Origin of the sequence: Pigmentiphaga sp. H8 (genome assembly GCF_003854895.1) — a bacterium.
Lineage (GTDB): Bacteria > Pseudomonadota > Gammaproteobacteria > Burkholderiales > Burkholderiaceae_B > Pigmentiphaga.
The window spans coordinates 1,519,683-1,631,709 of record NZ_CP033966.1 but is presented as its reverse complement, the minus strand read 5'-3'; the positions used below and the strand labels follow the sequence as shown (position 1 = coordinate 1,631,709).

At 67.5% G+C, this 112,027-nt stretch carries 107 protein-coding genes and 1 tRNA gene (2 of these 108 only partly in view); 40 read left to right on the top strand and 68 right to left on the bottom strand.

The genetic code is table 11. The features are described from left to right. The 7 genes from lon to EGT29_RS07685 all read right to left on the bottom strand — a co-directional run. On the bottom strand, nt 1-706 hold the start of the coding sequence (gene lon / locus EGT29_RS07715; RefSeq protein WP_124688467.1) for an endopeptidase La. It extends 1,724 nt beyond the left edge of the window; the window shows 706 of its 2,430 coding nt (coding positions 1-706); it begins with the start codon at nt 704-706; its stop codon lies beyond the left edge, outside the window. Nucleotides 707-750: 44 nt separating this feature from the next. Continuing rightward, complete coding sequence (locus tag EGT29_RS07710) at nt 751-1,155, bottom strand: Hsp20/alpha crystallin family protein (RefSeq protein WP_124688466.1); 405 nt, start codon at nt 1,153-1,155, stop codon at nt 751-753. Nucleotides 1,156-1,303: 148 nt separating this feature from the next. Continuing rightward, entirely contained in the window at nt 1,304-2,812 is a 1,509-nt protein-coding gene (locus EGT29_RS07705; protein ID WP_124688465.1) for an efflux transporter outer membrane subunit, read from the bottom strand. Between the two features lie 12 nt (nt 2,813-2,824). Further along, the gene (locus EGT29_RS07700) at nt 2,825-3,940 is read right to left on the bottom strand and encodes an ABC transporter permease (RefSeq protein WP_124688464.1); all 1,116 of its coding nucleotides are present in this window, start codon (nt 3,938-3,940) and stop codon (nt 2,825-2,827) included. Between the two features lies 1 nt (nt 3,941). Continuing rightward, a complete protein-coding gene (locus EGT29_RS07695; RefSeq protein ID WP_124688463.1) occupies nt 3,942-5,081 on the bottom strand; it encodes an ABC transporter permease in 1,140 nt (379 codons plus the stop codon). Next, nucleotides 5,078-6,841 (bottom strand): ATP-binding cassette domain-containing protein, encoded by a 1,764-nt coding sequence (locus EGT29_RS07690; RefSeq protein ID WP_124688462.1) that lies wholly within the window; start codon nt 6,839-6,841, stop codon nt 5,078-5,080. The genes EGT29_RS07695 and EGT29_RS07690 overlap by 4 nt, the downstream gene beginning before the upstream one ends. Beyond that, nucleotides 6,838-7,854 (bottom strand): HlyD family efflux transporter periplasmic adaptor subunit, encoded by a 1,017-nt coding sequence (locus EGT29_RS07685; protein WP_124688461.1) that lies wholly within the window; start codon nt 7,852-7,854, stop codon nt 6,838-6,840. The genes EGT29_RS07690 and EGT29_RS07685 overlap by 4 nt, the downstream gene beginning before the upstream one ends. Nucleotides 7,855-8,004: 150 nt before the next feature. Between EGT29_RS07685 and EGT29_RS07680 the strand changes: the two genes are divergently transcribed. Then, nucleotides 8,005-8,649: a TetR/AcrR family transcriptional regulator gene (locus tag EGT29_RS07680; protein WP_238160325.1), complete on the top strand. Its 645-nt coding sequence runs from the start codon at nt 8,005-8,007 to the stop codon at nt 8,647-8,649. Between the two features lie 4 nt (nt 8,650-8,653). Here the strand turns inward: EGT29_RS07680 and EGT29_RS07675 are convergent, their stop codons facing one another. After that, a complete protein-coding gene (locus EGT29_RS07675) occupies nt 8,654-9,643 on the bottom strand; it encodes a tripartite tricarboxylate transporter substrate binding protein (RefSeq protein ID WP_124688460.1) in 990 nt (329 codons plus the stop codon). 204 nt (nt 9,644-9,847) lie between these two features. Here EGT29_RS07675 and EGT29_RS07670 point away from each other — a divergent pair, with 204 nt between their 5' ends. The 5 genes from EGT29_RS07670 (at nt 9,848) to EGT29_RS07650 (ending at nt 18,079) form a co-directional block, all read left to right on the top strand. Continuing rightward, nucleotides 9,848-14,185: a DEAD/DEAH box helicase gene (locus EGT29_RS07670; RefSeq protein WP_124688459.1), complete on the top strand. Its 4,338-nt coding sequence runs from the start codon at nt 9,848-9,850 to the stop codon at nt 14,183-14,185. Between the two features lie 189 nt (nt 14,186-14,374). Beyond that, on the top strand, nt 14,375-15,397 hold the full coding sequence (locus tag EGT29_RS07665; RefSeq protein ID WP_124688458.1) for an amidohydrolase family protein: 1,023 nt from the start codon (nt 14,375-14,377) through the stop codon (nt 15,395-15,397). 328 nt (nt 15,398-15,725) lie between these two features. Beyond that, nucleotides 15,726-16,058, top strand: coding sequence for a helix-turn-helix domain-containing protein (locus tag EGT29_RS07660; RefSeq protein ID WP_124688457.1), 333 nt, complete (start codon nt 15,726-15,728; stop codon nt 16,056-16,058). Between the two features lie 208 nt (nt 16,059-16,266). Continuing rightward, nucleotides 16,267-17,103: a fumarylacetoacetate hydrolase family protein gene (locus EGT29_RS07655; RefSeq protein ID WP_124688456.1), complete on the top strand. Its 837-nt coding sequence runs from the start codon at nt 16,267-16,269 to the stop codon at nt 17,101-17,103. A 34-nt stretch (nt 17,104-17,137) separates the two neighbouring features. Continuing rightward, entirely contained in the window at nt 17,138-18,079 is a 942-nt protein-coding gene (locus tag EGT29_RS07650; RefSeq protein ID WP_124688455.1) for a VOC family protein, read from the top strand. A 43-nt stretch (nt 18,080-18,122) separates the two neighbouring features. Here EGT29_RS07650 and EGT29_RS07645 read toward each other — a convergent pair whose 3' ends face one another. Genes EGT29_RS07645 through EGT29_RS07635 form a run of 3 tightly spaced genes read right to left on the bottom strand, consistent with a single transcriptional unit; the run spans nt 18,123 to nt 22,025 of the window. Continuing rightward, nucleotides 18,123-20,204, bottom strand: coding sequence for an acetate--CoA ligase family protein (locus tag EGT29_RS07645; RefSeq protein WP_192901802.1), 2,082 nt, complete (start codon nt 20,202-20,204; stop codon nt 18,123-18,125). Continuing rightward, a complete protein-coding gene (locus tag EGT29_RS07640) occupies nt 20,204-21,004 on the bottom strand; it encodes an enoyl-CoA hydratase/isomerase family protein (protein ID WP_124688453.1) in 801 nt (266 codons plus the stop codon). The genes EGT29_RS07645 and EGT29_RS07640 overlap by 1 nt, the downstream gene beginning before the upstream one ends. Before the next feature lie 37 nt (nt 21,005-21,041). After that, nucleotides 21,042-22,025, bottom strand: a complete 984-nt coding sequence (locus tag EGT29_RS07635) for a tripartite tricarboxylate transporter substrate binding protein (RefSeq protein WP_370282864.1) — start codon at nt 22,023-22,025, stop codon at nt 21,042-21,044. 172 nt (nt 22,026-22,197) lie between these two features. Here EGT29_RS07635 and EGT29_RS07630 point away from each other — a divergent pair, with 172 nt between their 5' ends. After that, on the top strand, nt 22,198-22,980 hold the full coding sequence (locus EGT29_RS07630; RefSeq protein WP_238160323.1) for an IclR family transcriptional regulator: 783 nt from the start codon (nt 22,198-22,200) through the stop codon (nt 22,978-22,980). 15 nt (nt 22,981-22,995) lie between these two features. Here the strand turns inward: EGT29_RS07630 and EGT29_RS07625 are convergent, their stop codons facing one another. After that, the gene (locus EGT29_RS07625) at nt 22,996-24,675 is read right to left on the bottom strand and encodes an FAD-dependent monooxygenase (protein WP_124688452.1); all 1,680 of its coding nucleotides are present in this window, start codon (nt 24,673-24,675) and stop codon (nt 22,996-22,998) included. A 22-nt stretch (nt 24,676-24,697) separates the two neighbouring features. After that, nucleotides 24,698-25,681 carry a tripartite tricarboxylate transporter substrate binding protein gene (locus EGT29_RS07620; protein ID WP_124688451.1) on the bottom strand — a complete coding sequence of 328 codons (984 nt, stop codon included), beginning with the start codon at nt 25,679-25,681 and terminating at the stop codon, nt 24,698-24,700. Nucleotides 25,682-25,791: 110 nt separating this feature from the next. Here EGT29_RS07620 and EGT29_RS07615 point away from each other — a divergent pair, with 110 nt between their 5' ends. Then, entirely contained in the window at nt 25,792-26,685 is an 894-nt protein-coding gene (locus tag EGT29_RS07615; protein WP_124688450.1) for a LysR substrate-binding domain-containing protein, read from the top strand. A gap of 9 nt (nt 26,686-26,694) precedes the next feature. On the opposite strand, the gene gtdA is transcribed toward EGT29_RS07615, so the two are convergent. The 3 genes from gtdA to EGT29_RS07600 are packed head-to-tail and all read right to left on the bottom strand — an operon-like array spanning nt 26,695 to nt 29,785. Continuing rightward, nucleotides 26,695-27,726, bottom strand: coding sequence for a gentisate 1,2-dioxygenase (gene gtdA, locus EGT29_RS07610; RefSeq protein WP_124688449.1), 1,032 nt, complete (start codon nt 27,724-27,726; stop codon nt 26,695-26,697). Beyond that, entirely contained in the window at nt 27,723-28,913 is a 1,191-nt protein-coding gene (locus EGT29_RS07605; RefSeq protein ID WP_124688448.1) for a 3-hydroxybenzoate 6-monooxygenase, read from the bottom strand. The genes gtdA and EGT29_RS07605 overlap by 4 nt, the downstream gene beginning before the upstream one ends. Then, a complete protein-coding gene (locus tag EGT29_RS07600) occupies nt 28,910-29,785 on the bottom strand; it encodes a fumarylacetoacetate hydrolase family protein (RefSeq protein WP_124688447.1) in 876 nt (291 codons plus the stop codon). The genes EGT29_RS07605 and EGT29_RS07600 overlap by 4 nt, the downstream gene beginning before the upstream one ends. Before the next feature lie 121 nt (nt 29,786-29,906). On the opposite strand from EGT29_RS07600, the gene EGT29_RS07595 reads away from it, so the two are divergent. From EGT29_RS07595 to EGT29_RS07580, 4 genes are all read left to right on the top strand, one after another. Continuing rightward, complete coding sequence (locus EGT29_RS07595) at nt 29,907-30,800, top strand: LysR family transcriptional regulator (RefSeq protein WP_124688446.1); 894 nt, start codon at nt 29,907-29,909, stop codon at nt 30,798-30,800. Between the two features lie 62 nt (nt 30,801-30,862). Continuing rightward, the gene (locus EGT29_RS07590) at nt 30,863-31,339 is read left to right on the top strand and encodes a hemerythrin domain-containing protein (protein WP_124688445.1); all 477 of its coding nucleotides are present in this window, start codon (nt 30,863-30,865) and stop codon (nt 31,337-31,339) included. A 96-nt stretch (nt 31,340-31,435) separates the two neighbouring features. Next, nucleotides 31,436-31,915, top strand: coding sequence for a bacteriohemerythrin (locus tag EGT29_RS07585; protein ID WP_124688444.1), 480 nt, complete (start codon nt 31,436-31,438; stop codon nt 31,913-31,915). A 22-nt stretch (nt 31,916-31,937) separates the two neighbouring features. After that, a complete protein-coding gene (locus EGT29_RS07580) occupies nt 31,938-33,881 on the top strand; it encodes an FAD-binding monooxygenase (RefSeq protein WP_124688443.1) in 1,944 nt (647 codons plus the stop codon). A 9-nt stretch (nt 33,882-33,890) separates the two neighbouring features. Here EGT29_RS07580 and EGT29_RS07575 read toward each other — a convergent pair whose 3' ends face one another. Then, nucleotides 33,891-34,634 (bottom strand): sulfite exporter TauE/SafE family protein, encoded by a 744-nt coding sequence (locus tag EGT29_RS07575; protein WP_124688442.1) that lies wholly within the window; start codon nt 34,632-34,634, stop codon nt 33,891-33,893. Nucleotides 34,635-34,888: 254 nt separating this feature from the next. Between EGT29_RS07575 and EGT29_RS07570 the strand changes: the two genes are divergently transcribed. The 5 genes from EGT29_RS07570 to EGT29_RS07550 all read left to right on the top strand — a co-directional run bounded on the left by EGT29_RS07570 (nt 34,889) and on the right by EGT29_RS07550 (nt 40,755). Further along, nucleotides 34,889-37,012, top strand: a complete 2,124-nt coding sequence (locus EGT29_RS07570) for a bifunctional diguanylate cyclase/phosphodiesterase (RefSeq protein ID WP_124688441.1) — start codon at nt 34,889-34,891, stop codon at nt 37,010-37,012. 149 nt (nt 37,013-37,161) lie between these two features. Then, nucleotides 37,162-38,139, top strand: a complete 978-nt coding sequence (locus tag EGT29_RS28440) for a tripartite tricarboxylate transporter substrate binding protein (protein ID WP_161567731.1) — start codon at nt 37,162-37,164, stop codon at nt 38,137-38,139. A gap of 65 nt (nt 38,140-38,204) precedes the next feature. Next, complete coding sequence (locus EGT29_RS07560) at nt 38,205-38,957, top strand: IclR family transcriptional regulator (protein ID WP_124688439.1); 753 nt, start codon at nt 38,205-38,207, stop codon at nt 38,955-38,957. Between the two features lie 41 nt (nt 38,958-38,998). After that, on the top strand, nt 38,999-40,390 hold the full coding sequence (locus EGT29_RS07555) for a dihydroorotase family protein (protein ID WP_124688438.1): 1,392 nt from the start codon (nt 38,999-39,001) through the stop codon (nt 40,388-40,390). Nucleotides 40,391-40,401: 11 nt separating this feature from the next. After that, nucleotides 40,402-40,755, top strand: coding sequence for a hypothetical protein (locus EGT29_RS07550; protein ID WP_124688437.1), 354 nt, complete (start codon nt 40,402-40,404; stop codon nt 40,753-40,755). Between the two features lie 48 nt (nt 40,756-40,803). On the opposite strand, the gene EGT29_RS07545 is transcribed toward EGT29_RS07550, so the two are convergent. The 7 genes from EGT29_RS07545 to EGT29_RS07515 all read right to left on the bottom strand — a co-directional run bounded on the left by EGT29_RS07545 (nt 40,804) and on the right by EGT29_RS07515 (nt 46,501). Then, on the bottom strand, nt 40,804-41,289 hold the full coding sequence (locus EGT29_RS07545) for a hypothetical protein (protein WP_124688436.1): 486 nt from the start codon (nt 41,287-41,289) through the stop codon (nt 40,804-40,806). A gap of 130 nt (nt 41,290-41,419) precedes the next feature. Next, nucleotides 41,420-41,953 carry a class I SAM-dependent methyltransferase gene (locus EGT29_RS07540; RefSeq protein ID WP_124688435.1) on the bottom strand — a complete coding sequence of 178 codons (534 nt, stop codon included), beginning with the start codon at nt 41,951-41,953 and terminating at the stop codon, nt 41,420-41,422. Nucleotides 41,954-42,099: 146 nt separating this feature from the next. After that, nucleotides 42,100-42,561 carry a nuclear transport factor 2 family protein gene (locus EGT29_RS07535; RefSeq protein WP_124692260.1) on the bottom strand — a complete coding sequence of 154 codons (462 nt, stop codon included), beginning with the start codon at nt 42,559-42,561 and terminating at the stop codon, nt 42,100-42,102. A gap of 175 nt (nt 42,562-42,736) precedes the next feature. Then, nucleotides 42,737-43,261, bottom strand: coding sequence for an aromatic-ring-hydroxylating dioxygenase subunit beta (locus tag EGT29_RS07530; RefSeq protein WP_161567730.1), 525 nt, complete (start codon nt 43,259-43,261; stop codon nt 42,737-42,739). A 2-nt stretch (nt 43,262-43,263) separates the two neighbouring features. Then, the gene (locus EGT29_RS07525; protein ID WP_124688433.1) at nt 43,264-44,613 is read right to left on the bottom strand and encodes an aromatic ring-hydroxylating dioxygenase subunit alpha; all 1,350 of its coding nucleotides are present in this window, start codon (nt 44,611-44,613) and stop codon (nt 43,264-43,266) included. A 32-nt stretch (nt 44,614-44,645) separates the two neighbouring features. After that, a complete protein-coding gene (locus EGT29_RS07520; RefSeq protein ID WP_124688432.1) occupies nt 44,646-45,608 on the bottom strand; it encodes a tripartite tricarboxylate transporter substrate binding protein in 963 nt (320 codons plus the stop codon). Beyond that, a complete protein-coding gene (locus tag EGT29_RS07515; protein WP_124688431.1) occupies nt 45,605-46,501 on the bottom strand; it encodes an alpha/beta fold hydrolase in 897 nt (298 codons plus the stop codon). Before EGT29_RS07515 ends, EGT29_RS07520 begins: the two co-directional genes overlap by 4 nt. A gap of 202 nt (nt 46,502-46,703) precedes the next feature. Here EGT29_RS07515 and EGT29_RS07510 point away from each other — a divergent pair, with 202 nt between their 5' ends. After that, the gene (locus tag EGT29_RS07510; protein ID WP_161567729.1) at nt 46,704-47,666 is read left to right on the top strand and encodes a VOC family protein; all 963 of its coding nucleotides are present in this window, start codon (nt 46,704-46,706) and stop codon (nt 47,664-47,666) included. A 30-nt stretch (nt 47,667-47,696) separates the two neighbouring features. Further along, nucleotides 47,697-48,380 carry a GntR family transcriptional regulator gene (locus EGT29_RS07505; RefSeq protein WP_124688429.1) on the top strand — a complete coding sequence of 228 codons (684 nt, stop codon included), beginning with the start codon at nt 47,697-47,699 and terminating at the stop codon, nt 48,378-48,380. Here EGT29_RS07505 and EGT29_RS07500 read toward each other — a convergent pair. Genes EGT29_RS07500 through EGT29_RS07490 form a run of 3 tightly spaced genes read right to left on the bottom strand, consistent with a single transcriptional unit; the run spans nt 48,377 to nt 50,950 of the window. Beyond that, a complete protein-coding gene (locus EGT29_RS07500; RefSeq protein ID WP_238160321.1) occupies nt 48,377-48,886 on the bottom strand; it encodes a cupin domain-containing protein in 510 nt (169 codons plus the stop codon). The genes EGT29_RS07505 and EGT29_RS07500 overlap by 4 nt on opposite strands. A gap of 10 nt (nt 48,887-48,896) precedes the next feature. Then, the gene (locus EGT29_RS07495; RefSeq protein ID WP_161567728.1) at nt 48,897-49,859 is read right to left on the bottom strand and encodes a tripartite tricarboxylate transporter substrate binding protein; all 963 of its coding nucleotides are present in this window, start codon (nt 49,857-49,859) and stop codon (nt 48,897-48,899) included. Next, a complete protein-coding gene (locus EGT29_RS07490; RefSeq protein WP_124688427.1) occupies nt 49,859-50,950 on the bottom strand; it encodes an NAD(P)-dependent oxidoreductase in 1,092 nt (363 codons plus the stop codon). The genes EGT29_RS07495 and EGT29_RS07490 overlap by 1 nt, the downstream gene beginning before the upstream one ends. 167 nt (nt 50,951-51,117) lie before the next feature. Here EGT29_RS07490 and EGT29_RS07485 point away from each other — a divergent pair, with 167 nt between their 5' ends. The 5 genes from EGT29_RS07485 (at nt 51,118) to EGT29_RS07465 (ending at nt 57,101) form a co-directional block, all read left to right on the top strand. Beyond that, complete coding sequence (locus tag EGT29_RS07485) at nt 51,118-51,828, top strand: GntR family transcriptional regulator (protein ID WP_124688426.1); 711 nt, start codon at nt 51,118-51,120, stop codon at nt 51,826-51,828. A 61-nt stretch (nt 51,829-51,889) separates the two neighbouring features. After that, nucleotides 51,890-52,420 (top strand): sigma-70 family RNA polymerase sigma factor, encoded by a 531-nt coding sequence (locus EGT29_RS07480; protein ID WP_124688425.1) that lies wholly within the window; start codon nt 51,890-51,892, stop codon nt 52,418-52,420. Continuing rightward, complete coding sequence (locus tag EGT29_RS07475) at nt 52,417-53,370, top strand: FecR domain-containing protein (protein WP_124688424.1); 954 nt, start codon at nt 52,417-52,419, stop codon at nt 53,368-53,370. The genes EGT29_RS07480 and EGT29_RS07475 overlap by 4 nt, the downstream gene beginning before the upstream one ends. 85 nt (nt 53,371-53,455) lie before the next feature. Then, a complete protein-coding gene (locus EGT29_RS07470; RefSeq protein ID WP_370282855.1) occupies nt 53,456-55,936 on the top strand; it encodes a TonB-dependent siderophore receptor in 2,481 nt (826 codons plus the stop codon). Between the two features lie 4 nt (nt 55,937-55,940). Further along, on the top strand, nt 55,941-57,101 hold the full coding sequence (locus tag EGT29_RS07465; protein WP_124688423.1) for a PepSY domain-containing protein: 1,161 nt from the start codon (nt 55,941-55,943) through the stop codon (nt 57,099-57,101). Nucleotides 57,102-57,129: 28 nt separating this feature from the next. Here EGT29_RS07465 and EGT29_RS07460 read toward each other — a convergent pair whose 3' ends face one another. Continuing rightward, the gene (locus tag EGT29_RS07460; RefSeq protein ID WP_370282854.1) at nt 57,130-57,321 is read right to left on the bottom strand and encodes a hypothetical protein; all 192 of its coding nucleotides are present in this window, start codon (nt 57,319-57,321) and stop codon (nt 57,130-57,132) included. A gap of 160 nt (nt 57,322-57,481) precedes the next feature. Continuing rightward, entirely contained in the window at nt 57,482-58,843 is a 1,362-nt protein-coding gene (gene chrA / locus EGT29_RS07455) for a chromate efflux transporter (RefSeq protein WP_124688422.1), read from the bottom strand. A gap of 174 nt (nt 58,844-59,017) precedes the next feature. Here chrA and EGT29_RS07450 point away from each other — a divergent pair, with 174 nt between their 5' ends. Genes EGT29_RS07450 through arsB form a run of 3 tightly spaced genes read left to right on the top strand, consistent with a single transcriptional unit; the run spans nt 59,018 to nt 60,944 of the window. After that, a complete protein-coding gene (locus EGT29_RS07450) occupies nt 59,018-59,344 on the top strand; it encodes a helix-turn-helix transcriptional regulator (protein WP_124688421.1) in 327 nt (108 codons plus the stop codon). 31 nt (nt 59,345-59,375) lie between these two features. Next, on the top strand, nt 59,376-59,867 hold the full coding sequence (locus tag EGT29_RS07445; protein WP_124688420.1) for an arsenate reductase ArsC: 492 nt from the start codon (nt 59,376-59,378) through the stop codon (nt 59,865-59,867). A 9-nt stretch (nt 59,868-59,876) separates the two neighbouring features. Next, a complete protein-coding gene (gene arsB / locus EGT29_RS07440) occupies nt 59,877-60,944 on the top strand; it encodes an ACR3 family arsenite efflux transporter (RefSeq protein WP_124688419.1) in 1,068 nt (355 codons plus the stop codon). A 79-nt stretch (nt 60,945-61,023) separates the two neighbouring features. On the opposite strand, the gene EGT29_RS07435 is transcribed toward arsB, so the two are convergent. Both EGT29_RS07435 and acs read right to left on the bottom strand, forming a co-directional pair. Then, nucleotides 61,024-61,113, bottom strand: a tRNA-Ser gene (locus EGT29_RS07435). A gap of 423 nt (nt 61,114-61,536) precedes the next feature. Next, the gene (acs, locus tag EGT29_RS07430; protein WP_124688418.1) at nt 61,537-63,516 is read right to left on the bottom strand and encodes an acetate--CoA ligase; all 1,980 of its coding nucleotides are present in this window, start codon (nt 63,514-63,516) and stop codon (nt 61,537-61,539) included. A 160-nt stretch (nt 63,517-63,676) separates the two neighbouring features. On the opposite strand from acs, the gene EGT29_RS07425 reads away from it, so the two are divergent. The 3 genes from EGT29_RS07425 to EGT29_RS07415 all read left to right on the top strand — a co-directional run bounded on the left by EGT29_RS07425 (nt 63,677) and on the right by EGT29_RS07415 (nt 66,505). After that, the gene (locus EGT29_RS07425; RefSeq protein ID WP_238160320.1) at nt 63,677-64,315 is read left to right on the top strand and encodes a YqhA family protein; all 639 of its coding nucleotides are present in this window, start codon (nt 63,677-63,679) and stop codon (nt 64,313-64,315) included. 67 nt (nt 64,316-64,382) lie between these two features. Then, nucleotides 64,383-65,894 carry a fumarate hydratase gene (locus tag EGT29_RS07420; RefSeq protein ID WP_124688417.1) on the top strand — a complete coding sequence of 504 codons (1,512 nt, stop codon included), beginning with the start codon at nt 64,383-64,385 and terminating at the stop codon, nt 65,892-65,894. 353 nt (nt 65,895-66,247) lie between these two features. After that, entirely contained in the window at nt 66,248-66,505 is a 258-nt protein-coding gene (locus EGT29_RS07415; RefSeq protein ID WP_124688416.1) for a hypothetical protein, read from the top strand. On the opposite strand, the gene EGT29_RS07410 is transcribed toward EGT29_RS07415, so the two are convergent. Then, nucleotides 66,486-67,796 (bottom strand): MFS transporter, encoded by a 1,311-nt coding sequence (locus EGT29_RS07410; protein WP_124692256.1) that lies wholly within the window; start codon nt 67,794-67,796, stop codon nt 66,486-66,488. The genes EGT29_RS07415 and EGT29_RS07410 overlap by 20 nt on opposite strands. A 38-nt stretch (nt 67,797-67,834) precedes the next feature. Continuing rightward, entirely contained in the window at nt 67,835-68,242 is a 408-nt protein-coding gene (locus tag EGT29_RS07405; RefSeq protein ID WP_124688415.1) for a heme-binding protein, read from the bottom strand. 157 nt (nt 68,243-68,399) lie between these two features. On the opposite strand from EGT29_RS07405, the gene EGT29_RS07400 reads away from it, so the two are divergent. Beyond that, nucleotides 68,400-69,128 carry a C40 family peptidase gene (locus tag EGT29_RS07400; protein WP_370282852.1) on the top strand — a complete coding sequence of 243 codons (729 nt, stop codon included), beginning with the start codon at nt 68,400-68,402 and terminating at the stop codon, nt 69,126-69,128. Here EGT29_RS07400 and EGT29_RS07395 read toward each other — a convergent pair. From EGT29_RS07395 to lptF, 3 genes are all read right to left on the bottom strand, one after another. Continuing rightward, nucleotides 69,082-69,468, bottom strand: coding sequence for a DUF2325 domain-containing protein (locus tag EGT29_RS07395; RefSeq protein ID WP_370282850.1), 387 nt, complete (start codon nt 69,466-69,468; stop codon nt 69,082-69,084). The genes EGT29_RS07400 and EGT29_RS07395 overlap by 47 nt on opposite strands. Nucleotides 69,469-69,595: 127 nt before the next feature. Next, complete coding sequence (locus tag EGT29_RS07390; RefSeq protein WP_124688413.1) at nt 69,596-70,543, bottom strand: CysB family HTH-type transcriptional regulator; 948 nt, start codon at nt 70,541-70,543, stop codon at nt 69,596-69,598. Nucleotides 70,544-70,703: 160 nt separating this feature from the next. After that, on the bottom strand, nt 70,704-71,783 hold the full coding sequence (gene lptF, locus EGT29_RS07385; protein WP_124688412.1) for an LPS export ABC transporter permease LptF: 1,080 nt from the start codon (nt 71,781-71,783) through the stop codon (nt 70,704-70,706). 76 nt (nt 71,784-71,859) lie between these two features. Between lptF and EGT29_RS07380 the strand changes: the two genes are divergently transcribed. The 6 genes from EGT29_RS07380 (at nt 71,860) to EGT29_RS07355 (ending at nt 77,648) form a co-directional block, all read left to right on the top strand. Next, complete coding sequence (locus EGT29_RS07380; protein WP_124688411.1) at nt 71,860-73,368, top strand: leucyl aminopeptidase; 1,509 nt, start codon at nt 71,860-71,862, stop codon at nt 73,366-73,368. Between the two features lie 12 nt (nt 73,369-73,380). Next, complete coding sequence (locus EGT29_RS07375) at nt 73,381-73,812, top strand: DNA polymerase III subunit chi (protein WP_124688410.1); 432 nt, start codon at nt 73,381-73,383, stop codon at nt 73,810-73,812. Nucleotides 73,813-73,818: 6 nt separating this feature from the next. Next, a complete protein-coding gene (locus EGT29_RS07370) occupies nt 73,819-74,214 on the top strand; it encodes a hypothetical protein (protein ID WP_124688409.1) in 396 nt (131 codons plus the stop codon). A 105-nt stretch (nt 74,215-74,319) separates the two neighbouring features. Continuing rightward, nucleotides 74,320-77,169 (top strand): valine--tRNA ligase, encoded by a 2,850-nt coding sequence (locus EGT29_RS07365; protein ID WP_124688408.1) that lies wholly within the window; start codon nt 74,320-74,322, stop codon nt 77,167-77,169. A 19-nt stretch (nt 77,170-77,188) separates the two neighbouring features. Beyond that, the gene (locus tag EGT29_RS07360) at nt 77,189-77,428 is read left to right on the top strand and encodes a BrnT family toxin (protein WP_124688407.1); all 240 of its coding nucleotides are present in this window, start codon (nt 77,189-77,191) and stop codon (nt 77,426-77,428) included. Then, entirely contained in the window at nt 77,379-77,648 is a 270-nt protein-coding gene (locus EGT29_RS07355) for a BrnA antitoxin family protein (RefSeq protein ID WP_124688406.1), read from the top strand. Before EGT29_RS07360 ends, EGT29_RS07355 begins: the two co-directional genes overlap by 50 nt. A gap of 49 nt (nt 77,649-77,697) precedes the next feature. On the opposite strand, the gene EGT29_RS07350 is transcribed toward EGT29_RS07355, so the two are convergent. The 4 genes from EGT29_RS07350 to EGT29_RS07335 all read right to left on the bottom strand — a co-directional run bounded on the left by EGT29_RS07350 (nt 77,698) and on the right by EGT29_RS07335 (nt 82,170). Further along, nucleotides 77,698-78,822 (bottom strand): SGNH/GDSL hydrolase family protein, encoded by a 1,125-nt coding sequence (locus EGT29_RS07350; protein ID WP_124688405.1) that lies wholly within the window; start codon nt 78,820-78,822, stop codon nt 77,698-77,700. A gap of 109 nt (nt 78,823-78,931) precedes the next feature. Beyond that, complete coding sequence (locus EGT29_RS07345) at nt 78,932-79,174, bottom strand: sulfurtransferase TusA family protein (protein WP_370282847.1); 243 nt, start codon at nt 79,172-79,174, stop codon at nt 78,932-78,934. Nucleotides 79,175-79,197: 23 nt separating this feature from the next. After that, a complete protein-coding gene (alaS, locus tag EGT29_RS07340; protein WP_124688404.1) occupies nt 79,198-81,813 on the bottom strand; it encodes an alanine--tRNA ligase in 2,616 nt (871 codons plus the stop codon). A 165-nt stretch (nt 81,814-81,978) separates the two neighbouring features. Then, complete coding sequence (locus tag EGT29_RS07335) at nt 81,979-82,170, bottom strand: YqaE/Pmp3 family membrane protein (protein WP_124688403.1); 192 nt, start codon at nt 82,168-82,170, stop codon at nt 81,979-81,981. A 341-nt stretch (nt 82,171-82,511) separates the two neighbouring features. Between EGT29_RS07335 and EGT29_RS07330 the strand changes: the two genes are divergently transcribed. Continuing rightward, complete coding sequence (locus tag EGT29_RS07330) at nt 82,512-83,378, top strand: CAP domain-containing protein (RefSeq protein WP_161567727.1); 867 nt, start codon at nt 82,512-82,514, stop codon at nt 83,376-83,378. Between the two features lie 19 nt (nt 83,379-83,397). Here the strand turns inward: EGT29_RS07330 and EGT29_RS07325 are convergent, their stop codons facing one another. Genes EGT29_RS07325 through EGT29_RS07285 form a run of 9 tightly spaced genes read right to left on the bottom strand, consistent with a single transcriptional unit; the run spans nt 83,398 to nt 93,458 of the window. After that, complete coding sequence (locus EGT29_RS07325) at nt 83,398-84,069, bottom strand: hypothetical protein (protein WP_124688401.1); 672 nt, start codon at nt 84,067-84,069, stop codon at nt 83,398-83,400. Between the two features lie 9 nt (nt 84,070-84,078). Then, on the bottom strand, nt 84,079-85,647 hold the full coding sequence (locus tag EGT29_RS07320) for a type II secretion system protein (protein ID WP_124688400.1): 1,569 nt from the start codon (nt 85,645-85,647) through the stop codon (nt 84,079-84,081). A gap of 8 nt (nt 85,648-85,655) precedes the next feature. Then, on the bottom strand, nt 85,656-86,240 hold the full coding sequence (locus EGT29_RS07315) for a prepilin-type N-terminal cleavage/methylation domain-containing protein (RefSeq protein ID WP_124688399.1): 585 nt from the start codon (nt 86,238-86,240) through the stop codon (nt 85,656-85,658). A gap of 10 nt (nt 86,241-86,250) precedes the next feature. Next, complete coding sequence (locus EGT29_RS07310) at nt 86,251-87,354, bottom strand: general secretion pathway protein (protein ID WP_124688398.1); 1,104 nt, start codon at nt 87,352-87,354, stop codon at nt 86,251-86,253. Further along, entirely contained in the window at nt 87,351-89,249 is a 1,899-nt protein-coding gene (locus tag EGT29_RS07305) for a GspE/PulE family protein (RefSeq protein WP_238160319.1), read from the bottom strand. Before EGT29_RS07305 ends, EGT29_RS07310 begins: the two co-directional genes overlap by 4 nt. Continuing rightward, nucleotides 89,246-89,758 (bottom strand): hypothetical protein, encoded by a 513-nt coding sequence (locus EGT29_RS07300; RefSeq protein WP_124688397.1) that lies wholly within the window; start codon nt 89,756-89,758, stop codon nt 89,246-89,248. Before EGT29_RS07300 ends, EGT29_RS07305 begins: the two co-directional genes overlap by 4 nt. Continuing rightward, nucleotides 89,745-91,058, bottom strand: a complete 1,314-nt coding sequence (locus EGT29_RS07295) for a hypothetical protein (protein WP_124688396.1) — start codon at nt 91,056-91,058, stop codon at nt 89,745-89,747. The genes EGT29_RS07300 and EGT29_RS07295 overlap by 14 nt, the downstream gene beginning before the upstream one ends. 6 nt (nt 91,059-91,064) lie before the next feature. Beyond that, nucleotides 91,065-92,660, bottom strand: coding sequence for a hypothetical protein (locus tag EGT29_RS07290; protein WP_124688395.1), 1,596 nt, complete (start codon nt 92,658-92,660; stop codon nt 91,065-91,067). Between the two features lie 3 nt (nt 92,661-92,663). Beyond that, the gene (locus EGT29_RS07285; RefSeq protein WP_124688394.1) at nt 92,664-93,458 is read right to left on the bottom strand and encodes a TcpQ domain-containing protein; all 795 of its coding nucleotides are present in this window, start codon (nt 93,456-93,458) and stop codon (nt 92,664-92,666) included. A 113-nt stretch (nt 93,459-93,571) separates the two neighbouring features. On the opposite strand from EGT29_RS07285, the gene EGT29_RS07280 reads away from it, so the two are divergent. Next, a complete protein-coding gene (locus EGT29_RS07280) occupies nt 93,572-94,315 on the top strand; it encodes a metallophosphoesterase (RefSeq protein WP_124688393.1) in 744 nt (247 codons plus the stop codon). Nucleotides 94,316-94,320: 5 nt separating this feature from the next. Here EGT29_RS07280 and ugpQ read toward each other — a convergent pair whose 3' ends face one another. From ugpQ to EGT29_RS07210, 14 genes are all read right to left on the bottom strand, one after another. After that, nucleotides 94,321-95,097 (bottom strand): glycerophosphodiester phosphodiesterase, encoded by a 777-nt coding sequence (gene ugpQ, locus EGT29_RS07275; protein WP_124688392.1) that lies wholly within the window; start codon nt 95,095-95,097, stop codon nt 94,321-94,323. Beyond that, nucleotides 95,094-96,545, bottom strand: coding sequence for an extracellular solute-binding protein (locus tag EGT29_RS07270; RefSeq protein ID WP_124688391.1), 1,452 nt, complete (start codon nt 96,543-96,545; stop codon nt 95,094-95,096). The genes ugpQ and EGT29_RS07270 overlap by 4 nt, the downstream gene beginning before the upstream one ends. A 42-nt stretch (nt 96,546-96,587) precedes the next feature. After that, nucleotides 96,588-97,838 (bottom strand): D-amino acid dehydrogenase, encoded by a 1,251-nt coding sequence (locus tag EGT29_RS07265; RefSeq protein ID WP_124688390.1) that lies wholly within the window; start codon nt 97,836-97,838, stop codon nt 96,588-96,590. A gap of 139 nt (nt 97,839-97,977) precedes the next feature. Further along, the gene (locus EGT29_RS07260) at nt 97,978-99,189 is read right to left on the bottom strand and encodes an NAD(P)/FAD-dependent oxidoreductase (RefSeq protein WP_124688389.1); all 1,212 of its coding nucleotides are present in this window, start codon (nt 99,187-99,189) and stop codon (nt 97,978-97,980) included. Then, complete coding sequence (locus EGT29_RS07255) at nt 99,186-99,761, bottom strand: MarR family winged helix-turn-helix transcriptional regulator (protein ID WP_124688388.1); 576 nt, start codon at nt 99,759-99,761, stop codon at nt 99,186-99,188. Before EGT29_RS07255 ends, EGT29_RS07260 begins: the two co-directional genes overlap by 4 nt. Before the next feature lie 34 nt (nt 99,762-99,795). Next, entirely contained in the window at nt 99,796-100,116 is a 321-nt protein-coding gene (locus EGT29_RS07250; RefSeq protein ID WP_124688387.1) for a 2Fe-2S iron-sulfur cluster-binding protein, read from the bottom strand. Nucleotides 100,117-100,126: 10 nt separating this feature from the next. Further along, on the bottom strand, nt 100,127-101,326 hold the full coding sequence (locus EGT29_RS07245) for a cytochrome P450 (protein WP_124688386.1): 1,200 nt from the start codon (nt 101,324-101,326) through the stop codon (nt 100,127-100,129). Between the two features lie 34 nt (nt 101,327-101,360). Beyond that, nucleotides 101,361-102,083 (bottom strand): ABC transporter ATP-binding protein, encoded by a 723-nt coding sequence (locus tag EGT29_RS07240; protein ID WP_124688385.1) that lies wholly within the window; start codon nt 102,081-102,083, stop codon nt 101,361-101,363. Then, a complete protein-coding gene (locus EGT29_RS07235) occupies nt 102,080-102,820 on the bottom strand; it encodes an ABC transporter ATP-binding protein (protein WP_124688384.1) in 741 nt (246 codons plus the stop codon). Before EGT29_RS07235 ends, EGT29_RS07240 begins: the two co-directional genes overlap by 4 nt. Further along, nucleotides 102,817-103,815, bottom strand: coding sequence for a branched-chain amino acid ABC transporter permease (locus EGT29_RS07230; RefSeq protein WP_124688383.1), 999 nt, complete (start codon nt 103,813-103,815; stop codon nt 102,817-102,819). Before EGT29_RS07230 ends, EGT29_RS07235 begins: the two co-directional genes overlap by 4 nt. Beyond that, nucleotides 103,812-104,675 (bottom strand): branched-chain amino acid ABC transporter permease, encoded by an 864-nt coding sequence (locus EGT29_RS07225; RefSeq protein WP_124688382.1) that lies wholly within the window; start codon nt 104,673-104,675, stop codon nt 103,812-103,814. The genes EGT29_RS07230 and EGT29_RS07225 overlap by 4 nt, the downstream gene beginning before the upstream one ends. Nucleotides 104,676-104,686: 11 nt before the next feature. Continuing rightward, a complete protein-coding gene (locus EGT29_RS07220; protein ID WP_124688381.1) occupies nt 104,687-105,850 on the bottom strand; it encodes an ABC transporter substrate-binding protein in 1,164 nt (387 codons plus the stop codon). A 181-nt stretch (nt 105,851-106,031) separates the two neighbouring features. After that, nucleotides 106,032-107,222 carry an acetylornithine transaminase gene (locus EGT29_RS07215; RefSeq protein WP_124688380.1) on the bottom strand — a complete coding sequence of 397 codons (1,191 nt, stop codon included), beginning with the start codon at nt 107,220-107,222 and terminating at the stop codon, nt 106,032-106,034. Between the two features lie 68 nt (nt 107,223-107,290). Then, the gene (locus EGT29_RS07210) at nt 107,291-108,337 is read right to left on the bottom strand and encodes a CDP-6-deoxy-delta-3,4-glucoseen reductase (protein WP_124688379.1); all 1,047 of its coding nucleotides are present in this window, start codon (nt 108,335-108,337) and stop codon (nt 107,291-107,293) included. 32 nt (nt 108,338-108,369) lie between these two features. On the opposite strand from EGT29_RS07210, the gene EGT29_RS07205 reads away from it, so the two are divergent. Next, entirely contained in the window at nt 108,370-109,431 is a 1,062-nt protein-coding gene (locus EGT29_RS07205; protein WP_238160317.1) for an SDR family NAD(P)-dependent oxidoreductase, read from the top strand. Here the strand turns inward: EGT29_RS07205 and EGT29_RS07200 are convergent. The 5 genes from EGT29_RS07200 to ectB all read right to left on the bottom strand — a co-directional run. Continuing rightward, nucleotides 109,391-110,005, bottom strand: coding sequence for a LysE family translocator (locus tag EGT29_RS07200; RefSeq protein ID WP_124688378.1), 615 nt, complete (start codon nt 110,003-110,005; stop codon nt 109,391-109,393). The genes EGT29_RS07205 and EGT29_RS07200 overlap by 41 nt on opposite strands. 16 nt (nt 110,006-110,021) lie before the next feature. Then, nucleotides 110,022-110,387, bottom strand: coding sequence for an aspartate 1-decarboxylase (gene panD, locus EGT29_RS07195; protein ID WP_124688377.1), 366 nt, complete (start codon nt 110,385-110,387; stop codon nt 110,022-110,024). A 135-nt stretch (nt 110,388-110,522) separates the two neighbouring features. Further along, nucleotides 110,523-111,455 carry an ectoine hydroxylase gene (thpD, locus tag EGT29_RS07190; protein WP_124688376.1) on the bottom strand — a complete coding sequence of 311 codons (933 nt, stop codon included), beginning with the start codon at nt 111,453-111,455 and terminating at the stop codon, nt 110,523-110,525. A gap of 70 nt (nt 111,456-111,525) precedes the next feature. Further along, nucleotides 111,526-111,924: an ectoine synthase gene (locus EGT29_RS07185; protein ID WP_124688375.1), complete on the bottom strand. Its 399-nt coding sequence runs from the start codon at nt 111,922-111,924 to the stop codon at nt 111,526-111,528. Further along, nucleotides 111,921-112,027, bottom strand: partial view of a diaminobutyrate--2-oxoglutarate transaminase gene (gene ectB / locus EGT29_RS07180; RefSeq protein WP_124688374.1) — the 3' end only. The gene runs 1,213 nt beyond the window's last position; the window shows 107 of its 1,320 coding nt (coding positions 1,214-1,320); its start codon lies beyond the right edge, outside the window — the gene reads right to left on this strand; its stop codon occupies nt 111,921-111,923. Before ectB ends, EGT29_RS07185 begins: the two co-directional genes overlap by 4 nt.

The following is a 112,027-nucleotide window of genomic DNA, read 5'->3' as shown; positions in this document are numbered from 1 at the left end:
TGCGCAGCACCTCGATCTGATGCATCATCAGGGCCAGCACCTTGTCGGCCCGGGCCACGACGTCCACGGTCTCGAGCACGTCCTGCTTTTCCTCGGGCTTGATCTCCATCAGCCCGGCAATGAAATCCGTCAGCAGCGGCGCCGAGGTCATATTCTGGATCGAGCCCGCCAGTTCGGCCGGCGCCTGCGGCAACAACTGCAGGATGTCCAGCGCGCGCGCCTTGAGCTGGATCAGGCGCGCCTCGATGTCCGAGGTCATGATCTCGGGATCCTCGAAGCGCTGGACCCGCGCCACCATGAACGGATAGCCCTGCAGCAGCTCGATGATGCGGAAACGCTGCACACCCTGGCAGATGACGTGATGCGTGCCGTCGGGCGTGGTCACGTAGCGCATCACGTTGGCCACCGTCCCCATGGGATGGAGGTCGCCGTCGCCCAGCTCCTCGGCCTCCGGATCGCGTTGCAGCACCACGCCCACCTGGCGGCTGGCCCGCGCGGCTTCCTGCGCGCCGCGCACGGTGCTGTCGCGGCCGATGGAAATGGGCGCCACCAATCCCGGAAAGAGCACGAGATTGCGCACCGGGATCAGCGTCAGCGCATCCGACGGCAGCGCGATCGACGGCGCGGCCCCCTGGCTCGCGGGCTGCGCACCCGGCGCCTCCTGCCGTTCCTGTCCCGATTGTTGGTCTCGAAATTCGTTTGCCATGGCTTCTTACCTGTCCCTGGTTCGAGTTGCGGCGTGCCGCCTGCCTATCCCAGCTTGAGCAGGGTCAACAGGAGGCAGCCGTCCACCATCCTGTGCTCCCGGATTTCGAAGGCGCCCGGCGGCAGCGCGATGCGCCGCTCGAAACGGCCGTAGGGAATTTCTATGCGGCGGATGTGGGCCTCGGCCGGCGCCGGCAAGGGGCGTTCGCCCACCACGGTCAGCGTCGCCCCGTCGATCAGCACCTGGACCTGGTCGGGCGCGACGCCGGGCAGCGCGACCAGCACGGACAAGGCGCGGCCGGTCTCGAAGATGTCGATGGGGGGTTCCCAGGTGGGCCCCTGGGGTCCGCCTTGGCCCGGACGGAAGAACTGGCGATGCAGGTTGTCCGCCTGCTCCAGCAGCCTGACCGCGTCGATCCACATGGCATTGGACGGTTTGCGATAGATCATGGTCCTTGTCCTTGCTCGGGGCGCCCCGATGGCTCCAAATTAAGGCGCCGCGCCGCATCTGGCAATAGGGGATGGAAAGGCCGCACCCCGCCGCCGGGCCGGAAGGCACGCGGGGCGCGGGATCGCGGATTCGTAACAGATGTCGCGATCAGGAGCCGGGAGCCCGCGGCGCGACCTGCCCGCCCCCGCCTATGGCCTTGTAGACCGCGACCAGCCCGATCCGCAGCTGGCTGTCGCTTTGCGCGAGGTCGCGCCTGGCCTGCAGCAGCGTGCGCCGGGCGTCGAGCTCCGGCAGGAAGTCCGTCATCCCGCCGGCGTGGCGCGCCCGGGCCAGGTCGAGGGCGTCGCCGCTCGCGCGCAGCTTGCGCTGCAATTCCAGATTGCGCCGGCGTTCGGCACCGTAGCCGGTCAAGGCATCGTCGATCTCCTGCCACGCCCGCAGCACCGTCTGCTGGTAGGACGCCGCCGCCTCCTGCTGCGCCAGTTCGCGCAGCGCCACGGTGGTGCGGCGGCGCCCCTGGTCGAACAGCGGCAGCGACAGTCTGGGCCCCACCGACCAGCGCCGGCTGCCCCATTCGCCGAACTTGCCATCCTTGAACGACTCGTAGCCGAAGCTCGCGCCCAGCACGATGCGCGGATACAGGTCGGCCGTGGCGATGCCGATGTCGGCCGTGGCCGCGTGCAGCCGGGCCTCGGCCGCCCGTATGTCGGGCCGGCGCAGCGCCACCTGGGAAGGCAGCCCCAGCTCCAGGTCGGGCATGGCAGTGTCCGCGTCCCCCGTTTCGCTCAACACGTCCCGCAGCGCGCCGGGAGGCTGGCCGACCAGGAGGCCGATGCGATTGGCCGCCGCGGCCTCCTGCGCGCGCAAAGGTGCCAGCCGCCCGTTCAGGTCGGCCAGCAGCGCCTGCTGCCGCGACACGTCCAGCGCGTCGATCTGCCCGCCGTCGCGCCGCGCCTGAAGGATGTCCAGGGACTCCCGGGCCGCGGCGATGTCCTCTTGCAGCCACCGCAGTTGCGAGCGGGTGCCGCGCAGTTCGAAGTAGTTGCGGGCGATCTCGCTCGCCACCGACAGCCGCGCCTGCGCCAGCGCCGCCGCCGAGGCGGCCACGTCGGCGTCGGCGGCCTCGACCGAGCGCGCGACCCGGCCCCACAGATCGAGTTCCCAGGACGCATCGAACCCCGCCTGGTACAGCGTGAACGGGTCGCTCAGCGCCGACACGAGCTGCTCGCGGTTGTTGGGCGCGATGGCGTCCAACAGGCGGGTACCGGCGCCGTATTCGCTCTGGCGCTGGCGCGACACGCCCGCCGACAGGCCCACGTCCGGCCCGCGCTGCGCGGCCACCGTCTGCCGCATGAGCCGGCTCTGGGCGAAGCGCAGCGCCGCGGTGCGCAGGTCGGGGCTCGCCTCGCGCGCCCGGGCCAGCAGCGCATCCAGCCGCGCATCCTGGAAGGTCTCCCACCAGCGCTCAGGCGGCGGCGCCGTGGAGACCGGATCGCGCAGGTCCTCGGGGCCGCCGCGCCAACTGTTCCAGTCCGCCGGCTGTGCGGGCGTGGGCGCCGTGAAGTCCGGCCCCACGGCCGCGCAGCCGCCCAGCAACAACGCGAGCACGGCCGCTTGCAGAAAGGGACGGGACCGGCGGATGGGATCGCATGCCATGCTTGCCTCCAGTCAAACCAGACGATGGCGGAACAGCCATGCCGCCAGCGGCAGCGTGACCGCGCCCAGGACGAACATGGGCACGAGATTGCGCCACAGCGACGCCAGGCCGGCGCCTTCCAGATACACCCGCTGCACGAGATCGATGGCGAAGCGCAGCGGATTCGCCAGGGTCGCGGCCTGCAGGGGATCGGGCATGTTGCGCACCGGCGTGGCCAGGCCCGACAGCAGCATCAGCGGCATGATCAGCACGAAGGTATAGAGCATGGCCTGCTGCATGTTGGCCGAGACCGCCGAGATGGACAGCCCGATTCCCACGCAGGCCACTGTGAAGATCGCCAGGCCCGCGTAAAGCGTCGCCAGCGACCCGGCCATGGGAATGCGGAACCAGAACAGCGCGACGCACAGGATGATGGACGACTGCACGAGGCCGATCAGGACCGGTGGCACGGCCTTCCCCAGCATGATCTCCATGGGTGTGTAGGGCGTCACGAGCAACTGGTCGAACGTGCCCTGCTCGCGCTCGCGCGCGACCGAGAGCGCGGTCAGCATCAGGGTCTGCATCATGCTGAGCGCGGCGATCAGCGCCGGCATGATGTTCCAGCGCGTCTCGAGGTTGGGGTTGTACCAGACGCGCGGCACGGCGGTGACCGGCATCCCGCCGCCGCGCAGCTCGGCGTTGTAGGCCGCCACGATCTGGGCGACGTGGGCGGATGCCTGGCCGGCAGTGGTCGAGTTGCGGCCGTCCAGGATGACCTGCAAGGGGGCGTCCTGCCCCTGCGCCAGCCGGGCCTCGAAGTCCGGCCCGAACTGCAGGACCAGCAGCGCGTCGCCGGCATCCACCACGCGCGCGATGTCCCGGGGCGCCGTCAGCGTGGCGACGCGGTGGAAGACCCCGGTGCCGTCCAGGCGCGCCAGCAGCCGGGCCGACGCCGCGCCCTGGCTCTGGTCCAGCACCGCGTACGGCACGTTCGTCAGGTTGTAGGTCGCGGCATAGCCGAACACGAAACTCTGGAGCAAGGCGGGAACGACCAGGATGGCCCGGTTGGCGGGGTCCTTCAGGATGGCCAGCAGCTCCTTGCGGCACAGCTGGACCAGGCGTCGCCAGAAGTCGATGAAGTCATCCATGTCAGTCCAGCCTCTTGCGCGTGACCAGCCGCGCCACGCCCAGCAGCACCACGGCGTAGGCCGCCAGGATGGCGCAGTTCCTGGTGATCAGCGGCCAGTTGTTGCCGGCCAGGAACAGCGACTTGATCAGTTCCATGAAATAGGTGGCGGGCAGGATTTGCCCGATGATCCGGATGGCCGTCGGCACGTTGCGCAGATCGAACATGAAGCCGGACAGCATCAGGGCCGGCAGGAAACTCGCGATCAGGGCCACCTGGCTGGCCAGGAACTGGTTCCGGGTCACCGACGAGATCACCAGGCCGATGCCCAGCGCGACGAACAGATAAAGCATGGCGCTCAGCAGCAGGATCAGCAGCGATCCGTACATGGGCACGTGGAACAGGAATGCCGCCGCGGCCAGGCACAGCGCCAGCCCGATCATCCCCACGCAGAAATAGGGAATGATCTTGGCCAGCAGCACTTCCACCGGACGCACCGGCGTGACGAACAGCGACTCCAGCGTGCCCCGTTCCCACTCGCGCGCCATGACGAGCGCCGTCAGGAAGGCGCCCACCAGCGTCATGATCAGCACGATCAGCCCGGGCACGAGATACCACGTGCTGGTGTTGGCGGCGTTGAACCACATGCGGTCGACCACCTGGACCTGGCCCGTGGCCGGCCGCGCGGCTTCGCCCCGGTCGGCCCGTTTCTGGCCCCACGACGCCAGCGCGCCGGCGACATAGCCGCGTATCATCGTCGCGCGGCTGGCGTCCGCGCCTTGCAGCAGGACCTGCACCTGCGCGTCGCCGGCGGCCAGCCGCCGCGAGAAGTCCGCCGGCACCAGCACGGCGGCGTCCACCTCCCGCGCGCGCATCAGCGCGTAAGCCTCGTGCTCCGACCCGACCACGCGGGGCGCCAGGTAACCCGGGGTGGACAATCCGGCCACCACGTCGCGCGCGACCGGCGAGGCATCGTCCAGCACCACCGCCACGGGCGCATTCTTCACGTCCAGCGACAACCCGTAGCCGAAGATCAGGATCAGGACGATGGGCAGCGCGATGCCCATCATCAGGTTGGCGCGGTCGCGCAGCAGTTGGCGTACCTCCTTGCGGGTCAAGGAGACCAGGCGCCGCCAGAAACCGCCGGACGGGGATGCGCTCATGCCGCAGCCTCCGCGGTCTCGCGCTTGCGGCCGCGCTCGACGATGCCGATGAACGTCTCTTCCATGTTCATGCGGCGTGCGTCCGTCTCGCCCGCCTGCCTGCGCACCTGCTGTGGCGTGCCCAGCGCCAGCAGCCGCCCGGCATCCTGGATGACGATGCGGTCGCAGTACTCCGCCTCTTCCATGAAGTGCGTCGTCACCACGACGGTGGTGCCGTCGGCGGCCAGCGCCGTGATCCGGCGCCAGAACTCGCGCCGCGCCAGCGCGTCGGCGCCGCTGGTGGGCTCGTCCAGGAACAGGATGTCGGGTTCGTGCAGCAACGCCACCGCCATCGCCAGCCGCTGCTTGTAGCCACCGGGCAGGCGTCCGCTGGCCGCGTCTGATTGGTCCTGCAGTCCGAACTGGGCCAGCACCGCCCCGATGCGCGCGCGCAGCCGTTCGCCATGCAGGCCATAGGCGCTGCCGAAGAAGGTCAGGTTCTCCATCACGCTCAGGTTGCCGTACAGCGCGAACCGCTGCGACACGTAGCCCACGCTGCGCCGCGCCCGCGCCGGCGCGGTCCGCAGGTCCACGCCCGCCACCCGCAGGAAGCCGCTGCTGGCGGGCAGCAGGCCGCACAGCATGCGGAAGGTCGTCGTCTTGCCCGCGCCATTGGGGCCGAGCAGGCCGAATATCTCCCCCTTCTTCACCGTGAAGCTGGTGCGGTCCACGGCGACGAAATCGCCGAACTTGCGCACCAGGTCGCGGACCTCGATGATGGCTTCGCCGCCTGCGGCCTGCGCGCGTGGCGCGGGCAACGGCGCCGCCGTGCCCGCCTCCGGCTGGCGTTCCCGCAGCAGCACCATGAAGCCATCTTCCAGCCGAGCCTCGACCGGCCGCCAGGCCAGGACGTCTCCCGGCTGCTGCGCGGGCGCGCCCCGCTCCGCCTCGCGGCGGATCACCCGTACCTCGCCGCCCTGGGGCACGGCATCGATGATGCGAGCCGTGTCGTCGAGCAGGCGCGCCTGCAGCAGCCTGGCCGGCTCGCCCGGCGGCGGTGCCGCGACGAAGCACAGCCCGCGCGCGGGGCGGCGGATGTCCTCGGGCCGGCCCTGCGCCAGCAGCCTGCCTTCGTGCAGCACGAACACGCGCGCGCAGCGCTCGGCCTCGTCCAGATAGGTGGTGCTGACGATCACGGACAGGCGCTCGTCGTCGACCAGTTGCTGGACGATCTGCCACAGTTCCCGGCGCGACAGGGGGTCCACGCCCACCGTGGGTTCGTCCAGCAGCAGGAGTTCCGGCGACCGGACCAGCGTGCAGGCCAGCCCCAGCTTCTGCTTCATGCCGCCCGACAGCTTGCCCGCGGGGCGGGCGGTGAAACGGCCGAGATCGGTCATCTCCAGCAGGCGGGCATAGCGCCCGCGCCGTTGTTCCCGGGACACGCCATGCAGGTCCGCGTACAGGTCCAGGTTCTCCTGCACGCTCAGGTCCTCGTACAGGCCGAATCGCTGGGGCATGTAGCTGATGCGGTTCTGCACCGCCTGCGGATCCGCGGCGACATCGACGTCCAGCACCCGCAGCGAGCCCTCGGGTTTCATCAGGCCGGCCACCAGGCGCAACAGGGTCGTCTTGCCCGCGCCGTCCGGTCCCACCAGAGCGGTCAGCGCGCCGGCGGGCGCGTCCAGCGAGATACCGTCCAGCGCCACGGTTTCGCGCCCCCCGCGCGCGGCGGGAAAACGCTTGCACACGTCGCGCGCCATGACGACGGCGGCCTCGTTCATCGCCCGGGCGCTCCCTCGCCCCGCCGATCCTGCGCGATGCGAACGGTGGCCGGCATGCCCAGCCGCAGCCGGTCCTGCGGGTCGTCCACCAGCACACGCATCTCGTAGACCAGGCTGGTCCGCAGTTCCTCGGTCTGCACGTTCCTGGGCGTGAATTCGGCCACCGACGAGATGTAGCCGATGCGGCCGGCAATGGGCTGGTCGGGCTGGCTGTCGGTCACGACCTCGGCCGCCATGCCGGGCCTGACGTGCCCCAGTTGCGGCTCCGACACATAGACGCGCACCCACTTGGGATCGGTGATCGCCAACGTGTAGGCGGGACGCTGGGGCGAGGCCATGTCGCCTGGCTCGAGCAGCCGGGCGCGCACGACGGCGTCGGTCGGCGCCTTCAGCTCGGTCTGTTCCAGGCGATAGGCGATCAGCGCCAGTTCGGCCCGCGAGACCTCCAGTTGCGCCTCGGCCTGCGCGATGTCTTCCTTGCGCGGTCCGACGCGCGCCAGTTGCAGCCCCTTGCTGCGGTTGTCCCATTGCGCCCGCGCCACCCGCAGGCGCGACGCGGCATTGTCCAGGTCCTGCTGACTGACCCCGCGTCCCCCGGTGTTCGCGGCGATGCCGCGAAGCCGCGCGAGCTGCTGCTCCGCCAGCTCGGCCTCCGCCTGGGCCGACGCCACCTGGGCCTGTGCCTGGGCCACTTCCTCGGGCCGGGTACCGTTGCGCAGCCGCAGCAGCGCTTGCTCCTGCACGGCGATACGGGCGCGCGCCTGGGCTTGCTGCAAACGCAGCGAACGGCCGTCCAGTTCCGCCAGGACATCGCCGGCCTTGACCCGGTCGCCTTCCTCGACCCGCATCCGGGCCACCCGGTCGCTGCCGTCGAATGCCAGCGCCACCTGCCGGATATCGACGTTGCCGTATAGCGTCAGGCCATCCTGGGCGGGGGCCGGACGAAGGACATACCATGCCGCCCCCGCCAGCACTACCGCCACCAGTACGCCTCCTGCCAGCACCTTCTTCATCGCCGCCGCCCTTGGAAACCGTCGGTCGGCAAATTATATAACTCAAATTTCAATTTGATGTATGATTTTTACGTGCCCACTTCCGCGTCCCCGGCGCCTTTCCGCATGGCCGTCACGTCCCGACCGTCTATCCCTGTCCGCTCTCCGCGCATGGATGGCGAGGCCACCCGCGCCCGCATCCTGGAGACAGCCGGACAACTGTTCGCCGAGCGGGGCTACGCGGATACCACCAGCAAGGCCATCTGCGAACGGGCGCAATGCAACATGGCCGCGGTCAACTACCACTTCGGCAGCCGCGACGGCCTCTACCTGGCATTATTGAAGGAAGTCCACAGGCATCTGGTCAGCCTGGACTATCTGGCGCGCCTGGCGCACAGCGCCCAGCCCCCGCGGCACAAGCTGGAAGTGTTCCTGGATGGCCTGACCGCCAGCCTGCTCAATGCCGACAGCTGGCACATCCGCCTGTGGGCGCGCGAGGTGCTGGCGCCCTCGCCCCACCTGAACGGCATCATCGAGGCCGAGGCCCTGCCGAAGTTCGGGCTCATCAGCGCCATCATCGCCGAGATCACCGGCATCCCCGCCGGGGACCCGGCGCTGACCCGCTGCGTGCTGAGCGTCATGGCGCCGTGCATGGTGCTGCTGATCATCCACCGCGACATGAACAGCCCCATCCAGGCGCTGTTCCAGCAACCGGCCGCGGACCTGGCCGCGCACCTGAAGACCTATGCGCTGGCGGGGCTGGACGCCATCGTCGCCGCACGCCCCCCGCGCCGGTCCGCGCGCAAGGCGCGCTAGGACCCTATTCCCCCTGCAGGCCGTGGCGCGCGACCACGTCCTTCCAGCGCGCGAACTCCTTGCGGTTCAGCTCGGCAAATTCCTCGGGCGAAGTCAGCACGACGTCGTATCCCTTTTCGAGCAGCTCCTTGCGCATCTGCGGCGCCCCCATGATGGCGCCGACCTCGTCGTGCAGGCGCTGCACGATGGCCTTGGGCGTACCCGCCGGCGCGTACATGCCCACCCAGATCGACAGGTCGTAGTCGGGGTATCCCGACTCGGCCACGGTGGGCACGTCGGGCACCAGCTGCGAACGCACCTTGCCGGTCTGCGCCATGGGCTTGAGCTTGCCCGACGCCACGTTGGCGCGCGACGCCTCGACCGTGCTGATCAGCATGGTCGAACTGTTCTGCATGACGTCCATGGCCGCCACGCCCATGCCGTTGGCCGGGATGTGGCGCATCTTCGTTCCCAGCATGTCTTGCAGGACCAGGGAATACAAATGGGTGGTCGAGCCCGGGCCGGGCGAGCTGTAGCTCGCGTTGTCGCCCGCCTTCTTCAGGTAGGCGACGAACTCCGGAAAGGTCTTGGCCGGTGTCGACGGGTTCGTCAGCACCAGCATCTGGCCGGACGCGATCTGCCCGATGGGCGCGAAATCCTTCACCGGATCGTAGGGCGTCTTGCGCGAAGCGGGCGTGATGACGTGCGTATTCAGGGACATCATGATCGTGTAGCCGTCGGGCGCGGCCTTGGCCACATAGGCCGTGCCGATGGCCGCGGCCGCCCCGGGCTTGTTCTCGACCACCACGTTCTGGCCCAGCCGCGCCGCCAGCTTCTCGGACAGCAGGCGGGACAGGGTGTCGGGACTCGTGCCCGGCGTATACGGGACGACGATCCTGACGAGCCGGGAGGGATAGTCGCCCTCCGCCTTGCCCGCCTGCCCGTGAGCCGTCACGGCCGCCAGCGCCAGCGTCAAGGCGAGCGCGAGCCGCGAGGGGAAAAGGACGCCTTTCATGCTTGTGTCTCCTGACGATGTTCTGGGTCGCCCGCCGCGGCCGGTTCATGCCGGCTCACGACTCCTGCGCGCACTCTAACACACATACAGTATGTTTTTATGAACAGTTAGGGTTTTCTAGAGAACCCTGGATGCGAAAGATGCCCATGCGTCACGCCATGGCCCATGGTTGCGATGCGCGGCGCCGCCCCCATATAGTCGGGCATGACCATCGCCCGCCATCCCGTCGACGCGCTGCACAGCTTCCATCCGGCCGTGGCCGCCTGGTTCCGCCAGGCGTTCGGCTCGGCAACCGAGGCCCAGCGCCGCGCCTGGCCGCACATCCGTGCCGGCCGCTCGACGCTCGTGGCCGCCCCCACCGGTTCGGGCAAGACGCTGACGGCCTTCCTGGCCGCCATCGACGATCTGGTACGGATGGGCGTGGACGCCGGCGGCGTGCTGCCGGACGCCACCATGGTGGTCTACGTCTCGCCGCTGAAGGCACTGTCCAACGACATCCGCATCAATCTGCAGGCGCCGCTCGAAGGCATCGCCGCGGAACTGGAACGCCTGGGCCTGCCCGACCCCGGTATCCGCACCGCCGTGCGCACCGGCGACACCGAGGCCCAGGCCAGGCAGGCGATGCGCAAGCGGCCGCCTCACATCCTGGTAACCACGCCCGAGTCGCTGTATGTGCTGCTGGGCTCGGACAGCGGGCGCCGCATGCTGGCCGACGTGCGCAGCGTGATCGTGGACGAGATCCATGCCCTGGCGGGCAACAAGCGGGGCAGCCACCTGGCCCTCACGCTGGAGCGGCTGGATGCGCTGTGCGGCGGCCGGCCCGTCCGCATCGGGCTCTCGGCCACGCAGAAGCCGCTGTCGGCCGTGGCGCGCTTCCTGGCCGGCCCGGCGCACGCGGACGCCTGCGAGATCGTCGACATCGGCCACTCTCGGCGCCGCGACCTGGACCTAGAGCTGCCTCCCGTGCCGCTGGAAGCCGTCATGGCCACCGACGTCTGGGACCGGGTGTACGACCGCATGGCCGAGCTGGTGTCGCAGCACCGCACCACACTGGTCTTCGTCAACACCCGCCGCATGGCCGAGCGGGCCGCCCGCCACCTGGCCGAACGCCTGGGCGAGGAAGCGGTGGCCGCCCACCACGGCAGCCTGGCCAAGGAACACCGGCTCGATGCCGAGCAGCGACTCAAGCGCGGAGACCTGCGGGTGCTGATCGCCACCGCCTCGCTCGAACTGGGCATAGACATCGGCGACGTGGACCTGGTCTGCCAGGTCGGCTCGCCGCGCACGATCTCCGCCTTCCTGCAACGGGTGGGCCGCTCGGGCCACCACGTGGGGGGGATCCCCAAGGGCCGGCTGTTCCCCACCTCGCGCGACGAGCTGATCGAATGCGCGGCGCTGCTGGACTGCGTGCGACGCGACGAACTGGACGCCCTGCACGTACCGGTCGCGCCGCTGGACGTGCTGGCCCAGCAACTGGTGGCCGAAGTCGCCAGCCAGGAGTGGAGCGAGGAAGCGCTGTATGCGCTGGTACGGCGCGCGGCGCCCTATGCGGACCTGGAACGCCCGGCGTTCGACGCCGTGCTGCGCATGCTGGCCGAGGGCTATACCGGCCGCCAGGGCGTGCGCGCGGCCTATCTGCACCGCGACCTGGTGGCGGGCGCCCTGCGCGGACGGCGCGGCAGCAAGCTGACCGCGATCACCTCGGGTGGCACCATTCCCGACAACGCCGACTACACGGTGCTGCTGGAGCCCCAGGGGCTGATGGTCGGCACGGTCAACGAAGACTTCGCGGTCGAAAGCCTGGCCGGCGACGTCTTCCAGCTGGGCAATACGTCCTACCGCATCCTGCGCGTGGAAGCCGGCCGCGTCCGTGTCGAGGACGCGCACGGCGCCGCCCCCAGCATTCCGTTCTGGCTGGGCGAGGCGCCCGGCCGCAGCGACGAACTGTCGGCCGGCGTCTCGCGCCTGCGCGCCCGGGTCGAACAACTGCTGGCGCGCCCGGGGCAAGCGGCACCCGACGTCGAGGGCGCGATCCAGGCACTGATGGACGAGATCGGCCTGAACGCATCGGCGGCGCGCCAGATCGTCGAGTACCTGGCGCGCGCGAAGGCGACGCTGGGCCGGCTGCCTACCCACGGCACCCTGGTCATGGAACGCTTCTTCGACGAATCGGGCGGCATGCAACTGGTCGTGCATTCCCCCTTCGGCAGCCGGCTCAACCGCGCCTGGGGCCTGGCCCTGCGCAAGCGCTTCTGCCGCAGCTTCAACTTCGAACTGCAGGCCGCGGCCACCGAGGACGCCATCGTGCTGTCGCTGTCCACCAGCCACAGCTTCCCGCTGGACGAAGTCTGGCGCTACCTGCGTTCCAACACCGCCGAGCACCTGCTGGTGCAGGCGCTGCTGGACGCACCGCTGTTCAACGTGCGCTGGCGCTGGAACGCCACCACCGCGCTGGCGCTGCCGCGCTACGTCGGCGGCCGCAAGGTCGCGCCGCAGTTGCAGCGCATGAAAAGCGACGACCTGCTGGCCGCGGTCTTTCCCGACCAGGCCGCCTGCCTCGAGAACGTGGTCGGGGAACGCGAGATCCCCGACCACCCGCTGGTCGCGCAGACCATCGGCGACTGCCTGCACGAGGCGATGGACGCCGAAGGCTGGCTCGCGCTGCTGCGCCGGATCGAGAAACAGGAGGTCGAACTGGTGGCGCGCGACCTGCCTACCCCGTCGCCGCTGGCCATGGAGATCCTGAGCGCGCGGCCCTACGCCTTCCTGGACGACGCGCCGCTGGAGGAACGCCGCACCCAGGCCGTGATGGCGCGCCGCTGGACCGATCCGGAATCGGCGGACGACATGGGCGCCCTGGACGCCGGCGCCATCGACGCGGTGGCCGCCGAGGCCTGGCCCGACGTGCGCGGCACCGACGAAATGCAGGAAGCCCTGGCCAGCCTGGCCTGCGTGACCGAGGCCGAGGCGGCGGCCAACGACGGCTGGCGCGGCTGGCTGGACACGCTGGCCCGGGAAGGCCGGGCGACGCGGCTGTGCGTGCAACCGGACGCCGCCCTGTGGGTGCCGGTCGAGCGCCTGGCCTGCGTGCGCGCGCTTTACCCCGGCGCCCGCGCCGAACCGGACATCGCCCTGCCCGCCGGCTGCGACGAGCCGTGGGAGGCCGAGGCCGCGTTGGTCGAGGTCGTACGCGCGCGGCTGACCGGCTTCGGCCCGCTCGCCCTCCCGCGCATCGCCGCGGACCTCCTGCTGCCCGAGACCGACGTGGCCGTGGCCCTTGCCCGGCTGGAAGCCGAAGGCTATGTCATGCGCGGCCGCTTCCATCCGCAGGCGCGGCAGGAAGAATGGTGCGAACGGCACCTGCTGGCCCGCATCCACCGCTACACCATCAAGCGCCTGCGGCGCGAGATCGAACCGGTCGAACGGCAGGACTTCATGCGCTTCCTGCTGGAATGGCAGCACGTCGCGCCGGATGCCCGGCTGCACGGACCCGGTTCGCTGCCGCAAGTCATCGACCAGCTGGAAGGCTACGAGGCTGCCGCAGGCGCCTGGGAATCGGACCTCCTGCCGGCGCGGCTGGAAGCCTATTCCCCCGGTTGGCTGGACGAGCTGAGCCAGGCCGGCAAGGCGGTCTGGATGCGCCTGGCGGGCCAGGGCAAGTCCGCGGCCGGCCCGGTGCGCGCCACACCCATGGTCCTGCTGCCCCGGCGCCACCTTGGTCCCTGGCAGGCACTGGTGCCGCCGGACCACCAGGCCGAGCTGTCGCCGCGCGCGCAGCGGGTGCGCGACGCGCTGGCCAGCCATGGCGCGATGTTCTTCGACGAACTGCTGGGCGATACCCGCCTGCTGCCCAATGAACTGGAAACGGCGCTGGGCGAACTGGTCGCGGCGGGAGCCGCGAACGCCGACAGCTACGCCGGCCTGCGCGCGCTGCTGGTCCCCGCGTCCCAGCGCACCGCCCACCAGCGGCGGCGTTCGCGCCACGGTACGGCCCTGAACCAGATGGACCAGGCCGGGCGCTGGGCATTGCTGCGCCGGCCCGCCGCCACCGACCCCGTCCCACCGGGCAAGCGTCCTCGCACGGACCCGCAGGTCCTGGAACACATCGCCCAGGTCCTGCTGCGCCGCTACGGCGTCGTGTTCTGGCGCCTGCTGGAACGGGAAGCGCGGTGGCTGCCGCCCTGGCGCGAACTGCTGCCCGTGCTCCATCGCCTGGAGGCCCGCGGCGACGTGCGGGGCGGCCGCTTCGTGGCCGGCCTGGCCGGCGAACAGTTCGCGCTGCCCGAGGCCATCCCGCTGCTGCGCGGCATCCGTCGGCGCGAGCCGGACGGCGAACTGGCCTGCGTCTGCGCCGCCGATCCGCTGAACCTGGCGGGCGTGCTGCTGCCCGGCGAAAAAATTCCCGCGCTGGCCGGCAATCGCATTCTGTACCGAGACGGACTGCCCGTGGCCGCCGCCGTCGCGGGCGACATCCGCTACCTGATCGAGGCCGCGCCCGACGAACGCGAGCGGCTGCGCACGGCGCTGGTGGCGCGGCGCTGACGCCCGCCGCCTGCCCCTTCCCGCGCAAACACGAAAAGCAGAAATGCGGAAAACAGCGGGTATCGCGCCAGGGCAAGCGGCTACAATTGCGCGTTGCGTAGGCGGCTCCCGAGCCGTCCGGATTCTCCCCCATCGATGGCCCCGCGGCCCTGGCCGACGCCATCCTTCGTCACACAGGAATTGCGCAGCATGATCATCGATTGCCACGGTCACTACACGACCTCGCCTGCCGCCCACAATCAATGGCGCGACCAGCAGAAGGCCAACTTCAAGGCCGGCGACGACATCGACCCGGCCTATCCCGATATCTCCGACGACCAGATCCGCGAGACCATCGAGCAGAACCAGCTGCGCCTCCTGCGTGAACGCGGCGCCGACATGACCATCTTCTCGCCCCGCGCCTCCGCCATGGAGCCCCACGTCGGCAACGAGAACGTCAGCCAGGTCTGGGCCCGCCGCTCGAACGACCTGATCAAGCGCGTCGTCGACCTGTACCCCGAGACCTTCATCGGCGTCTGCCAACTGCCGCAGTCGCCCGGCGTGTCCATCGCCAGCTCCATCGCCGAGCTCGAGCGCTGCGTCACCGAACTGGGCTTCGTCGGCTGCAACCTCAACCCCGATCCCTCGGGCGGCAGCTTCAGCGCCCCGCCGCTGACCGACCGCTCGTGGTATCCCTTCTTCGAGAAGATGGTCGAGTTGGACGTGCCGGCCATGATCCACGTCTCGGGCTCGTGCAACTGCGCGATGCACGCCACCGGCGCCTACTACCTGGCCGCCGACACCATCGCCTTCATGCAGTTCATCGAAGGCGACCTGTTCCGCGACTTCCCGACACTGCGCTTCATCATTCCCCATGGCGGCGGCGCCGTGCCCTACCACTGGGGCCGCTACCGCGGGCTGGCCGACATGCTCAAGCGCCCGCCGCTGGCCGAGCACGTGATGAAGAACGTCTACTTCGACACCTGCGTCTACCACCAGCCCGGCATCGACCTGATGTTCGAGGTCATCGACGTCGACAACATCCTGTTCGGCTCGGAAATGGTGGGCGCGGTGCGCGGCATCGATCCCCAGACCGGACACTATTTCGACGACACCAAGCGCTACATCGACGCGCTGGACATCCCGGCCGAGGACAAGCGCAAGGTGTTCGAGCTGAACGCGCGACGCGTCTATCCGCGCCTGGATGCGCAACTGAAGGCACGGGGACTGTAAGCCGCGGTTTCCCCCTTGCCTGACGGGGCCTGCCGGCGTCATCGACACGCCGGCAGGCCCCGTTTTTGTTTCGCAATGACTCCAGCACGGCAGCGGCATCGTGCTGTATTTCGCCCCTCCCTGCATCGATGCTTGATCCGCGCTCGGGGTGTGGCAGAGCCCCTTCCCTTTCTCCTCACGCATTGGTATAAAATTTTATACATAGGCAGTGCATGACGCACGAAAAGGAGATTCGCTGGATCGGATCCGCTTACGACGACTTAGTCAATTCCAAGGACATTGCCACGACGCGCTACCGTGCCGTGATCAACGCGAGAAAGGCCAAGCCATGAAGATCGACACCGAAATCCGTCATGTCACGAAGCCGGGCGCAAACCTGTTCCAGGAACTGGGCTTCCCGGCTGACGAAGCCGCGCGGTTGCAGGAGATTTCGCGCCAGCAGATCAACGACACGCAGCGGATCAAGGAGCAACTCATGTCGGAGCTGGCCGACTGGATCGCCCAACATCACCTGAAACAGGCCGATGCCGCAAGAATCCTGATGGTCTCGCGGCCCCGTGTGTCTGACGTGGTAAACAAGAAGACCACCAAATTCACCATCGATACGCTGGTGGAAATGCTTAGCCGTGTCGGTAAACCCGTACGCTTGGCCATCGGGTGATAGCAAGCACCTGTCTTTGGTTTGTGAAATTCTTTGGAAATCGAACAGCCTCGGCCTCTGTCTTGCCGTAGCTCCCCCTATACCTGACAGGTATCGGTGGGGCAAACCCGCCATCTTTTCCCCATCGCTCCCCCGCTTTACGCTTGCATCGGGCACAAGGGCGTGCTCATTCTTCCCGCGCGCCCCACAACAGAGACAGGATTCCCCGATGCGCTACGTCCGCTTCCTCCACGACGGCACCTCCTACCTCGGCACCCCCGAAGGCGACAAGATCCGGATCCTGGGCCAGGAATCGATCGAATCCCTGCTGGCCGCCGGCACCGACCTCGAAACCCATGCCGGCACCCGCGGTGGCGGCAAGCTGGTTGACGAGGCCGACGTTTCCTACCTGCCCGTGGTCGAGCATCCCGCCAAGATCTTCTGCATCGGGCTCAACTACGCCGACCACACCAAGGAAAGCAAGTACGAGCAGCCCGCCTACCCCACCATCTTCCCGCGCTACGACACCAGCCTGGTCGGCCATGGCCAGCCCATCGTCCGCCCCCGCGTGTCCGATTCCCTGGACTTCGAGGGTGAACTGGCGGTGGTGCTCAAGCGCGGCGGCCGGCACATCCGCAAGGAAGACGCGCTCGACTGCATCGCCGGCTATGCCTTGTTCAACGACGGCTCGGTGCGCGAATACCAGTTCCTGTCTCCGCAGTGGACGGTGGGCAAGAACTTCGACGCCACCGGCGCCTTCGGCCCGGAACTGGTCACCGCCAGCGAAGTGCCGCCCGCGGCGCGCGGCCTGCGCCTGGAAACCCGATTGAACGGCGAGGTGGTCCAGTCGGCCAGCACCGACGACATGATCTTCGACATCCCCACACTGATCAGCGTCATCAGCGAAGCCATCACGCTGGAGCCCAGCGACGTCATCGTCACCGGCACGCCCGCCGGCATAGGCTGGGCCCGCACGCCCAAGCTGCTGATGCGCGCCGGCGATGTCTGCGAGATATCGGTGACCGGCTTCGCCACGCTGCGCAACCCCATCGCCGACGAAGCCTGAACGCGCGGCCACGGCCGCACGACGGAGGAGACTCATGACCACACAAACCCAGCACGGCGCCGGTGCCCGGCAAGCCGCGGTGCACTCCATCGACCATTACGCGCTGACGGTACCGGACCTGGCCGTGGCCCGCCATTTCCACGAAGCCTTCGGCCTCGCGGTCGAAGCCGAAGGCGATGGCCTGGCGCTGCGGGCGCGGGACGGGCACGTCTCGGCGCGCATCCACGCGGGCCCGCGCAAGGCGCTGGCCTACCTCAGCTTCAATTGCTATGCCGACGACCTGGCCGCCATCCGCGCCCGGCTGGAACAGGCCGGCGTCGCGATGGCCACCGATGCGCCGCGCACCACCGCCGAAGGGATCTGGTTCCACGACATGGACGGCAACCTGATCCAGGTCAAGACTGGCCCCAAGATCACGCCGGATGCCAAGAGCCCGCTCGACAACATCCACGTGCAAGCCGACGCGCGCGGCGCCCGCTTCCGCAGCCAGGTCGCGCAGGTCCGCCCGCGCCGCCTGTCCCACGTGCTGCTGTTCACGCCCGACGTCTCGCGCGCGCTGGCCTTCTATGAAGCAACGCTGGGCCTGAGGCTGTCCGACCGCTCCGGCGAAGGCATCGCCTTCACCCACGCCCCGCACGGCTGCGACCACCATCTGGTTGCGTTCGCCCGCAGCTCGGCGCGCGGCTGGCATCACGCGGCCTGGGACGTGGCCAGCCTCGACCAGGTCGGCCAAGGAGCGGCGCAAATGGCCGCCGCGGGCTACACGCGCGGATGGGGAACGGGCCGGCACGTGCTGGGCTCGAATTTCTTCCACTACGTGCGCGACCCGTGGGGCTCGTACTGCGAGTTCTCGGCCGACATCGACTACATCTCGGCCGGGCACGAATGGCCCTCGGGGGATTTTCCGCCCGAGGACAGCCTGTATCAGTGGGGGCCGGACGTGCCGCCGGATTTCATTCACAACACCGAGGCCTGATGCGGCATGCGCGCCGATCGATGCGATCGGCACGCAACCGCCGTCAAGCCAGGACGGCGACCCCGTCGGCGGCGCGCACGCCCTGCCCGCGCGGCAGTACGAACACGGGATTGATCTCGGCTTCGGCCAGCCTGTCCCCCAGTTGCGCGGCCATCTCCGAGAACGCCACGATCGCATCCACCAGACCCTCGACGTCGGCCCGCGGCCGGCCCCGGTATCCATCCAGCAGCGGCCAGCTTTTCAGCTCCCGCACCATGGCGGCGGCCTCCTGCCGGGCCAGGCCCTGGCCCGGGCTCAGCATGCGCAGGCTCGTGTCGTTGTAAAGCTCGGCGGCGATGCCTCCCATGCCCAGGAGAATGGCGGATCCCAGCGCATCCCGGCGCATGCCCAGGATAAGCTCCACGCCCGGCCCCACCATTTCCTGGACCAGATAGCGCTCGGGCCGGACCCCGGCGCGAGACTCGACTTCCCGCGCCATGGATTCGAGGCACGCCCCCACGGCCTCCGGCGCCAGATCGACTGCGACGCCGCCGACGTCGCTCTTGTGCGTGATGGCGGCGGAAAGCATCTTGAGCACCACGCGTCCGCCCAGCTCGCGCGCCGCCTGCCCCGCTTCAGCGGGACCGGCGACGACGGCTTCCCGGACGCACGGTACGCCGAACCGCGCGAACAGGCGCTTGGCCTCGTGTTCGTCCAGCGATCCGGACGGCAGGCCATCGATCGCGCCGAGCGTCCGGCCGGCGCCGCCGGGCCCATCGTCCCGCGCGCCGGCCTCCAGCATGCCGCGAAATGCCGCGGCACAGCCCTCCGCCGCGGCGAACGCGGGCACGCCATGCCGTGTCAGCGCGCGTACCACGTCGGGCGCGTGCGGGCTTACATAGGCGATAACGGGCTTGGGCGAGTCCGGCAGGCAGTCCTGGATCACGCCCGCCACCAGTTCCGGCATGGCCAGGCTGGACGATCCGGCGATGACGACCAGTGCATCGTAGCTGGGACTGGCCTGCAAGACCCGGATCGCGCCCTTCATGAGATCAGGCTTCAAGCCCGCCAGCGTGACGTCGATGGGGTTGCGGTCCAGGACCGCGTGGTCGCCCGTCTGCAATGCCCGCAGGGCCTCGGCCGTCGGGCCATCGGGCGCGGGCGCATCGAAGCCCGCCATGCCCAGTTCGTCGGACACGAGCGTGCCCGCGCCACCCGTCGACGTCAGGATGGCCACCCGCCTGCCGGCCAGCCGCCGCCCCGTGGCCAGCGCCGAGGGGATGTCCAGCAGTTCGTCGAAGGTCCGGGCCCGTATCACGCCCACCTGCCTGAAGAAGGCGTCGTACATCCGGTCGGCCCCCGCCATCGCGCCCGTATGCGAAACGGCGGCCCGCGCGCCCGCCTCGGAACGGCCGATCTTGAACGCCACGACCGGCTTGCCGGCCCGCGCGGCCTTCAGGGCGGCCGCGCGGAATGCTTCCGGGTTCCGGATCGTTTCCACATACAACGCGATCACACGCGTCGCGTCGTCGTCGGCAAGATGGTCGACGAAATCGGCCAGGTCCAGGTCGACCTCGTTGCTGGTCGACACCAGCTTCGACAGTCCGATGCCTCGCGCATTGGCCCGCGACAGCAGCGCCCCCAGGATGCCTCCGCTCTGCGAGACCACGCCGACCGGCCCCACCTCGAAATCCTCCATTTCCAGCGCCCCCGTGGCCGACAGCACGATGCGATCGGTCAGGTTGACCAGCCCGATGGTGTTCGGGCCGAGGATGCGCATGCCGCCCGCTGCCTCCAGCAACTGTGCCTGCCGGCGTGCGCCCTCGCCGCCGGTTTCGGTGTAGCCGCTGGCCAGGACAATGGCGGCGGCGGTGCCGCGAGCCGCCAGATCGCGAACGGCCAGGTGCGCCCGCTCCGCGCCCAGCAGGACAATGCCCACGTCGGGCACCTCGGGCAAGGCCGCCACGTCGGCGTAGCAAGGCAGTTCGCCGATATGGCTCACCTTCGGATTCACCGGCAGGATGCGGCCCTGGTAGCCGTGCTTGAGCAGGTAGGAAACGGGGCGGCCGGCGGTCTTGCCCGCGTCGGCCGAGGCCCCGACCACCGCGACGCTGCGCGGATTGAACAAGCGGGAAATCGCATCCATCACACCTGCCCCCGGGGCGCGCCCGCCTTGTCCAGGAAGGCCATGACGGCCTCGCGGTGTTCGCTGCTGGTATAGCAGATGCCCTGGGCCTGGCTGCCCTGGGCGAAGACCTGCGCGGCCGGCAGCTCGAAGGCCTGGTTGAGTATGGTCTTGCTCAGCGCCAGCGCCGTCGCCGACCCTCGGCTCAGTTCCGTTGCCCAGGCCTGTGCATCGGCCACCAGGGTCTCGGCCGAGGACGTCCTGTCGACGATGCCGAGCTTCGCAGCCTCGTCCACGTCGACCTTGCGCCCACTGAAGATCAGCGCCTTGGCCATCGGCAGGCCCACGCGGCGGGGCAGGAAATACATGCCGCCGCCATCGGGCACGATGCCGCGATGGATGTAGGACCACGAGAAGCTGGCCCATTCACTGGCGACGATGAAGTCGCAGGCCAGCGCGGTATCGGCCCCCAGCCCGGACGCCGCGCCGTTGACGGCGGCGATGGTCGGCTTGGGCATGGTGTGCAGCAAGGCCTGGGCGTGGTGCACGCGCTGCTGGCGGTGCCAGCCGTTGAAGGCGATCTCGCCCGCGGGGGCGTTCATGCGCCGCTCCATGCCGGCGATGTCGCCGCCCGCGCAGAACCCCTTGCCGGCGCCGGTCAGCACCAGCGCGCGAATGCCGCGGTCGGCGGCGACGCGCTCCAGCGCATCGATCAGTTCGGCGCGCATGTCGTCGCTGATGGCATTGCGCTTCTCGGGCCGGTTCAGCGTCAGTGTCGCGATCGAGTCCTCGACCCGCAGCGATATCAATGAATAAGTCATGGTGATTCCCGCATCCTTGCATGCAGCACGCGGCTGCTCAGTTGGGCTTGAGATGGTTTTCCCGGACGACCTTGCGCCAGCGCTTTTCTTCTGCGGCCACATAGGCCTCGAGTTCAGCCGGATCGCCCGCGCGGATGCCCAGGCCTTCCTTCTCGACCTTCTCCCGGAACTCGGCGCTTCTTGCCGCGATCCTGGCCGCCTTGTTCAGGCGATCGACGATCTCGGGCGGCGTTCCCGCCGGCACGTACAGCCCGTACCAGCTTTCGACCACGTAGCCGGGCACCGTGTCCCCGATCGGCGCCACGCCCTCGAAGGACGGAGAAGGCTTGGCGCTGGTCACGCCCAGGGCGCGGAACCGTCCGCTCTCCACATAGCCCGAGGTGGCGGCCGCCGTGCCGAACATCATGTCCACCTGCCCGCCCAGCACATCCGTGATCGCCGGACCCGCCCCCTTGTAGGGCACGTGGGTCAGTTCCACCTTGGCCAGGTTGCTGAACATCTCGCCGGCCAGGTGGGCGGAGGTCCCGATGCCCTGCGACGCGTAGGTCAGCTTGCCCGGGTTGGCCTTGGCGGCCGCGAGCAGATCCGCCATCGTCTTGTAGGGGCTCTCGGCCCGGACCACCAGCACGTTCGGACCCGCGCCGATCAGGATGACTGGTGCGAACGCCGTTTCGTGCGAGTACGGCAGCCTGGGCTGGAGACTGGGATTGACCGCATGGGCGAACGAGGCGATCAGGATGGTGTAGCCGTCGGGCGGGCTCTTGGCCACGGCATCGGTGCCTATCATCGTGCCAGCGCCAGGCTTGTTCTCCACGACGATGGGCTTGCCCAGGTCCTTGCCCATTTCCGCGCCCAGCGTCCGTGCGATCAGATCCGTTCCGCCTCCCGGCGAAAAGGGAACGATCAGGCGGAGGGGGCGTTCGGGGTAGGCCGCCCATGCGGCATTGGCGGCCAGCAGCATGCCGGCCAGCATTCCCAGCACATGGCGGCGCGCCGCCATGCTTCGGGTTGAATCGGACATCGTCGTCTCCTGTAGGACACCGGCGTTCGCACCGGGGGGTTCGCTCGTTCTTGTAGGCAGGCGGGCCTGCCAGGCGAAAGATTAGGCGCGATCCTTTTGCAACGCAGTTGCCGAATTCCAAGCAGTGGAACAAAATTCCCCTCCACGCCAAACGCGAAAACGGAGGCTGCACGTGGAAGGCCCTCGCAAACCAGGACGATCGCCCACCAACCGCTCCCTGGAACGGGGCGTCGAGATCCTGCGGGCATTCCGGCCCGGATCGGCCACATTGGGGAACACGGAGCTGGCCGAACGCAGCGGCTTGTCGAAATCCACCGTCAGCCGGCTCACGCAGACACTGGTCCGTAGCGGCCTGCTGCAGTTCGACGGCAACAGCCGGGCCTACCGGCTCGCCCCCGCCGTGCTCAGCCTGGCGCATGCGATGCGCACCGGATCGCGCGTGCTGCAACTGGCCGCGCCTCGGATGCGGGCCCTGGCCGAAGCGAAGCGGATCAACGTGGGACTGGCGGCGCCGGACCGCGACGAAATGGTCTATTTGGAATCGATACGCTATGCGCGCCGCGCGGCCTTGCGGCACGTCGTCTCGGGGCAGCGCGTGCCGATGGAGCTGACTTCGCTGGGACGCGCCTACCTGGCGACGCTGACCGAAGCGGAGCTCAAACCCCTGCTGGAAACGTTCAAGCAGCGGCGCGGCCGGAACTGGCCGGCCCTGGCGCGGGAAATCGGCGAAGCAGGAAACAGCGTGCGCACCCGTGGCTATTGCGCCGCGGCGTGGCAGCCCGAGGTGGTGGCAGTCGCGACGCCGCTGCGGATCGGCCACGACATCTACGTGCTCAATCTCAGCACGTCGACCAGCGAACCCCTGGCCAGCACCGCCCGCATTCTGGCCGATCCGCTGCTGGCCCTGGTCGCGGAGATACGCGAAGCCGTCGAGGACGATGCGTTCGCGCCCTGATGCCTCAGGCGGCGGTCAATTCTCCCTCGCCCTGCCTGTAGCCCGGGCCAGCAGCGATCTCGCATCGCCCCCCGCCCGGCCCCGCCAGGCGATGTGGTGATCGGGCCGGATCAACACACGCTCGGCGCCATAAAGGGTCCGCGCGGCGGCATCGTCGATCTCCAGCACTTCCAGCCCCATGCCGTACTCGTTCGCCGCCTCGCGCCACGCCTCGCGCTCGGCGGCCGGCAGCACGCCGAAGGCAAGCAGCGTGAAGTCGCGTCCGAACAAGTCGAACAACACCTTGCCGCGCACGACGGCATGCGGCGCGCGCGACCCCGGCAAGGCCAGCGGTTCATAGCGATTCGGATCGTCTTGCGGCGCGGGGCCGGACTCGGCCGCGACGATGGGGCTGTCCAGGTAGCGCACGCCCAGTTGCAGGCCGGGGATATTGAACTCGCTGGCCACGTGCGCGGCCAGGCGGCGGCCGAGTTCGGCGCGCGCCTGGACCCCGGCCTCGCCGGCCGCCTCGATGTCGGCGCCGGCGCGCAGGTTGCCGATGCTGTCCGCCATGCGGCGCGCGAAGGCCGTATTGCGCAGCGCCATGGGCCGGCGCTCGCGCTCGTAGCTGTCCAGCAGCGCGGGCGGCGCCGCGCCCTGGATCACAGCCGCCAGCTTCCAGCCCAGATTCACCACGTCGTCGATCGAGGTGTTGTAGCCCATCCCGCCCGTGGGCGTGAAAAGGTGCGCTGCGTCGCCCGCCAGGAACACGCGGCCCGCGCCCATCCGGTCCGCCACCAGCGTATAGCCGGCCACCCACGGCAGGCGGTCGATCAGTTCGAAGTCGAATTCCCTGCCCACCACGGCATGCGCGGTGGCGACCGCGTCGATGTCGGTGGGCTCCTGCCCCGGCGCCAGCTGGACGGCCAACAGAAAAGTCTCGATGCCGTCCACGGCGATCAGCAGGCCGCGCTGGCGCGCGTTCACGGCCCAGTACTGCCAGGCGTGCTGCTTGCCGATTGCTTCATAGAGACTCCTGGACCGGAAATAGATGGACAGCATCTGGCCGCCGAAGAAATCGCGCTGCTCGCTGCCCTGCCCCGAATAGGCCACGCCCAGCGACTTGCGCACCAGGCTGCGGGGGCCGTCGCACCCGACCAGATAGCGCGCTTCCAGCCGCCACGCCTGGCCGCCGCCTTCGGGCTCGACCACGGCGGTAACGCCCTGGTCGTCCTGTTCGACGGCAACCGCGCGCTGGCCCAGGCACAACCGCACGCTCGGATAGGTAGCAGCGCGCCTGCGCAGCACGGGCTCGATCAGCATCTGCTGCACGCGGTGCGGCAGTTCGGGCGTGGGCCATGCATCGCTGCCGTAGTCGCCGGCATTGCCCGAGGCATGACCGCCGGCCTCGCTGCGCCGCGCCGCGTCGCCCCGGCTCGGAATCCTGAAGCGCGCCAGTTCATACTCCGCCAGCTGCGTGCAATAGACCACGTCCTGGGGGTAGTCCGGCGGCAGGCCCAGAGCGCGGATTTCGTCGGAAAAGCCGCGCCGGCGATAGTGCTCCATGGTCCGGGCCGAGGTCGCGTTGGCCTTGGGAAAGGCCGGCGGATCGGCATCTTCCTCCAGCAGGACGCAGGGAATGTCCCTGCACCCGAGTTCGATCGCCAGCATCAGGCCGGCCGGACCGCCGCCGACGATGGCGACTTCTGTCTGCATGGTATTCACGATGAAGCGTCCTTCAGTCCGTCGTCGCCCCCGTGCGCCGTACCATCTCGGCATAGCGGGGCGTGTCCTTGCGCATCCACTCGGACACCGTCGCGCCGGGAACGGCGGCGGGCACGAATCCGAACGTGGCCATCTTGGTCTTGACCTCGGGCACGTCCAGCGCCGCGCGCACCGCGCGCGAGACCGCGTCCACCCGCTCGGCCGGCGTGCCTGCCGGCGCCACCAGGGCCACCCAGGTGGACGCATCCACGCCCCGGGGGCCGCCCGCCTCTTCCAGCGTGGGCACGTCGGGCAGCGCCGACGACCGCGCGCCGTCGGCCACCGCCAGCACGCGCAGCTTGCCGGCCTGGATCAATCCGCCTGCGGTGGCGTACGACCCCAGCGCCCAGGTCACTTCGCCGTTGGCCACGGCCGCGTACAGTTGCGCGGTGTCCTTGAACGGCACGTGCAGCATCTGCGTGCCCGTGGCCGCCTCCACCTGCGCGGCGCCCAGGTGGCCGGGGCTGCCGACCGCCCACGACCCGTACGTCACCTTGCCCGGCGAAGCCTGCGCCGCGGCGATCAGTTCGCGCACCGACTTGATCGGGCTGCCGCCGGAAACCACCACGAAGAACGAGGTCCGGTACAACCCGCCGACCGGGACGTAGTCCTTGACCGGATCGTAGGGCAGCTTGCGGAACAGGCTGGGATTGATGGCCATGTGGCCGACGTCGACGACGCCCAGGTCGTAGCCGGTGGCGGCCGCGCGGCGCACCGCTTCCATCGAGATGAAGCCGTTGCCGCCGGGCCGGGGCTCCACCACGACGGGCTGGCCCCAGTCCTTGGACAATTGCTCGCCCACCATGCGGGCCACGGCATCGGGTCCGCTCCCCGCCGGAAACGGGCTCAGCATCCGCACCGGCCGCGAGGGAAAGGCATCCGGCTGCGCCGCGCCGGCGGCCATCGGCTGCAAGGCCATGACGCAGAACAGGGCCGCCGCGAATCGGGGTAGGGTCATCGTTGGTCTCCGTGGTGGGTGGGTACTTGTTGTGGGAGACGAGTCTAGGTAAGGTCACTGCTTACAGAAAGATGGCAAAATCCTCCCATCGATACCTGGACGTTATCGACATGAAACTGCATCACCTGCGAGATTTCGTCGCCATCGCCGACGCGCACAGCGTGCGCGGTGCCGCGCGGGCCCTGGGCCTGGCCCAGCCCGCCCTGACCCGCAGCCTGCGCGAACTGGAAGGCGAACTGGGCACGCCCCTGCTTGAGCGGCACGCGCGCGGCGTGGTGCTGACGCCCATCGGCCAGGCCTTCTATGGCCGCGCGCACGCCGCCATGGCCGAACTCCAGCGCGGACGCGAGGAAGTGGCGCAGTTGCTGGGCACCCCGTCGGGCACCGTCACCGTGGGCCTGTCCAGCGCGGTCTGGCTGGTCATGGCGGCCCAGGCGCACCAAGGCTTTCGCAAGAAATATCCCGGCATGCGGCTGCGCATGATGGAAGGCTTCTTCTCCATGCTGGAAGGCCGCCTGCAGGACGGTACCCTGGATTTCTTCATCGGCCCCCGGCCCGCGCGCCCCATCGGAGACGGCTACAAGGTCGACCTGCTGTTCCACAACGACCGGGTGGTCGTGGGCCGCAAGGACCACCCCCGGCGCCATGCCACCAGCCTGGCGGAACTGGTCGACCAGGACTGGATCCTGACGGGCGTGCGCGAACGGGTGGAAGCGGAATTCGAGGATGCCTTCGCCAGCCAGGGCCTGCCCCCGCCCGTGCCCAAGACCCAGGCCGAATCCATGGTGGGCGTGGCCGCGCTGCTCAGCTCGACCGACGCGCTGGCCATGCTGCCGCGTCAGTGGCTGCAGGCCAGCCTGTTCGAAGGGGTGATCGAGGCCATCTCCATACGCGAGCACATCGAGGGCCCCGACATCGTGCAGATCTCGCGCGCCGGCGTGCCCCTGACGCCGGCGGCTGCCTATCTGTCCACCTTGTTCGAACGCGCCGCGGTCGCGATGTAACCGCGGCTCTCAGCCCGCCAGTTCGCGCCAGATGTCCAGGCTCTGCTGCGCCGGCCGATCCGAGAAACTGAACAGGACGGTATCGGCATCCGCATGCAGCGTGTACGGCACCCATGACGGGCAGACGAACACGTCGCGCTGGCCAAAGCGCAGTTCCCGTCCGCCTATGCGGCATGTCCCGCTGCCTTCCCGCACGGCATAGACGGTGGCGTCGGTCGACCGGTAAGCCGCGCCCTCGAAGCCTGCCGGCAGGTATTGCAGGAACGTGCCCATGGTCGGCATGGGCCACCCGCCGGTGACGGGATTGACGTATTGCAGCTTGTGGCCCCAGCACGGATTCGGCGCCTGCGACCGCGCGAAGGCCAGCAGGGCTTCACGGCTGCGCGCGTACGGATACCAGCACAGCGGCGAGGTCCGGCTGGCCGGTTCGAAGCCGACCGGCTTCATCGTCGCGCCGAAAGCCGCCAGATTGTCCCCGCCGTCGCCGCCCTGCCCCGCCGGCGCGGCGTCGCCCTTCTCCATGAATTGCGCGTCGAACAGTTCCACGATGGGCACGTCCAGCCCATCCAGCCAGACCATGGGTTCGTCGGAAGGATTGCCGTGGTCGTGGAAGGCCCACGACGGGGTGATGACGAAGTCCCCCTCCTCCATCGCTATCCGGCGTCCGTCCACCGCCGTATAGGCGCCCCTGCCCTGCAGGACGAAACGCATGGCCGATTGCGAGTGGCGATGCGGCGGCGCCACTTCGCCGGGCAGGATGAGCTGCAGGCCCGCATACAGGCTGTGCGTGATGCGGGAGCGGCCGCGCAGCCCCGGATTCTCCAGCACCAGGACCCGGCGCTCGGCCTCTTCGGCGCTGATCAGGCTGCCCGCATCCCGCAGGTAGGGCCACATGGTTTCCCAGGGCCAATGGCAAGGCTGGCAGGGCGTGGACGGCGTGGGCGTGATCAGGCCGTGCAGCACCTCCCACAGCGGCGTGCAATGGCTGGCGTCGATCCGGCCGTAGAACGCCTCGCGCCGCGCGCGCATGTCGTCCGTCATCGAGGAATCTCCTTCGGGTCGTACATCCAGGCCATGCTTTCCATGGTCTGCTCCGCCGTCCTGGCGCCCAGGAACGCGTTGCGCAGGTCGCGCGTGGCACCGGCGGCGTGGTAGGCATGGCCATAGAGCCGCGCCGTCAGCTGCGTGCGGGCGGTGCGCAGGTAGCGCGCCTGCTGGTAGTCCAGGAACGCGGCGGCCATGTCGCCCCGATGGGCACTCACCTTGCCGGCCAGGCACACCGCATCCTCCATCGCCATGCAGGCGCCCTGCGCCAGGTATTGCAGCATCGGGTGCGCGGCATCGCCCAGCAGCGTGACCCGCCCCTTGCTCCAGTTGGCCACGGGTTCGCGGTCGCACAGCACCCACATGCGCCAGGACTCGATCTTCTCGAGCATGCCCAGGACCAAGGGATGCGCGCCCTGGAAGCGCAGGTGCAGTTCCTCCGGGTCGCCGTAGGTGTCCCAGCCGTCCTCGTAGCGATCGCTGTGAAAGACCGCCACCAGGTTGAACAGTTCGTTGCCGCGCAAGGGGTAGTGGACCAGGTGATACTTGGGCCCCATCCAGACCACCATGGCGTTCAGCCGGTTGCTGTCGGGCACCTCGTCGGCGCGCAGCACCGCGCGGTAGGCGATGTGGCCCGAGACGCGGGGCTTGCCGTCGCCCACGATACCCGCGCGAATGGTGGACCAGAGCCCGTCGGCGCCGATCAGCGCCGCGCCGACGAACGTCTGCCCTTGCTGGGTGCGGACCACGACGCCATCCGGCGTGTCCTCGTGGTCCTGGACCTTGGTGGAGGCATGCAGCGTGACGCGCCCGCTTTCGCGGCAGGCTTCCAGCAGGACCGCGTGCAGGTCCGCGCGGTGGATCAATCCGTAGGGCTGGCCGAAGCGCTGCGGAAACAGGCGGGCGACAGGCAGTTGCACCAGCCGTTCGCCCGACAGCGCGTCCATCGCGACGATGTCGTCGGGAAACGAAGCCAGCCGGTTCACCTTGTCGGTGATGCCCAGCGCGTCGAAAGTATGGAAGGCGTTGGGGCCCAGCTGGATGCCGGCGCCGATTTCCTTGAAGGTCTCGGCCTGCTCGAATACCGTCGTCGAACGCCCCGTGCGCGCCAGCGCCAGCGCCGCCGCCAGTCCGCCTATGCCGCCCCCCGCCACCAGCACCCGGGATGCATCGTCTGCTTTCATGCCGGGTCTCCCGCCTGCGCCTGGCGCACGACCACCGTCATCCGGCCCACGCCCGCCACTTCGACGTCGATGACGTCGCCCGCCTCGACCGGCCCGACGCCCTCCGGCGTTCCCGTGAACAACAGGTCGCCGGGATGCAGCGTATAGAACGACGAGGCCAGTTCGATCAGTTGGGGAATGCCCAGCACGAGATCCCGGGTATTGGCCCGCTGGCGCGGCTGGCCGTTCACGGTCAGCCAGAAATCCAGGCTGGCCGGATCCGGCACTTCGTCGGGCGTCGCCATCCACGGCCCCAGCACCGAATAGGTATCGATGGACTTGCGCAGGCTGCGCTCCTCCGGCCCGCGGGTGGTCATGTCCAGCCCCACGCAATAACCCGCGATGTATTCATGCGCCCGCGCGGCGGGAATGTCGCGGCCGCGCCGGCCGATCACGACCACCACCTCGGCTTCGTGGTCATTGCGGCGATCCGGATGCTTCAGCGCGACCCCCGCGGCCGGGCCGACCAGGGAACTGGTGGCCTTCAGGAACAGGCCCACGCGCTGGATTTCGCCGACCTGGTTGCGATGATGGATTTGCGCATCGCCCCGGGCTTCGTCCAGGTGCTTCAGGTAGTTGACCGGCGCCGCGACGATCTTCCCCGGACTGGCCACGGGGCTCAACAAGGACACGTCCTTGAGCGGCACGCTGGGCGCGCCGGGCAACAGGTCGCGGATGCATCGCTTGACCGCGTCCAGGTTGGCGATCAGCGGATCGAAAGGCGGCAGCGGATAGGTATGGGCGGGCAGGATGGCGAGAGCGGGCGTGACGTCGCGGACCCGGTCCCCTTCCACCAGTCCCAGCCGGTCCGCATCGAAGCGGCAAAGCAGCATGCATGTCTCCTTGCAGGAATGTCAGGCAAGAAGACTAGGGATGCGTCATTATTGCGTCAATCGACTAGAATTTATTCATCATATTTAAAAATACAATATCCATCCCGGCCCGACCGCGCCCATGAGCAAACTCGACCTGACTGACCTGCGCCTTTTGCAATCCCTGGCCCGGACCGGCACGGTCTCGGCCACGGCCGACGAACTGGGCCTGAGCCAGCCTTCGGTCAGCATTCGTCTGGGCAAGCTGCGTCGGCACTTCAAGGATCCGCTGTTCGTGCGCACGTCCGCCGGCATGGTCCCCACGCCCCGGGCCGCCTCGCTGACACCGGCGGTGCAAGGCGCGCTGGCCCTGTTCGACGGCCGCGAAGGCCGCGAACCGGATTTCGACCCCGCCACGTCCGACCGGGTGTTCCGCATCTGCATGACCAATACCGGCCAGATGGTGGTCCTGGCCCGCCTGCTCAATCGCCTGGCCGACGTCGCACCCCACGTGCGTCTGGAAGTGCGGGATCTGGATCCGGACACGCCGCGCCGCCTGGAAACCGGCGATGCCGACCTGGCCATGGGCTACACGACCAGCATGCAGGCGGGCTTCCACCAGCAGACGCTGTTCAGCGAACACTACGTCTGCCTGGTCCGCGCCGGCCACCCGCGCGTCAAGGCCAAGCTGACGAAGGCGCAGTTCCTGTCCGAGTCCCACGTGGCCGTCATGACCACCGGCACGGCCCACTGGCTGCTGGACAAGGCGATCGACGACGCCGGCATCGCCCGCAAGACGGCCCTGTGGGTGCCCTCGTTCCTGGGGCTGGAGGAAATCGTCGCCAGGACCGACCTGCTGGCGCTGGCCCCCATCCACCTGGCGCGCATCCTGGCCGCCCATGGAACGATCCGCTACCTGGCGGTGCCGTTCGACCTGCCGTCCTACCTCGTGCGCCAGTACTGGCACGAACGCTACCATCGCGATCCCGGCTGCAAATGGCTGCGGGCGGTCGCGGCCAGCGTGTTCCAGGAGTAGCCGGGCACGGCGTTTGCTAAGGATCCCCACCTCAGTGAGAGGGGCACTTTGGAGCAATCTTCATGAACAAATCGACCATCCCGACCCCGCAAAAGGCCGCCCTGAGCCTGCTGCTGGACGACCATCGCAATGCCAAGAAGCTGTTCAAGCAATTCAAGGAAGCCGGATCCGATGCGGAGAAGGAAGAAATCGCCCAGACGGTCTGTAGGGAATTGACCGTCCATACCATGCTGGAAGAAGAAATCTTCTACCCGCTGGTCCGGCGCGAAGGCGGCCAGCCCTTCGCCGACCTGCTGGACGAGGCCATCGTCGAACACGCCAGCGCCAAGGACCTGATCGCGCAGATCCAGGCCATGCACCCCAACGACGAGATGTACGACGCCAGAGTCACCGTCCTGGGCGAATACATCAACCATCACGTCAAGGAAGAAGAAGAGGAACTGTTTCCCAAGATCGTCGGCAAGAAGATCGACTTGCGGGAAGCGGCGGACATGATGGCGGCGCGCAAGGAAGAGCTGATGGGGACCGTTCCGGCCTGACGGCCGGACAGCCGGGGCGGAAGGCTTCGCCGGCCCGGCTGCCCCCAAAAGCGGGGTACCATGTCCACCTGCTTGTCGATACTACCCAGAAGCCCCATGAAGCAAGAACCGACTTTGCGCGACGACAGCGCCCCTCGCCCGGAAAGCGACACCAGCTTCCTTTGGTCCGATGCCCGGCTGCTCGGATTCCATCCCATGGACGAGTCGCACAAGGAGTTCTACGACGTCGCCTTCCGCCTGCTGACCTGTACCCAGGACTCGGCGCCGGCGGCGCTGGACGCGTTCGAGGAACACGTCAAATCGCACTTCGGCCAGGAAGAAGAGTGGATGCGCACCACCGAGTTCCCGCCGTCCGACTGCCACGTGCAGGAACACGAAGCCGTGATGAAATCCACCCGCGAGGTGCGCGAGCTGTTCCTGAGCGGACAGGCCGACGTGGCGCTGGTGCACGACTTCGCCCTGCACCTGTTCCAATGGTTCCCGGGCCATGCCGACTACCTGGACGCGGCGCTGGCCGCCTGGATGAGCAAGCGCGCCTACGGCGGCAAACCCATCGTGCTGCGGCGCAAGATGTAACATCCGGCCGGATCCGACTGCCATGCAATTCCACCTGAACGGGTTCAAACCCGGCGACCCCGACATCTCCGAACCCGCTGGACAAGGCGCAGCCCCGCTAGCCGACGCGCTGCCCGGCGAGGTCGACATCCTGATCGTGGGCAGCGGCCCCACCGGCCTGACCCTGGCCACGCAGCTGGCGGCCTTTCCCGACCTCAGGACCTGTATCGTCGAACAAAAACCGGGACCGCTGCGGCTGGGCCAGGCCGACGGCATCGCCTGCCGCACGGTCGAGATGTTCGAGGCCTTCGATTTCAGCCAGCGCGTGCTGAAGGAAGCGTATTGGGTCAACGAGACCTCGTTCTGGAAACCTGACGATGCGCAGCGCGACCAGATCGTGCGCAGCGGCCGCATCCAGGACACCGAGGACGGTCTTTCCGAGTTTCCCCACGTCATCCTGAACCAGGCCCGCGTCCACGACTTCTACCTGGACGTCATGCGCAACGCGCCGTCACGGCTCGAACCCCACTACTCGCGCCGCCTGCTGGATCTGGCCGTGGCGGAATCCCCCGCCGGCGGCGCGCCCACCCATCCGGTCACGGCGCGCTTCGAGCGCACCGACCCCGGACACGAGGGCCAGGTCGAGACGGTGCGCGCCCGCTTCGCGGTCGGCTGCGACGGCGCCCACAGCGCGGTGCGCAAGTCGCTCGGCCGCGCGCTGCACGGCGAGTCGGCCAACCAGGCCTGGGGCGTGATGGACGTGCTGGCCGTCACCGACTTCCCCGACATCCGCATCAAGTCGGCCATCCACTCTGCCAGCGAAGGCAGCGTGCTGATCATCCCGCGCGAGGGCGGCTATCTGGTGCGCCTGTACATCGAACTCGACAAACTGAACGAGAACGAGCGCGTCGCCAGCCGGCAAATCACCTCCGACCGCCTGATCGCCGCCGCCCAGCGCATCCTGCGCCCCTACACCCTGGACGTGAAGGAAGTCGCGTGGTGGTCCGTGTACGAGATCGGCCAGCGCCTGTGCGACAAGTTCGACGACGTGCCCGAACAGGAGGAACATGCCCGCCTGCCGCGCGTCTTCATTGCCGGCGACGCCTGCCACACCCACAGCCCCAAGGCGGGCCAGGGCATGAACGTCTCCATGCAGGACGGCTTCAACCTGGGCTGGAAGCTGGCCGCCGTGCTGCGCGGCCAGAGCACGCCCCAGATCCTGCACACCTACTCCAAGGAACGCCAGACCGTCGCCAAGGAACTGATCGACTTCGATCGCGAATTCGCCAAGATGTTCAGCGCCGCCCCCAAGGATCCGTCCCGGGACGACAGCGAAGGCATCGACCCGGCCGAGTTCCAGCGCTACTTCGTCAAGCAGGGCCGCTTCACCGCCGGCACCGAGACCCGCTACTACCCGTCCGTCATCAGCGCGGAGCCGACCCACCAGGAACTGGCGCGCGGCCTCGTCATCGGCATGCGCTTCCACTCCGCGCCGGTCATCCGCCTGGCCGACGCCAAGCCCATGCACCTGGGCCACGCGGTCAAGGCCGACGGCCGCTGGCGCGTGTTCGCCTTCGCCGATGCCGCGGACCCCGCCGCGCCGTCCGCGGCCATCGGGGAACTGTGCCGCTTCCTGGCCGAATCAAGCCAGTCGCCGATCCGGAAATACACGCCCGCGGGGGCCGACGTCGACGCCGTGATCGACGTGCGCGCCGTCTTCCAGCAAGGCCATCGCGCGCTGGCGCTCGAGGCCATGCCGGCCTTCCTGCAGCCGCGCAAGGGACGCTACGGGCTGATCGACTACGAGAAGATGTTCTGCCCCGACCTGAAAGGCGGCCAGGACATCTTCGACCTGCGCGGCATCGACCGCCGGCGCGGCTGCGTGGTGATCGTGCGGCCCGACCAATACGTGGCGCACGTGCTGCCGCTGGATGCCCACGCGGAACTGGCGGGGTTCTTCGACGGGTTCATGGTGGAGGCGGGCTAGCGCCGCCCGCTACATCATGGACGCCACGCCCTGGATCAGATAGACGGTCCCGATTCCCAGCACGATCGTCCGGGTCCAGCGGCGGAACTGCGCGTCGGTGATGCGCTCGAGTACGGCCCGGCTCAATGACGTGCCGGCGACGGCGCACCCGATAAGCACCACCCAGTGCCACCATTGCGCCGACAGTTCGGCCGCGCCCAGCGCGCCGCCAAAATACACCAGCTTGGAGGTATGTCCCAGCACCTGGCACGTCGCCTTCGTCGCCACCACGGTGCGGCGGTCCATGGCGGTCGACCGCACGAAGAAGATATCCAGCAGCGGTCCCGTGACCCCGCTCAGCAGATGCATGACCTGGCACACGAAGCCGCATATTTCGGCGGCCATGCGCCGCTCGGCTCGAGGCGCCAGGCGGGCCGGCACGGCCAGCGCGATGAAGGGACTCAGCCCCAGGACGATCAGCGCCATGCTGCGGCTGGGAACGAACCGGACGCTGAACATGAGCGCGAACGCGACCGCTGCGCCCATGGCGAACCGCCCGACGATCCGCCAATCGGTATGAGCTCGCCACAGGACGGCGCGCCAGACGTTCGACGCCAGCAAAGCCACGCTTTGCACGACCATGGCTGCCGAGACCGGCATCAGCAGCAGCAATGCGCCCATCAGCACCATGCCGCCCGCCATGCCGAACACGCCCGACAAGAACGAGGCGAACACGGTCAACAGGCTGACAATGGCGAAAATTCCAGCCGTCATGGCCGCTCCCCCATTGGGAACCGTTGTATTACGGTTCTTTTTTCGCCGGGGAGTATAGCTCCGGCCCACGGCCCCGGTTTGGGCCGCACGATACTTAACATCGGCCCACCCCCTCCTCTGGCACGAAGGGAAATCGGATACGCTCCCCTGCTCGTATCTCGAGATTTGCGCGTGACGCAAAACTGTTTCACTTTGTCCTCGCCACGGTTGAATAGGCCGCCCCCTGGAGGCCTTCGATATGTGAAGGCCTTTTGATGCTCGTCGGAAGCTACGATCCCAACCTGGTGCTGGTTTCTCTCGCGGTCGCCATACTGGCCTCCTATACCGCGCTGGGACTGGTCAGCCGTGCCAATGCGACACGCGGCAAGGTTTCGCTCGCCTGGCTGCTGGGTGGCGGATGCGCCTTGGGCCTGGGCATCTGGTCCATGCACTTCGTCGGCATGCTGGCTTTCCGGCTCCCCATCCCGCTCGGATACGACCTGGGGCTCACGATCCTGTCCCTCCTGATCGCCATCGCCTGCTCGGCCTGCGCGCTCTGGATGGCGCACCGCGCGGCACTGCCTCGGTGGCGCATGGCTTGCGCGGCGCTGCAGATGGGGGCCGGCATTGCCGCCATGCACTACGTCGGCATGGCCGCGATGCGCATGTCCCCGGCCATCGAATACTCACCCTGGCTATTCGCCCTTTCCATCGTCATCGCCGTGGTCGCCTCGGGCACCGCGCTGTCGATCGCGCACAAGCAACGCCGCAACCGTTCGAACACCGCGGCCCGCCGGCTCCGCGGTTCCCTGGTCATGGGCCTGGCCATCGTGGGCATGCACTATACCGGCATGACCGCGGCCCGCATCGCCGACGGCGCCGAATGCCTGGCCGTGCTGAGCGGCATCAGCCCGGGCTGGCTGGCCACCGGAGTCACCGGCATTACCTTGAGCGTGCTGAGCATCGCGCTGGCCGTGGCCGTTCTGGACACCCGCCTGGAGACACGCACCTCGGCCCTGGCGGCCTCGCTGGCCCAGGCCAACCAGGAACTCATGCACCTGGCGCTGCACGACACGCTCACCAAGCTCCCCAACCGCGCCCAGCTCGACGACCGCCTGCGCCAGGCCATCAGCCGGGCCGATACGCGGCACAGCCGTTTCGCGGTGCTGTTCATCGACCTGGATGGATTCAAGGCGGTCAACGACGCCTACGGCCATCGCTGCGGCGACGGCCTGTTGCGTGAACTGGCCCACCGCATCAAGGATGAAGTCGCCCGGCCCGGGGATACCGTCGCGCGCCTGGGCGGCGACGAGTTCGTCCTCGTGGCCGACGTGGCGGCCCCCGCCGACTCCGCCCTGATCGCCCAGAAACTCATCGCCGCGCTCTCGCGCGACACCCACGTCGACGGACACACGCTGTGCGTCACGGCCAGCGTGGGCATCGCCATCCATCCGGAGGACGGCAAGGATGGACACACGCTGCTGACCCATGCCGATGCCGCCATGTACCACGCCAAGCGCCAGGGCGGCGCCCGCCGCTTCAGCTATTTCGAATCGACCATGAATGAAGACGCGCGCAGGCAACTGCAACTGGTGCAGGACCTGCGCCAGGCGCGAGAACGCGGCGAACTGCTGCTGCACTACCAGCCCAAGTTCCTGCCGCCGACCGGCCCGGCGGTCGGCGCCGAAGCGCTGCTGCGCTGGAATCATCCCAGGCACGGCGTCATTCCGCCGGGCGACTTCATCCCGCTGGCGGAACGCACGGGACTGATATTTCCCATCGGCGACTGGGTACTGAACGAGGCCTGTCGGCAGTTACGGATATGGCGCGACCTCGGGCACACGAACTGGAACGTGTCCGTGAATCTGTCGGCCATGCAATTCGCCCACCCGGGCCTGCTGGAAACGATACAGGGCGCGCTCGCGCGTCACCTGGTGCCGCCCAGTTGCCTGACCATCGAGATCACCGAAACCACGGCCATGCGGGATGCCGTGGCCAGCATCGAAGTGCTGCGCAAGCTGACCGCGCTGGGCGTATCGATTTCCATCGACGATTTCGGCACCGGCTACTCCAACCTGCTCTATCTGAAGCAACTGCCCGCCAACGAACTGAAGATAGATCGCAGCTTCATCGACCAGCTCGAACACAGCCAGGAAGATGCCGCCATCGTCTCGGCCATCATCGCGCTGGGCCAGCGCCTGAACCTCAGGATCGTCGCGGAAGGCGTGGAGACAGCCGGTCAGCAACGACTCCTGACCGAACTCGGCTGCAACTCCGTGCAAGGCTTCCTGCTGGGCAAGCCTGTGCCCGCCTCGGAGTTTCCCGACGTCGCCCAAGCGTGGCATCCCGTTCTCGCCCCCTCCCGCCTTCCCCGGCCGACAGCAAGCCACGTCGGCTGACTTGCCGAGCCATTCCGGCCACGCCTTCTTCACCCCTGCCCGCCAACGGATCGCTTGACCGCGGCCGTTTTTGTGCTCTACGATTCCGTATCAATATTTTATACATTGTATTGAATATTGATACGAACAAGGCCAAGGAGAATAAGCAAGTGACCAAGCATCTCGTGAAGCTGGCAGTGTTGTCCTGGGGACTGGCGGCACCACTGGCCGCCGCCCACGCCGAGGCTTTTCCCAGCAAGCCGATCCGTCTCGTCGTGCCCTTCGCTCCCGGCGGCGGCACCGATTCAGTCGCCCGCCTGCTCTCCAAGCGCATCACCGAACGCACGGGCCAGCCCGTGGTGGTCGAGACCCGCGTGGGAGCGGGGGGCGCGATCGGTGCCGCGCTGGTGGCCAAGGCGCCCGCCGATGGCTATACCCTGCTGCTGACGGTCACCGGTCCGGTCACCATCATCCCGAACGTGAACCCCAACGCCGGCTACAAGACCAGCGATCTCGCCCCGGTGGCGATCGCCTATCGCTCGCCATTCATGGTCATGGTCGGCACGGATTCGCCGTACCAGACCCTGAGCCAGTTGCTGGCCGACGGGCGCAACAAGCAGCCGGCCCCGTCCTACGGCTCGTCGGGCATAGGCGCGCTCTCGCACCTGGTCTCGGAACTGATCAACCAGCAGGCGGGAACCCACTTCAACCACGTCCCCTACAAGGGCTCCCAGGACACGCTCTACGCGATGGTCCGCGGCGATGTCCAGTGGGGCCTGCAAAGCGCCGCCGACGCCCGGAGTTTTCTCGCCGCCGGCAAGCTGCGGCCGCTGGCGGTGCTGAGCAAGGAGCGGTCTGCCCGACTGCCGGACGTCCCCACACTGGAAGAATCGGGAATACATGGCGTGGACCTGGACCTCTGGTTCGGCCTGTTCGCGCCGGCGGCCACGCCCCCGGCGACGGTGCACAGCCTGAACACGCTGGTGAACGAGATCCTGGCCGAGCCGGACATCGCCAAGCGCCTGCAGGAACTGGGCGGCCAGGCCCCGGCGGACGCGAATACGCCGGAAATCGTCAAACAGACCATCGATCGCGAAGTGAAGAGTTTCGGAGCCGTCGCGCGCGCCATCAAACTGAAGCTGGAATGAGGTTTGCCGGGTAGTTTTCATTCCAATAACATGGCTCCTCGTATCAACATTTGATATAGGGAAACATGGATAAGACCGTCGTCAAGGCACTGTCGGTACTCGAGGCGCTGTCGAATTCGGATCGCGCGCGCGGCGTGACGGAGCTGGCCGCGGAGGTGGACATGACCAAGGCCAACGTCCATCGCCTGCTCCGGACGCTGCTGGCACTGGGCTATGTCAGCCAGAACGAATCGTCCGCGTATCAGCTGTCGCTCAAGATGTGGGAACTGGGGTCGCGCAGAGTGGCGAACCTGGACCTGATCGACGTGGCCAAGCCCGTCGTGCGTCAGTTGTGCGCGCAGGTCAACGAGTCGGTGCAGTTGCTGGTCCCGGAAAAGCTCACCGTCGTCTGCGTCGACAAGGCGGATAGCGCACAACCCCTGCGCGCGACGACGGTGGTCGGCAGCCGCGTGCCCATCCACGCGGTGTCCGGAGGCAAAGCCGTGCTGGCGTTCTCACCGGAAGTCGCCGCGACGCTGGCGTATCCGCTGGAGGCCTACACCTCGGCCACCATCACCAGCCAGGCGGCGATGGAAAGCGAGATGGCCTATGCGCGGGAACACGGCTATGCGGTCAACCGCGGTGAATGGCGGCCCGACATCTGGGGAATTGCGGCACCCATCCACAACGCCCAGAACAAGGTGACCGGCGCGATATGCGTCTGGGGCGCCGAAACGCGCATGAGCGGCGAAGCCACGGCCCGTCTGGGCAAGTGTGTCGCTGCCGCGGCAGCCAGGATATCCGGCGACCTGGGCTGCGTAAACGCCGGTGTGACATAGCGGGCACGGCGATGTCCCGCGCTTGAGTTGGAGAGAAGTGGATGAGCAAAGTGGTGGACCTGCTACTTGTCGGCGGATCGGTCTATTCGAACGGCAACCTGGTTGAAGCGTCGGTGGGCATCGAGGACGGCAGAATCGCGTTCCTGTCCGCGGAGGGCTGGGCGCCCGCCGCACGCCGCACCGTGGACATGCGGGGCAAGATCCTCGTGCCCGGCTTCATCGACACCCATGTCCATTTCCGCGACCCGGGGCTGACCTACAAGGAAGATTTCTGGACGGGCACCCAGGCGGCGGCCGCGGGCGGCGTCACCACGGTGGTCGACATGCCGAACAACAAGCCCGCCCTGCTGACGCGCGACCGCTTCCGCGCCAAGCGCGACTCGGTCGGCGAACGCGCCCTGGTCGACTATGCGCTTTACGCCGGCGCGACCAATCTGGCCGAAATCCCGGGCATGGTCGAGGAAGGCGCCATCGGCGTGAAGATCTTCATGGTGGCGGATCCGAAATCCCACTACCCTCACGATCCCGAACTGTTCACCGGCGATGCCGGGGAACTCTACGACACGCTGCGCCTGGCACGCGATCTGGGCGTGTATTGCGCCGTGCACCCGCAGAACCAGCAACTGTTCACCCACGAATCCCGCAAGCGCTGGGCCGCGGGCACGACCGGCCCGCGGGACTTCCTGGAAGCCTACTTCGGCGAGAACTTCGTGGGCGACCACACCGCGATCTCGACACTGATCGAAATGAGCCGGGCCGCTTCGGCGCGTACGCACATCCTGCACGTGCGCACCGAGCGCAGCCTGCGCATGATCCAGGAAGCGGCCGGCGAAGGCGTTCCGGTCTCGTCCGAGGTGAATCCCAAGTACATGCTGCTGGGCGAGGAAGACATGGCCCGGATGGGGCCGCTGTCCACGCCCTACGGCCTGCCGCTGGCGCATCGCGACGCGCTGCTGGACTGCCTGGGCCGCGGGCTGGTCACCGTGCTGGCCACGGACCATGCGCCGCATACCCGCGAAGAACTCGAGCCCGGCTGGAAGGATGCCTGGAGCATTCCCTTCGGCAACCCCCAGCTCGACCACGTCAGCGCCGTCATGCTCACCCTGGTCAGCCAGGGGCGCCTGACGCTGGAGACACTGGTCCATACCATGTCGACCAACCCGGCGAAGCTGCTGGGCCTGCATCCGCGCAAAGGCGTCCTGCAACCCGGGGCCGACGCGGACATCGCGGTCATCGACATGGCCCGGACCGGCGTCCTGACCGACGACGAGTGCTACACCAAGGTCAAGTGGTCTCCCTATTCGGGCCGCGCGTACACGGGCCGTGTCGTGATGACGATCAGCGGCGGGCGTATCGTGATGCAGGATGGCGTCGTCTCGGGCGAACCGGGCTCGGGCCGCTTCCTGCGCAACGTGGCGGCGAACGCCGCCTGAAGGAGAAAACGATGGAAGATTCGATGCCTGGACGCGGCCCCGTTCCCGACACGGCCCGCGCGGTGCAGATACTCTCGGACGCCCGCCGGCGCTGCCTGGAACTGGGCGTCACGTCCGAGGATCTGGGCGGCCTGCTGCTGGACGAAGCCATGCTGGCCTGGCTGATCTCGGACTGGTCTGAACGCGACGTCCGGCGCAAGCTGATGGAAGCGATGGGGCAGGACGTCAAGATGTGGTACGCGCGGGCCCGGGTCGCCACCGGCCAGTGCGACTGCGTGCAGGAAGTCCACCTGGCCGGCCTGCTGGAAATGGAAGAAGCTGGCCAGCAGCGCCCTCCCATCCTGCAAGCGGCCCCCCAAGCCTGACGGGCCCCCGGATGCGATCGTGGCCAGGGGTCCGACATGCCCAGGACATCAGCCCCACCGGTCACGATTGCTGGCGAGCAGGCACCCCTGCCCCGTCAGGCAGCAGGGTCCGGCGCCGGGCGGCGTGGCCTGGCTGGCCTCCAGGGCCCGCCATAATGCGTCGATCTGCCGCTGAATGGAATCACTCTCGGCCGCGGGCCCGGAGGGCCGCTTGAATCCCGCTTCCCGCGCCAGCAAGGTCGCCTCGTTCAGTTGCTCCAGGATCGGCGCCATTTCCCAGCCGGTCGAATCCTGGGAATGCCGCAGGAGCTGCGCGAAATTCTCGGCGGTCTGTGCCCGCGCCGCTGCCGATTCCGCCAGGTCTTCCCGCCCGCCCGCGGCGGCAAACTCGGCCTGCTGGCGCCAGTAGCGTGAAGACTGCTGTGCCGCCACCTTTCTAGCATCCAGTTCCGCGGCCTCGTCGCAGATGCGTTCATACATCGACTCCAGCGCGCGCAGCCGTTCTGCCGAACAGGCTTCCTCGGTCTGCGCCATCGAGGCTTCCGGCGATTCGCGCGCGGGATCCGGCCGTGGGGACCGTCGGGATGGAAACGCCACGTACGAAACTCTGTTGGTGTTGGTCATAATGTGGATGATCGGATGACAGCATGGGAAGCCGGCCGCGTCACCAGCTCAAGATCAGCAGCGCCACGTTGGCCACGGCCCCTTGATCCCTGAAAAAACGCCTGGGCAGTTCTTTCCAGATCCCCCGGCGTTCCTCGACGATGGGACGCAGATAGCGATTCTGCCTCGGGCCATCGATGCACAGCGCGACTAGGCGGCCGCCCGGGCGAAGCAGGGTCAAGGCCTTGCGGATGTGATCGACGTCGCGGCCGTTCTCGAATGGCGGACTCATGACGATCCGGTCGAACTCCCCGATTTCCCCCCGGGTCAGGGACAGGAAATCGCCATGGATGATCGAAGCGTTCAGGCCCTGATCGACCAGGCCCCGCGCCATGGAGCCATTGATCTCCACCGCGACGCAGTCGATCGTCTGTCCGAAGCGGCGCCGAACGGCCCGAAGCAGCGCACCGGTTCCCGCGCTCGGCTCGCACAGCCTGTGGCCGGCACGGATGTACGCATGGTCCACGATGGTGTCCGCGAGCGCATCCGGCGTGACGAACAGCCGGGCGGGTGGGACAGTGTCTTGCTCGTGCATCTGCATCGCCTCTACCTCGGCGTGTGGCCGCGAGCAACTGCTCGCTGGCCCTGGGGTGTAACGGGCTTGGCGGGCACATGCGGCCGGCGAAGGAGGAGACGTACGAGCATCGCCCGCAATCCAGGCGCCCCCCGCCCGCGCGCCGGCTAGAACATCGTATTGTTGTTGGCCGTTTTTTCCGGCACGGACTGGATCACGTCCCAGTGCTCGACGATCTTCCCGTCCTTGACGCGGAAGATGTCGACGACGGCGCGGCCGCGGTCGCTGGCGTTCTCGGTGGAATGGACGTGCAGCCAGACGAGGTCGTCGTTGGCCGCGCTGCGGACGATGCGAACCTTGGCCTGCGTATTGGTCTTGAACTTGTTGGCGAAGAAGGAAACGAACGGCGCCTTGCCATCGGGCACCGCGGGATTGTGCTGCTTGTAGTCGTCCGCCACCACGCGGGAGCCTTCCGCGACTTCATGCCGGTTGAAGACCCGGTCGTAGAACTCGACGACGAGCTGGCGGTTGGCTTCCTCCTGCTGGAGATTGCGAGCCTTTTCCTGTGCGTGGACGGGACTGGCGAGAACCAGAGCGAGCAAGACGCCGGCGGGAGCGATGAAACGCATGAACAAGGGGCAGGGGCTAGCCACGACATCTCCTTCGATTGAGTCGGCTTCTGCCCAGCTTCCCCCGGGGGGCGGCTGGGCGAAGGGCGAATCATCGGACCAACCCCGCGACGCGGCAAGCGATCAGGCACCAATAGTTAGCATCGGTTAATCTTCCCGCGGCAGCGCCGTCATCTCATATCGGAACGCCTATGTTCCACAGCACCGTATCGCGATTCACCAGATGCACGACCTTGCGCCGTATCATCCATTCCTGTTGCTGCCGGACCAGTTCGTGCAGGTAGACGCCTCCAAAGGTCCGCTGTTCGCGCAGCCGATGCTCGAACATCACGAACTTGGTTCGCACCGACATCGTATCGGCGCCGGACGCCTCGACCATGGGCGCGGACAACACGCGCACCTGCCGGGCCGGGGGATTCTGCGAGAACATCTTCGGGTGCCCGAGCCGCCACACCCGGTCCTCCATGATCGAGCGATCGTCGTAGAACAGCGAAATCCGGCGCAGGGGGTCGCTGTCGCCATGGTCGGCCGGCACCCAGTACAGCGCATCCCGGGTGAACAGCGCCAGCCAGGCTTCCAGTGCCCGTTCGTCCAGCAGGTCGGCCTCGTGCATGATCAGCGCGGCGACATCGGCTGGCGCCGCGGACAGGCGGACCGGCCCGCCGGACGCGGCGCGCGGCGCCGCAGGGGAAGTTGCCATGGTCATCGCCGGTCCTCCGTCATCTGTTCCTTCCAGTAGCGGAACTGCGCGCGCATGCCCGTTTCCCAGGTCGCCAGTCCCACCTTCTCGTCCGGATAGGGCCCGTCCCAATCCTGCCCCATCCCCCGCGCCAGCATGACCCAGTCGGGCTTGCCGGCCTGCAAGCCTTCGTACACGCGCTCGAATATCTCCAGATCGTCGGTCTGCACGAACGAGCTGACCGAGACATGGACGTTGGCGTAGCGGACGATGCCCTGGTTGATGCCGTCGGCCACGCCCTTGATCTGGATGGGCCAGACCAGCACCTCGGTCAGCCCCACCGAAATCGGCCGCACGACGCGGATGTGCATGTTGCCGGTCACGCGCATGATCACGCTGGGATAGAACACCGCGTTGCTCATGTTGCTGCTCTCGATCAAGGCCAGCGCCTTCTCCTGGCCATGACGCTCGACCAGCAGGCGCCGGTACTCCGGGTCATCGAGTTCGCTGCGCCGCGTGGCATCGGGGATGGTCAGGTAGGCCTGCCCATGCCGCGCGCCGTGCACCTCGCCGTGGTCGTAGTGCGAACGCGCGTTCTCCTGGTTGGGATCGCTGCCGGTCAGGACCTTGAATCCGCCCTTGGCGCCGTACGAGCGCTGGACCTGCTGGCCGTCAGGCTTGACGGTCGAGGCATGCGAGAACGGCGGATGGTATTCGTCCAGGCCGTTCTCCATCTGCATCTTCCAGTTTCCCTTGTAGGCGTACTGGTGGACCCCCGCCGAGACATCGATCTCGCCGGTGGGCGAGCGGTCCAGCAGATTGTCCAGGCCGTCCTTGAGCGGCCCGATGAATTCCACCAGGGACGGCCCCTGCTCCGCCACGCTGGCGAAGATGAACCCGCGGTAGTTCTCGACCCGTGCCACGTGGGCCATGGACAGGTTCTCGTCCTTCAGAAAGGACTCGGGATAGGCCGAACGGAACGGAATGCCGGTGATGTCGCCGTTGGTCCGGAAACTCCAGCCGTGGTAGGGGCAGGCGAAATGGTGGACGTTGCCCTCGGCCTCGCGGCACAGGATCGCGCCGCGATGGGGACAGCGGTTGTACAGCACGTGGACCTGCCGCTTGCCGTCGCGCACCACGATGACCGGATGCCTGCCGATGCGCGAGGTCAGGAAATCGCCGGCGTTCGGGATCTGGCTTTCATGGGCCATGAAGATCCAGGCCCGCTCGAAGATCCGTTCCATCTCCATGTCGAAGATGGCCGGATCGGTATACACCCGGGCATGGACCCGGTCTTCGCGCACCAGTTGCCCCACATCCGTCGGATCGACCTCCGCGGCGGGCACCGGACGCAGCGGCGCGAGCGTCTGCATGGTTTCCTCCTTATTGAACCGTCGTTGATGCTTCAATCCTTGTCGATCAGGCCCTCGGGCAGGCGCGCCCACTTGCCGATCTCCGCATCCAGGAAGCGCTTCAGGTGGGCGGGGTCGCCCCCCACCGGCTCCAGCCCCGAATCGCGCATGCGCTGGCTGACCTGGGGGTCGGCGACGATGCTTCCCACGTCGGCCGCCAGGCGCGCCTGGATGTCGGCCGGCACCTCGGCCCGCACGAACATCGCCCACCAGGACGCGGCCGAGAACCCCTTCAGCGTCTCGCCCACCGTGGGCAGGTCGGGCGTGCCGGGATTGCGCTTGTCGCCGGTGGTCGCCAGGGCCCGCAACTGGCCGGCCTTGATCTGGCCGTCCACGGCGGGAAAGCCGGAGAACGCATACAGCGAGCTGTTCGACAGGACGGAGGTGATCGCCGGCGCGGTGCCGCGATAGGGAACGTGCAGGACGTCCACCTGCGCCTGATGCCTGAACAGTTCCGCCATCAGGTGATGAGGCGTCTTGGGCCCGGACGAGGCATACGAGTACTTGCCCGGCGCGGCCTTCAGGTAGGCGATCAGTTCCGGCACGGTCTGGACCGGCGTCGCGGCGTTGACGACCAGCTTGAAATCGATCAGGGCCAGCAGGCTGATCGGGGCGAAGACCACGCGGGGATCGGGCGGCGGCGTCTTCATCATGGTCGGATTGATGGCCGTGCTGTCATTGGACATGTACAGCGTATACCCGTTGGCGGGCGCGCCGAGCACCTGATTGGCCGCCAGCAGCCCGCTGGCGCCGGTGCGGTTCTCGACGACGACGCTCTGTTTCCATTTTTCGGTCAGCCGCTGCGCCACCAGGCGCGCCAGCATGTCGCCGGACGACCCGGGCGCGGCCCCCACCACCAGGGTCACCATGCGCTCGGGATACGCCGCCGCGGCCGATCCGGGGTACGGCACGACCGCCACGCAGGCGGCCAGACAAGCGAGCCATCTCGTTTTCATCCCAGCCTCTTCACTGTGGTTGCCGGCGACAGGGCGCCGCCCATCGACCGTGCGCGTTCACCGGCCGCTGCTCCGGCCAGGAAACGCGACACGGCTTCGTTGAACCGTTGCGGATGCTCGAGGAACGGCAAGTGGCCGCACTCGTTCAGGCACAGCAACCCGGCGTCGCGCATCCTGGCGGCCCCGTCTCGGTGGGCGGCCAGGGACGTGCGCGTGTCGTCGCGCCCGATGATCACCAGCGTGCGTGCCACGATGTCTTCCAGATAGGGAAAGGCCAGCGCTTCGCCCTCGTCCATCGAGCGGGCGAGCCTGTCCATGATGTCCCGGTAGGCCTCGGCCGCGCCAGGCAGCGCGTAGGCCGTCATGTGCGCCACCAGGATGTCGTCGGCGTCCGGCGGACGAAAGCAGGTATTCGCGATCCGGGCGCGCAGCGCTTGCAGGGACGGCTCGGCATAGGCGCGCGAACCGTTCGCGTAGACCGCCTTGAGGACTTCCGGCTGGCCGACGGGATCGTTGAAGACCGATCCCGTGCCGGTCAGCACCAGCGCCGTGACGCGCTGCGGCGCCTGCAGCGCGGTGCGGGCGGCCACCAGGCCTCCCAGCGAGCTGCCCATGACGGCAAGCCGGTCGAATCCCAGATGCGAGGCCAGCGCCAGCACCTGATCCGCCATCAAGGCCTGCGGTGCGCCGGTCCACCCGGCTGGCGCCGCGCTGTGCCCCTGCCCGGGCAGGTCGGGCGCGACCACCGTGTAGTCCCGCGCCAGCTCGTCGATGTTCCGGGCAAAGATCTCGGCCGGGTAGCCGACCGGATGGATGAGCATCAGCAAGGGACCGTCGCCGGCGATCAGATAACGGGTCCGCAGGCCGCCCACGTCGAGGAACGCCGCTTTCATGCTTGCCTCTTCATGATGTTTTCGAGATTTTGAATACAAAATACTTTGCCGTCAACGCTCTCGTTTTCCCTTAAATCCCGCTAAATCTTTGGCAAGAATGCTTCGTCATCCCATTTCTTTTGCGCCATTGACAAAAATATTGTATTCAGAACACAATCGAAAAAGACAGTGCTTCGAATTCAATCGAGACAAGGACTCCAGCATGGAAAAAGTCGCCTTCGGACCGCGTCGGCTCGGCCACGTCAACCTGTACGTCTCCGATCTCGAGGCCTCCCTCTCCTTCTACGAACGGCATTGCGGCCTGGCGCGGGTCAGGATGGAAACCGCCATCGGCGCCGGCTTCCTGTCGAACGGCAACACGCATCACGACCTCGGGTTGATCGAGATCTCGCGCGGCCAGGATCGCCATGGCCGCGACGGCCACGTGCAGATCCAGTCCACCCGCGGCCGGCATCCGGGCCTGAACCACCTGGGCTGGGAGATGGAGAACCAGGCCGCGCTGGTGGCGGCGTACGAACGCATGCGCGCGGCCGGCATGGCGCCCCACGCGCTGTACGACCACATCATTTCGCATGCCGTCTACGTTTCCGACCCGGACGGCAACGTGCACGAGTTCTACGCCGACTCCATGAAGAATTGGGAAAGCGTGTTCAACCTGGACCATGACGACCTGGTCACCAGCCGTTGGGACCCGCTGTCCAGCGAACGCTCGACCACCTCCAACTACAACCCGACCCCCAGCCTGCGCCGGCCCGCTCCGTCCGAAATGCCGACCCGCCACGTGACGGGCGCTTCGCTGGCCACCCGCCGCTACGACGAGATGATGCGTTTCATGCAGGAAGTCGCGGGCTTCCGGTTGTTGGCCGAGACCGCATCCCCCGCCCGGTCCGCCGTCTTCGGCGGCACCACCGGCCGCCCGGACCTGCGCCTGACCGAGGTCGGGACCGGGCAACAAACGGGCTTTCGCATGTTCTCGCTCATGGTCGACCCCGCCGGCTTTTCCCGGCACCTGGCCGAAGCACCGGTGCCGGCCACGGCCCGGCGCATCGTGCACGACGACCGCGAGGCCGTGGTCCTGGCCGACCCCGACGGCTTCCTGGTCGAACTCTACGCATCGCGCGACGACGCCTTCCTGGAACCCCTGGCGCTGGCGCATGCCAGTTAGCAGCGGATCGTTTTTGAATACAATCCGTCCATGGACTCCCTCCCGCTGCTCGCCTCCGGCGACTCACGCCTGCCGCTGCCGGAAATCATCTACAAGCAGTTGCGCGTCAACATCCTGGACGGGACGCTCAAGCCCGGCGCCGTCCTGCGCCAGGAGGAAATCGCCAAGCTCTTCAACGTCAGCCGGGTTCCCGTCCGCGAAGCGATGGGACGGCTCGAAACCGACGGCCTGATCGTGCTGCGCCCGCGGCGCGGCTATGCGGTCACGGAACTTCAGCAGGACGAGATCGTCGAGATCTTCGAACTGCGCATGGTCATCGAAGAACACGCCGCGACCATCGCGGCGCGCGCCCGCACCCAGGACGACATCGACGCCGTCGAACATCTGCTCCTGCAGATGGAGGCACTGGCCGCCCGCTCAGCCAACTACGACAACCAGTGGGCCAGCCTCAACCGCGACTTCCACTCGCGGCTGGTGCACGCAAGCCGCCGCAAGCGCCTCGCCAACATCGCCGACACCCTGCGCGATACCGTGGAAGCCTATGTCCGCATGGAAATGCGCCTGACCGGCGACGTCAGCCAGGCACTGCGCGAACACCGGGAAATCTTCGAAGCCTTCAAGGCGGGCGATGCCCATGGGCTGGCCATGCTCAGCCGCAGCCACGTCGAAGAGACGGCGCGGCGGCTCTTGAGCGGCCTGCGCCAGAAACGCTAGAAGCACCGCCCCGACAGGATCACCGGCACTTCCTTGTTGGCTGCCGAATGGCCATCCATGGGCAGGCCGTCGATCCCTATGCGCCCCTGCCGGGGCGCGTCGCCCACCGCGCAGCCCACGCGGATCATGACGAGTTGTTCCTCGCTGGTGGCCTTGAACCAATAGAAGGTTCCGTGGGGCAGCATGACGCCCTCGCGCGGGCCGATCGTGCGCATTTCTCCATGAGGCCCATGAAAGGTGGCCTGCCCTTGCAGCACGACGAACACATGATCTTCGTTGGGATGGGCGTGCAGTTCGTTCTCGCCCGTCGCCGCGTAGGCCTTCAACACGACGGCCATGCGATCGCTGGCGGCCATGGGCGTGTCGGTCCTTCCCTGCGCCGGCAACTGGCCGCTCAGCTTGAAGAAGGACGGCACGCCGGGCTTCTCGAGCTCGGACAGCATGCGGACGAGATCGGCGTTGCTCTGGCTGAAGGCGGGTACGGCGGCGTTCCCCTGCTGGCTCATGCGGATTCCCCTAGTCGAGTTGGATGTTGGCCTTGCGGATGATCTGCGCGGTTCCCGACACCGACCGCTCGATCTTCCCGGCCAGCATCGCCGCGGATCCCGGCGCGGGATCGAAGCCCAGTGCGCTGAACTTCTCCTTGAAAGCCGGCTGCGACAGGGTCTCCACGACCACGGCGTTCAAGCGCTCGACGATAGGCGCGGGCGTCCCGCGCGGCGCCACCAGGCCGAACCAGGCCATTTCATCGTAGTCGCCACCTATGGTCTCCCTGACGGTGGGCACGTTCGGAGCGCCCGCGTAACGCTGCGCCGACCCGACCGCGAGCGCCCGGACGCGCCCCTCGTGCACGTTCATCAGTCCGCCGTTGTAGGCGAAGGTCACATGTCCGCCCTGGATGCTGGTGATGACCTCGGCGCTGCCCTTGTAGGGGACGTGGATGAAGGGCACGCCGGAAGCCAGCGAGATCTTCTCTATCGCCAGATGCGAGCTGGAGCCCACGCCTATGCTGCCGTAGCTGATGCGCGCGTCGGGCTTGCGCGCGGCAGCGATCAGGTCCGCCAGCGAACGATATGGCGACGCGGGATGGACGACGATGAAAAGGGGCGTGGTCGCCACATGCGCGACGGGCGCGAAGTCCCGGCGCGCATCGTAGGTGGCGTTCGGCCGGACCGTGTTGATGCCGAACGAACCTTCGTTGCCCATCATCAGCGTGTAGCCGTCGGGCGCCGCCGCGATGAGCTGCTGGGCGGCGATCATGCCGTTGGCTCCCGCGCGCGTCTCGACCACGACCGGCTGCCCCAGCCGCGCCGCCATCCCCTCGGCCATCGAACGCGTCAGCGCGTCGATGACCGACCCCGGCGCCCACGGGAAAATCAGGCGTATGGGCTTGCCCGGGTAAACCGTGGCGTCGGCGTGCGCATTGCCGCCCCACGCCATGCCCGCCAATACCGCCATCCATCCGAACACCCTTTTCATCATCGCTCCTCGACGCTCGGCCCGGCCATCGCCGGACCTTCCATGGCATGCAGGCGGCGCCGCCATGCGGGCTCCGCCTCGGGGTTCTTGCAATACAGCGGCAGCTCGCCGCGCAGCAGGCGGTCGATGTTCTCGAGCGCGGTGCCGGGCAGCACGCTCAGCCCGTCATAGGTCTGGGCAACCAGATGCGGGGTCAGATAGACGTTGTCCAGCGTCCAGAGCGGGCTGTCCGCGGGCAGCGGCTCGACCTCGAACGTGTCCAGCGCGGCGCCCCCCAGCCGGCCCGATGCCAGCGCCTCGCACAGGGCCCGCTCGTCCACGGCCTGCCCGCGCGCCGTATTGATCAGCCGGGCGCCGGGCTTCATCAGCGCGAACTCCCGCGCGCCCATCACCGGCCTCGCGCCGGGCGCGGGCGTGACGTGCAGGCTCACGATGTCGCTGCCGGCCAGCAACTCGTCCAGCGCCACGAAGGCCACGTGATCCGGCAGGTCGTCCGGACGCGGCGCGCCCGGGCGGCCGCAGGCCAGGACCCGCACGCTGAACCCCGCCAGGCGGCGGGCGACCTCCCTGCCGATACGGCCGAATCCGACCAGTCCAACCGTCCGGCCGGACAGGATGCGAGCCCAGCGCTCCGCCAGCAGGGCCCGGGGCCGCGGCCGCCGGCCGTCCATGACCTCGCGCGCCCGATCCGGCTGGTAGAGCTGCATCAGGATCAGCATGACGGTGGCCTCGGACAGCGCCGTACGGTTCTGGAGCGTGGCGGCGTGGCCGACCAGGATTCCCCGCTGCGTCGCGGCCGCGACGTCCACCGTTTCCAGGCCCACCGTGGGATTCACGATGCCGCGCAGCCTGGGCATGGCATCCATGAGTTCCGGCCCGCAGACCGAACGCGAACTGAATACCGCCACCTCCACGTCCCGCAATTGCGCCCGCATGCCCGGCACGTCATAGACGAGCTTGGGACCGGGCGCCGTGACCGGGCCGCGCACCACCCGCACCCGCCGCTCGGCCAGCCCCGCGGCGATCTGGTCCAGCACTTCCGACAGCATGTAGTCGTGCGCCAGGAACACGGTGGAAAGGGGGGCGGCCATGTGACGCTCTCGGGTGGAATAGCTGATGATAGTTTGAATTTTGCATTCAAAATACAAAACTCGAAACGCCAATTTTCTAGGGGTTTCCACCAAAACAAAAGCATCATCGCCGACTGCCAGGGAGTCAGTGGCTATACTTTCCCAAGTATTTTGAATTCAGCCGGCCCATGCTCAAGCTCGATATAGGCAGCCTCCCCCCGCGCAAGAATCTCTCCAGAGAGATCTACGAAGCCCTGGAAACCGCCATCATCCAGGGCCGCCTGCAGCCCGGTACCCGGCTGGCCGAGGACGTGCTTTCCGCCCGCTTCGGTGTCAGCCGGTCGCCCGTGCGCGAAGCCATCAGCGAACTCGAACGCGTGGGACTTGCCGAGCGGGGCACGATGCGGGACCGCCGCGTCAGCGTCCCGACCGAGGCCTTCATCGTCGACTGCTTCGACGTCTGGGTGCTGCTGGAAAGCGAGCGGCTGTACGAATCGAGCCTGCGCAGCGACGCCGACGCGATCCGCGGCATCGAGATCCTGCTGCACCGCCTCGAACAATCCCCCGCGCCGGAGTCCCCCGTCCTGCACGCCTTCCACGAGGCCCTGCGCGCGGATTGCCGCAACCAGCAGCTGCAGCGCGTGGCCAACGACTGGTCGAAATACGTGACCTGGCTGCGCAGCCTGTATTTCACGTACGACCCCGGCCAGGGCAATGCCCAGGAAGAGCACCGCCAACTGGTGCAGCTCTACAAGGCGCGCGACCGCGGCGGTCTGACCCAGGCCTTGCGCCGGCACATCAGCTGGCAGCGCGATGCGATTCTGGATGGCTGGCGCCAGGCGGCCAAGGAAGAGAAAGACGAAGCGGCGGCCTTGCTGGCCGCCCTGCAAGAACAATAATGCGAATCGCTATCATTTTATGCAAAAATAGGAGCATGTCCTTGACCCTGTAGGGAAACGCGTGTCCCGACCTGCCGACAGTGCCGCCAGTCATGCGCTCGGCAGCCTCTATAGCCAGCACAGCCAGTGGCTGGTTGCCTGGCTGCAAAGAAAGCTGGGAAACCGCTCCGACGCCGCGGACATCGCCCAGGACACGTTCACCCGTATCTGGGCGGGCGCCCGGACACACGCCATCCAGGACATCCGCGAACCCCGGGCCTACCTGACGACGGTGGCCAAGCGCCTGGTCGTCAACCACCTCGAACGCCAGTCGCTGCAACAGGCCTATCTGGCATCCCTGCACCGCTTGCCCGAGCATACCGTGCCGTCGGTGGAAGCCCGGGCGATCCTGCTGGAAACGCTGGAGGAACTGGACGCGCTGCTGGACGAGTTGCCGGCCAAGGCCCGCACCGCCTTCCTGCTTTCCCAGCTGGAAGGCCTGTCCTACGAGGAAATCGCCGCGCACATGCAGGTCAGCGTGCGCACGGTCACCCGCTACATGGCACAGGGCTTCAGGCAATGCCTGCGCGTCATGCTGGCCCCCGGCGCATGAACGCCGTCGACGCGCGCATCCTCGATGAAGCCGCCCACTGGCTCGCGCGCCGGCACGCGTCCGACTTCAGCGAATCGGAACACGCGGAACTGCAACGCTGGCGCGGCCAGAGCGCCGTCCACGAACACGTCTGGCAACAGGCCGAGCGCCTGAAGGAACGGATGAACGCCCTGCCCGTCCCCATGGGCATGGCCGTGCTGAATCGGCCCCGCCGCACGGCCAGCCGCAGGCAATTCCTCAAGACGGCCGCGCTGGCGATCGGCGCGCCGGCGCTGGGCTGGCTGGCGTATCGCCGGCTTCCCTGGCAAACCTGGAATGCCGACTTCAGGACGGCCACCGGGGAGCGCCGGTCGATCACGCTGGCCGATGGCAGCCGGATCCTGCTGAACACGGCTTCGGCCATCAGCGCGAACTTCGATGGCACCGCCCGGCGGGTGCGCCAGCACGCGGGGGAGATCCTGGTGGAAACGGCGCATCCGGCCCGGTACGCCGGCCAGCCCTTCATCGTCCAGACCGAAGACGGCGACATGCAGGCCCTGGGCACCCGCTTCCTCGTCCGCACGCACGAGCAGGGCACCGCGCTCGCGGTGCTGGACGGCGCGGTCAGGATCCGTCCCGCCCGGTCGACGCACAGCACCATCGTCCAGGCCGGGGAACGCGCCGAATTCGACAGCCAGGCGGTCCGCGCCGTGACGGCGCTTGCGCCCGAAGCGGATGCCTGGACCCAGGGCGTACTTTATGCGCAGGACATGCGGCTGGAGGACTTCCTGGCCGAACTGGCCCGCTACCGGCCCGGCATCCTGCAGTGCGCCCCGGATGCCGCGGACCTGCGGGTCTCCGGCAGCTTCCAATTGAATGACACCTCCCGCATCCTGGACCTCCTGACCCGGACGCTGCCCGTGCGGACCGAAGAACGGACCCGCTACTGGGTCAGGGTGACCCGCCGCTAGGCCCCCTGTCCGGTTTTTGAATCTCGCCTGTCATATCCACCAAGCCTCCCTACAACGGCCCACGACAGTCACGAGGATTCACGACATGCCCCAACACCGCGCCCGCCACCCGCGGCCTTCCCCGCGCCGCCTTGCCGCCGTCCTCGGCATGAGCGTCCTGGCCTTCCATGGACAGTCCGCGCTGGCGGCCACGCCCGCCGCCGGCCAGGTCCAGAAGGCCTATCGCATTCCCGCCGGGCCGCTGGCGCCCGCCCTGATGCAGTTCGCGGCCCAGGCCGGCGTCAACCTCAGCGTCGATTCGGCCCGATTGCGCGGGATGGCCACCCCGGGCCTGTCCGGCTCGTTCTCCGTCGAGGACGGTTTCGCGCGGCTGCTGGAACAGAGCGGCCTGCGGCTGCGGCGGATGGGGGAAGGCAACTACGCTCTGGAGCCCGCGCCCGGCGTGCGGGCGGCGCAGGCCGCGGCCACCGCCACGGAAACGACGGAACTCGCCACGGTCACCGTCAGCGCGCGCACGCAGAACAATCTCACGGCCCCCGCCAGGCAGGTCACGCTGCTGGAAGGCGAGGAAATCCAGCAGTTGCGGCAGGGTTCCGACAGCCTGGCGACGATGCTGAGCAAGGCCGTCCCCGGCATGGCGGACGCCAGCCATACCATCACGGACTACGGCCAGACCCTGCGCGGCCGGAACATGCTGGTGCTGGTCGATGGCATTCCGCTCAACACCAATCGCGATTCGTCCCGGAACCTCGCCAACATCAATCCCGCCGACATCGAACAGATCGAGGTGCTTCGGGGCAGCAGCGCCATCTATGGAAGCGGGGCCGCCGGCGGCATCGTCTCCATCCGCACCAAGCGCCCCTCGGGCGAAACCAAGGCCGAAACCATCGTCAGCGGCGTGACGCCGCTGTCCAGGCTGGGCAGCGCGGGACTGGGCGGCGAGGTGCAGCACTACCTGTCGGGCGGCGGCGACGTGGTCGACTACTCCGTCAGCCTGGGCGCGCGGCACGTGGGCGGTTCCTACGACGGGGACGGACACCGCATCGCCCCGGAGCCCAGCCAGGGCGACATGTTCGATTCCAATATCTACAACGCCTCGGCCAAGGTGGGATTCAAGCTGGCCGAGGACCAGCGGCTGCAACTGTCGGCCAGCCGCTACGACGCCAGGCAGGACACGAAGTACGCCTCGGACCCGTCGGTGGCCAAGCTGCCCCCCGGATCCGTCCCGGCCAGGTCCATCAAGGGACTCCAGCTCGACAAGCAGAACCAGATCCAGAACACCATACTGGGGCTGGACTACGAGAACAGGAACGTGGCGGGCAGCACGCTGGCCGCGCAGCTCTACTACCGCGATTTCTTCACGCGCTTCTCCCCCTTCGACGCGCGTGCCGTCCCCGTCCGCGGCGGCAACGTCGACCAGGCCATGCAGAACTCGAAGGTCTTCGGCGGACGGCTGACCGTCAAGACTCCCCTGGGCCAGGACCGGAACACCCTGCTGGTCTGGGGCGCGGACTTCAACCACGAGCGGACCGACATGCCGCTCGACATCTTCGACCCCGCCGCCTATGACGCCAGCGGCGGCCTGGTCTTCAACAAGACCGGCCGCCTGATGTACATGCCGCCGCTCACCACGCGCAGCCTGGGCGCCTTCGCCCAGGCGCAGCACAAATTCAACGACCGCTGGTCCGTCGAAGGCGGCGCCCGCTACGAACGCTCACGGGCCAGCTTCAACGACTTCACGCCCCTGTCGCAGTCGCGCGTGGCCAACCCCCAATCGGTGGCCGGAGGCGCGGTGAACTACGGCGCCTGGACCTTCAACCTGGGCACGGTCTTCACCCCGGTCAAGGGCCAGGAGCTCTATGCTTCGTACAGCCAGGGCTTCGAGCTGCCCGACATCGGCGTCGTCCTGCGCAATGCCTCGCCCAGCTTCAACATCGGCAACTCCAACCTGAAGCCCATCAAGACCGACACCTACGAGCTGGGCTGGCGCGGCCGCTTCGAGAACCTTCGAACCAGCCTGAGCGTCTTCCAGTCGCGGTCCGACCTGGGGGCGGTCCAGAGCTTCAACAACGGGCTGACCCTGCTCAGGACCAAGGAAAAAATCCACGGCGTGGAAGCCAGCCTCGACTACTTCAGCGACGATGACCGCTGGAGCGCGGGCGGCAGCTTCACCTGGATGAAGGGCCGCGAACTTCCCCAGAACGCCAGCGCCTATCAGGACATGACCGGCTTCCGGATCCCGCCGCTGAAACTGACCGCTTACGCCGAGTACCGACCCAACGGCAGCTGGAGCCACCGCGTCCAGGTGACCTCGTATGCATCCAGGGACTACCGCCTGAACGGCCAGACCAGCTTCGGACGCTACGATGCCAAGGGCTACACCACGGTGGACCTGGTCAGCCACTGGCGCATCGACGCGAAGAACCGGGTCTCGCTGGGCATCGAGAACCTGTTCAACCGGCACTACTACCCGCTCTACAGCCAGCTCCTGCGCAGCAACAACAACACCAGCCACCTGCCCGCGGCCGGTACGGTCCTGAGAATCAGCTACGCCCACACCTGGTAGCGCGGTGAAAGCGTTCCTTCGAGGGCTGCACCGCTGGTGCGGCCTGGCCATCGCCCTGTTCATCGCGGTCACCGCCCTGACGGGCAGCCTGATCGCCTTCGAACACGAACTGGATGCGTGGCTGAATCCCGCGCTGTTCCAGACCGGCGACACGCGCCCCGCCCTGCCCTTCGACACGCTGCTGGCGCGCATCGAATCCCAGGACGGCCGCATCCGCGTCACGCAACTGCCGCTGGACACGCCGCCGGGCCAGGCCAGCGAGATCCAGGTCGAAGCCCGGCCCGGCGCCACTGCCGTCGACTTCGACCGCATGTTCGTCGACCCCGCGTCCGGCCGCATCCTGGGCACGCGCAAGTGGGGCGCCTGGAGCTGGGATCGCGCCCACCTGATGCCCTGGCTCAACCGCTTCCATCGCAACCTCGCGCTGCCCGGGCAATGGGGCAGCCGCCTGCTCGGGTGGGTCTGCGTCGCCTGGCTGCTCATCTCGCTGGCCGGCCTGTACCTGACCTTTCCCACCCGCCCCGGGCGGCCTTGGCGATCCGCCTGGCGCATGAGCCTGGACGCGCGCGGATTGAAGCTGGTGAACGACCTGCACCGGACCGTCGGCCTGTGGACGCTGCTGGTGGCCCTGCCCATTGCCTTCACGGGTGTCTATCTGAGTCTGGGCAATGACGTGTTCAAGCCGCTGGCCAGCCTGTTCGGTCCGATCAGCCCGCATCCGATCGCGAGGCGGGCGCAGGCGGCGATGCCCTCCTCGCCCCTGATCAGCGCCCGGCAGAGCGTCGTCCTGGCGCGGGCACTGCTGCCGGAAGGCACCCGGGACTACGAGCCCTGGTACTTCGGGCACCTGGCCTCGCGTGGCATGTACCGGGTCGCGTTCAAGGAAAAGAACCTGCGCGAGTCCGCCTTGCGCGTGCGCTACGAACAGGTCTTCATCGACGACAGGACCGGGGAGCTGGCAGGACGCTTCGGCTACGCCAGCGGCACGCCGGTGGACCGGTTCCTGGTCTGGCAGTATCCGGTCCACTCGGGCAAGGTGCTGGGCCCCCTGGGCCGGGCGCTGGTCGCGCTGGGCGGGGTGCTGATCGTCCTGCTGTGCGTCGTGGGCGTGATGAGATATGGAATGAGGACGGCGGCGCCCCGCGCGTCCTCGGATGCCGCCTAGCGTCCGCCCATGACCGGCAAGGGCACGCCTATTTCTTCGAAAGGCAGTCCTTCATGCAACGGCCCGCCTTCACGTCGGGACGATCGTCGACATAGAAATTGTCGCGATTGGGCATCTTGACCTTGGCCAGGTTGCTCGCGTCCACCGTGGCGTTCGCCGGAAGGATGCCGTTCTTGTGCAGCAGGTAGGCCGTCACGCTGTAGACGTCGTCGTTGGACATCGACTGGGGAGCCTGGAACGGCATCGCCCGGCGGATGGCCACACCATGCTGATCGCCACCCGTTCACCGATGTCCATGAACGTGAAGGCGCTCTGTCGATCCTGATGTTCTACGTCGGCGCAAAGCTGTAGCAGCCGACTGGCGGCATGGCGCTCGATCTCTAGCCCATGAAGGAAACGGCCAGACCTGCTATCGCGCTCCCGGCGATCACTTGGATCACCCCGCGCTTGTAGCGGAACAGCGCCACTGCCGCCGCCACAACGATGATCGCCGAGACCCCATCGAATCGCCCAGCCAGCCCCGCTGGCCATAACACGTGATAGCCAAAAAACAGTGCCAGGTTGATGATGACGCCGACCACCGCGGCTGTTATGGCAACCAGCGGCGCGGTGAAATTCAGATCCTCTTTTGTTGCCTCGACCACGGGTCCCCCCGCAAGAATAAGAACAAATGACGGCAGGAAGGTGAACCACGTCACCAGCGTTGCACCCAGGGCGCCAGCAATGAACGGGGACGTCGAGCCAAGCAGTTCATGGGAATAGGCGGCCACGAAACCCACGAAGGCCACGACCATGATCAGCGGGCCTGGCGTGGTCTCGCCCAGTGCCAGGCCGTCAATCATCTGGGTAGGGGTCAACCAGGCGTAGTGCTCCACGGCCCCCTGAAAAATATAGGGCAGCACAGCGTAAGCGCCCCCAAAGGTAAGCAGCGCGGCTTTGGTGAAGAACCAGCCCATCTGCGTATAGGCTCCATGCCACCCGAATACCACTGCCAGCACGACCATCGGCACGCCCCACAAGGCAAGGCCGGCAATAAGCAGAATGCACAGCCGCGACCAGCGAAAACGCGCATGTTCGGGTGCCGGGGTGTCATCGTCGATAAGCGCTGCCTGCCCGCCTTCCTGGGTCGCTGCGTGATACCCCCCGGCCGTTCGAAACAGCTCCGGTCGCCACCTTCCACCCAGGTACCCCGTCAGTGCCGCGATGGCCACAATAAGCGGAAATGGGGCGTCAAGCGCGAAGATGGCGAGGAACGCCGCTCCGGCTATCAGCCAATGCGCATGGTTCTTCAGGGCTCGGGAGCCAATGCGATGCGCTGCGTGCAACACGATGGCCGTGACGGCAGGTTTGATGCCGTAGAACAGACCCGCAACCACGGGCAGGTTGCCATATGCGGCATAGACCCATGACAGCACGATCAGGAGGAACAAGGAAGGAAGAACGAAAAGAACCCCGGCGGCCACGCCACCCCATGTGCGGTGCAGCAGCCAGCCGATATAGGTCGCCAGTTGCTGGGCCTCCGGGCCTGGCAGCAGCATGCAGTAGTTCAACGCGTGAAGAAATCGCCCTTCGCTTATCCACCGTCGGCGCTCGACGAGTTCGGTATGCATGATGGCGATCTGCCCTGCCGGACCGCCGAAGCTGATAAACCCCAGCTTCAGCCAAAAACGCAAAGCCGCGCCCAGCGAAAGCCGGCGGGGGGCAATATCTGAAGGGAAGGATGCTGATGTAGCGGTGTCCATGGATAACTCCGGCTGAGAGTACCAGCGCTTGGACGGGACACCGTCTATCTTGGAAGAGCGGGAGGCTGAAATCCCGAGTGAAATCATCGTAGCACGAGGCGGTGGACTTCGAAATTCATCCACCTGCAACGCACTGTTCACATAATTATTCAATAAATGTTGTATTGTAGAATAATGAACGAAACCCAAGCCATCAACGCGCTCGCCGCCTTGGCCCATGCCCAACGGCTGCGGGCCTTCCGTGCCCTGGTCGTCGCCGGGCCGGAAGGATTGACCCCGAGCACTTTGGCCGACCAGCTCCAGGTTGCCCGCAACACCCTGTCCTTCCACCTCAAGGAGTTGGCACATGCCGCCCTGGTCACGGTGGAGCAACACGGGCGCAACCTGATTTATCGCGCCGACTTCGCCCGGATGAACGGGCTTCTTGGCTATTTGACCGAACACTGCTGCCAAGGCGTCGCCTGTGAAATCTCCGGCACCGGCGCAAGCGCCGCATGTTGATTTCCCGATGAACTCCACCCACGAGACACCCATGGAAAACAAGGTCTACAACGTCCTGTTCATCTGCACCGGCAACTCGGCTCGATCCATCCTGGCCGAAGGCTTGCTCAACGGGTTGGGCCAGGGACGCTTCCGCGCCTACTCGGCCGGCAGCCATCCCAAAGGCGAAGTGCACCCGCGGGCCCTGACCACCCTGGAGCGATTGGCTTTGCCGACCACGGGATACCGCAGCAAGAACTGGGACGAGTTTGCGCATGCCGATGCGCCGCCGCTCGATTTCATCTTCACCGTCTGCGACAACGCCGCGGGAGAAGCCTGCCCGATCTGGCCGGGCAAGCCGGTATCGGCGCACTGGGGCGTGCCCGACCCCGCCGCGGTAGAGGGCGATGACGAACAGCGCAAGGCCTTCCACGATGCAGCCATCGCGCTCAAACGCCGTATCGAGCTGTTCCTGGCGTTGCCGATCCAGAAGCTGGACGGCATGTCTTTGCAGCACGAGCTGCGGAGCATTGGCAAGCAATAAGGGAACAGCATGTCTGCGCAGAATCCCGCACTGGGGTGTGCCCCACCCGCGCCCGCCATGAGCATTTTCGAGCGTTACCTGACCGTCTGGGTGCTGCTGTGCATCGCCGTCGGCATCGCGGCCGGCCAGATCGCCCCCGACATCTTCCAAGTGATCGGCCGCATGGAAGTCGCACAGGTCAACCTGCCCGTGGGCCTGCTCATCTGGATCATGGTGATCCCGATGCTGATCAAGGTGGATTTCGCCGCGTTGGGCCAGGTGCGCCGGCACTGGCGCGGCATCGGCGTCACCCTGTTCGTCAACTGGGCGGTCAAGCCCTTTTCCATGGCGCTCCTGGGCTGGCTGTTCGTACGGCAGGTATTCGCTCCCTGGCTGCCGCAGGACCAACTCGACAGCTACATCGCCGGCTTGATCCTGCTGGCCGCCGCGCCCTGCACCGCGATGGTGTTCGTCTGGAGCCGGCTCACCGGCGGCGATCCCGCATTCACGCTTTCACAAGTCGCGTTGAACGACGCCATCATGGTGTTTGCCTTCGCGCCCATCGTCGGCCTGCTGCTGGGAATCTCGTCCATCACCGTACCGTGGGATACCTTGCTGGCCTCGGTCGTGCTCTACATCGTCATTCCCGTCATCCTGTCGCAGCTCTGGCGGCGCTGGCTGCTCAAGCGGGGGCAGGCCGCCTTCGAACGCGCGATGGCCCGCATCGGCCCGCTGTCCATCGCGGCCCTGCTGCTGACGCTGGTCCTGCTATTCGCGTTCCAGGGCCAAGCCATCATCCAGCAACCGCTGGTCATCGCCATGCTGGCCGTCCCCATCCTGATCCAGGTCTTCTTCAACGCCAGCCTGGCCTATTGGCTCAACCGGCGTGTCGGCGAGAAACACGACATCGCCTGCCCTTCCGCTCTCATTGGGGCATCGAACTTCTTCGAGCTGGCCGTGGCCGCCGCGATCGCCCTGTTCGGCTTCCAGTCCGGCGCTGCCCTGGCGACCGTGGTAGGCGTGCTGATCGAAGTTCCGGTCATGCTGCTGGTGGTGCGCGTCGTCAACCGGTCCCGTGGCTGGTACGAGCGTGCCTGACCCCGGGACCAAATAAAAAGCCGCTTTCCCAGGGGAAAGCGGCTTTCTGGGCAACGGCGGCAATCCGTTGCGGTGTCCTTGGCGGACAGGGTGGGATTCGAACCCACGATACGTTTTCACATATACACGCGTTCCAGGCGTGCGCCTTCAACCGCTCGGCCACCTGTCCTTGCTGCCCAGGAGCCTGGGCAGAAGAGCCCGCAATAATACCAGATTGCAGGCCATGCAGCCAAGCCCCCATCACAAGGTCGAGCAATGGCGTCCATGATGGCACATTGCAATGCACAAGACCGTGCGACGCACAGAAACGAACCAGCAAGGGGAATCGATCAGGCACCAAACCGAGCGATTTGGCGAGAATGGAGGAGACCGCTGCGCCTTGCATTTATAGCCACGGCGGCCGACGCTCTAGGTCGTCGGCCGCGCGGGCGTTTTGCTTTTCTAAAGACTGCAGGGGTTTTGTCTCCTCCACTGCATAACGATATTCTGCGCCCGCAATTGGACTGTGACACTAGGGATTGACCCCTATTATGGTGCGGTGCGCACCACGGTTTTGGATACAAATGCACCAAAACCGTGCATTCTACGGCAATCAGAGCGCCTTGCCCAATTGCTCCAGGATGGCCGGGTTCTCCAGTGTGGAGACGTCCTGCGTGACCGATTCGCCCTTGGCGACCACACGCAGCAGGCGGCGCATGATTTTGCCGGAGCGGGTCTTGGGCAGGTTGTCGCCGAAGCGGATTTCCTTGGGCTTGGCGATGGGACCGATTTCCTTGGCGACCCAGTTGCGCAGCTCCTTGGCGATCTCGGCAGCCTCGGCGTCGTCGGGCCGAGCCCGCTTGAGCACCACGAAGGCGACCACGGCCTCGCCGGTCAGGTCGTCCGGGCGCCCCACCACGGCGGCCTCGGCCACCATGGGGTGGGCCACCAGCGCCGATTCCACTTCCATGGTTCCCAGGCGGTGTCCCGAGACGTTCAGGACGTCGTCGATGCGGCCCATGATCCAGAAGTAGCCGTCGGTATCCCGATTGGCGCCGTCGCCGGCCAGGTAGCAGGTACCGCCCAGCTCCTCGGGGTAGTAGCTTTTCTTGAAGCGCTCGGGGTCGCCCCAGATGGTACGGATCATGGCCGGCCATGGACGCTTGACCACCAGGAAGCCACCCTTGCCGAGTTCGACGTCTTCGCCGGTCTCGTCCACGATGGCGGCCATGATGCCCGGCAGCGGCAGCGTGCACGAGCCGGGCTTCAGGCCGGTGGCCCCCGGCAGCGGGGTGATCATGTGCCCGCCGGTCTCGGTCTGCCACCAGGTGTCGACCACCGGGCACCGTTCGCCGCCGACATTGTTGTAGTACCACATCCAGGCTTCCGGATTGATGGGCTCGCCCACCGATCCGATGACGCGCAGGCTGGACAGGTCGTATTTCTTCGGATGATGGTCGGGGCTGGCCTCGGCCGCCTTGATCAGCGAGCGGATGGCGGTGGGCGCCGTATAGAAGATGGTGCAGCCGTGCTTCTGGATGGTTTCCCAGAAACGGCCGGCGTTCGGATAGGTGGGCACGCCCTCGAACACGATCTGGGTCGCGCCCACGGCCAGGGGGCCGTAGGCGATATAGGTATGGCCGGTCACCCAGCCCACGTCGGCCGTGCACCAGTAGACGTCGGACGGCTTGAGGTCGAAGGTCCACTTCATGGTCAGCGCGGCCCACAGCAGGTAGCCCGCCGAAGCATGCTGGACGCCCTTGGGCTTGCCGGTGGAGCCCGAGGTGTAGAGCACGAACAGCGGATGCTCGGCCTCGACCTGGACCGGCTCGCACTGGTCGGACTGGCCCTTCTCCACGTCGTGCATCCACAGGTCGCGGCCTTCGGTCCAGGCCACCTTGCCGCCGGTGCGGCGGTAGACCACGACGTTCTTGACGGCCTCGCAGCCGCCCATGGCGAAGGCTTCTTCCACCGCGGGCTTGAGCGGGATGGTCTTGCCGCCGCGCACCTGCTCGTCGGCGGTGATGACCAGCGTCGCGCCCACGTCGACGATGCGCTCCTGCAGGCTCTTGGCCGAGAAGCCGCCGAACACCACGGAGTGGGTAATGCCCAGGCGGGCGCACGCCTGCATGGCGACCACGGCCTCGATGGACATGGGCATGTAGATGATGGAACGGTCGCCCTTCTTGTAGCCCAAGGCCTTGATGCCATTGGCGAAGCGGCCCACGCGGGCGTGCAGTTCGCGGTAGGTGACCTGGGTGACGGTGCCGTCGTCGCTCTCGAAGATGATGGCGACCTTGTCGGCGTTGCCGTTGGCCAGGTTGACGTCCAGGCAGTTGTACGAGACGTTCAGCTCGCCGTCGTCGAACCACTTGTAGAAAGGGGCATTGCTCTCGTCCAGCGTCCGCGTGAACGGCTTGCTCCATTGCAGGGTTTCACGCGCCAGCCGCGCCCAGAACCCCTCGAAGTCGCGCTCGGCCTCGTCGCACAGGGCCTGATAGGCGGCCATGCCGGGAACGTTCGCCTGCTTGACGAACTCCGCGGAGGGTTGGAAAACGCGTGTCTCGGTCAGCACTGAATCGATGGTAGACATCGCCTTGCGTCCTTTGATGGAAGTGATAGGGGCGGATACCCATAGGTTACCGAAAGCCGGTGGTCCATACGCGCTGCACCGCAACAAATGGGGGGCTCCCCTCTTGGCATACAATTCCCGCCAAACCGTCATTCTGCGCGCCCCAGCCTACCTGGAAAACATGTCTTCCCCTCTCATGCCACCGGGGCTTTCCCGGACGGAACCCCTGCGTCCGCTGCCCAAGCTCATCTTCATGAGCCGGTGGCTCCAGTTGCCGCTCTACCTCGGCCTGATCGTCGCCCAGGGGGTGTACGTCTACCATTTCTGGGTCGAGCTGGTGCACCTGATCGAAGCGGCGTTCGGCAACAAGGAAGCCATTGCCATGCTAGCCGAGGCCGTGATGCCGGTCGTGCCCGGCGCCGCGCCTGCCGCACCGCCCACCAAGCTGACCGAGACCACCATCATGCTGGTGGTGCTGGGGCTGATCGACGTGGTGATGATCTCCAATCTGCTCATCATGGTGATCGTGGGCGGCTACGAGACCTTCGTCTCCCGGCTGCACCTGGAGGGCCATCCCGACCAGCCGGAATGGCTGTCCCACGTCAACGCCTCGGTCCTGAAGGTGAAGCTGGGCACCGCCATCATCGGCATCTCGTCCATACATCTGCTGAAGACCTTCATCAACGCCGCGCACTACGACGCCAAGACCATCCTGGCGCAGACCGGCATTCACCTGGCCTTCCTGCTGTCCGCGATGGCGATCGCCTATTGCGATCGCCTCATGGCGCCGATGCTCAAGCAGGACGCCCACGGACACTGACAGCACGGCCACAACCTCCTGGCGCGGCGGCATGCCAGCGCCCCACCCTTCTCTTTTCGGAGCGCCCATGACTACCGTCATCAAGGAAGAAGACCTGATCCAGTCGATCGCCGACTCGATCCAGTTCATCAGCTACTACCACCCGGTCGACTACATCCGCCACCTGGCCCGCGCCTACGAGCGCGAACAGAATCCGGCGGCCAAGGACGCGATCGCCCAGATCCTGACCAACTCGCGCATGTGCGCCGAGGGCAAGCGCCCCATCTGCCAGGACACGGGCATCGTCAACGTGTTCATGAAGATCGGCATGGACGTGCGCTTCGACACCCGGCGCACCCTGCAGGAGCTGTGCGACGAGGGCGTGCGCCGCGGCTACCTGAACCCGGACAACAAGCTGCGCGCCTCGGTGCTGGCCGATCCGCAGTTCGAGCGCAAGAACACCCGCGACAACACGCCCTGTGTGCTGAGCGTGGAACTGGTTCCCGGCAACACCGTGAACGTGCAGGTCGCGGCCAAGGGCGGCGGCTCCGAGAACAAGACCAAGTTCGTCATGCTCAACCCCAGCGACTCGCTGGTGGACTGGGTGCTCAAGACCGTGCCCCTGATGGGCGCCGGCTGGTGCCCGCCGGGCATGCTGGGCATCGGCATCGGCGGCACGGCCGAGAAGGCCATGCTGATGGCCAAGCAGTCGCTGATGGAAGACATCGACATGTACGAACTGCTCGAGCGCGGCCCCGGCAACAAGCTCGAAGAGCTGCGCATCGAGCTGTACGAGAAGGTCAACGCGCTGGGCATCGGCGCCCAGGGCCTGGGCGGTCTGACGACCGTGCTGGACGTCAAGATCAGCATGTTCCCGACCCACGCCGCCTCCAAGCCCGTGGCCATGATCCCCAACTGCGCCGCCACCCGCCACGCGCATTTCGTGCTGGACGGCTCGGGCGCGGCCATCCTGACGCCGCCGTCGCTGGACGAGTGGCCCGACGTTCACTGGGCCCCCGACTACAACAAGTCCACGCGCGTCAACCTGGACACGCTGACCAAGGAAGAAGTCGCCTCGTGGCAGCCGGGCCAGACCCTGCTGCTGTCGGGCAAGATGCTGACCGGCCGCGACGCCGCGCACAAGCGCATCCAGGACATGCTGTCGCGCGGCGAGAAGCTGCCGGTGGACTTCACCAACCGCGTCATCTACTACGTCGGTCCGGTCGACCCGGTGCGCGACGAAGTCGTCGGTCCGGCCGGCCCCACCACCGCCACGCGCATGGACAAGTTCACCGACATGATGCTGGAGCAGACCGGCCTGATCTCGATGATCGGCAAGGCCGAGCGTGGCCCCGTCGCCATCGAGTCCATCCGCAAGCACAAGTCGGCCTACCTGATGGCCGTGGGCGGTTCGGCCTACCTGGTGTCCAAGGCCATCCGCGGCGCCAAGGTCGTGGGCTTCGAGGACCTGGGCATGGAAGCCATCTATGAGTTCGACGTGCAGGACATGCCCGTGACCGTGGCCGTGGATTCCAACGGCACGTCGGTGCATGAAACCGGACCGAAGACCTGGAAGGTCAAGATCGCTGAAATGGCTTGACCCCCCTACGCGCTTACGCGCGCAAGGGAAGCCCACCCCCTACGCCCTTCGGGCGCCCCCTCAAGGGGGCGATGCGGGTGGACCGGCAAAGCCGGATCCACCGCATCCTGGGTCTGGTAGCGTTGTCTTGGGTTGCGGCAACGGGGCTTCACTGGCTGCCAGCGGTAGCAACGGTGTAGCATTTCACAAATGTCGCCCCCTCCCCCAGGAAACCGCGGATCTGGCTTTGCCAGTCCGCTGGTTTCGCCCCCTTGAGGGGGCCCGCGTAAGCGGGTAGGGGGTGGAATTCCCCGACAGCCGTGGGCGTATCTGAAGATCGCGCCAAGGCCGTCGTGCTCGCGATGGACTCCGCTATGGATGCGAAAATCGACTATGGGCAGGAAGGTATGCGGCGGGATATCGAGAGCCTGCAGCGGGACATACATGCTCTCGACCGCAAAGTGGAAGCAAACCTAGAAACCCTGCGCGGCGAAATGCGCGCCATGGAAAGCCGGCTCGACACCAAGATCGATTCGGTCGGGCGCGAAATCGGTTACGTCAAGTGGTATGCCGCCTCGGCGGTGCCGGCGACCGCACTGGTGCTCGGCCTGCTCAACTACCTGAAGGCGTGAGCCCTTCGGCCTCGTGGCCCCGCCTCACGCCGCGGGCCATGTCGACGTGCCGCAGCACCGCCAACCCGATCACGAAGAACAGTCCGGTGGACAGGATGCCCAGGCGGTGGTTGCCCTGGGTGGCCCAGGTCACGAGGCCGTAGGTCAACGGGCCGATGATGGACGCGAGCCGGGTGGCGAAGGTCCAGAGCGCGAAGAACTCGGCCAGGCGGGAGGCCGGGGCCAGGGCGCCGGTCATCGCCCGCCCCGCGCTCTGGCTCGACCCCATGCACAGGCCCGCGATGGTCGCGGCCACCCAGAAGCCGCCCTGGCTGGTGGCGAAAAAGGCAATCAGCACCATCGCGATCCAGCCCAGCAGCGTGGCGGCCAAGGCCCGCTGGTGGCCGATGCGGTCCTCGACGAAACCAAAGACGAAGGCGCCGGCCGCGGCCGCGATGTTGACCAGGAACACCAGCGTCATGATCTGGGTCTGGCCGAATTGCATGACCTGCTCGGCGTAGACGGCGGCCAGCGTGATGACGACGGCGATGCCGGCCTGGTAGAAGACACCGCAGATCAGCAGCCGGCGAAAATCGGGAAAGGCCCGCGAGTCGCGCCACGAGGCCGCGAGCTGGCGCATGACCTGCGTGAAGCCGGGCCGCTCGCCATGTGCGCGGGCGGGCTGGGCGCGCTCGCGCAGGAACAGGAAGACCGGCACGGCGGCGGCGGCGAAGACCGCGGCGGTGACCAGCATGGTCCAGGGCACGAAGTCGGTGGCGGGCCGGCCCGCGGCCCGCGCCGCGATCACGACCGCCAGCGACAACCCCAGGGTCAGCATGCCGCCCACGTAGCCGAAGCTCCACCCCCAGCCGGATACGCGGCCCAGGTACTGAGGCCGGGCGAGTTCGGGCAGGAAGGCGGCAATGACCGATTCACCAACGCTGTAGCAGACGTTGGAGATGATGATCGCGGGTACCGCGATCCAGAAGCCGCCCGGCCCGGCAAGCGCCAGCGCCGCCGTGGCCGCCACGCAGCCCACGGTGCTGGCCGCCAGCAGCCGTTTCTTGGCGGCCTGGGCATCGGCCCAGGCGCCCAGGCCCGGCATGGCCAGCATCACGATCAGGTAGGACAGCGACAGGGTCGCCGTCCACGCCAGCGTGGCCCAGTGGGCATTGCCCGCCACCACGCCGACGAAATAGGCGTTGAAGACGGCCGTCAGGACGACCGTCGTATAGCCGGAGTTGGCGAAATCATAAAATGCCCAGGCGAAGACTTCGCGCCGGCGTACGCCCGGATTCAGGGCGCCGCGCATGGACGGCCCGGACACGGCTGCCAATCCGGCTGGCGCGCTTAAACGCCGAGCGCCGCGATGCCCGCGCGGGCGATCTGCGCGTCTTCGTTGGATTTCACGCCGGATACGCCAACCGCGGCGATGGTCTCGCCCTCGACCACGACCGGTACGCCGCCTTCCAGCATGCCATGGATGGTGGGCACGGACAGGAACGAGGTACGGCCGTTGTTGACGACGTCTTCGTAGACCTTGGATTCACGGCGGCCCAGCGCAGCGGTATGGGCCTTGGAAGGGGCGATGTGGGCCGAGATGGCGGGCGCGCCGTCCAGGCGCAGCAGGCCCAGCAGGTGGCCGCCGTCGTCGACCACGGCGATGGAAACGGCCCACTTGTTGGCGAGCGCCTCGGCTTCGGCGGCGGCCAGGATCTTCTTGACGTCGTCGGCGGTCAGGACGTGCTTGGTCTTCATGGAGCGGAATCCTCGTTGGGGGAAAAACGGGGATTGTAGGGCGTCCCCATGCTGGATTTATAGCTTTGCACGCACAAGTGCATTGACCTGGGCGCCGTCAAAGAGGTATCTTAGCGCCACTTTTGTATCATCTTGTGCCCAGCATCCCCCTATACGAATGAAAAAGGCTCGCTTTCACTTCCGCCTCCCTGCATCCCGGCCGCCATTCCCGGCCGGCGGGGCGAAGGTCCGGAAAGCGGGCGGGAAGCTGGCCATGCTGGTGGGATCCGCGGTGCTGGCCGGGTGCGCCACGCAATCGCCCTCCCCCTCCCAGAACGGTTCCTCGGCCGCTGTCGACACGCCCGCCAAGCGCGTGGCGCGCTACAGCCTTCCCAGCCATCCAATCCCGTCCTGGAAAGACAGCATTTCCTCCCTGCCGTCCCGTGAGTCCCCGGATCCGGAAAAGATCCTGTCGGGCCAATGGCAGGACGACAAGGCAGACGCCGGCGTGGGCGGCCAGGCCGAACTGGCGGCCTACGCCTTGAACTACCTGGGCGTACGCTACCGCCTGGGCGGCTCGTCGCCCGAGGCCGGTTTCGATTGCAGCGGGCTGGTGACCTACGTCAGCCGCGAAGTCCTGGGCCTGCAACTGCCGCGCCGCGCCGAGGAAATCAGCCGGGTGGGCGACCCCATCGACATCGGCGACCTGCAACCCGGCGATTTGGTGTTCTACAACACCCTGCGCCGCAAGTTCTCGCACGTGGGCATCTATCTGGGCGACGGCCGCTTCGTGCATTCCCCCTCGTCGGGAGGGGTCGTGCGGGTCGAAAGCATGGACATCGCCTACTGGAAGAAGCGATTCAACGGCGCCCGCCGGCTGGCCTCCTCGGAATCAGCTTCACGCTGACCTCTTCCTGCGCGATGCGCGCGCACGGCGCGCCCGCCTCCGCGCCGCACAACCCACAGTTCTCGAGCGCCTGCTGCATCGAACACACCGATCGGCGGCAGGCCACCACCTGTATGCCCGAGCGCTGGGCGGCCTGGCGGAAGGCCTTCATCACGTTGTGGCCCAGGAAATCCGTCAACAGGATCAGCAACTCCGTGCCCGACGGCAGTTGCAGCGTCTTCTTCTGGTGCGCCGGATCACGCCCGCTGATGTGGTGGGTGATGGCGATGTTGTGGCCCTTGAGCAGGTCCGGGATGTTGCCTAGCCGGTCGGCCCCGACCACGACTGCGCTGACTGCCATGACGATCTCCGTGATGTCGATTGCTTTCGACAAATGATAATCATTCTCGTTATAGAGTCAACAAGAATGATATGAATTCTCATTTGATTAAGCTGATCGACATCGCGTCGGAGATAGGAAAACTCTGTCAGGCCTGGTCCGAGGGCTTGATCGCATTCTGGACCACCTCGCGCGTCAGGCTGGGCGCCAGCAATTCGACGAAGGTGTAGACGTAGTCCCGAAGGAAGGTGCCGGACTTCACGCCTATGCGGCTGGTATGCATGCCGAACAGCCGCCCCACGGGAAGCCCCACCAGTCCGGTATCGCGCCTGGGGTCGTAGGCGACTCCGGCGATGATCCCTATCCCCAGCCCCAGTTCCACGTAGGTCTTGATGACGTCGGCGTCGATGGCCTCGAGCACGAAGTCCGGATGGACGTCCTGCGAACCGAAGGCCTGGTCGATCGCGCTGCGGCCGGCGAAAGCGCGGTCATAGGTGATGACGGGATACTGCGCGAGCTGCTCCAGCGTCAGTTTCTTGGCCTGGGACGACGTCAGCTGGGCCAGGGGGTGGTCAGGGGTGACCACCACCACGTGCTCCCAGGTATAGCAGGGCAGCGTGACCATGCCGGGCGTCAGCGCCAGCGCCTCGGTCGCGACCGCCAGGTCGGCCTGCTCGTTCAGCACCATGTCGGCCAACTGGCCCGGGCTGCCCTGGATCAGCGACAGGTGGACCTTGGGAAACAGCTTGCGGAAGGCGGGAATGACCTGCGGCAGGGCGTAGCGGGCCTGGGTGTGCGTGCAGGCGATGGTCAGGCCGCCCTCGTCTCGCCGGGCGTATTCATCGCTGACCTTCTTGAGGTTGTCGACCTCGCGCATGATGCGGTCGACGATCTGCGAAACGGCCAGGCCGGGCTTGGTCAGGCCCTTGATGCGCTTGCCGTGGCGCTCGAAGATCTTCACGCCGAGTTCGTCTTCCAGTTCGATGATGGCCTTGGACACCCCCGGCTGGGACGTGTAGAGCATTCTCGCGGCTTCGGTCAGGTTGAAGTCGCGGCGCACGGTTTCCCGGACGAATTTGAATTGCTGCAGGTTCATGGTGCGGTTCACTATGGATCTGCCATCCAACCCGGACGTAGGGTCGTGGCAACCCATAGATCATAATGTAATATACGACAAGCTATTTATTATATTTAGTAATTAGCATAGTCGGATTTCGCAGCATGGCGGCCGCACTGCCGCCATGCCGGGCCCTGCTCTAGGACCGTTTCGGCGCCCTCACCCTGAGACGGAAATACATCAGGAGCGCCGTCAGCGCGGCAACGGCGCCGTGCAGGCCCACCAGGGCGACGAAGAAGTCCACCCTGCCGTTGTTCACCCAGGCCTTGGCCAGGTTGACCATGTTCAGGTAGAACAGGGCCACCAGCAGCGCGATCACGACGTCGCCCGAGCGGCCCAGCCGCGGGTTCACCGCGCCCAGCGGAATGGCCAGCAGCGCCAGGTTGATGGCCAGCAGCGGCATGCTGACGCGCCACAGCAATTCGCCGGCGGCGCCCTGCCCGCCCTCGCGCAGCAACTGCATGGTCGAGCGCGCCTTGGTGGACAGGTCGTCCGAGGAAGGCGGCCCCTTGCTTTCCATACGCACGCCGTATTTCTCGAAGCTCATCAGCCGGAACTGCGGGGTGCCCGGCACGAACTCGTAGCGATGGCCGGACTCCAGGACCATGAAGCGGTCGCCGTTGGGCTGGTCCTCGAGCATGCCCCCGCCCGACACCAGCACGTTCAGCCGGCCGTTCTCTATCCAGCGCGCGAACACATTGTTGACCCGGTCCACGGCGTCGTTGGCGGACTCCACGTAGAACACGCGGTCGATCCCGCTGGACTCGAGGAACTGGCCCGGCGCGACCTTGGAGACGTCGGAACGCTGTTCGTAGCGCTGGCGGTACTCGGCGATCTGTTTCTGGGCCCAGGGCGAGGCCGCCAGGGTCAGCGTCGCGATCAGCACCGCCGACGGGATGGCGAAGCGGAGAATCGGCTTGAACCAATCGGCCAGGCTCAGGCCGCTGGAGAACCAGACCACCATCTCGGATTCGCGGTAATTACGGGTGACCGTGGTCAGCACGGCGATGAACACCGAGACCGCGATGATGGTGGGTAGGGCGTTGATGGACGAGAACGCGGCGATGCCCGTGACCACGTCGGCGCCGATGCGGCCGGCCGCCGCTTCGCCCAGCAGGCGCACCAGCAGCACGCTGATCCACACGACCACGAGCGTGGAAAATACGACGCTGGCATGGCTGGTCAGTTCGTCTTTGACGGAGCGCTGGAACAGGGACACGGTACTGGCCTGTGCGAGGGGCCCGCATCTGCGGGATAATTGACAATCTCGCGACTACATACAGGAAGAATCGCGCATGGACTTTAGCACACAGACCTCCGCCCCCGAGAAAATCAAGACCGCCGCGCTGGTGGTCGGCGTGCATGCCGACGGCGTGCTGACGCAGGCGGCCGATGCCGTCGATCGGGCGGCCAAGGGCGCGGTGCGCGCCGCCGTCAAGGCCGACTTCAAGGGCAAGACGGGCGAAACGCTGGTGCTGAGGTCCCTGCCCGGCGTGGCGGCCCAGCGGGTCGTGCTGGCCGGACTGGGCTCGCAGGAGGCCTTGTCGCCCAAGGCGCTGGCCGCCGCCCATCGCGCCGCGCTCGCCGCCGTCGCGGCGCTGGGCGTGACCGAGACCGTGTCGGCGCTGGCCGCCGTTCCCATGCAGTCGGCCGACGTCCGCACCCGCGCGCGGCTGGCCGCGATCGCGGCGGGCGACGTCACCTACCGCTTCGACGCCACCTTCGGCAAGCGCGACGCCGTCAGCCGCCCCAAGCTGGCGCGCCTGGTCCTCGCGGTCGAGCGGTCCGAGGCCAAGGAGGCCGAGGCCGGCCTGCGCGAAGGCAGCGCCATCGCCAACGGCATGTCGCTCGCGCGCGACCTGGGCAACCTGCCCGGCAACGTCTGCACCCCCACCTACCTGGGCGAGACCGCCAAGAAGCTGGGCAAGTCGCACAAGCTCAAGATCGAGGTGCTGGACCGCAAGCAGATCGAGGCGCTGAAGATGGGCTCCTTCCTGTCGGTGGCGCGCGGATCCTACGAACCGCCGAAGTTCATCGTGCTGCGCTACGAAGGCGCCAGGCAGAAACCCGCGGGGCGCGGCAAGGCGGGCGCCAACGGCCCGGTCGTGCTGGTCGGCAAGGGCATCACGTTCGATGCGGGCGGCATCTCGCTCAAGCCGGCCGCCGGCATGGACGAAATGAAATACGACATGTGCGGCGCTGCCAGCGTGTTCGGCACGCTGCGCACCGTGGCCGAGCTGGGCCTGCCGCTGGACGTGATCGGCGTCGTGCCCGCATGCGAGAACCTGCCCAGCGGCCGCGCCAACAAGCCGGGCGACGTGGTCACCACCATGTCCGGCCAGACGGTCGAGATCCTGAACACCGACGCCGAGGGCCGGCTGATCCTGTGCGACGCCCTGACCTACGTGGAACGCTTCAAGCCCTCCACCGTCATCGACATCGCCACGCTGACCGGCGCCTGCGTCACGGCGCTGGGCCACATCAACACCGGCCTCTTCACCCACGACGACGCGCTGGCCGACACCCTGACCAGCCTGTCGCGCCAGGCGCTGGACCCGGTGTGGCGCCTCCCGCTGGACGACGACTACCAGGAACAGCTCAAGTCCAACTTCGCCGACATGGCCAACATCGGCGGCCCGCCGGCCGGCGCCGTCACCGCCGCGTGCTTCCTGTCGCGCTACGCCAAGGGCTACCGCTGGGCGCACCTGGACATCGCCGGCACGGCCTGGCGCAGCGGCAAGGACAAGGGCGCCACCGGCCGCCCCGTTCCGCTGCTGACGCAATACCTGCTGTCCCTGGTCTGACGCCGTCCGCCCATGACCGAAATCGACTTCGCCTTCAGCGCCCCCGACCGGCTGCGCACCGCCTGCCAGATCGCCACCCGCCGCCACCAGGCGGGCCACCGGCTGGTGGTGTACTGCCGCGACACGGGGCGCCTGAACGCCTTCGATCAGATGCTCTGGGCGCTGGACGACATCTCCTTCATCCCCCACGTCCGCGTCAACGATCCGCTGGCGGCCGACACCCCCGTCGTGCTGACCGCCTCGGACGCGCCCACGCCCCACCACGACTGGCTGCTGAACCTGGACGACACCTGGCCGCCCATCTACACCCGCTTCCAGCGCGTCATCGAGGTCGTCACCAACGATCCCGCCGACCGCGAGGCGGCGCGGGCGCGCTGGCGCTTCTACCAGGAATGCGGCCACAACATCGTGCGGCACGACGTGTCGCGCCACCAGATGCCCTGAGCCGATATGCAAGCCCCTTTCCCTCCGCGCGACGATGCGGGCATCCCGCTCCTGACCGAAGTCCTGGACCTGCCGCAGCCGGTCCGTAAGGCCGAAGCGGCGCCCCCGCAGCCTTCCCCCTCCTGGCCCGCCCCGGCGGCGCCGGCCGCCCCCGCGCCAAGGCCGCATGACGAGGACGGCATCGAGACCCTGCGCGCCGCCATCCTGCAGGACCTGCTCGACCGGGTGGAGCCCTTGCTGAAGACGCGCATGCGGGCCTCGCTGGAAGTGGCGGCCGCCCGCGCCCTGGAAGACATCGCCTACAACCTGCGCGAGGAACTCGGCCGGCTGGTGGACGAGGCCGTCCAGAAAGAACTGATCCGGCGCGCGGCCGTCCAGAGCAAGCCCCTTCCCCCGCGCTGACGCCCCGGCGGGCGGCCGCCAGCCGCCGCAGAATCCACTAAAATCATGGGTTTGGCGCCTGCGGCGCACCGCCGCGCGCCCGACCGACGTATTTCCGGAACACCGATGACCTCAGCCTCTCCCCAATCTCAGACCGAGACCGACGAACTGCCCAAGAGCTTCGAGCCGGCCGCCATCGAGGCGCGCTGGTATCCGCTGTGGGAACAACGGGGGGACTTCAAGGCCGGGGTACACGTCCAGGGCCCCGACAACGGCCAGGCCTTCACCGTCCAGTTGCCGCCGCCCAACGTGACGGGCACGCTGCACATGGGCCACGCCTTCAACCAGACCATCATGGATGGCCTGACGCGCTACCACCGCATGCGCGGGTTCGACACGCTGTGGGTGCCGGGCACCGACCACGCCGGCATCGCCACGCAGATCGTGGTCGAGCGCCAGCTCGACGCGCAGAAGATCAGCCGCCACGACCTGGGCCGCGACAAGTTCGTCGAGAAGGTCTGGGAGTGGAAGCAGCACTCCGGCGGCACCATCACCGGCCAGATGCGCCGGCTGGGCACCTCGCCCGACTGGACGCGCGAATACTTCACCATGAACGAGGACATGTCGCGCGGCGTGGCCGAGGTCTTCACGCGGCTGTACGAGCAGGGCCTGATCTATCGGGGCAAGCGGCTGGTCAACTGGGACCCCAAGCTGCTGACCGCCGTCAGCGACCTGGAAGTGGTCAGCGAGGAAGAAGACGGCCACCTGTGGCACATCCGCTACCCGGTGGACGGCAGCGATGCCGCCATCGTCGTGGCCACGACCCGTCCCGAAACCATGCTGGGCGACGTCGCCGTCATGGTCCACCCCGAGGACGAACGCTACCAGGCCCTGATCGGCAAGCAGGTCCGCCTGCCGCTGACCGGCCGCCTGATTCCCGTCATCGCCGACGACTACGTCGACCGCGAATTCGGCACCGGCGCGGTCAAGGTCACACCCGCGCACGATTTCAATGACTATGCGGTGGGCCAGCGCCACGGCCTGCCCATGATTTCCGTCCTGACGCTGGATGGCCGCATCAACGACGAGGCGCCCGAGACCTACCGCGGGCTGGACCGTTTCGAGGCCCGCACCCGCATCGTCGCCGACCTCGACGCCCAGGGCCTGCTGGCCGAGGTCAAGAAGCACAAGCTGATGGTGCCGCGCGGCGACCGCACCAACGCCATCATCGAACCCATGCTGACCGACCAGTGGTTCGTCGCCATGAGCAAGCCGGCGCCCGAGGGCACCCACCATCCCGGCAAGTCGATCACCCAGGTGGCGCTGGACGTGGTGGCCGACGGCCGCGTCAAGTTCTACCCCGAGAACTGGACCACCACCTACAACCAGTGGCTCAACAACATCCAGGACTGGTGCATCTCGCGCCAACTGTGGTGGGGCCACCAGATTCCCGCCTGGTACGCCGACGACGGCCGCATCTTCGTGGCCAGGAGCGAACAGGAAGCCCGCGACAAGGCCGCGGCCGCCGGCTACACCGGCGCGCTTACCCGCGATCCGGACGTGCTGGACACCTGGTTCTCGTCGGCGCTGGTGCCGTTCACCACGCTGGGCTGGCCCGAACAGACGCCCGACCTGGCGCGCTACCTGCCCTCGTCCGTGCTGGTCACCGGCTTCGACATCATCTTCTTCTGGGTCGCCCGGATGGTCATGATGACCACCCATTTCACCGGCCAGGTCCCGTTCAGGCATGTCTACATGCATGGCCTGATCCGCGACGCCGAAGGCCAGAAGATGAGCAAATCCAAGGGCAACACCCTGGATCCGGTCGACCTGATCGACGGCATCGGCCTGGACGGCCTCCTGGCCAAGCGCACCACCGGCCTGATGAACCCCAAACAGGCCGAAAGCATCGCCAAGAAGACCCGCAAGGAATTTCCCGAGGGGATTCCGGCCTTCGGCGCCGACGCACTGCGCTTCACCATGGCCGCCTACGCCACGCTGGGCCGCAACATCAACTTCGACCTGAAGCGCTGCGAAGGCTACCGCAACTTCTGCAACAAGCTGTGGAACGCCACCCGCTTCGTGCTGATGAACGTCGAAGGCAAGGACTGCGGCGTGCAGGCCGGCGCCACGGTGGAACTGTCGGTATTCGACAAGTGGATCATCAGCCAGCTGCAGCGCACCGAAGCCGAGGTCGCCAAGGGCTTCGACGACTACCGCTTCGACAACATCTCCACCGCGCTGTATCGCTTCGTCTGGGACGAATACTGCGACTGGTACCTGGAACTGGCCAAGGTCCAGCTGCAGAACGGCAATGAGGCCGAACAGCGCGGCACCCGCCAGACCCTGATCCGGGTACTGGAAACCGTGCTTCGGCTGGCCCACCCCGTCATCCCGTTCATCACGGAAGAACTCTGGCAGAAGGTCTCGGTGGCGGCCGGCAAGCGCCGTGCCGACGAATCCACCAGCGTGGGCGTGCAACCCTATCCCGCCGCGCAGGCCGGGAAAATCGACGAGGCCGCCGAAGCCGCGATGGCCGAGCTCAAGGCCCAGGTCGACGCCGTGCGCGCGCTGCGCGGCGAAATGAACGTGCCGCCCTCGCAGAAGGCGCCGCTGAACGCCACCGGCAACCGCGCCGCACTGGAACGCAATGCGCCCTACCTGGCCGCCCTGGCCCGGCTGACCGAGGTCAAGGTGGTCGACCAACTGCCCGACGTCGTCGGCGCCCCCGTGCAGGTAGTGGGCGACGCCCACCTGATGCTGCACATCGAGGTCGACGTGGCCGCCGAGAAGGTCCGGCTGGACAAGGAAATCGCCCGCCTGGAAGGCGAGATCGCCAAGGCCAACGGCAAGCTCGGCAATGCCAGCTTCGTCGATCGCGCTCCGCCCGCGGTGGTGGAGCAGGAACGCGCCCGGCTGGCCCAATTCAGCGACACGCTGGACAAGGTGCGGGAGCAGCGGGTGAAACTGGGGTAGACCGGCCTCAGCGCCGAGCATGAAAAAAGCGACCCACTGGGTCGTTTTTTTCATTGCGCTCGAAACAAGAAGCTCTGGGTTCAGCGGCGGACCAATCTGTCATCGCGAATGCCGGTACATCACGCTCGGCCTCCTGGACGAACGCCTCGTAGTCGCCGTCTGGACACTGCGCGGCAACAGCCGACGCATCATCAGTTTCAGGAAAGCCAATGAACGGGAACAGAAAAGATACTGGGAGCAAGTGGGTCGACCCCGATGATGCCCCTGAACTTCCGGACGAATGGTTCGAACGGGCGGAACTGCGCGATGGCAACAAGGTGCTCAGGCGGGGGCGCCCGAAATCGGCCGCTGCCACAGTGGCCATCAGCCTGAGGCTTCCCCCTGACGTGCTGGATCAATGGAAACGCACGGGTCCAGGGTGGCAGACTCGCATGGTGGCGTCGCTGCGCCAGCATGCGCCGAAAGCCCAGAGAATATGATGTCCTTGGCCCCTGCGCCCTCCTCTGCCGCCAGGGGTCCCAGGCAGGCTCAGCGAGCCGTCGTCTCCCTGGCCACGCGTATCGGCTTGACCACCGCGCCAAAGCGATCATGGATGAACGCCGCCACTTTCTCGCCCCATAGCCGGTGCCCGGCCGTGGTCGGATGCATGGAGTCCGCGAACAGATAATGCTGGTCGGCATCCGGCTCCACCAGCGTGGCGGGGGTACACAGCAACGCGTCCACCTCACCCTGCGACGCATCGTAGTTGGTGCAGGCGGGCTTGTCGGTCACGGTCAGGCCCACCGCGGCGGGATCGTCGACGGCAGCGTCGATCAGGCCGGCCAGGTCGAACACCTGCACGCCCGTTCCCGACAGCTCCCCGGCCACGAGTTCGTTGTAGCCTTCGGACACGTCGGTAGCCATGTCCTCCAACTCGGTATTGCGGATAAAAGGCAGCATGCCCAGGTCGGGAAGGTTGACGTATACGATCCGCTTGGCGCCGGCCGCGGCCAGCCGCTTGAGCTGAGTCACCATGGCGGCCGCCTTGGCCCGTACCAGTGCCTCCAGTTGGTCGTCGGCATCGGAAGCGGGTTCGGGCTCGGTTTCCCCCAGAGCCTGGAAGGCATCGAGGAAATCGTTGCCCCCGCCCTGCACCAGCACCAGTTCCGTCCCGTCGAAACCTTTGTGCTCGGCCAGGTAGCGGTCGATCTGGGTCTTGATGGAAATGGCGGTCTCGCCCTGGAGCCCGCCATCGGCCGGGATGCCGTCCGGGGCCGGCGCCGTCTCGGCGTCGGTCTCGATATGGGCGCCGCCCTGCGCATAGCCGTTGCCGCCCAGGTCCACGATGCGGCCGCCCTGCCCGAGCGGGCCGAAATCGACCTGCTGATTGGGCTTGACCGGCAGGCCCAGCGCGTCGGCCACCACCTCCACCCAGACCTCCCCAGGCTTGGTCGTGAAACGCTGTCCCGTCGCGCTGCGCGTGGCCGGGTCGGGATAGGCCGCTCCGGGATTGTAGGTGCCGACATCGCTCAGGCTGTCGCCGAAGGACACGATGGCGCTGATCGGCCCGGTCACGACCGGACGCGCGGCGCGGTCGCGTACGGCCAGCGCCGCCAAGCCGCCCACGACGAGCAGCGCCAGGACCAGAAGCCAACGCAAGGACGGTAGCCGCATGGGGGTCACCTTGGGGGAACGGTTGCGCCAGCGGACGCCGGCTGCGGTATGACTCGCCGCCGGGCGGCAGGTTCAGTGCCGCCCGGCGGGCAAAACCTCGCGCGATCTGTCAGCGACGTTTCATGTAGTGGACGAATACTTCGCCGTCGTCTTCCTGCGCCAGCAGCTCGTTGCCGGTCTGTTTGGAAAAGGCCTGGAAATCGCGCACCGACCCCTTGTCGGTGGCCACGACCTTCAGCACCTGACCGCTCTCGAGCGTCGCCAGCGCCTTCTTGGCACGCAGGATGGGCAAGGGACATTTGAGTCCCTTGGCATCCACCTCGAGGTCGAACGCCACCGGTTCGGTATTCATCACGCCTTCTCCCGCCACGCCGCTCACAGGCGGCCCTCGACCCAGCCCTGCACACTGGCGAGCGCCTGCGGCAGACCCGAGGGATCCGTGCCGCCGGCCATCGCCATGTCCGGCCGGCCGCCGCCCTTCCCGCCCACCTGCTGGGCCACGAAATTGACCAGGTCGCCCGCCTTGACCTTGCCGGACACGTCGGCCGTGGCTCCGGCCACCAGGCTGACCTTGCCGCCGTCGACGGCGGCCAGCACGATGGCGGCGGACTTCAGCTTGTTCTTGAGCTGATCCACGGTCTCGCGCAGCGACTTGGGATCGACGCCGTCCAGCTTGGCGGCCAGCACCTTCACGCCCTTGACCTCGACCGCCGAGGCCGCCAGGTCATTGCCGGCGCTGCTGGCCAGCTTGCTCTTGAGCTGGGCGATTTCCTTTTCCAGGCTCTTCAACTGGTCCTGCACCTGGCCGATGCGCGCCGGCAGGTCGCCCGGCTGCACCTTCAGCGCGCCCGCGGCCGAGGCCAGCGTGGCGTTCAGGTTCTGCAGATAGGACAGGCTGTTGTCGCCGGTAATGGCCTCGACCCGGCGCACGCCGGCGGCCACGCCGCCTTCGCTCACGATCTTGAACAGGCCGATGTCGCCCGTGCGGCCCACGTGCGTGCCGCCGCACAGTTCGCGCGAGAAGCCGATGTCCAGCACGCGCACTTCGTCGCCGTATTTTTCGCCGAACAGCGCCATCGCGCCGCCCTTGACGGCATCGTCGTAGGCCATCAACTGCGCCTGCACCGGCGTATTGCCCAGCACCTCGCGGTTGACGATGGCTTCCACCTGAGCGATCTGGTCCGCGTTCATGGGCGCGTCGTGCGCGAAATCGAAGCGGGTCTTGTCCGGATCGACCAGCGAGCCCTTCTGCTGCACGTGCTCGCCCAGCACCTGGCGCAGCGCCTTGTGCATCAGATGGGTGGCCGAGTGGTTGCGCATCGTGCGCGCGCGGCGGACTTCATCCACCTGGGCATCGACCGTGTCACCCACCGCCAGCGAACCCGACACCAGCTTGCCATGATGGCCGAACACGTCGGACTGGATCTTCTGGGTGTCTTCCACGTCGAAACGCACCGCGCCCTGCACCAGCACGCCGGCATCGCCCACCTGCCCGCCCGACTCGGCGTAGAACGGCGTGCGGTCCAGCACCACCACCGCGGCCTGGCCGGCCTCGATGCGCGGCACCGAGGCGCCATCCACATACAGGGCCGTGACCTTGCCTTGCGCGGCCAGGTGCGTGTAGCCCTCGAACACCGTCTTGGCGCCGTCGTACGACAGGCCGGCGGCCATCTTGAACTTGCCGGCGGCGCGGGCCTGCTCGCGCTGGCGGGTCATCGCGGCCTCGAAACCGGCCATGTCCACGTCCACGTTGCGCTCGCGGCAGATATCGGCCGTCAGGTCCACGGGGAAGCCGTAGGTGTCGTACAGGTTGAACAGCGTCTCGCCGTCCAGCGCGGCGCCCGGCTTCAGCGCGGCCAGCGCGCCGTCCAGGATCTTCATGCCGTGTTCCAGCGTTTCCCCGAAACGCTCTTCCTCCTGGCGCAGCACCTGCTCCACCCGTGCCTCGGCCTTGGCCAGCTCGGGATAAGCCTCGCCCATCTCGGCCACCAGATCCTTGACGATGCGGTGGAAGAACGGCTTGGTCTGGCCCAGCTTGTAGCCATGGCGCAGCGCGCGGCGGATGATACGGCGCAGCACGTAGCCGCGGCCTTCGTTGCCCGGGATCACGCCGTCCACGATCAGGAACGAGCAGGCGCGGATATGGTCGGCGATCACCTTCAGCGAATTGTTCGCCAGGTCGGCACAGCCGGTTTCGCGCGCCGCGGCCTTGATCAGGTTCTGGAACAGGTCGATTTCATAGTTCGAATGCACGTGCTGCAGCACCGCGGCGATCCGCTCCAGGCCCATGCCCGTGTCCACGCAGGGCTTGGGCAGCGGGTTCATGGTGCCCGACGCGTCGCGGTCGAACTGCATGAACACCAGGTTCCAGATCTCGATGTAGCGGTCGCCGTCTTCCTCGGGCGATCCCGGGGGGCCGCCCCAGATCCCGGGGCCGTGGTCGTAGAAGATTTCCGAGCACGGACCGCAGGGGCCCGTGTCCGCCATCTGCCAGAAATTATCGGAGGCGTAGCGCGCACCCTTGTTGTCGCCGATGCGGACGATGCGCTCGACCGGCACGCCGATCTCGTTCTGCCAGATGCCGTAGGCCTCGTCGTCTTCCTGGTAGACCGTGACCCACAGCTTTTCCTTGGGCAGCTTGTAGACCGTGGTCAGCAGCTCCCAGGCGTAGTGGATGGCGTCGCGCTTGAAATAGTCGCCGAAGCTGAAATTGCCCAGCATCTCGAAAAACGTATGGTGCCGGGCCGTGTAGCCCACGTTTTCCAGATCATTGTGCTTGCCGCCGGCGCGCACGCTGCGCTGCGACGAGGTCGCGCGCTTGTAGGGGCGCACTTCGTTGCCCAGGAACACGTCCTTGAACTGGACCATGCCCGAATTGGTGAAGAGCAGGGTCGGGTCATTGGCCGGCACCAACGACGAGGACGGCACCACGGTGTGGCCCTTGGACTCGAAGAACTGAAGGAATTTCTGACGGATCTCGGCGGATTTCATCGCTGCACGCAGGTAGGGGGATGAATCGCCAACTGCACCCGTTTGCATCCCCGGATAACTATCGAATCGTCAATTATAGAGGGACGGCGGCGCGAGGGTGCGCCTCCGGGCAGGAGCCAGGAAAACGGGGGCGGACCGCGGAACCGGCGGACACCGGGGGGACGGCTACCGGCCGACCATGGCCTTCTTGATCTTTTGGTCGGTCTTGTACTGGCTGAGCGCGTAGACCGACCAGATCGCGGCCGGGATCCAGCCGATCAGCGTCAATTGCAGGATCAGGCAGAAGATGCCGGCGAAGGGGCGGCCGATGGTGAAGAACTGGAGCCAGGGCAGGAGAAGCGCGAGAAGCAGACGCATGGTGACAGACAGGAAACAGTAACGCGGACATTCTATCGCTACGGCAAGCACGTACGTGGAGCCCCGCATCTTGCGCCGGGCCAGGGACCCGTTAGACCGGATATCCCCCTGCTAGGGGTTCATCCGCCGCCTCGGGAATTCCAGGCGGCATCGCATCAAGGCTTGCCATGAAACATCCCGCACGACCCATCGGGCCAGGGGCCCTCCCCGGCCTCATTTGCGCGCTTCCCCTGACTGTCATGCTGGCCGCCTGCGGCGGCGGAGGCGACGGCGGAGGATCCTCCCCCCCTGCCCCGCCTGCACCGCCTCCCGGCCAGGAAACCAGCAGGCCGATCACCGACATGCCCACGTCCAGCCATACGGGCGACAAGCTGGCCGCGTTCACGCGACTGAACGAAGCCCGCCTGGCGGCGGGGGTCAGCGCCGTGAAACAGAATGCTCAGTTGGATGCGGCCGCGCAGGCGCATGCGACGTATCAGGTCAGGAATTATGTGGTGGGGCATGGAGAGGATCCGAATAAACCTGGGTTTACAGGCACCGGACCCATAGAAAGAGCGATAGCGCAGGGATATGTCGGAAATACCGTAGGAGAAGTCATCAGCTACACCCAGCCAGGTATTGAAGCAATCGAATCACTACTCCTGTCGGTCTATCATTTACACGCCCTGCTCGACCCACGGGCCAATCAAGTTGGCATAGGGGTCGACACGACAACAACGCCGGCGCATCTGTCAAGCACAAGCATTACCCTGGGATCGTCCAGCAGCGGCTTGCTCACCACGGCATTGACATGGCACTGGCCGGCGGCGGAGCAGACGAATATTAATCCGAGCTTTGTTCCCTCCAATGAATCTCCGAACCCTGCGCCTGATCTATCTCTTGCCGGCACCCCTATTATGTTTTGCGGCGCAGTTGGGCACTTCGCCCCATTACATGTTTCTTTAGTTTCCCTCCAGGAGGAGGGTACAAGCGTCAGCGTTCCACTAAGGCTCCTCAAGAATGAAGTCGTGCAGGTCGATAAGGATATCGAGGCAGACGTCGTCGTGGACCCACAGTTAACACCCGCTTCGGTATATCAAGGCTGCATCTTCTTGCTGCCTGTTGAAGCACTTCAACCCGGTAAGAACTATTTGGTCCAGATCGAGGCAACTCAGGCGGGTGAAAGCCTGAGCAATGCATGGAGCTTCACAACCCGGAACTCAAACTAATAGCGCGCCGGCAAGAAGGTTAGCCAGGCATTTCATAGAAGCAGGAGGAGGAAAAATTTCCGCTCTGCAAGAAGTGGCCTGAATATCCGTTGGCAACGGAATCCAACCGACGGTTCTTATTGGCAAAATAACCCGCTTGGGCCTTGTAGTTCTCCCACGAGTACACGGCCCAGGCGGACGCACTGCCGTAGTATCCAGGTATGCAATGAGCTCCGGAAACAGAGATCTGCGATCCATTGATATCAAGCACTAAGCCCGTACCAGCCGGCACACCGGAGCTAACCGTGCATCGAGTAGACCACGGAAGCAAGGTGCACAACCCAAACCAACTACCCTGCCATTGATTGTGCGCTTGGACTTCAGCTCCAGAACTTCTCACAACGACGCGAAGAGTCGATGGCAGTTCGTTCCAACCGCTTCGATTGTCCCAAACCTCCCGAAAATAGAGCTCAGCGCCGTCCATCTGATTCAGGAGTTCCTGCACCGTTGTCGGAGCACGCGGCGGGACGGGGATCGGATCGACAGGAGGTACGGGCATCGCACTATCCGGCATCACCCGCTTCGCGACCCCCGTTATATGCGTGGAATCCACCCACGGTGTACGCGTTTGCGGCGGCACCGGTTGCGCGCCCGCGTGCAGTGAAACCAAGACGCAACCTGCGCCTGCAGCGATGATCCGCTTCATCTTCATGCTCTCTCCTCAATATTTGCAATAAACCTGTGCGATGGCCCTGGCCGGGCCGCCAAGAATCGTTCCGTCGTGGTCCAGCAACTGCACCTGCCACCCGGCCCCGGCATCCACGGCCTTGCGAGTGAACGACGAAGCCTTGGAGGACTCGATCTGCGGCAGCAGGTAGATAAGCGGTGTTCCGGCGGCGGTGCCGAGCCGGCCGCAGGCGGGTTTCAGGACGCTGTCGCCGGACGCGACGATCTGGCTGCCGGTCATGACGTAGCTGGACAGGAGATCGTCGGCGCGCATCCAGACGCCAAGGCGGCAGACGAGTCCGGTGCCCGAGCCGGAGTCGGTGGCGAAGGCGCCGTTGGGGTTGCAGGCGCCGCCCGTCGAGGCCAGTGCCGCGAGTTCGCGCCAGGTCCCGTCGGCGCACACCAGCAGCCCGCCCGCGGACGTGCGGGCGAACTCCGCGTTGGCCCCTGCCTGGGAGGAAATCCGGGCCGTGCATGCGGTGTTGGCCGCGGCGACTTCCCTGACGCCCAGCCGGTCGACGGAGACGCCCGCATGTCCGACCAGGTCGCGGCCCACCACGGAAAGCGCGAGGCCGGCCCCCGTTGCGACGATCATCTGGCCCGCTGCCACACGCAAGGTGGGTTGCGCGTCGGCGGCATCGAAGATCGACCCCCGGTCGGTGGACAGCCCGGCGGCGGCGTGGATGCGCTGGCTGGCGACGATGCCCGAGGCGGGGTCGATGCGGACGACGCTGCCGTTGTCGGCCCGGAACAGGCCTGTCCTGGCCTGCAGCACGCCGGCGCACTGCACTGTCAAGACGCCGGTATTCGTTGCCGTCAGGCAATCGCCGGCCGGACCGCGCAGCGCCAGGGAGTCGTGCAGCCGTACCACGCCTTTCACGTCCAGCCCGCCTTGCAGGTCGGGGTTGCGGCTGTCGCGCATGCGCACGAACTGCTGGAACATGGTGGTGTCCAGGCTGGCCACGGCGCCCACGACGCCTGCCGTCGCGCCCAGCGGATTGGGAACGGCGTAGGTCGCACCACGCATCACGGCAGGCTGGTCCGGGTAAGCCGCGGCGCCGTACCCGCCGCTGGCCATGACGACCTGGGCCAGGACGCCGGGATCCGGTTCCGGCGTTCCGGGCGGGCGCAGCGGCGTGGAGGTGTGGATCAGGGCATCCACCCTGCACCCGTTTTCCGGACAGGCGGCGCTGCGTTCGATGCGGATGGCGACGGACTGGTTGAACGGCGTGCGCTCGGGAAACCCGCCTTGAAGCAAGCCGGCACTCCGCAGCTCATCCAGGGTGGGCGCGAGCGCAGACACCACGCCGGCGACGGATCCACCCTCGGCCAACGTGTCGTAGTGCCGCACCAGATAACCGTCCATGGCGCCCTTGATGGCGAGCAGATACGTGCCCGTGGCCTGTGCGGCCGCGTCGTCCACCTCCCGGATCAGGCGGCCGCCTGCCAGGACGACGAGAACCATCGCGATACTGGCGACGATGGCCAGTTCGATCAGGGTCCATCCACGCTGGCGTGCCGCGATGACAGCCGGCGGGTGGGCCCGGACGGGCATATGTGCCATGGCGTGTCCTAGCGGGCCGTAAAGGAAAATGAGTTCGTGTCGCCGCTGGTGCAGGCGGCATCCGCGCCCACGGCGTTGTAGGCTCCCGCCGCACCGCCCGTGCCCGGCTGCTTGACCGTGACGCTATTGATGACGATGCGCTCGGACACCCGCTGCATGACGGCCGCCAGCCCGGGGCAGGCCGCTTCGTTGACCTTGTCCAGCGTCAGCCCGAAGGCGTCTCCGGACGAGGTGATGGTATCGGCGGCGAGCACGATCCGGCCGTCCGTCGCCCCCAGGCCGTGGCGGACCGTGGCCGTGGAGCCCGTTCCCGCCACGGTGATGACGCTGCTGCTGCGCAGTGAATTGGCGAGTTGGGCGATGCCCATGCCCGTATAGGGCGTATTGCCCAACCCCTGGCTGGAGACCTTGGCTCGCGCGATGAAGCGGTGCAGTTCCTGCCCCACCGCCGGGACCTTGTTCTCGATGATGTAGCCGTTGATGGCAGGGATGCCGATGATGGCCGCGATCAGGACGATGGCGGCGACGATGGCGACCTCGACCAGGGTGAAGCCCTGCTGGCGGGCGGGACGAGCGTGGAGAAAGTGAGACATGCGTGATACCTCATCGGCTGGAGTAGTAGTTGGTCAAAGCGGAACGCATTTCGTTGACGACGCCGACATGCCAGAAGACCAGCGACAATGCGACGCCGACGGCAGCCAGCAGCAGCACCCAGCGGGCCGCCATCGCCCTCCTGGCCACCTGCCGCAGCGAGCGCTCTTCCAGGCGCACGCGCGTCTGCTGCAAGGCGCTGTCCATGCCGCGCGCCGCGATCAGGTCGGCCAGGAACCACAGGGTTTCGGGCTCGACGATGCCGGTGTCGAACGTGGCGCTGCCCACGCGGCCATCGTCGATGTTGGCGATCATCCTTTCCAGGTGCCAGCGCCGCCATGGATTGGCGCCCTCCACCTGCAGCTCCAGCGCCTCGCGCAGCGCCGTGCTGACGTTGCCCCGGCGCTTGACCATGGTCGCCAGCGACGCCAGGAAGCGTATGCCCTGCAGGTCCCGATAAAGGCGCCAGATGAAATGCCGGTCCAGCACCCGGCGAACGCGGCCGGTGAGATTGGGCAGGGACCAGCCCACGAAATAGACGACCAGGCCCAATGCCAACGCCGATACGAACAGGTTGCCGTGGATGAACTCGGCAAAGGCATAGAGCCGCCGGGTCAGGCTGCCCAGGAATTCGTCGGGAACGGCGCCGAACGCACGCTTCAGGCGCGGCACCGTGAACAGCGGCACGGCGACGGCCATCCCGAACGAGACGAGCACGGCGGCAAGCGCTGCCGACAGGGTGGCGGTCAGCGTGCGCCGGGCTTCATCCGCCAGCCGCGTCACCGCCGCCACATCGCGCAAGGTCTGTTCGAGCGCGCCGGCCCCTCCCCGCTGGGCCATCCGGAGCAGGCCCAGGTCGTCGTCTGGCAGCGTCGAGCGCAGGGTCTCGTGCAGATCTCCGCCAACGTTCTGGTAGCGCGTTGCCCAATAGGCCGACAGCACGCCCCGCGCATGGCCCGCGTAGCGCCGGGCATCGTCCAGGAAGATGTCGCGCAGCGTCTTGCGGCCGTTGCTGGCCTCCATGACATCGGCCAGATAGTCGTAGTAGTCGGCGCGCCCGGGCCTGAACCGCGCCGCGCACCAGGCGACGCGCGCGCGTTCGCGATGCGTGGTCATGCGTAGCGGCGTCCGATGGGCGCCGGGACGCGGCCGGATGCCAGCCTGCGCGGCCGCCGGCGTCCAGGCGCCACCCGCGAGGTCCGGCTCCTGCGCAGTTCAACCGTCTCGAAACTGACGAACCGGGGCTCGATGTCGCGCGGATCGACCAAGCCTTGCGATGACTTGTAGACCGCGCACTCCATGGCCGTCTTGCCCGTCATGTCGGCATGGTCGAACGCACTGCGGCGCTGGAAGCGGAAGTAATCGCGCAGCGCCAGCGTATCCGCATCGCGCACCAGCCGCAGGAAGCCGTCGTCGACGGAAGGGTCGATCATCTCGGCGGCGACGGTGCGGCCTGCATAGCCGTGCAGTTCCACCAGGCTGCTCTGCCGGCAAGCGGGGCAACCATCGGGGTTGCGCACCCTCAGCGCCGGGATGTCCAGCGCATACAGGGCATGCAGCCGATCGGCGTAGCGTCGCCAGTGGGCGTTTCCCGGGCCGGAGCCCGCGGCCGCGCCATCGCGCTCGAACAACGCGGTCAGCGGCAAGGCACAGTGCCGGCACAGCACCGGCAGCAGAGTCTGGTAGACGAGAAGCTTCAGGATCCCGGGCGTCGCCAGCAGCCTGCGGGAGACGCCGATGAAATCCGAGGCCAGGCGGTCCGGGATCAGCGCGGCGCCGCCCGCGTGCGTCGTGGTGTACAGGTTGCTGCCCGAACTGGCGAGGTCCATGAAGGCCCTGCCCGTGGAATGGTCGCGTATCTCGCCGATGAGCAGGTCATTCATCGCGGACCGCTTGATGGTCTTGAGCTTGGCGTCGAATTCGTTGGACACCGTGCCGTCGAGCGATCTGCTGACGCTGTTCTGGAGCGCGTTGGGGATGAGATATTCGACCGGGTCTTCGAGCGTGATGACCTTGCGGGTAGGCGGGATGCGGGACATCATCGAAGCGATGGTGGTCGATTTGCCGGACCCGACTACCCCCGCGAGCACGATCGCCCCGCCCTCGGCGACCAGCGCCCGTTCCAGGACCCGGATCTGCGAAGGCAGATACCCGAGCCGGGCGAAATCCGGCGGCTGCTGGCGCATGTCCATCCTTAGCAGCCGCATGGTGACCGAGGCGCCCGCGTCGGTGGCCAGCGATGCCCAGCGCAGCATGAAGGACACGCCTTCGACATCGTGCAGGATGCTGCCCTGCTGTTCGATCATGGGATCGAAGACGGCGCCGTTTCCGCCCTGTATGTCCATGTAGGCGACGGCCAGCACCTCCCGCAGCGTGCTGGTCTGCATGCCTCGGAATCGTTCCGGCATCACGTAGCGGCCGCCCAGGGTGTAGCGGATCTCGGATTCGGGGTGGGCCGCCCGCAGGTTGACGTGGATGTCGCTGGCGCCATGGCGCGCGCCCCAGGCGACGATGTCATGGAACGCCGACGCCATGGCGCTCTTGACCGGATCGAGCAGCACCCGGCGACGCGAACGTAAAGTGTCCCCCGTGATCTGCCCGCGTACGATGGACAGCAGCAGCGTCGCCGGCACCACGATGCGCGCGGGTCTGGCCAGGGTCCGGCCCCGCGCCCGCACCATGCGCTCGAACTCCTCGATCTGCTCGCTGCGCGCATAGTCGTCGACGGTGAACAAGGCTACCCGGCCATCCTCCAGCTCGACGGGGCAGAGCTTGTCCAGCAGGCTGCCGACGTCGAATCCGGAGCGAAGCACACGCTTGAAGGCGGGCGTCATCCGGGCGAGCTGATCGCGGCCGTCCATACGCGCGACCAGCGCAGCAAACGCCTCGCCTTCCGCCCCATCCACTTCGTCCCCTGCTTCCTGGCGGGACGCCGCGGCCGCGCCCGACGCGCTCAGACGGTTGCCTGCCAGCGACGTCACGACCGACCGTCCCCAGATGAGCGGGCTCATGGTCGTCCTCCCAAGGGAGGCACGAACATCGGCTGCATCGCTGGCATGGGGGCGGCACGGGGCGGCTCCGCCGCCATCCTGCTCCCCGGCGCGGACGGCAGGATGCAGGCCGACCGTACCGCGGTCCCCTTGCGCAGGTAGACGCAGCCATCGTCGATGCGCTGCAGCCGGTACTCCCGGGCCGCATCGGTGGCACCGCGAGGCAGCTCGTCGCTCTGGCGATAGAGCCGGGGTTCGCCATTGACCTGCACGATCGCGTGCAAGGCGCCCTTCAGCCCGTACAGGGACGTCAGCACCACGCGGTCGCCACGGCGGGCCTGGGCGGGGGCGGCCTTGGTAACGGGTGCCTGCCGGGCACGTTCCGCGGCCAGGGCGCGCGCCGTATCAATGCGCAGCATCTCGCGCACCTTGTCCAGCTCGCCTTCGGCGGCGTTCACCGGGACACAGAACAGGGACAGGACGGCCGCCATGGCCATGGCGAACCGCCCGTTTCGCTCAGTCGCGCGCATAGAGGACTCCAGACATGCCGGCCATGAGCCGGCTCCGGTTCAAGGAAAGTTCGGCCGCGGCATCGACATTGAGCGATACCGCGCGCCATTCGATCTGGTTCGCCAGCAGCCCCGGTATCAGGAACATCGACCGCAGCGGTCCTTCCAGGGCCAGCGGCCGCTCGGAGATGGCCGGCATCGACGGTGGCGCGGCCAGGGCGACGCCGTACTCATCGCGTGGAGGCTCCAGCCGCACGGGCACCGTTTCCCCCAGCGTCGCGCCCGACATCAACGGCAGGACCTGTTGCAGCGCGGTGATGGTCTTGTCATCGTGCTCGGACCGGCTCCTGAGCCGCGATGGCTCCAGCGCTTGCCCGCCGCCGGCGACGGCGAACCGGGCCACCACGGTATCCAAGGGCTGCCACGTCTCGCTCCAGCCCGAAGGGCGCGCCGCGAGAAAGCTGGCATTGGTAGCCAACCGATGGACCCGGTCATATCGAGCCCGGCAGGCCCACCCCGGCTCCGTACCGCGCGTGCACTGCGCGGAAGACAGTCCCCACCCGCCAAGCTCGGCGGGCAGCTCGGCCAACGCGTCCAGCACGGCCAGCCCGTCGTTCTCGGCATGCAGGCGTATCCGTTGGCGTAAGGTTTCGTACACCTGGGCCCAGGCCGCCTCGGGATCGATGCTGACCGGCGCGGGCGCCCTGGCGCCATCCAGATGGCGATACCAGTCCCAGCCGCTGCGCAGCAGGAATGCCGCGGCGCATCCCAGCGCCGCGACGACCAGCGGCCGGGGAATCGTCGGCATGCTCCAGCCGCAGGGTTGGAGCCGGTACGCGGTCGCCACGTCGCCCAGCAAGGCCGGCAAGGCGGCCTCCCCAGAGTGGCCGGCAGCGGCGTCCAGGATGACGAGTTCGTCGCCGTGATGCGCCGTCAGGCCGTCCAGGGCGACCTGGGCATCGGCGGCGCTGTCGTAGACCCGGTCGGAGTGCGTGAGAACCTTGCCGCCCTGGGCGGCCACCACCCAGATACGCCCATCGGGCAGTTCCGCCCGCAAGGCGACGACTCCCTGCCGGTGGTCCGACGCGAAAGCCAGCGCCCCGCTATGAAGCAGTTCCGCCAGGCCGCGGTCAGCCCGGTTCAGCCGGATCACGCCAACGGCCTCCGAACCCGGCGCATGGGCATGGTGCGACGCTTTCACCTCCCTGGCCTTTTGCCGCGCCCGCTGGTCCAGCCTGCTGCCCAGGATGGTGTGCCAGCGCATGCCCAGGACCAGCACGCGTTCGTCGCCGTCGAATCGAAGCAGGACGTAGTCGTTCATGGCGAGTCAGAAGCCTTCCTCGACCTGCGCCGTGATCAGCACGACCGTATTGCGGCGCTCGCGCGCGGTTTTGCCCGAGCCGCCCAGCAGCATGGGTGCCCCGTCGTCCAGCCGGCGCTTGTCGTACTGGTCCTGCGACCGCTCGAACCCCGATACCAGTACGGGCTGCCCGGGCCGCAGCTCGACCTGTTGCACGGTGCCCATGCCGTCCACGGTTTTCTGCTGCAACTGCACCTGGTTGCCGCTGGCGCCGAAGGTCAGGGTTTTGAGCGGCTGGGCGACCGTGTTGTCGTAGGCGATGGTGAGCAGGATCTGGCCGTCGTCCTGCGCATCGGGGATCACGGTCAGGAAAGACCCGACGGTTTCCTCCTTTTGCGTGACCGACGGCGCGGTGGATGTTCCCGCCGACGACGCCACGGTGGTGACCTGCACCTGGTCGATGTAGGTGAACGTGGTGCGCACCGCATGCGTGACCGGCCGCCGGTTCAGGGTCTGCAAGGGCACCGTGGTATGGCGGGTGATGGTGGCGATTTCGCTCAGGGCCTTCAGCACCACCGCCGAACCGTCCCAGCGGCCACCGGTGATGGACAGGCCCAGGCCCGACCCCGCTACGTCCGACACCAGCGATGCCGGCGAGCCCGCTTGCGCGGCATCCCGCGTGCGGCGATAGATCAGGTTCCAGTCTATGCCCTGCTCGGTCTGGTTCCTGGCCACCAGTTCGATCTCCTCGAACATCAGGCGCACGCGCCGGGTCAAGGCCTTGTTCTCGCGCTCCAGGAATGTCGCGACGCGGTCCAGCGCCTCGGGCGTGTCGGTGACGACGATGAGCCCGGAGGCATCTCCGTTGGCCACCAGGGTGCCGGCACGGGTAAGAAAGGGCTCGAGCTTGGCCTTGACCGCGCCCAATGCGTCGCTGCCACCGGACTCGATGCGCGTGGAAGAGGTGCTTTCGAAAGCGCCGGCGCTGCCGCCCGCCGCGCGCCCCAGGCTGGCCGCCGCGGAGGCCTTCAGCGTGAGCGCACGGACATTGAAGACGCGGGTATCCGTGCGGAAGAAGACGATGGCGCCGGCCTCGTACTTCCAATGGACGCCCAACCTGCTGGCTGCCAGATCCAGCAGGCGGGGCAACGGATGCAGGCCAGTGGGCAGGCTGACCTGCGCGACGGCCGGCGGCCCCGCTACCGCCGCCTGAGCCAGGGTCAGGCGTGGGAGGAATGCGTCCTGGGGCAGCAAGGCCTCCGGCCGGACGCGTACCTGTATGCCGGTGGCGAGCGCGATCTGCTCGCCCAGCGTGGACAGATCGACCCGGCCCCCTGGGAACATCAAGGCGGTCTCGACCGAGGCCCGGAGCGCCTCGGGCAGCGTGACCTCGCGCGACAGCGGCTGGGGCCGGCCCGCCAGCCACGGACGGCCGACCTCCTGCGCCCGCATTCGCTCGCGCTCGCCCGCCACGGCCTGCTGGAACGGAATGCGGGCGGCAGCGATGTTGTCGGAGGCGCGCGCCGCATCGGCGTCGATGTGGCGCATGGCGTCGAGCTGTCCGCAGCCCGGCGTGAGGAGAGCAATCAGCAGGAGCGGACAAGTGTTGCGAAACCTGGCCATGGTCTACCCCTGGCGTCCGGCCGGCGCGCTGGTACGGTCGCACGACTCGGCATGGGGAACGACGCGCAGCACGCGATTGGAATAGAAGCACGGCTGCAAGGGATGGGCGGACAGTTCGGTGGACGCCAGCAGTTCGCGCACGGCCGACTTGAAATCGCTGCCCAGGCTGGCCGATCCGGCCAATGGGATATCGACGTCGACCGTCCAGTGTTCGGGCTCGAATGTCCAGCCGGCCGCCGTGGCCCAACGACGCAGGGCCTGGCGCATGGTCCGGTCGGCCGGCGTGGCATCGTACGCGGCGCGGCGGACGGGAGCAGGATCCACGGCGGCACGTCCCGCACCGGCCGCGGCGGTAGGCGATCGAGCGGACGCCAGCGCGACCGCCGGCTCGTCCAGATCGGCGGGATAGCCTTCCCTATTGATGGGGGCATCGGCGCCGGAACGGGCAGCGCGTCCGTGATACTGCGCTCGCGCCACGACCTCGCCTATCCGCAGCAAGTACTCGCGAGCCGTGCCGGCCACCACCGCGTATCCGCCCTGCCAGGCCACCGGTGCCAGCCTTTCGCCCTGGGGCCCCACGCTGAAGACGGCGGGCAGCACCTGCCCGACCCGGAATTGCAGATAGGTCTGCCGCCCGTCGTCGAAGACCTGCACGGGGGCGACGCGTTTGTCACCCGCGATGCGATAGGAGAAATCGAAAGCGCCATCCGTGCCGGCAGGTGCCGGCAGGGCTTGCGCGGCGGCGGTTCCGCAGGCGAACGACGCAACGACGGAGACGGCAATACGGCACGGATGCATAATGGACCCTTGGTAAAGCGTCGCGGCCCAGGCCGCGTCCAAGGCTGCATCGTGCCGCACGTGCCAGGGTGCGAGTAGCGTGTGAACCACGTACGTAAGGTCGTATTTGTCCCATGCGCCTAAGAGTCCTTTCCGACCTCCACCACGAACACTTCAACGGCAATCGCCCGCTGCCCGACGTCGACGCCGACCTGGTCGTGCTGGCCGGCGACATCCATACGCACGACCTCGGCATCGCGTGGGCCGGCCGGGCCTTCGGCAAGACGCCGGTCATCTACGTGCCGGGCAACCACGAGTTCTATTCCGCCCACATGGGCAGGCTGGATCGCAAGATGCGCGAGACCGCGCGCCGGCACGGCGTGCACCTGCTGCAGAACGAGGCGGTGGAGCTGGACGGCGTGCGTTTCCTGGGCGCCACGCTATGGGCCGATTTCGCGCTGTATGGATCGCCCGGCGATGAACTCGCGCAAGCCATGGCCGTGCGCGTGATGCCGGATTTCAGCTGCATCGACACCGACCAGGGCACGTTCACGCCAACGGCCTGCATCGCCCTGCACCGGACCGCCCGTGCCTGGCTGGACCAGCAGCTGGACACGCCCTACGCCGGCCGCACGGTGGTGGTCACTCACCATGCCCCTAGCGAACGCTCGGTGCCGCAGCAATACAAGGGCAACCAGTTGTCGCCGGCCTTCTCGTCCAACCTGGACGACCTGGCGGCCAAGGCCGACCTCTGGATACACGGCCATACCCACACCTGTTTCGACTATCGCATCGGCAAGGCGCGCGTGGTGGCGAACCCGGGCGGCTACCCGGGCGAGAACGGGGAATTCGATCCGGAACTGGTGGTGGAGATCTGACCGCCTCAGCGGAAGTCGGCGCCGATCAGGTCGTAGCGATCGGTGCACAGGGCATCCACGCCCCATGAGAAAAGTTCGCGCGCCCGCTCGGGATCGTTGACCGTGTAGCACATGAGACCGTAGCCGGCGGCCTTGATGCGGCGGGCCAGTTGCGCGTCGAGCAGGTCGTGCTGGCAATGCAGGGAGACGCAATCCAGGGCTTCCAGGCGTGCTTGCCAGTCCGGCGGCACTTCTTCCACCAGCAGGCCGCGAGGAATATCGGGCGCGGCCTCGCGGGCGGCGCCCAGGGCCTTGGCGGAAAACGACGAGAACAGGGGCAGCCCGGCCGGTTCCGCGGCGCCGGCGTACAGGTCCTGCATCATCTGTCCCACCACCTGTCCGGTATCGACGTCGTGGCCGGGCATGGGCTTGATCTCGATGTTCATCCACATGCCGTGGCGGCGCAGCCATTGCACGATGTCTTCCAGGCTCGGCACGGGCTCGCCCTGGAAACGCGGATCGAACCAGCCGCCGGCATCCATGCGCGCCAGGTCGGTGGACGCGAATGCGCTCACGTCGCCCACGCCAGGCACGGTGCGCCCCAACTGGGTGTCGTGCATCAGGACGGGAATGCCGTCGGCGGCGAGCATGACGTCGAACTCGACGCCGCCGATATGGCGGGCGTGGGCTTCCTGCATGCCCGCCAGGGTGTTCTCGGGGGCCAGCCGGCCCCCTCCCCGATGGGCCACCACGCGGGGATAGGGCCAGGTCCTGGTGGAAGCGGCGCCCCCCCCGGTCGTCATTTCTTCGCGCTCATTACCGCCGACGACCGCGCCACGGCATCGTCCAGCCCCTGCTTGGGCGGCTTGACGCCATTCCAGACGGCGTTCAGTTCGCTGTTGATGATGTCGGTCACGCGATCGTAGTTGTTCAGGCGGAAACCCCGCGTGAACTTGGCGGGCGGATTGGCCATCGCCCGCACCACGCTCTCGGCGCCCGGGATGTTCTTGTAGAAGGACACCTCGGAGGCGCGGTAGGCCGCTTCGGTCAGCGGCAGGAAGCCGGTCTTCTGGTGCCATTCGGCCGCCACCACCGGCGTGGCCAGGTAGGCGATGAAGGTGGCCAGCGCCTTCTGTTCGGCGGTGGAATGGCCGCCCAGCGCCCAGAACGCGGAACCGCCCACGAACGGCGTGCTGGGACGCGCGGCTTCTTCCTCGTAGTAGGGCAGCGGCGCCACGCCGTACGAGAACGCCGCCTTGCTTTGTATCTGGGCCAGCGCGCTGCTGCCGCTGGTCAGCACGGCGCATTCGCCGGACGCGAACGCGGCATCGCCCTGGTCCTGGTCGGTACGCACCGGGAACAGGTGGCTGCGAACCCAGCTCATCATCAGCGCCAGATGGCGGACATGCAGCAGGTCGTTGGCCAGCAGTTGGGCGCCATTGGGGCCGTCCAGGCCGTTGTTGCGGGTGGCGTAGGCCGAGTTGTGCATGGCCGAGAGGTTTTCCACGTGCACCCAGGTCTGCCAGCTGGTGGCGTAGGGACAGTTGACGCCGTTCTGCAGCAGCGCGATCAGGTGCGCCTGCATGTCGCGCCAGGTGCGCGGCGGCGCATCGGGATCCAGGCCGGCGCGCCGGTACAGGTCGCGGTTGTAGAGATACACGGGAATGTCGGCCATCCAGGGCAGCGCCAGCAGGCGGCCCTTGGCGTCGCTCATGCCGGCGGTGGTCTGCGGCAGGAACCAGCGCAGGTCCTTGATCGGATACTTGGCCAGCAGTTGATACATGGGCAGGATGGCCCCCTGCCCCGCGATGAACTCGGGCGAACGGTTATCGGGCAGTTCGACCAGGTGCGGGGCGCGGCGCGCACGCACGGCGGCCGTGCCGTCCTCGATCAGCGCCTCGACCGAGGGCTTGGCCGTGACCTTGACCGTGAAGCCGTGCTGCTGTTCGTTGAAGCGCTGCACCAGCGAATCGAACTCAGCCGCCTGCTGCGGGTTCAGGGTATGCCATACCTGCAATTCGATCGGACCGGAAGGCGCAGCCATCGCGGCGGCAGCGCCGGCGGCGCCCGCCGCGCCCGCAGCCTTGGCGCCGCGCGCGGCGGGTTTCTTGGCCGGCGCGGCCTTGGCGGCCGGCTTGGCGTTGCCTTTCTTGGCGCCCTGCGCCGCCGCCGTGCCCAGGCCGCCCACGGCCAGGAAACTGGCTGCGAGCACCGATACACCCCATTTCAACCAGCGCTTAGTCGGCCGCATCGATCCTTTCTCCGAAAACATGGTCAAGCTCAAGAGGCACACTCACAAAAAGGGAAAATCCACCTGCGGCCGGCGGCCGCTTATCAGGTCGGCCAAGGCCCTCCCGGACCCGCAGCCCATGGTCCACCCCAAGGTGCCATGCCCGGTGTTCAGGTACAGGTTGGGCAGGCGCGTGCGTCCGATCAGGGGCACGTTCGAGGGAGTCGCGGGGCGCAGGCCCGACCAGTAGGACACCTTGTCGAAGTCCAGCGCGCCCGGAAAGAGTTCCCGCGTCAGGGTGGTGAGCGCCTCGCAGCGCACCGTGTTCAGAGCGCGGGAATAGCCGCTGAGTTCCGCGGTTCCCGCGACTCTCAGCCGGTTGCCCAGCCGCGAAAATACCACTTTATGGGCACTGTCCGTCAGGCTGACCGTGGGAGCCCGGGTGGAATCCGTAACGGGGTATGTCGCCGAATAACCCTTGGCCGGATAGACCATGCAGGGGACGCCCAGCGGGCGCACCAGGTCCGGCGTGAAGCTGCCCAGCGCGGCCACGAAGACATCGCCCTGGACCTTGGCGTAGCGCCCGTGGTCGTCGATGGTCTCGACCGCCTTGACCCACCCGCCCTCGTCCAGCAGACGCGTAGCCTGGGTGGAGAAACGGAACTCCACGCCCGCGGCGGCGGCCTTCCCAGCCAGTGCGGTGGTGAATTGATAGACGTCGCCGCTTTCGTCGGCCGCGGTGTAGTCGGCTCCGACGATGCGATGGCTTTGCGGTGCCAGCGCCGGCTCCAGCGCGACCAGTTCCTCGGTGTTGAGGATGCGGCGGTCGACGCCGTATTCGCGCATCAGGTCGGCCGCCTTCTGCGAAGCGTCGAACTCGGCCGGATCCCGATAGAAATTGATGATCCCTTTCTCGAGATGATCGTAAGGGATGCCCAGTTCGGCGCGCATGGTCTGCAGGGTCTGGCGGCTGTAGGCCGCCATGTTGACCAGCGCCCGTACGTTGCGCGGCAGGCGGCCGGGCAGGCATTCGCGCAGGAAGGCCATGCACCACAGCCACTGGTGCCAGTCGGCGTGCAGCCGGAACAGCAGCGGCGCGTCGCCCTGGAGCAGCCAGCGCGCCAGCTTGAGCGGGGCTTGCGGATTGGCCCAGGGCTCGGCATACGAAACCGAGATCTGGCAGCCGTTGGCGAAACTGGTTTCCTGCGCCGGACCAGGCTGGCGGTCGATCACCGTGACGTCGTGGCCGGACTGGCGCAGCCACCATGCGCTGGACGTGCCGATGATACCGCTACCTAATACGACAACTCTCATTCTTGCTCCTCGGGCCTGGCGGACCGTGCCCGCCGCGGCGCCGCCCCGGCAGGCGGCGGAAAGCGTAAGTGTATCGCTCCGCGGAGGACAGCATGCAAGCGCCCGGCCTCCGGCCCGAGGAGTTCGGCCGGGCCCGGCCTCAGGCCTTCAGCGGCACGGCCGGATCCGCGACCGCCCCCTTGGCGGGCGACAGCCCGGCCTGCATGAGCTTGCGGGCCGTCATCTGGTCCACGGGCGAGTTGACCGACTCGATGGCCCGCAGCGTCTCGCCCTCGAAATGCAGCACCGAGAAGCCGTTGCCGCGCGCCGCCGGCCGCACCACGCTCTCGTACCCCGGGCGCCACAGGCCCGTGATCTGCAGGCGGGCCTCGCCCTGGTCCGACCAGAACCAGGGCACGGCCGTATAGGGCTGGGGATCGCCGCACAGCCTGGCGGCCAGAGTGCGCGCCTGGTCGTTGGCGTTCTGCACCGATTCCAGCCGCAGCGGCTGCGGCCAGGCCGGATGCGGGAAGGACGTGCAATCGCCGATGGCGGAAATGGCCGGATCGGCGGTGGCCAGGGTAGCATCGACGACGATGCCGTTGTCGCAGGCCAGGCCGGCTTCGCGCGCCAGCTCCACGTTGGGCGTCGCGCCTATGCCGGCGATGACGATGTCCGCGGGGACCACCGCGCCGCCCGAGACCACGCCCACCGCCCTGCCCTGCGCCATCTCCAGTCCGTCGACCGAACTGCCCAGGCGTATGTCCACGCCGGCGCCGCGATGCGTCTCCAGCAGGAAGGACGAGATCTCCGGCGACACCGATCGCGTCAGCAGGCGCGGCATGGATTCGAACACCGTCACTTCCTTGCCCAGGTGGCGGGCGGTGGCCGCGATCTCCAGTCCGATGAAGCCGCCGCCCAGCACCACCACCCGCTGGGCGCCGGGCAGCGCGTCGCGCAGGGCCCGGGCCTGGGCATAGGTGCGCAGATAATGCACGCCGGGCGTCCCGACGGGCGCCTGCGGCAATTCGCGCACGCACGCGCCCGTGGCCAGCACCAGGTGATCGTAGGCCAGGTCTTCCTGCCCCGCGGACGACGACAGCCGCAGGCGCTTGCCGGCCCGGTCAATGGCCACCGCGCGGGTGCCCAGCTTCAGCGTGATGCCCGCCTGCTCGTAGAAGGACGCGCCGCGCAGCTCGGGCAGCGGCGCCTCCGGATCCTTGATCAGGGTCTTGGAAAGCGGCGGCCGGTGATACGGGATCTCGGGCTCGTCGCTGACCAGGACGATGCCGCCGGGAAACTGCTTTTCCGCCAGCGAGGCGGCCAGTTGCGCGGCGGCGTGTCCGCCGCCCACGATAACGAGTCGGGTCATGGGGTGGTTACCTTGCGTCGGCGCGGGCCACGGGGCGGGACCAGCCCCCGGGCTCGCTGGTTTTCCATGAAGGCGTCGGAAGTGGCATCGACCATGGGCAGATTCTCGTGCAGGCGCCGCAGCAGGTCGATCAGCACGTCGACCTCGCCGGGCGCAAGCACCGACAGGAACGCCTGTTCGCGGTTGAGCGCGAACTTCATGATGCTGTCGTGCATCGCGCGTCCCTGCGGCGTGAAGGTGGCGTGGCGCAGCCGGCCGTCGTGGTCGTCGGAACTGAACGAGACCAGGCCCTGCGCGTGCATGCTCTTGAAGGTCCGGCTGACCGAGGCCTTGTCCATGCCGATGAGCTGGCACACGCGCTGCGCGGTGACCTTGCCTTCGATCGCCAGCATGACCATGATCCGCCAGGTCTCGATGCCTATGCCGTAGGTCTCGAGGTAGTGCTTGGACGCGCCGCGCGCCAGCTTGTTGGCGATGAAGGTGAAGTACGCGGGGGCGTAACGATCGAGATCGATGGCGGGGCCCTGCAGCGCGTCGGTGCGCGTCGGACGTTCTCGTTGTCTGGCGGTCATGCCTCGGGCACGGCTGGCGTGCGTGGATAAAGGGTTATTGGATCTCCGGCAGCGTGAACGACAGGCCGGCCAAATCGTCGGTCATTTTAACTTGGCAGCTCAGGCGGCTGTTGGGACGTCGCTCGTCCGCCGTGCACGCCAGCATTTCGTGCTCGGCGGGCTGCACGGGCGGCAACCGGGCCAGGGCCGCCTCCTCGGCATAGACATGGCAGGTCGCGCACATGCACGACCCGCCGCATTCGGCAAGAATGCCGGCCACGCCGGCCGACACCGCCGCCTGCATGATGCTGGTGCCGACGGGCACGTCCAGGGTGACGCGCAGCCCGCCGGGCTGGATCAGGTGAACTTCGGGCATACGTCCTTCCTTATGCGGCGTGGAGTTTCAAGGGCAGGCTCGCCAGCGCCCTGAGCGTGTTGTTCAGACGCCGGGTGGGCGGACCCAGCGGCTCGATGCGGCGCACCCGGCGGGCCAGCGTCGAGAGGATCAGTTCGCCTTCCAGCCTTGCCACGACCTGCCCCACGCAGCCGTGCAGGCCCGAGCCGAATGTCATGTGGCCGGTCGCCCGGCGCTCGATGTCGAACACGTCGGGGTTCTGCCACTGGCGTGGATCGCGGTTGGCCGAGGCCAGGAAGGTCAGCATCTTGGTATCGGAGCGGATGGGCACGCCCGCCAGCTCGCAATCGCGGCCGGCGGTCCGAAAGAAGGTCTGCACCGCCGCCTCGAAGCGCAGCGATTCCTCGAACGCCTGGCGCGCCAGCGCGGGATTGGCGTGCAGCTTGTCCCATTGGTCCGGATGGTTCGCCAGGCACCACAGCGCGTTGCCGATGCCGTTGACCGTGGTGTCGACGCCCGCCGACAGGAAGGAGCGCACCAGCATCGGCGCCTCGGTCTCGGTCAGTTCCCCGGTCTCGACCGCCTGGTAGATCTGGTCGCCGAAACCGCCTGGCCGCAGGTTCTGGCGCTGGCAGTTGGTCATGATCCAGTCCGTCAGCGGTTCGACCCGCTTGGCGGCGTTGATCAGCAACTGGTTGCGGGGACCGAAGGCGTTGAACACCATGTCGCCATAGGCCAGCAGGTTCTCCCGCCCGTCCTCGGTCAGGCCGACCGCGTCGGGGAAGACCTTCAGGGGATAGGCCTCGCCCAGTTCCTTGACGCCGTCTATGGTGCCTTGCTCCAGCAGCCGGTCGATCAGCGCCTCGGCCACCTCCTGGAACTGCGCTCGGATCTGCTGCACCGTCTTGGGCGACAGGATGCGGCCCAGCACCGTGCGCGAGCGGGTGTGCTGCGGCGGATCGGCCTCGAGGATCAGGCTGGGCGGACGGAACGGTTTTTCCGTGCGGAAATTGGCCAACCCGACGCCCGCCGACGAAATGAAGGTCTGCCAGTCGTTCAGCACGCCATGGACCTCGGCATGCCGCGCCACGGCCAGGATGCCGTACTTGGGAATGTGCACCACCGGGCCGGCATCGCGCATCCGGCGATGGTAGTCGTAGGGATCGGTCAGGAACGCGTCGCTGAACGGGTCGAAATCGACCACGGGGATATTGGCGGCTATATCGGTCATGTACGCCTCACGGGTAGGGTTCGGGGCATGGCCGTCACGCGACGGCCATGCCCAGGTAACGATCGAGAATGTCGTCGCGGGTGCGCAGTTGCGCGCAGTCTCCCTGGTGGACCACGCTGCCGCGCTCCAGGATGACGCCCTGGCGGGCGAAGGCCAGGACCTCCTGCACCTGCTGCTCGACGATCAGCATGGTGGGTCCGCCTTGGGCCGCCAGCCGGCGGAAGGCTTCCAGCAGTTCCTGGCAGATCACCGGTGCCAGCCCTTCCAGCGGTTCGTCCAGCAGGAGCAGGCGCGGACGCCCCAGCAGCGCGCGGGCCACCGACAGCATCTGCTGCTCGCCGCCCGACAACTGGTTGCCCCGATTGCGGCGGCGCTCGCGCAGGCGCGGGAAAAGCGCGTAGGCCTGGTCGAGGTCGCAGGCGGGAAAACGCTTCAGGCCCGCCACCAGGTTTTCCTCCACCGACAGGGAAGGAAAGATGTCGCGGGTCTGCGGGACATAGCCCAGCCCCAGGCCGGCGCGCTCGTCCGGCCGGCAGTGCGTGATGTCGCGCCCGTCGAACAGGATGCGCCCAGCCTTGACCTGGGCCAGGCCCATGATGGCCTTCAAGGTGGTGGACTTGCCCACGCCGTTGCGGCCCAGCAGCGCGGTCAGGCTGCCCGCCTCCACCGCCATGCCCAGGCCGTTCAGCACCGTAACGGGGCCGTAGCCCGCCACCACGCCCTGCAATTCCAGCAGGGAAGCGCCGCCCGGGTTCATGCCGTCGCTCCCAGGTAGGCCGCCCGCACCTCGGGATGGCGGCGGATCTCGTCCGGCGTGCCCTCGGCCATGATGCGCCCCTCGGCCAGCACGATGATGCGTTGCGCGAAGCTGAAGACCAGGTCCATGTCGTGTTCGATCATCAGGATGGAAAGGCTGTCGGGCAGGTCCTCCAGCGCCCGCAGCACGGTGCGCCCTTCCCCGCGCGGCACGCCGGCCATGGGCTCGTCCAGCATCAGGACCTCGGGCCGCAGCGCCAGCGCCAGGGCGATCTCCACCAGGCGCTGCTCGCCGTAGGCCAGGCCGCTGGGCATGCGGCCCGCCGCCGGTTCCAGGGACAATCGCTCCAGGATGGACCAGGCCTCGTCGCGGACCTCGCGGCAGGCGCTGAACGGGCGCCACCACCGGTGCGCCATGCCCAGGCGCGCATGGATGGCCATCTCGACCTGGTTCAGCACCGGCATGTGCGCGGGCAGCGTGGTGATCTGGAAGGTGCGGGCCAGGCCGCAGCCCACCCGCCGGGCCTGTGGCAGGTGCGTCAGGCGCCGGCCGGCCAGCAGGACCTCGCCGCCGCTGGGCTTGAGCGTGCCCGAGATCAGGTTGACCAGCGTGGTCTTGCCCGCGCCGTTGGGTCCGATCAGGGCCACGCGTTCGCCGCGCCCCAGGTCGAAGGACACCGAACGCGTCACGTGCAGGCCGCCGAAGGACTTGTCGAGCTTGCGTACGCTGAGCGTCATGCGGCCTCCCGCTTGCCGGCCCGCGCGCCGTTCGCCCATGGCCTGGGCACCGCCCGGAGCCAGGACGCGAGGGACTCGCGCGGCACGAGCACGATCACCATCAGCAGGCCGCCGATGACGAACAGCCAGTGGTAGGGATTGATTGACGAAGCGGTGTGATGCAGGACCATGAAGATCGCCGCGCCGATGAGCGCGCCGTACAGCCGCCCCGCCCCGCCCAGTATCAGCATGACGAGCGCCTCGGCCGACAGCGAGAAGCCGAAGCTGTCCAGCCCCACGATGCCGCTGATCTGCGCCGACACCGCGCCCGCCATGCCCGCGAACAGGCCCGCGACCACGTAGATCTTCCACAACTGGCGCCCCACCGGCGTGCCCAGCGCGGGCATGCGCGGCCGGCATTGGTGGATGCCCCGCACCGACAGGCCAAAAGGGGAATCGACGATGTGCCTGACGACGTAGTAGCTGCCGACCAGCACCGCCAGCGCGTACAGATAGGCGACCTTGCCTTCCAGGTCGAAAGGCGCGATGCCCAGCACCGGGTCGATGGCGAAGCCCGACAGCCCGTCATCGCCGCCGGTCCAGCCGCGCAGCTTGTTGGCCAGGCTGTGCAGGATCTGCGCCACGGCCACCGTCAGCATCAGGAAGGTGAAGCCCTGGTAGCGCAGGACCAGCAGGCCGGAGACGGCGGCCGTTGCCGCCCCGGCCGCCGCGCCCGCGGCCAGCCCCAGCAGCGGATCGGCGGTCCAGCGCAACGCGACGATGCCGGCCGCGTAGGCGCCCATGCCGAAGAAGGCCACGTGGCCCAGCGTGGCCAGCCCCGCGATGCCCACCACCAGGTCCAGCGACAGGACGAACAAGGCCATCACGGCGATGCGTGCCAGCAGCGGCCACTGGTCGGGCAGCAGCAGGCCGCACAGCCCGACGCCGGCGATGACGACGCAATGCCGCAGCGGCGACGACGGCGCCAGGGCCCGCTCGGTGTCCGTGCGATTCATGCGGCTCTCCTGAGCAGGCCCTGGGGCCGCGCCGACAGCACGAGGATCATGGCGACGAAGAAGAACAGGCTGCCGTATTCCGAGGCCAGATACTTGCTGGCGGTCTCGATCACGCCCAGCAGCAGCGCCGCGGCCAGCGTGCCGGCGATGCTGCCCATGCCGCCCACGGCCACGACCACCAGTACCAGGACGAGATACTTGAGGGCGTAATAGGGTTCGAGCGGCATCAGCTCCGCGCCCAGCACGCCCCCCAGCGCCGCCAGCCCGCAGCCGGCGGCGAAGGTCAATCCGCTGACCAGGCGTATGTTGATGCCCAGCGCGGCCGCCGCATGCTTGTTGTCGACCGCCGCCCGCAGCCACACGCCGAAGCGCGAGCGCGCCACCACCAGGCCGCACAGCAGCGCCACCGCGGCCCCCATGGCGATGACCAGCACGCGCTGCATGGGCAGCGTGCGCATGCCCAGGTCGACCGAGCCGGCCAGCCAGGGCGGCAGCGGGATCAGTTGCACCTGCGGCCCGAAGGCGAGATTGGTGGCGGCCACGAACACGAAGGCCAGGCCGATGGTGAACAGCACCTGGTCCAGTTCCGAGCGGCGGTACAGGCGCCGCAGGACGACGGCCTCGAGCACCGCCCCCAGCGCCGCCGTCAGCAGGACGGCGGCGGCGACGCCCACGGCATAGCCCCAGGATTGGGTGCGCACCAGCCAGGCGGCCAGATAGCCACCGGTCATCGCGAAGGCGCCATGGGCGAGATTGATGAAGCGCATCAGCCCCAGCGTGATGGACAGCCCCACGGAGATGATGAACAGCACCATGCCGTAGGAAATCCCGTCGATCAGGATGTTGGCGAGGATCTGCATGGCGGCGGCGCCTACTTCCTGAGTCCGAAGTCGGGCTGCGGCCCGAAGTTCTCGACTTCCCTGTTGACCAGTTGGCCGCCGCTGCGCTCGACCTTGCGCAAGTAGACGTTCTGGGTCACGTGGCGCGTGGCCGGGTCGATGGACACGGGCCCGCGCGGGCTTTCCCAGGACAGCTTGCGGGCCGCCGCGATCGCCGCCGCGCCGTCGCGCTTGCCGCCGGTGGACTCGACCATCTTCTGGATGACGGCCATGCCGTCCCAGGCGCCCACCGAGGCATAGTTCGCGACGGCATCCTTGCTCTGCCCGCGCAGCGCCTCGACGAACTTGCGGTTGGCCTCGGACTCGTGCGCGGCCGAGTAGTGGAATGCGGTGGTCAGGCCCAGCGCCGCGTCGCCGAACTTCTGCAGGTCGAACTCATCGGTCTCGGCCGAGCCCAGGAAATCGATGCCGGCCGCGCGCAGCCCGTTCTCGTTGTAGGCCTTGACGAACCCCAGGTTGGGCGGCCCGCCGGGCAGGAAGACATAGACGCCCTGCGCGCCGCTGGCCTTGATCCGCTGCACGAAAGGCGCGAAATCGGTGGTGCTGATGGGCATGCGGATGGACTCGACCACCGTGCCGCCAAGCTTGGCGAACTCGGCCTTGAAGGCCGTTTCGGCATCGACGCCGGGCGCGTAGTCCGTCACGGCCGTGACCATCTTGCGCTTGCCCTGTTTGTGGGCCCAACGCGCGGCGGGAACGGTCACCTGCCAGAGGGTGTACGAGGTACGGATGAAATAAGGCGACTTCTCGGTGATGTCGGACGTGGCGGCGTTGAAGATGACCGTGGGCGTCTTCGATTGCGTGATCAGCGGCGCCACCGACATCGCATTGGGCGTGAAGACGAAGCCGCCCAGGTAGTCGACCTTGTCCTTGACGATCAGCTCCTGCGCCAGCGCCCGCGTCCCGCTGGGATTGGGGCCGCCGTTGTCGCGATAAAGCACCTGTACCTCGTGGCCGCCGAACTTGCCGCCCTGGCTGGACAGGTAGGCCTCCACGCTGTCCTTGTAAAGCTTGCCGTAATGGGCGAACGGACCGGAGAACGGTCCGATGACGCCCACCTTGATCGTCGCCGCCTGCGCCTGGGCGGCACAGAACACGGCCGCGGCCGCGATGGCCCCGCTTATCAGCTTCCTCATGTCTCCTGCTCCTCGTCTCGTGGCGAATCTTCTTGTGCAGTGAGGGCGATTCTGTGGGAATAAAGTTGGTTAATCAACTAGTTGATTACCCTAACATTCAATCATGAAAAAGCCCCTCGCTCCAGAACGGAACGAGGGGCCTGAACGTGACAGCGGCGGCCCGGTTTCCCGGGCGCCGGGACTACTTGCGCACGGCGGCGATGATGCCGTCGAGCTGTTCGAGCATCTGGTCGATCTCGTCGGTGGTCACATTCAGCGCGGGCATGAAGCGCAGCAGATTGCCGCGCGGCGCGTTCAGCAGCAGGCCGTTGGGTTCGAGCGTGCGGGCACGCTCGACGATGGCGGGGCCGTCTTCGCGGTCCATGATCAGCGCGCGCAGAAGGCCGTTGCCGCGTTCGCCGGGCATGCCCCACTTGGCGGCCAGCTTCACCAGTTCCCGCGACAGGTACTGCCCGCGCTCGCGCACGCCTTCCATGAAGCCCGGAGCGGCCAGCGCGTCGAACACCGCCACGCCGATCGCCGTCATGAGCGGGTTGCCGTTGTAGGTGCCGCCCTGGTCGCCGTGCTTGAACACGCAGACCTCTTCACGCGCCAGCATCGCGGCCAGCGGCGCGCCGCCGCCTATGCCCTTGCCCAGCGTCATGATGTCGGGCCGCACGCCGGCCTGCTCGTAGGCGAACATCGTGCCGGTACGGCCCATGCCGGTCTGCACTTCGTCCACGATCAGCAACAGCTTGCGGGCGTCGGCCAGCTTGCGCAGGTTCTGCATGAACTCGGCGGTAGCGGGAATGACGCCGCCCTCGCCCTGCACCGGCTCCAGCATGATGGCCACGGTCTGGTCGTCGACCAGCGCTTCGACCGAGGCCAGGTCGTTCAGCTCCGCCTTGGGAAACCCGTCGACCTGGGGCGCGAAGATCGTGCTCCAGCCCGGCTTGCCCGAGGCGGACATGGTCGCCAGCGTGCGGCCATGGAAGCTGTGGTTGAAGGTGATGATCTTGAAAGCGCCCTGCTTGTGGACCTGGCCCCACTTGCGCGCGAGCTTGATCGCGCCTTCGTTGGCTTCGGCGCCGCTATTGGCGAAGAACACGCGGTCGAAGCACGAGGCCTCGGTCAGGCGCGTGGCCAGCTCGATCGACGGCAGGTTGTAGAAGGCCGGCGACGGGTTCAGCAGCAGGCCTGCCTGCGCCTGCACCGCCTTGACGATTTCCGGCGGGCAGTGCCCCAGGCAGTTGACCGCCCAGCCCTGGATGAAATCGAGGTATCGCTTGCCTGCATGGTCCTCCAGCCACGACCCCTGCCCTCGGACGAACACGAGGTCCGGGCGCTGCGTGATCTCCATGAGGGCGTTGACGTTGAACTGGCCGAATTCCATGACTCAAACTCCTTGCGTGCCCGGGGGCGGAAAATGGAAAACCCGCCGACGCGGCGGGTCGATAAACATTACACCGTGTTGCGGGCGATGTCTGCCTCGGACGTGAAAGAGTCCGCATAAAACTCGTCATCGGGCAGCCCGCACTGTTGTACAAAATCCCTATGCGCCGACTCCACCACGATGGGCGCCCCGCAGGCGTACACCTGGTGGCCGGAAAGATCGGGCAGGTCGGCCATGACGGCCTGGTGCACGAAGCCCGTGCGGCCGGTCCAGGCGTCATCGGGCAGCGCGTCCGACACCACGGGCACGTAGCGGAAATCGGGGCGGGCGCGGGCCCATTCCCGGGCGGCCTCGTCCATGTACAGGTCGCGCGGTCGCCGTCCGCCCCAGTACAGGTGGACCGGGCGGCGCATGTCCTTGTGGACCATGTGCTCGACCATGGCCCGGATGGGCGCGAAGCCGGTGCCGCTGGCCACCATCACGATGGGCTTGTGGCTGTCCTCGCGCAGGAAGAACGAACCGAACGGCCCCTCGAAGCGCAGGATGTCGCGTTCCTTCAACTGGGTCGCGCCCGCGCCGAACACATGATCGGTGAAGGCGCCGCCGGGCAGGTGGCGGATGTGCAGCACCAGTCCGCCTTCCTCGTGCGGCGCGTTGGCCATGGAGTACGAACGGCGCCGCCCGTCCTTCATGATGATCTCGACGTATTGTCCGGCGTTGAAGCGCAACTGCTCGGTGGCCGGCAATTGCAGGCGGACGATGCGCACGTCGGGCGCCGCCTCGGCCAGGCCCTGGACCCGGCAGGGCATCTTGCGGATGGGGATGTCGGCGATACCCTGGACTTCGCGCGCCTCGATGGTGAGATCGGTCAGCGGCCGCGCCACGCAGAACAGGGTCAGGCCCAGCCCGGCCTCTTCGGGCGTCAGCGTCTGGGCCTGGTGGGGGCCGAGCTCGATCTCACCCGCGACCAGCTTGCCCTTGCACGACGAACATGCCCCATTCTTGCAGCTATAGGGCAACATTACGCCTGCCTGCAGCGCCGCATCGAGCACGGTCTGGCCATGTTCGACCGTGAACCGATGACCACTGGGCAGAACGGTGACCTGATGACTCATCACCTGGATCCTATGAAAACGATGGAAATACGATGAATATCCCGCAGCCCGCGCATGCCCGGCGCCTGGGCCGCCCGCGCCTGTTGATCGTCGGCTGCGGCGACACGGGCATGCACGTCCTGGAGCGGCTGGCGGGCCGCAGACGGGTGTTCGCGCTGACGTCCAGTCCGCAGCGGCTGCCCGAGCTGCGCGCCGCGGGCGCCATTCCGCTGCTGGGCGACCTGGACTGTCCGCGGCAACTGGCCCGCCTGCGCGGCTTGGCCGCCGACGTCCTGATGCTGGCCCCTCCGCACGGGCAGGGCGAAGGCGATCCGCGCTCTCGCAGGCTGGCCGCCGTCCTGCGGCGGCCGGCCGCGATGGGCCCCGGCCCACGGCAGATCCGGCACGCCGCCATTGTAGCCAAACCGGGCCGCGGCGCCCTGGCCCGGACGGCCAGGCCGGTCAGGGTGGTCTATGCCAGCACGACCGGCGTCTATGGCGACGCCCGGGGCCGCAGGCTGTCCGAGACGGCTCCCGTGCGCCCCGCATCGCCCCGAGGCCGGCGCCGGGTGGCGGCCGAGGCCGCCTGGCGGGCTCCCGGCCCGGCGCGCGCCCGCCAGGCGCGCCTGGGCCTGGCCCCCTGGCGCGCCGTCGTGCTGCGCATCCCGGGCATCTACGGCCGCGACCGGCTGCCGCTGGAACGGCTGCGCACCGGCCTGCCACGCCTGGCGCCCGGCGAGGACGTCTACACCAACCACATTGAAATCGGCGATCTCGCCCGCGCCCTGGAAGCCGCGCTGTATCGCGGCCGCCCGCAGCGCATCGTCCATGCCGCCGACGGCCAGGACCTGAAGATGGGCGACTACTTCGACGCCGTCGCCGACGCCGCCCGCCTGCCGCGCCCGCCCAGCCTGCCGGCGGCGCAGGTCCGCGCCGCGGTCAGCCCGGCGATGTGGTCCTTCATGCAGGAATCCCGGCGCCTGGACAACCGCCGCCTGGTGGACGAACTACGCGTGCGCCTGCGCCACCCCACCGTGCGGCATGCCCTGGATGAGTGGTTCGCCGCAGGACGGCCTACTCCCACACGATACGTACCGCCAGGAACAGGAAAATAAGGCCCGCCAGCCGGTCCAGCCACACGCCCACCTGCGGCCGGCGCCTGAGCAACTGCCCCAGCAGGCCGGCGAACCAGGCGATCAGGCAGAACACCACCGCCGCCTGGATCATGAAGATCACCCCCAGCCACAGCATCTGCCAGTCGGGATGCCCGACCCAGGGATTGACGAACTGGGGCAGGAAGACCACGAAGAACAGCGTGACCTTGGGGTTCAGCATGTTGGCCAGCACGCTCTGGCCGAAGATGCGCGCGAACCCGAGCGGCGGCGGGCCGCCCGTGGGCGAGAAGCCGCCCCGGCTGCGCAGCACCTGCACCGCCAGCCACATCAGGTAGGCGGCGCCGGCCAGGCGGATCGCGTCGAACGCCATGGGCGACGCCTTGAGCAGCGCCGCCACGCCCAGCACGGCCAGGGTGGTGTGGAACAAACAACCCGAGGCGAAGCCCAGCGCGGCGGCGATGCCGGCGGCGCGGCCCTGGCCGAGGGAACGAGCAAGTACCTGGAGATTGTCCGGGCCGGGCGCGATGGTCACGCCCACCGACAGGGAAAGGAAGAGCAGCAGATCGGCCTGCATCGGCGCACCGGCAGGCTCAGGACTTCCGGATCACTTCTTTGATGCGGTTGTTCTCGTCGACCAGCACCACGATGGGCTTGTGCTCGGCCGCTTCCGCGTCCGTCATGGGGCCGTAGGTGCAGATGATCATCAGGTCGCCCACGTGGGCGCGCCGCGCGGCCGCGCCGTTCAGCGAGATTTCGCCGCTGCCGCGCTTGCCCTTGATGATGTAGGTGGAGAAGCGCTCGCCGTTGTTGATGTTGTAGAGCTCGATCTTCTCGTACTCTTTCATGCCGGCGGCATCGAGGAAATCTTCGTCGATTCCGCACGAGCCTTCATAGTTCAGATCGGCCTGAGTCACCGCGACACGGTGAATCTTGGCGCGAAGCATGATGCGTTGCATAACTCGGGTGTCCTAGGAAGCGGCCGCAAACGGCCAGGTGCGTTTATACCCGATCCCGGCCGGACCGGTCCGGCGCCGCTTCCTGCGGCAAGGGCGCCCGGAGGCGCCGTTGCCGGTCGGACCGACTGCGTGGCGTCAGACCGACCGCAGGTAGCCGGGCTCCACCGCCTGGATGGGCGCGAAGCTTTCGCGCGTGGCGATGAACTCCGGCCGCGGATTCAGGCCGTACCTGGGGGGGTTCAGGGTATTTTCCACGCTGTTATACACCATGAACACATTGGATCGCGGATAGGGCGAGATGTTGCTGTTCGATCCATGCATGGTGTTGCAGTCGAAAAACACGACCGAGCCGGCGGGTGCCGTCAGCACGTCGATGCCACCCTGGTCCACCAGCAGTTGCAGGCTGACGGGATCGGGCACGCCGTACTCCTGCTTCTTCAGCGACTGCTTGTAGTGGTCCTGCGGGGTCTCGCCCACGCACGAGACGAACTGCCGGTGCGAGCCGGGCACCACCATCAGCGGCCCGTTGCTGGCGTCGTTGTCGGTCAGCAGCACCGAGCAGCTCAGCGCCCGCATGGCGGGCATGCCGTCCTCCACGTGCCAGGTTTCGAAGTCCGAGTGCCAGTAGAACTCCTTGCCCTTGAAGCCCGGCTTCATGTTGGCGCGCGACTGATGGATGTAAACGTCGGAACCCAGAATCTGTTTGGCGATGTTGGCCAGTCGCATGTCCTGCGACATGCGGCCGAGCAACTTGCTCAGCTTGTGGACCATGAACACCGACCGGACGACGTCGGTGCCCTTTTCGGTGATGGCCTCCTCGCGGCGGCGGATGGCGGGATCGCGCACCAGCCGCTCGACCTCGCGCTTCAGGGCCTGCGTTTCCTGCGAGGAGAAGAAGTTCTTCAGCAGGATGTAGCCGTTGCGCTCGTAGGCGCCCAGTTGTTCGGCATCCAGGCCGGAGCCCGGCTCCATCTTGGCGCTGCCGTATACCACGGGGTCGCGCCGCTGCACGATGCCGGCTGCGCGGTCGGCGCGCGAGGAATAGATATCGCGTGCGGGAGTAATCATGGTTGCCCTCCTTTCTCATGGGAGGCCGCCCCGCCCGCCGGCGGGCGCGGCCCTTGCCGCGGCCTGGCCGTCAGGCGACCTTCGCTTCGTCCAGGGGGTAGACGCCCTCGGCGTCGTGCACTTCCTGGCCGGTCAGCGGCGGATTGAAGACGCAGATGACGCGCAGCGGCTCCTTGCCGCCACGCAGGTAATGCTCGTCGTTCTCGTTGAGCGCGTAGACCACGCCCGGACCGAGCTTGTAGACCTTGCCGTCGGCGACGGTCTCGATCTCGCCGTCGCCCTCGATGCACCAGACGGCTTCCACGTGGTTCTTGTACCAGATATGGGTCTCGGTGCCGGGATGGATGATGGTCTCGTGGAACGAGAATCCCATGCCGTCTTTCTTCAGCAGCACGCGGCGGCTGGTCCAGGTCGGCGTGGACACTTCGTTCTCGGTGCCTACGATGTCCTTGATGTCGCGTACGATCATCGTCCCTTTCCTCCAAATTTCAATACACGGGCATTCGATTGCTTCTGGGCCAGTTGCTCGGCGGCCACGACCTCGGCCACCGCGCGGTCCAGCACTTCCAGCG

Excerpts from the sequence above, each read along its gene's own strand:
- EGT29_RS07710 (WP_124688466.1), bottom strand. The coding sequence starts at position 1,155 with ATGATCTATCGCAAACCGTCCAATGCCATGTGGATCGACGCGGTCAGG.
- EGT29_RS07705 (WP_124688465.1), bottom strand. The coding sequence starts at position 2,812 with ATGGCATGCGATCCCATCCGCCGGTCCCGTCCCTTTCTGCAAGCGGCC.
- EGT29_RS07700 (WP_124688464.1), bottom strand. The coding sequence starts at position 3,940 with ATGGATGACTTCATCGACTTCTGGCGACGCCTGGTCCAGCTGTGCCGC.
- EGT29_RS07695 (WP_124688463.1), bottom strand. The coding sequence starts at position 5,081 with ATGAGCGCATCCCCGTCCGGCGGTTTCTGGCGGCGCCTGGTCTCCTTG.
- EGT29_RS07690 (WP_124688462.1), bottom strand. The coding sequence starts at position 6,841 with ATGAACGAGGCCGCCGTCGTCATGGCGCGCGACGTGTGCAAGCGTTTT.
- EGT29_RS07685 (WP_124688461.1), bottom strand. The coding sequence starts at position 7,854 with ATGAAGAAGGTGCTGGCAGGAGGCGTACTGGTGGCGGTAGTGCTGGCG.
- EGT29_RS07680 (WP_238160325.1), top strand. The coding sequence starts at position 8,005 with ATGGATGGCGAGGCCACCCGCGCCCGCATCCTGGAGACAGCCGGACAA.
- EGT29_RS07675 (WP_124688460.1), bottom strand. The coding sequence starts at position 9,643 with ATGAAAGGCGTCCTTTTCCCCTCGCGGCTCGCGCTCGCCTTGACGCTG.
- EGT29_RS07670 (WP_124688459.1), top strand. The coding sequence starts at position 9,848 with ATGACCATCGCCCGCCATCCCGTCGACGCGCTGCACAGCTTCCATCCG.
- EGT29_RS07665 (WP_124688458.1), top strand. The coding sequence starts at position 14,375 with ATGATCATCGATTGCCACGGTCACTACACGACCTCGCCTGCCGCCCAC.
- EGT29_RS07660 (WP_124688457.1), top strand. The coding sequence starts at position 15,726 with ATGAAGATCGACACCGAAATCCGTCATGTCACGAAGCCGGGCGCAAAC.
- EGT29_RS07655 (WP_124688456.1), top strand. The coding sequence starts at position 16,267 with ATGCGCTACGTCCGCTTCCTCCACGACGGCACCTCCTACCTCGGCACC.
- EGT29_RS07650 (WP_124688455.1), top strand. The coding sequence starts at position 17,138 with ATGACCACACAAACCCAGCACGGCGCCGGTGCCCGGCAAGCCGCGGTG.
- EGT29_RS07645 (WP_192901802.1), bottom strand. The coding sequence starts at position 20,204 with ATGGATGCGATTTCCCGCTTGTTCAATCCGCGCAGCGTCGCGGTGGTC.
- EGT29_RS07640 (WP_124688453.1), bottom strand. The coding sequence starts at position 21,004 with ATGACTTATTCATTGATATCGCTGCGGGTCGAGGACTCGATCGCGACA.
- EGT29_RS07635 (WP_370282864.1), bottom strand. The coding sequence starts at position 22,025 with ATGTCCGATTCAACCCGAAGCATGGCGGCGCGCCGCCATGTGCTGGGA.
- EGT29_RS07625 (WP_124688452.1), bottom strand. The coding sequence starts at position 24,675 with ATGCAGACAGAAGTCGCCATCGTCGGCGGCGGTCCGGCCGGCCTGATG.
- EGT29_RS07620 (WP_124688451.1), bottom strand. The coding sequence starts at position 25,681 with ATGACCCTACCCCGATTCGCGGCGGCCCTGTTCTGCGTCATGGCCTTG.
- EGT29_RS07615 (WP_124688450.1), top strand. The coding sequence starts at position 25,792 with ATGAAACTGCATCACCTGCGAGATTTCGTCGCCATCGCCGACGCGCAC.
- gtdA (WP_124688449.1), bottom strand. The coding sequence starts at position 27,726 with ATGACGGACGACATGCGCGCGCGGCGCGAGGCGTTCTACGGCCGGATC.
- EGT29_RS07605 (WP_124688448.1), bottom strand. The coding sequence starts at position 28,913 with ATGAAAGCAGACGATGCATCCCGGGTGCTGGTGGCGGGGGGCGGCATA.
- EGT29_RS07600 (WP_124688447.1), bottom strand. The coding sequence starts at position 29,785 with ATGCTGCTTTGCCGCTTCGATGCGGACCGGCTGGGACTGGTGGAAGGG.
- EGT29_RS07595 (WP_124688446.1), top strand. The coding sequence starts at position 29,907 with ATGAGCAAACTCGACCTGACTGACCTGCGCCTTTTGCAATCCCTGGCC.
- EGT29_RS07590 (WP_124688445.1), top strand. The coding sequence starts at position 30,863 with ATGAACAAATCGACCATCCCGACCCCGCAAAAGGCCGCCCTGAGCCTG.
- EGT29_RS07585 (WP_124688444.1), top strand. The coding sequence starts at position 31,436 with ATGAAGCAAGAACCGACTTTGCGCGACGACAGCGCCCCTCGCCCGGAA.
- EGT29_RS07580 (WP_124688443.1), top strand. The coding sequence starts at position 31,938 with ATGCAATTCCACCTGAACGGGTTCAAACCCGGCGACCCCGACATCTCC.
- EGT29_RS07575 (WP_124688442.1), bottom strand. The coding sequence starts at position 34,634 with ATGACGGCTGGAATTTTCGCCATTGTCAGCCTGTTGACCGTGTTCGCC.
- EGT29_RS07570 (WP_124688441.1), top strand. The coding sequence starts at position 34,889 with ATGCTCGTCGGAAGCTACGATCCCAACCTGGTGCTGGTTTCTCTCGCG.
- EGT29_RS07560 (WP_124688439.1), top strand. The coding sequence starts at position 38,205 with ATGGATAAGACCGTCGTCAAGGCACTGTCGGTACTCGAGGCGCTGTCG.
- EGT29_RS07555 (WP_124688438.1), top strand. The coding sequence starts at position 38,999 with ATGAGCAAAGTGGTGGACCTGCTACTTGTCGGCGGATCGGTCTATTCG.
- EGT29_RS07550 (WP_124688437.1), top strand. The coding sequence starts at position 40,402 with ATGGAAGATTCGATGCCTGGACGCGGCCCCGTTCCCGACACGGCCCGC.
- EGT29_RS07545 (WP_124688436.1), bottom strand. The coding sequence starts at position 41,289 with ATGGCGCAGACCGAGGAAGCCTGTTCGGCAGAACGGCTGCGCGCGCTG.
- EGT29_RS07540 (WP_124688435.1), bottom strand. The coding sequence starts at position 41,953 with ATGCACGAGCAAGACACTGTCCCACCCGCCCGGCTGTTCGTCACGCCG.
- EGT29_RS07535 (WP_124692260.1), bottom strand. The coding sequence starts at position 42,561 with ATGCGTTTCATCGCTCCCGCCGGCGTCTTGCTCGCTCTGGTTCTCGCC.
- EGT29_RS07530 (WP_161567730.1), bottom strand. The coding sequence starts at position 43,261 with ATGGCAACTTCCCCTGCGGCGCCGCGCGCCGCGTCCGGCGGGCCGGTC.
- EGT29_RS07525 (WP_124688433.1), bottom strand. The coding sequence starts at position 44,613 with ATGCAGACGCTCGCGCCGCTGCGTCCGGTGCCCGCCGCGGAGGTCGAT.
- EGT29_RS07520 (WP_124688432.1), bottom strand. The coding sequence starts at position 45,608 with ATGAAAACGAGATGGCTCGCTTGTCTGGCCGCCTGCGTGGCGGTCGTG.
- EGT29_RS07515 (WP_124688431.1), bottom strand. The coding sequence starts at position 46,501 with ATGAAAGCGGCGTTCCTCGACGTGGGCGGCCTGCGGACCCGTTATCTG.
- EGT29_RS07510 (WP_161567729.1), top strand. The coding sequence starts at position 46,704 with ATGGAAAAAGTCGCCTTCGGACCGCGTCGGCTCGGCCACGTCAACCTG.
- EGT29_RS07505 (WP_124688429.1), top strand. The coding sequence starts at position 47,697 with ATGGACTCCCTCCCGCTGCTCGCCTCCGGCGACTCACGCCTGCCGCTG.
- EGT29_RS07500 (WP_238160321.1), bottom strand. The coding sequence starts at position 48,886 with ATGAGCCAGCAGGGGAACGCCGCCGTACCCGCCTTCAGCCAGAGCAAC.
- EGT29_RS07495 (WP_161567728.1), bottom strand. The coding sequence starts at position 49,859 with ATGAAAAGGGTGTTCGGATGGATGGCGGTATTGGCGGGCATGGCGTGG.
- EGT29_RS07490 (WP_124688427.1), bottom strand. The coding sequence starts at position 50,950 with ATGGCCGCCCCCCTTTCCACCGTGTTCCTGGCGCACGACTACATGCTG.
- EGT29_RS07485 (WP_124688426.1), top strand. The coding sequence starts at position 51,118 with ATGCTCAAGCTCGATATAGGCAGCCTCCCCCCGCGCAAGAATCTCTCC.
- EGT29_RS07475 (WP_124688424.1), top strand. The coding sequence starts at position 52,417 with ATGAACGCCGTCGACGCGCGCATCCTCGATGAAGCCGCCCACTGGCTC.
- EGT29_RS07470 (WP_370282855.1), top strand. The coding sequence starts at position 53,456 with ATGCCCCAACACCGCGCCCGCCACCCGCGGCCTTCCCCGCGCCGCCTT.
- EGT29_RS07460 (WP_370282854.1), bottom strand. The coding sequence starts at position 57,321 with ATGTCCAACGACGACGTCTACAGCGTGACGGCCTACCTGCTGCACAAG.
- chrA (WP_124688422.1), bottom strand. The coding sequence starts at position 58,843 with ATGGACACCGCTACATCAGCATCCTTCCCTTCAGATATTGCCCCCCGC.
- EGT29_RS07450 (WP_124688421.1), top strand. The coding sequence starts at position 59,018 with ATGAACGAAACCCAAGCCATCAACGCGCTCGCCGCCTTGGCCCATGCC.
- EGT29_RS07445 (WP_124688420.1), top strand. The coding sequence starts at position 59,376 with ATGGAAAACAAGGTCTACAACGTCCTGTTCATCTGCACCGGCAACTCG.
- arsB (WP_124688419.1), top strand. The coding sequence starts at position 59,877 with ATGTCTGCGCAGAATCCCGCACTGGGGTGTGCCCCACCCGCGCCCGCC.
- acs (WP_124688418.1), bottom strand. The coding sequence starts at position 63,516 with ATGTCTACCATCGATTCAGTGCTGACCGAGACACGCGTTTTCCAACCC.
- EGT29_RS07425 (WP_238160320.1), top strand. The coding sequence starts at position 63,677 with ATGTCTTCCCCTCTCATGCCACCGGGGCTTTCCCGGACGGAACCCCTG.
- EGT29_RS07420 (WP_124688417.1), top strand. The coding sequence starts at position 64,383 with ATGACTACCGTCATCAAGGAAGAAGACCTGATCCAGTCGATCGCCGAC.
- EGT29_RS07415 (WP_124688416.1), top strand. The coding sequence starts at position 66,248 with ATGGATGCGAAAATCGACTATGGGCAGGAAGGTATGCGGCGGGATATC.
- EGT29_RS07410 (WP_124692256.1), bottom strand. The coding sequence starts at position 67,796 with ATGCGCGGCGCCCTGAATCCGGGCGTACGCCGGCGCGAAGTCTTCGCC.
- EGT29_RS07405 (WP_124688415.1), bottom strand. The coding sequence starts at position 68,242 with ATGAAGACCAAGCACGTCCTGACCGCCGACGACGTCAAGAAGATCCTG.
- EGT29_RS07400 (WP_370282852.1), top strand. The coding sequence starts at position 68,400 with ATGAAAAAGGCTCGCTTTCACTTCCGCCTCCCTGCATCCCGGCCGCCA.
- EGT29_RS07395 (WP_370282850.1), bottom strand. The coding sequence starts at position 69,468 with ATGGCAGTCAGCGCAGTCGTGGTCGGGGCCGACCGGCTAGGCAACATC.
- EGT29_RS07390 (WP_124688413.1), bottom strand. The coding sequence starts at position 70,543 with ATGAACCTGCAGCAATTCAAATTCGTCCGGGAAACCGTGCGCCGCGAC.
- EGT29_RS07380 (WP_124688411.1), top strand. The coding sequence starts at position 71,860 with ATGGACTTTAGCACACAGACCTCCGCCCCCGAGAAAATCAAGACCGCC.
- EGT29_RS07375 (WP_124688410.1), top strand. The coding sequence starts at position 73,381 with ATGACCGAAATCGACTTCGCCTTCAGCGCCCCCGACCGGCTGCGCACC.
- EGT29_RS07370 (WP_124688409.1), top strand. The coding sequence starts at position 73,819 with ATGCAAGCCCCTTTCCCTCCGCGCGACGATGCGGGCATCCCGCTCCTG.
- EGT29_RS07365 (WP_124688408.1), top strand. The coding sequence starts at position 74,320 with ATGACCTCAGCCTCTCCCCAATCTCAGACCGAGACCGACGAACTGCCC.
- EGT29_RS07360 (WP_124688407.1), top strand. The coding sequence starts at position 77,189 with ATGAAAAAAGCGACCCACTGGGTCGTTTTTTTCATTGCGCTCGAAACA.
- EGT29_RS07355 (WP_124688406.1), top strand. The coding sequence starts at position 77,379 with ATGAACGGGAACAGAAAAGATACTGGGAGCAAGTGGGTCGACCCCGAT.
- EGT29_RS07350 (WP_124688405.1), bottom strand. The coding sequence starts at position 78,822 with ATGCGGCTACCGTCCTTGCGTTGGCTTCTGGTCCTGGCGCTGCTCGTC.
- EGT29_RS07345 (WP_370282847.1), bottom strand. The coding sequence starts at position 79,174 with ATGAATACCGAACCGGTGGCGTTCGACCTCGAGGTGGATGCCAAGGGA.
- alaS (WP_124688404.1), bottom strand. The coding sequence starts at position 81,813 with ATGAAATCCGCCGAGATCCGTCAGAAATTCCTTCAGTTCTTCGAGTCC.
- EGT29_RS07335 (WP_124688403.1), bottom strand. The coding sequence starts at position 82,170 with ATGCGTCTGCTTCTCGCGCTTCTCCTGCCCTGGCTCCAGTTCTTCACC.
- EGT29_RS07330 (WP_161567727.1), top strand. The coding sequence starts at position 82,512 with ATGCCCACGTCCAGCCATACGGGCGACAAGCTGGCCGCGTTCACGCGA.
- EGT29_RS07325 (WP_124688401.1), bottom strand. The coding sequence starts at position 84,069 with ATGAAGATGAAGCGGATCATCGCTGCAGGCGCAGGTTGCGTCTTGGTT.
- EGT29_RS07320 (WP_124688400.1), bottom strand. The coding sequence starts at position 85,647 with ATGGCACATATGCCCGTCCGGGCCCACCCGCCGGCTGTCATCGCGGCA.
- EGT29_RS07315 (WP_124688399.1), bottom strand. The coding sequence starts at position 86,240 with ATGTCTCACTTTCTCCACGCTCGTCCCGCCCGCCAGCAGGGCTTCACC.
- EGT29_RS07310 (WP_124688398.1), bottom strand. The coding sequence starts at position 87,354 with ATGACCACGCATCGCGAACGCGCGCGCGTCGCCTGGTGCGCGGCGCGG.
- EGT29_RS07305 (WP_238160319.1), bottom strand. The coding sequence starts at position 89,249 with ATGAGCCCGCTCATCTGGGGACGGTCGGTCGTGACGTCGCTGGCAGGC.
- EGT29_RS07300 (WP_124688397.1), bottom strand. The coding sequence starts at position 89,758 with ATGCGCGCGACTGAGCGAAACGGGCGGTTCGCCATGGCCATGGCGGCC.
- EGT29_RS07295 (WP_124688396.1), bottom strand. The coding sequence starts at position 91,058 with ATGAACGACTACGTCCTGCTTCGATTCGACGGCGACGAACGCGTGCTG.
- EGT29_RS07290 (WP_124688395.1), bottom strand. The coding sequence starts at position 92,660 with ATGGCCAGGTTTCGCAACACTTGTCCGCTCCTGCTGATTGCTCTCCTC.
- EGT29_RS07285 (WP_124688394.1), bottom strand. The coding sequence starts at position 93,458 with ATGCATCCGTGCCGTATTGCCGTCTCCGTCGTTGCGTCGTTCGCCTGC.
- EGT29_RS07280 (WP_124688393.1), top strand. The coding sequence starts at position 93,572 with ATGCGCCTAAGAGTCCTTTCCGACCTCCACCACGAACACTTCAACGGC.
- ugpQ (WP_124688392.1), bottom strand. The coding sequence starts at position 95,097 with ATGACGACCGGGGGGGGCGCCGCTTCCACCAGGACCTGGCCCTATCCC.
- EGT29_RS07270 (WP_124688391.1), bottom strand. The coding sequence starts at position 96,545 with ATGCGGCCGACTAAGCGCTGGTTGAAATGGGGTGTATCGGTGCTCGCA.
- EGT29_RS07265 (WP_124688390.1), bottom strand. The coding sequence starts at position 97,838 with ATGAGAGTTGTCGTATTAGGTAGCGGTATCATCGGCACGTCCAGCGCA.
- EGT29_RS07260 (WP_124688389.1), bottom strand. The coding sequence starts at position 99,189 with ATGACCCGACTCGTTATCGTGGGCGGCGGACACGCCGCCGCGCAACTG.
- EGT29_RS07255 (WP_124688388.1), bottom strand. The coding sequence starts at position 99,761 with ATGACCGCCAGACAACGAGAACGTCCGACGCGCACCGACGCGCTGCAG.
- EGT29_RS07250 (WP_124688387.1), bottom strand. The coding sequence starts at position 100,116 with ATGCCCGAAGTTCACCTGATCCAGCCCGGCGGGCTGCGCGTCACCCTG.
- EGT29_RS07245 (WP_124688386.1), bottom strand. The coding sequence starts at position 101,326 with ATGACCGATATAGCCGCCAATATCCCCGTGGTCGATTTCGACCCGTTC.
- EGT29_RS07240 (WP_124688385.1), bottom strand. The coding sequence starts at position 102,083 with ATGAACCCGGGCGGCGCTTCCCTGCTGGAATTGCAGGGCGTGGTGGCG.
- EGT29_RS07235 (WP_124688384.1), bottom strand. The coding sequence starts at position 102,820 with ATGACGCTCAGCGTACGCAAGCTCGACAAGTCCTTCGGCGGCCTGCAC.
- EGT29_RS07230 (WP_124688383.1), bottom strand. The coding sequence starts at position 103,815 with ATGAATCGCACGGACACCGAGCGGGCCCTGGCGCCGTCGTCGCCGCTG.
- EGT29_RS07225 (WP_124688382.1), bottom strand. The coding sequence starts at position 104,675 with ATGCAGATCCTCGCCAACATCCTGATCGACGGGATTTCCTACGGCATG.
- EGT29_RS07220 (WP_124688381.1), bottom strand. The coding sequence starts at position 105,850 with ATGAGGAAGCTGATAAGCGGGGCCATCGCGGCCGCGGCCGTGTTCTGT.
- EGT29_RS07215 (WP_124688380.1), bottom strand. The coding sequence starts at position 107,222 with ATGGAATTCGGCCAGTTCAACGTCAACGCCCTCATGGAGATCACGCAG.
- EGT29_RS07210 (WP_124688379.1), bottom strand. The coding sequence starts at position 108,337 with ATGAGTCATCAGGTCACCGTTCTGCCCAGTGGTCATCGGTTCACGGTC.
- EGT29_RS07205 (WP_238160317.1), top strand. The coding sequence starts at position 108,370 with ATGAATATCCCGCAGCCCGCGCATGCCCGGCGCCTGGGCCGCCCGCGC.
- EGT29_RS07200 (WP_124688378.1), bottom strand. The coding sequence starts at position 110,005 with ATGCAGGCCGATCTGCTGCTCTTCCTTTCCCTGTCGGTGGGCGTGACC.
- panD (WP_124688377.1), bottom strand. The coding sequence starts at position 110,387 with ATGCAACGCATCATGCTTCGCGCCAAGATTCACCGTGTCGCGGTGACT.
- thpD (WP_124688376.1), bottom strand. The coding sequence starts at position 111,455 with ATGATTACTCCCGCACGCGATATCTATTCCTCGCGCGCCGACCGCGCA.
- EGT29_RS07185 (WP_124688375.1), bottom strand. The coding sequence starts at position 111,924 with ATGATCGTACGCGACATCAAGGACATCGTAGGCACCGAGAACGAAGTG.